The sequence below is a fragment of the Clostridium sp. MSTE9 genome, assembly GCF_000277625.1.
Lineage (GTDB): Bacteria > Bacillota > Clostridia > Oscillospirales > Acutalibacteraceae > Faecalispora > Faecalispora jeddahensis.
Window position 1 is genome coordinate 1 of the sequence record NZ_AKFU01000037.1, and the last position, 101,643, is coordinate 101,643.

Annotated in this window: 94 protein-coding genes and 2 pseudogenes; 61 read left to right on the plus strand and 35 right to left on the minus strand. The window is 49.2% G+C overall.

The genetic code is table 11. The annotated features are described in order from the left end of the window. From HMPREF1141_RS11365 to HMPREF1141_RS11380, 4 genes and pseudogenes are all read left to right on the plus strand, one after another. A partial coding sequence (locus HMPREF1141_RS11365; protein ID WP_009064500.1) for a transposase occupies positions 1 to 289 on the plus strand: 289 nt, incomplete at its 5' end. A gap of 26 nt (positions 290 to 315) precedes the next feature. After that, a pseudogene (gene recQ / locus HMPREF1141_RS11370) lies at positions 316 to 2,508 on the plus strand (DNA helicase RecQ); the annotation flags it as partial. A gap of 265 nt (positions 2,509 to 2,773) precedes the next feature. Continuing rightward, the gene (gene rsmH, locus HMPREF1141_RS11375) at positions 2,774 to 3,823 is read left to right on the plus strand and encodes a 16S rRNA (cytosine(1402)-N(4))-methyltransferase RsmH (protein ID WP_009064451.1); all 1,050 of its coding nucleotides are present in this window, start codon (positions 2,774 to 2,776) and stop codon (positions 3,821 to 3,823) included. 109 nt (positions 3,824 to 3,932) lie between these two features. Then, positions 3,933 to 4,649, plus strand: a complete 717-nt coding sequence (locus HMPREF1141_RS11380) for an SDR family oxidoreductase (protein WP_009064593.1) — start codon at positions 3,933 to 3,935, stop codon at positions 4,647 to 4,649. Between the two features lie 76 nt (positions 4,650 to 4,725). Here the strand turns inward: HMPREF1141_RS11380 and HMPREF1141_RS11385 are convergent, their stop codons facing one another. The 4 genes from HMPREF1141_RS11385 to vanR all read right to left on the minus strand — a co-directional run bounded on the left by HMPREF1141_RS11385 (position 4,726) and on the right by vanR (position 8,302). Next, positions 4,726 to 5,382 (minus strand): VanZ family protein, encoded by a 657-nt coding sequence (locus HMPREF1141_RS11385; protein WP_009064585.1) that lies wholly within the window; start codon positions 5,380 to 5,382, stop codon positions 4,726 to 4,728. Between the two features lie 46 nt (positions 5,383 to 5,428). After that, entirely contained in the window at positions 5,429 to 6,298 is an 870-nt protein-coding gene (locus HMPREF1141_RS11390) for a D-alanyl-D-alanine carboxypeptidase (protein ID WP_155863607.1), read from the minus strand. 185 nt (positions 6,299 to 6,483) lie between these two features. Beyond that, positions 6,484 to 7,614 carry a HAMP domain-containing sensor histidine kinase gene (locus tag HMPREF1141_RS11395; RefSeq protein ID WP_242824599.1) on the minus strand — a complete coding sequence of 377 codons (1,131 nt, stop codon included), beginning with the start codon at positions 7,612 to 7,614 and terminating at the stop codon, positions 6,484 to 6,486. Continuing rightward, a complete protein-coding gene (gene vanR / locus HMPREF1141_RS11400) occupies positions 7,604 to 8,302 on the minus strand; it encodes a VanR-ABDEGLN family response regulator transcription factor (RefSeq protein ID WP_009064614.1) in 699 nt (232 codons plus the stop codon). The genes HMPREF1141_RS11395 and vanR overlap by 11 nt, the downstream gene beginning before the upstream one ends. 504 nt (positions 8,303 to 8,806) lie before the next feature. On the opposite strand from vanR, the gene HMPREF1141_RS11405 reads away from it, so the two are divergent. Further along, a complete protein-coding gene (locus HMPREF1141_RS11405) occupies positions 8,807 to 9,286 on the plus strand; it encodes a hypothetical protein (RefSeq protein ID WP_035317009.1) in 480 nt (159 codons plus the stop codon). Between the two features lie 149 nt (positions 9,287 to 9,435). On the opposite strand, the gene HMPREF1141_RS11410 is transcribed toward HMPREF1141_RS11405, so the two are convergent. Together HMPREF1141_RS11410 and HMPREF1141_RS11415 are read right to left on the minus strand one after the other, a co-directional pair. After that, entirely contained in the window at positions 9,436 to 9,678 is a 243-nt protein-coding gene (locus tag HMPREF1141_RS11410; protein WP_009064545.1) for a hypothetical protein, read from the minus strand. 581 nt (positions 9,679 to 10,259) lie between these two features. After that, entirely contained in the window at positions 10,260 to 10,688 is a 429-nt protein-coding gene (locus tag HMPREF1141_RS11415; RefSeq protein ID WP_035317037.1) for a CBS domain-containing protein, read from the minus strand. Positions 10,689 to 10,979: 291 nt separating this feature from the next. On the opposite strand from HMPREF1141_RS11415, the gene HMPREF1141_RS11420 reads away from it, so the two are divergent. Further along, positions 10,980 to 11,729: an EFR1 family ferrodoxin gene (locus HMPREF1141_RS11420; RefSeq protein WP_009064502.1), complete on the plus strand. Its 750-nt coding sequence runs from the start codon at positions 10,980 to 10,982 to the stop codon at positions 11,727 to 11,729. Between the two features lie 724 nt (positions 11,730 to 12,453). Continuing rightward, positions 12,454 to 13,698, plus strand: a complete 1,245-nt coding sequence (locus HMPREF1141_RS11425) for a DEAD/DEAH box helicase (RefSeq protein WP_009064549.1) — start codon at positions 12,454 to 12,456, stop codon at positions 13,696 to 13,698. Between the two features lie 69 nt (positions 13,699 to 13,767). Here the strand turns inward: HMPREF1141_RS11425 and HMPREF1141_RS11430 are convergent, their stop codons facing one another. The 3 genes from HMPREF1141_RS11430 to HMPREF1141_RS11440 are packed head-to-tail and all read right to left on the minus strand — an operon-like array spanning position 13,768 to position 16,631. Then, positions 13,768 to 14,436 carry a DUF6320 domain-containing protein gene (locus HMPREF1141_RS11430; protein WP_009064560.1) on the minus strand — a complete coding sequence of 223 codons (669 nt, stop codon included), beginning with the start codon at positions 14,434 to 14,436 and terminating at the stop codon, positions 13,768 to 13,770. Then, positions 14,423 to 15,703, minus strand: a complete 1,281-nt coding sequence (locus HMPREF1141_RS11435) for a hypothetical protein (protein WP_009064540.1) — start codon at positions 15,701 to 15,703, stop codon at positions 14,423 to 14,425. The genes HMPREF1141_RS11430 and HMPREF1141_RS11435 overlap by 14 nt, the downstream gene beginning before the upstream one ends. Further along, positions 15,690 to 16,631 carry an alpha/beta hydrolase gene (locus tag HMPREF1141_RS11440; protein ID WP_009064572.1) on the minus strand — a complete coding sequence of 314 codons (942 nt, stop codon included), beginning with the start codon at positions 16,629 to 16,631 and terminating at the stop codon, positions 15,690 to 15,692. Before HMPREF1141_RS11440 ends, HMPREF1141_RS11435 begins: the two co-directional genes overlap by 14 nt. A 363-nt stretch (positions 16,632 to 16,994) precedes the next feature. On the opposite strand from HMPREF1141_RS11440, the gene HMPREF1141_RS11445 reads away from it, so the two are divergent. From HMPREF1141_RS11445 to HMPREF1141_RS11485, 9 genes are all read left to right on the plus strand, one after another. Further along, complete coding sequence (locus HMPREF1141_RS11445) at positions 16,995 to 17,900, plus strand: ribonuclease Z (RefSeq protein WP_009064574.1); 906 nt, start codon at positions 16,995 to 16,997, stop codon at positions 17,898 to 17,900. A gap of 554 nt (positions 17,901 to 18,454) precedes the next feature. Further along, complete coding sequence (locus HMPREF1141_RS11450) at positions 18,455 to 18,778, plus strand: PadR family transcriptional regulator (protein ID WP_194955926.1); 324 nt, start codon at positions 18,455 to 18,457, stop codon at positions 18,776 to 18,778. After that, positions 18,778 to 19,125, plus strand: coding sequence for a DUF1048 domain-containing protein (locus HMPREF1141_RS11455; RefSeq protein ID WP_009064543.1), 348 nt, complete (start codon positions 18,778 to 18,780; stop codon positions 19,123 to 19,125). The genes HMPREF1141_RS11450 and HMPREF1141_RS11455 overlap by 1 nt, the downstream gene beginning before the upstream one ends. A 9-nt stretch (positions 19,126 to 19,134) precedes the next feature. Then, positions 19,135 to 19,521 (plus strand): DUF1048 domain-containing protein, encoded by a 387-nt coding sequence (locus HMPREF1141_RS11460; protein ID WP_009064534.1) that lies wholly within the window; start codon positions 19,135 to 19,137, stop codon positions 19,519 to 19,521. Further along, positions 19,505 to 20,263 (plus strand): ATP-binding cassette domain-containing protein, encoded by a 759-nt coding sequence (locus tag HMPREF1141_RS11465; protein WP_009064473.1) that lies wholly within the window; start codon positions 19,505 to 19,507, stop codon positions 20,261 to 20,263. The genes HMPREF1141_RS11460 and HMPREF1141_RS11465 overlap by 17 nt, the downstream gene beginning before the upstream one ends. A 2-nt stretch (positions 20,264 to 20,265) precedes the next feature. Then, positions 20,266 to 21,027, plus strand: coding sequence for an ABC transporter permease (locus HMPREF1141_RS11470; protein WP_009064459.1), 762 nt, complete (start codon positions 20,266 to 20,268; stop codon positions 21,025 to 21,027). A gap of 383 nt (positions 21,028 to 21,410) precedes the next feature. Beyond that, entirely contained in the window at positions 21,411 to 22,142 is a 732-nt protein-coding gene (locus tag HMPREF1141_RS11475; protein WP_009064476.1) for a class I SAM-dependent methyltransferase, read from the plus strand. 72 nt (positions 22,143 to 22,214) lie between these two features. After that, on the plus strand, positions 22,215 to 22,922 hold the full coding sequence (locus HMPREF1141_RS11480; RefSeq protein ID WP_009064494.1) for a DNA alkylation repair protein: 708 nt from the start codon (positions 22,215 to 22,217) through the stop codon (positions 22,920 to 22,922). 125 nt (positions 22,923 to 23,047) lie between these two features. Further along, positions 23,048 to 23,872 (plus strand): alpha/beta hydrolase, encoded by an 825-nt coding sequence (locus HMPREF1141_RS11485; protein ID WP_035317011.1) that lies wholly within the window; start codon positions 23,048 to 23,050, stop codon positions 23,870 to 23,872. Positions 23,873 to 24,518: 646 nt separating this feature from the next. Here the strand turns inward: HMPREF1141_RS11485 and HMPREF1141_RS17575 are convergent. Beyond that, positions 24,519 to 24,662 (minus strand): hypothetical protein, encoded by a 144-nt coding sequence (locus tag HMPREF1141_RS17575; protein ID WP_009064506.1) that lies wholly within the window; start codon positions 24,660 to 24,662, stop codon positions 24,519 to 24,521. Between the two features lie 238 nt (positions 24,663 to 24,900). Between HMPREF1141_RS17575 and HMPREF1141_RS11495 the strand changes: the two genes are divergently transcribed. From HMPREF1141_RS11495 to HMPREF1141_RS11510, 4 genes are all read left to right on the plus strand, one after another. Continuing rightward, positions 24,901 to 25,533 carry a superoxide dismutase gene (locus HMPREF1141_RS11495; protein ID WP_009064466.1) on the plus strand — a complete coding sequence of 211 codons (633 nt, stop codon included), beginning with the start codon at positions 24,901 to 24,903 and terminating at the stop codon, positions 25,531 to 25,533. A gap of 362 nt (positions 25,534 to 25,895) precedes the next feature. Next, a complete protein-coding gene (locus tag HMPREF1141_RS11500) occupies positions 25,896 to 26,909 on the plus strand; it encodes a methyltransferase (RefSeq protein ID WP_035317014.1) in 1,014 nt (337 codons plus the stop codon). After that, complete coding sequence (locus HMPREF1141_RS11505; protein WP_009064628.1) at positions 26,881 to 27,333, plus strand: MarR family transcriptional regulator; 453 nt, start codon at positions 26,881 to 26,883, stop codon at positions 27,331 to 27,333. Before HMPREF1141_RS11500 ends, HMPREF1141_RS11505 begins: the two co-directional genes overlap by 29 nt. Before the next feature lie 23 nt (positions 27,334 to 27,356). After that, a complete protein-coding gene (locus HMPREF1141_RS11510) occupies positions 27,357 to 28,499 on the plus strand; it encodes an ABC transporter substrate-binding protein (protein WP_009064464.1) in 1,143 nt (380 codons plus the stop codon). 282 nt (positions 28,500 to 28,781) lie between these two features. Here the strand turns inward: HMPREF1141_RS11510 and HMPREF1141_RS11515 are convergent, their stop codons facing one another. After that, complete coding sequence (locus HMPREF1141_RS11515) at positions 28,782 to 29,399, minus strand: L-2-amino-thiazoline-4-carboxylic acid hydrolase (RefSeq protein ID WP_009064521.1); 618 nt, start codon at positions 29,397 to 29,399, stop codon at positions 28,782 to 28,784. Positions 29,400 to 29,881: 482 nt separating this feature from the next. On the opposite strand from HMPREF1141_RS11515, the gene HMPREF1141_RS11525 reads away from it, so the two are divergent. The 6 genes from HMPREF1141_RS11525 to HMPREF1141_RS11550 are packed head-to-tail and all read left to right on the plus strand — an operon-like array spanning position 29,882 to position 36,201. Then, a complete protein-coding gene (locus tag HMPREF1141_RS11525) occupies positions 29,882 to 30,478 on the plus strand; it encodes an MptD family putative ECF transporter S component (protein ID WP_009064519.1) in 597 nt (198 codons plus the stop codon). Beyond that, on the plus strand, positions 30,478 to 30,705 hold the full coding sequence (locus HMPREF1141_RS17720; protein ID WP_009064513.1) for a hypothetical protein: 228 nt from the start codon (positions 30,478 to 30,480) through the stop codon (positions 30,703 to 30,705). Before HMPREF1141_RS11525 ends, HMPREF1141_RS17720 begins: the two co-directional genes overlap by 1 nt. Then, positions 30,705 to 31,205: an energy-coupling factor transporter transmembrane component T gene (locus HMPREF1141_RS11535; RefSeq protein ID WP_242824600.1), complete on the plus strand. Its 501-nt coding sequence runs from the start codon at positions 30,705 to 30,707 to the stop codon at positions 31,203 to 31,205. Before HMPREF1141_RS17720 ends, HMPREF1141_RS11535 begins: the two co-directional genes overlap by 1 nt. Before the next feature lie 16 nt (positions 31,206 to 31,221). Next, positions 31,222 to 32,700, plus strand: coding sequence for an ABC transporter ATP-binding protein (locus tag HMPREF1141_RS11540; protein ID WP_009064616.1), 1,479 nt, complete (start codon positions 31,222 to 31,224; stop codon positions 32,698 to 32,700). Between the two features lie 13 nt (positions 32,701 to 32,713). Then, positions 32,714 to 34,495: an ABC transporter ATP-binding protein gene (locus HMPREF1141_RS11545; RefSeq protein WP_009064526.1), complete on the plus strand. Its 1,782-nt coding sequence runs from the start codon at positions 32,714 to 32,716 to the stop codon at positions 34,493 to 34,495. Continuing rightward, entirely contained in the window at positions 34,489 to 36,201 is a 1,713-nt protein-coding gene (locus HMPREF1141_RS11550; protein ID WP_009064471.1) for an ABC transporter ATP-binding protein, read from the plus strand. The genes HMPREF1141_RS11545 and HMPREF1141_RS11550 overlap by 7 nt, the downstream gene beginning before the upstream one ends. 257 nt (positions 36,202 to 36,458) lie before the next feature. Here HMPREF1141_RS11550 and HMPREF1141_RS11555 read toward each other — a convergent pair whose 3' ends face one another. After that, on the minus strand, positions 36,459 to 36,959 hold the full coding sequence (locus tag HMPREF1141_RS11555) for an iron dependent repressor, metal binding and dimerization domain protein (protein WP_009064591.1): 501 nt from the start codon (positions 36,957 to 36,959) through the stop codon (positions 36,459 to 36,461). Positions 36,960 to 37,191: 232 nt separating this feature from the next. Here HMPREF1141_RS11555 and HMPREF1141_RS11560 point away from each other — a divergent pair, with 232 nt between their 5' ends. Both HMPREF1141_RS11560 and HMPREF1141_RS11565 read left to right on the plus strand, forming a co-directional pair. Continuing rightward, positions 37,192 to 37,431 (plus strand): FeoA family protein, encoded by a 240-nt coding sequence (locus tag HMPREF1141_RS11560; RefSeq protein WP_009064632.1) that lies wholly within the window; start codon positions 37,192 to 37,194, stop codon positions 37,429 to 37,431. A 90-nt stretch (positions 37,432 to 37,521) separates the two neighbouring features. Beyond that, the gene (locus tag HMPREF1141_RS11565) at positions 37,522 to 38,889 is read left to right on the plus strand and encodes a ferrous iron transporter B (RefSeq protein WP_009064576.1); all 1,368 of its coding nucleotides are present in this window, start codon (positions 37,522 to 37,524) and stop codon (positions 38,887 to 38,889) included. A 75-nt stretch (positions 38,890 to 38,964) separates the two neighbouring features. Here HMPREF1141_RS11565 and HMPREF1141_RS11570 read toward each other — a convergent pair whose 3' ends face one another. Continuing rightward, complete coding sequence (locus HMPREF1141_RS11570) at positions 38,965 to 40,146, minus strand: PIN-like domain-containing protein (RefSeq protein WP_009064588.1); 1,182 nt, start codon at positions 40,144 to 40,146, stop codon at positions 38,965 to 38,967. Between the two features lie 472 nt (positions 40,147 to 40,618). On the opposite strand from HMPREF1141_RS11570, the gene dcm reads away from it, so the two are divergent. From dcm to HMPREF1141_RS11585, 3 genes are read left to right on the plus strand one after another with little or no spacing between them, the layout of a single operon-like run. After that, complete coding sequence (dcm, locus tag HMPREF1141_RS11575; RefSeq protein ID WP_009064626.1) at positions 40,619 to 41,794, plus strand: DNA (cytosine-5-)-methyltransferase; 1,176 nt, start codon at positions 40,619 to 40,621, stop codon at positions 41,792 to 41,794. Further along, positions 41,795 to 42,970 carry a type II restriction endonuclease gene (locus tag HMPREF1141_RS11580; RefSeq protein ID WP_009064599.1) on the plus strand — a complete coding sequence of 392 codons (1,176 nt, stop codon included), beginning with the start codon at positions 41,795 to 41,797 and terminating at the stop codon, positions 42,968 to 42,970. Next, positions 42,970 to 43,422: a very short patch repair endonuclease gene (locus HMPREF1141_RS11585; RefSeq protein WP_035317018.1), complete on the plus strand. Its 453-nt coding sequence runs from the start codon at positions 42,970 to 42,972 to the stop codon at positions 43,420 to 43,422. The genes HMPREF1141_RS11580 and HMPREF1141_RS11585 overlap by 1 nt, the downstream gene beginning before the upstream one ends. Positions 43,423 to 43,736: 314 nt before the next feature. Here HMPREF1141_RS11585 and HMPREF1141_RS11590 read toward each other — a convergent pair whose 3' ends face one another. Together HMPREF1141_RS11590 and HMPREF1141_RS16890 are read right to left on the minus strand one after the other, a co-directional pair. Next, entirely contained in the window at positions 43,737 to 45,227 is a 1,491-nt protein-coding gene (locus HMPREF1141_RS11590; protein ID WP_009064624.1) for a leucine-rich repeat domain-containing protein, read from the minus strand. An 89-nt stretch (positions 45,228 to 45,316) separates the two neighbouring features. Then, complete coding sequence (locus HMPREF1141_RS16890) at positions 45,317 to 48,022, minus strand: leucine-rich repeat protein (protein ID WP_009064618.1); 2,706 nt, start codon at positions 48,020 to 48,022, stop codon at positions 45,317 to 45,319. A gap of 151 nt (positions 48,023 to 48,173) precedes the next feature. On the opposite strand from HMPREF1141_RS16890, the gene HMPREF1141_RS11600 reads away from it, so the two are divergent. Continuing rightward, complete coding sequence (locus HMPREF1141_RS11600) at positions 48,174 to 48,494, plus strand: helix-turn-helix transcriptional regulator (RefSeq protein WP_051044306.1); 321 nt, start codon at positions 48,174 to 48,176, stop codon at positions 48,492 to 48,494. A gap of 109 nt (positions 48,495 to 48,603) precedes the next feature. Here HMPREF1141_RS11600 and HMPREF1141_RS11605 read toward each other — a convergent pair whose 3' ends face one another. After that, positions 48,604 to 49,656, minus strand: coding sequence for a hypothetical protein (locus HMPREF1141_RS11605; protein WP_009064492.1), 1,053 nt, complete (start codon positions 49,654 to 49,656; stop codon positions 48,604 to 48,606). Between the two features lie 319 nt (positions 49,657 to 49,975). Here HMPREF1141_RS11605 and HMPREF1141_RS11610 point away from each other — a divergent pair, with 319 nt between their 5' ends. The 11 genes and pseudogenes from HMPREF1141_RS11610 to HMPREF1141_RS11655 all read left to right on the plus strand — a co-directional run bounded on the left by HMPREF1141_RS11610 (position 49,976) and on the right by HMPREF1141_RS11655 (position 59,964). Beyond that, a complete protein-coding gene (locus tag HMPREF1141_RS11610; protein ID WP_035317020.1) occupies positions 49,976 to 50,338 on the plus strand; it encodes a hypothetical protein in 363 nt (120 codons plus the stop codon). After that, on the plus strand, positions 50,335 to 51,093 hold the full coding sequence (locus HMPREF1141_RS17580; protein WP_035317023.1) for a hypothetical protein: 759 nt from the start codon (positions 50,335 to 50,337) through the stop codon (positions 51,091 to 51,093). Before HMPREF1141_RS11610 ends, HMPREF1141_RS17580 begins: the two co-directional genes overlap by 4 nt. Further along, the gene (locus HMPREF1141_RS11620) at positions 51,080 to 51,814 is read left to right on the plus strand and encodes an FtsK/SpoIIIE domain-containing protein (protein WP_035317025.1); all 735 of its coding nucleotides are present in this window, start codon (positions 51,080 to 51,082) and stop codon (positions 51,812 to 51,814) included. The genes HMPREF1141_RS17580 and HMPREF1141_RS11620 overlap by 14 nt, the downstream gene beginning before the upstream one ends. Before the next feature lie 128 nt (positions 51,815 to 51,942). Further along, positions 51,943 to 52,887: a hypothetical protein gene (locus HMPREF1141_RS11625; RefSeq protein ID WP_009064478.1), complete on the plus strand. Its 945-nt coding sequence runs from the start codon at positions 51,943 to 51,945 to the stop codon at positions 52,885 to 52,887. A gap of 283 nt (positions 52,888 to 53,170) precedes the next feature. Beyond that, positions 53,171 to 54,796 (plus strand): recombinase family protein, encoded by a 1,626-nt coding sequence (locus tag HMPREF1141_RS11630; protein ID WP_009064609.1) that lies wholly within the window; start codon positions 53,171 to 53,173, stop codon positions 54,794 to 54,796. 83 nt (positions 54,797 to 54,879) lie between these two features. Then, positions 54,880 to 55,737 (plus strand): annotated as a pseudogene (locus HMPREF1141_RS11635) (nucleoside recognition domain-containing protein); the annotation flags it as partial. Positions 55,738 to 56,125: 388 nt separating this feature from the next. Then, positions 56,126 to 56,944: a MerR family transcriptional regulator gene (locus HMPREF1141_RS11640; protein ID WP_009064586.1), complete on the plus strand. Its 819-nt coding sequence runs from the start codon at positions 56,126 to 56,128 to the stop codon at positions 56,942 to 56,944. A 284-nt stretch (positions 56,945 to 57,228) separates the two neighbouring features. Next, on the plus strand, positions 57,229 to 58,257 hold the full coding sequence (locus HMPREF1141_RS16895; RefSeq protein ID WP_009064547.1) for a TlpA disulfide reductase family protein: 1,029 nt from the start codon (positions 57,229 to 57,231) through the stop codon (positions 58,255 to 58,257). A gap of 63 nt (positions 58,258 to 58,320) precedes the next feature. Beyond that, the gene (locus HMPREF1141_RS17585) at positions 58,321 to 58,473 is read left to right on the plus strand and encodes a CD1871A family CXXC motif-containing protein (RefSeq protein ID WP_009064622.1); all 153 of its coding nucleotides are present in this window, start codon (positions 58,321 to 58,323) and stop codon (positions 58,471 to 58,473) included. After that, entirely contained in the window at positions 58,466 to 59,332 is an 867-nt protein-coding gene (locus HMPREF1141_RS11650; RefSeq protein ID WP_009064595.1) for a 4Fe-4S binding protein, read from the plus strand. Before HMPREF1141_RS17585 ends, HMPREF1141_RS11650 begins: the two co-directional genes overlap by 8 nt. Positions 59,333 to 59,451: 119 nt before the next feature. Then, positions 59,452 to 59,964, plus strand: a complete 513-nt coding sequence (locus HMPREF1141_RS11655) for a hypothetical protein (protein ID WP_009064470.1) — start codon at positions 59,452 to 59,454, stop codon at positions 59,962 to 59,964. 179 nt (positions 59,965 to 60,143) lie between these two features. On the opposite strand, the gene HMPREF1141_RS11660 is transcribed toward HMPREF1141_RS11655, so the two are convergent. After that, complete coding sequence (locus HMPREF1141_RS11660) at positions 60,144 to 61,313, minus strand: iron-containing alcohol dehydrogenase (protein WP_009064487.1); 1,170 nt, start codon at positions 61,311 to 61,313, stop codon at positions 60,144 to 60,146. A 168-nt stretch (positions 61,314 to 61,481) separates the two neighbouring features. Between HMPREF1141_RS11660 and HMPREF1141_RS11665 the strand changes: the two genes are divergently transcribed. The 3 genes from HMPREF1141_RS11665 to HMPREF1141_RS11675 all read left to right on the plus strand — a co-directional run bounded on the left by HMPREF1141_RS11665 (position 61,482) and on the right by HMPREF1141_RS11675 (position 64,342). Next, positions 61,482 to 61,889: a MerR family transcriptional regulator gene (locus HMPREF1141_RS11665; RefSeq protein WP_009064531.1), complete on the plus strand. Its 408-nt coding sequence runs from the start codon at positions 61,482 to 61,484 to the stop codon at positions 61,887 to 61,889. A gap of 75 nt (positions 61,890 to 61,964) precedes the next feature. After that, positions 61,965 to 63,425, plus strand: coding sequence for an FAD-dependent oxidoreductase (locus HMPREF1141_RS11670; protein WP_035317026.1), 1,461 nt, complete (start codon positions 61,965 to 61,967; stop codon positions 63,423 to 63,425). Next, complete coding sequence (locus HMPREF1141_RS11675; RefSeq protein ID WP_009064562.1) at positions 63,422 to 64,342, plus strand: hypothetical protein; 921 nt, start codon at positions 63,422 to 63,424, stop codon at positions 64,340 to 64,342. The genes HMPREF1141_RS11670 and HMPREF1141_RS11675 overlap by 4 nt, the downstream gene beginning before the upstream one ends. 205 nt (positions 64,343 to 64,547) lie before the next feature. Here the strand turns inward: HMPREF1141_RS11675 and HMPREF1141_RS11680 are convergent, their stop codons facing one another. The 5 genes from HMPREF1141_RS11680 to HMPREF1141_RS11700 all read right to left on the minus strand — a co-directional run bounded on the left by HMPREF1141_RS11680 (position 64,548) and on the right by HMPREF1141_RS11700 (position 70,500). Then, the gene (locus HMPREF1141_RS11680; protein WP_009064541.1) at positions 64,548 to 65,534 is read right to left on the minus strand and encodes an ADP-ribosylglycohydrolase family protein; all 987 of its coding nucleotides are present in this window, start codon (positions 65,532 to 65,534) and stop codon (positions 64,548 to 64,550) included. Between the two features lie 28 nt (positions 65,535 to 65,562). After that, complete coding sequence (locus HMPREF1141_RS11685; protein WP_009064468.1) at positions 65,563 to 67,086, minus strand: extracellular solute-binding protein; 1,524 nt, start codon at positions 67,084 to 67,086, stop codon at positions 65,563 to 65,565. 51 nt (positions 67,087 to 67,137) lie between these two features. Continuing rightward, positions 67,138 to 68,034: a carbohydrate ABC transporter permease gene (locus tag HMPREF1141_RS11690; protein WP_009064630.1), complete on the minus strand. Its 897-nt coding sequence runs from the start codon at positions 68,032 to 68,034 to the stop codon at positions 67,138 to 67,140. Positions 68,035 to 68,068: 34 nt separating this feature from the next. Further along, a complete protein-coding gene (locus HMPREF1141_RS11695; RefSeq protein WP_051044307.1) occupies positions 68,069 to 69,004 on the minus strand; it encodes an ABC transporter permease subunit in 936 nt (311 codons plus the stop codon). A gap of 488 nt (positions 69,005 to 69,492) precedes the next feature. Then, positions 69,493 to 70,500: a LacI family DNA-binding transcriptional regulator gene (locus HMPREF1141_RS11700; protein WP_035317027.1), complete on the minus strand. Its 1,008-nt coding sequence runs from the start codon at positions 70,498 to 70,500 to the stop codon at positions 69,493 to 69,495. 319 nt (positions 70,501 to 70,819) lie between these two features. Between HMPREF1141_RS11700 and HMPREF1141_RS11705 the strand changes: the two genes are divergently transcribed. The 4 genes from HMPREF1141_RS11705 to HMPREF1141_RS11720 all read left to right on the plus strand — a co-directional run bounded on the left by HMPREF1141_RS11705 (position 70,820) and on the right by HMPREF1141_RS11720 (position 75,709). Then, the gene (locus tag HMPREF1141_RS11705; RefSeq protein WP_009064620.1) at positions 70,820 to 72,922 is read left to right on the plus strand and encodes an ADP-ribosylglycohydrolase family protein; all 2,103 of its coding nucleotides are present in this window, start codon (positions 70,820 to 70,822) and stop codon (positions 72,920 to 72,922) included. A gap of 2 nt (positions 72,923 to 72,924) precedes the next feature. Continuing rightward, positions 72,925 to 74,301 carry an acyclic terpene utilization AtuA family protein gene (locus HMPREF1141_RS11710; protein WP_009064510.1) on the plus strand — a complete coding sequence of 459 codons (1,377 nt, stop codon included), beginning with the start codon at positions 72,925 to 72,927 and terminating at the stop codon, positions 74,299 to 74,301. Continuing rightward, entirely contained in the window at positions 74,298 to 74,615 is a 318-nt protein-coding gene (locus tag HMPREF1141_RS11715; protein ID WP_009064556.1) for a DUF4387 domain-containing protein, read from the plus strand. Before HMPREF1141_RS11710 ends, HMPREF1141_RS11715 begins: the two co-directional genes overlap by 4 nt. Before the next feature lie 197 nt (positions 74,616 to 74,812). Continuing rightward, on the plus strand, positions 74,813 to 75,709 hold the full coding sequence (locus tag HMPREF1141_RS11720) for a ribokinase (protein ID WP_009064496.1): 897 nt from the start codon (positions 74,813 to 74,815) through the stop codon (positions 75,707 to 75,709). Between the two features lie 200 nt (positions 75,710 to 75,909). On the opposite strand, the gene HMPREF1141_RS11725 is transcribed toward HMPREF1141_RS11720, so the two are convergent. The 13 genes from HMPREF1141_RS11725 to HMPREF1141_RS11780 all read right to left on the minus strand — a co-directional run bounded on the left by HMPREF1141_RS11725 (position 75,910) and on the right by HMPREF1141_RS11780 (position 89,393). Continuing rightward, entirely contained in the window at positions 75,910 to 76,902 is a 993-nt protein-coding gene (locus HMPREF1141_RS11725; RefSeq protein WP_009064498.1) for a serine hydrolase, read from the minus strand. Positions 76,903 to 77,104: 202 nt separating this feature from the next. Continuing rightward, positions 77,105 to 79,270: a Tex family protein gene (locus HMPREF1141_RS11730; protein ID WP_035317029.1), complete on the minus strand. Its 2,166-nt coding sequence runs from the start codon at positions 79,268 to 79,270 to the stop codon at positions 77,105 to 77,107. A 72-nt stretch (positions 79,271 to 79,342) separates the two neighbouring features. Continuing rightward, positions 79,343 to 79,486 (minus strand): hypothetical protein, encoded by a 144-nt coding sequence (locus HMPREF1141_RS17365; protein WP_155863610.1) that lies wholly within the window; start codon positions 79,484 to 79,486, stop codon positions 79,343 to 79,345. A 23-nt stretch (positions 79,487 to 79,509) separates the two neighbouring features. Beyond that, positions 79,510 to 80,403, minus strand: a complete 894-nt coding sequence (locus HMPREF1141_RS11735) for a MurR/RpiR family transcriptional regulator (protein ID WP_009064446.1) — start codon at positions 80,401 to 80,403, stop codon at positions 79,510 to 79,512. Next, positions 80,393 to 80,977 (minus strand): HutD family protein, encoded by a 585-nt coding sequence (locus tag HMPREF1141_RS11740; protein WP_009064583.1) that lies wholly within the window; start codon positions 80,975 to 80,977, stop codon positions 80,393 to 80,395. Before HMPREF1141_RS11740 ends, HMPREF1141_RS11735 begins: the two co-directional genes overlap by 11 nt. A 24-nt stretch (positions 80,978 to 81,001) precedes the next feature. Beyond that, the gene (locus HMPREF1141_RS11745; protein WP_009064458.1) at positions 81,002 to 81,826 is read right to left on the minus strand and encodes an ABC transporter ATP-binding protein; all 825 of its coding nucleotides are present in this window, start codon (positions 81,824 to 81,826) and stop codon (positions 81,002 to 81,004) included. A gap of 20 nt (positions 81,827 to 81,846) precedes the next feature. Further along, entirely contained in the window at positions 81,847 to 82,719 is an 873-nt protein-coding gene (locus tag HMPREF1141_RS11750) for an ABC transporter permease (protein ID WP_009064568.1), read from the minus strand. 135 nt (positions 82,720 to 82,854) lie between these two features. Further along, the gene (locus HMPREF1141_RS11755; protein WP_009064612.1) at positions 82,855 to 83,925 is read right to left on the minus strand and encodes an ABC transporter substrate-binding protein; all 1,071 of its coding nucleotides are present in this window, start codon (positions 83,923 to 83,925) and stop codon (positions 82,855 to 82,857) included. 177 nt (positions 83,926 to 84,102) lie between these two features. Then, positions 84,103 to 85,068: a C-terminal binding protein gene (locus HMPREF1141_RS11760; protein WP_009064529.1), complete on the minus strand. Its 966-nt coding sequence runs from the start codon at positions 85,066 to 85,068 to the stop codon at positions 84,103 to 84,105. After that, on the minus strand, positions 85,065 to 85,487 hold the full coding sequence (locus HMPREF1141_RS11765) for a DUF126 domain-containing protein (RefSeq protein WP_009064607.1): 423 nt from the start codon (positions 85,485 to 85,487) through the stop codon (positions 85,065 to 85,067). The genes HMPREF1141_RS11760 and HMPREF1141_RS11765 overlap by 4 nt, the downstream gene beginning before the upstream one ends. Beyond that, on the minus strand, positions 85,484 to 86,689 hold the full coding sequence (locus HMPREF1141_RS11770; RefSeq protein ID WP_009064516.1) for an aconitase X catalytic domain-containing protein: 1,206 nt from the start codon (positions 86,687 to 86,689) through the stop codon (positions 85,484 to 85,486). Before HMPREF1141_RS11770 ends, HMPREF1141_RS11765 begins: the two co-directional genes overlap by 4 nt. Positions 86,690 to 86,792: 103 nt before the next feature. Then, positions 86,793 to 88,124 carry an amidohydrolase gene (locus HMPREF1141_RS11775; RefSeq protein ID WP_009064558.1) on the minus strand — a complete coding sequence of 444 codons (1,332 nt, stop codon included), beginning with the start codon at positions 88,122 to 88,124 and terminating at the stop codon, positions 86,793 to 86,795. Further along, positions 88,125 to 89,393 (minus strand): hydantoinase/carbamoylase family amidase, encoded by a 1,269-nt coding sequence (locus HMPREF1141_RS11780; RefSeq protein ID WP_009064619.1) that lies wholly within the window; start codon positions 89,391 to 89,393, stop codon positions 88,125 to 88,127. It lies immediately after the preceding gene. A gap of 543 nt (positions 89,394 to 89,936) precedes the next feature. On the opposite strand from HMPREF1141_RS11780, the gene HMPREF1141_RS11785 reads away from it, so the two are divergent. The 11 genes from HMPREF1141_RS11785 to HMPREF1141_RS11835 all read left to right on the plus strand — a co-directional run bounded on the left by HMPREF1141_RS11785 (position 89,937) and on the right by HMPREF1141_RS11835 (position 101,610). Further along, positions 89,937 to 90,164, plus strand: a complete 228-nt coding sequence (locus HMPREF1141_RS11785) for a DUF4317 family protein (RefSeq protein WP_009064524.1) — start codon at positions 89,937 to 89,939, stop codon at positions 90,162 to 90,164. Next, positions 90,130 to 90,630: a hypothetical protein gene (locus HMPREF1141_RS11790; RefSeq protein ID WP_035317032.1), complete on the plus strand. Its 501-nt coding sequence runs from the start codon at positions 90,130 to 90,132 to the stop codon at positions 90,628 to 90,630. Before HMPREF1141_RS11785 ends, HMPREF1141_RS11790 begins: the two co-directional genes overlap by 35 nt. A gap of 476 nt (positions 90,631 to 91,106) precedes the next feature. Beyond that, positions 91,107 to 91,670, plus strand: a complete 564-nt coding sequence (locus HMPREF1141_RS11795) for a sigma-70 family RNA polymerase sigma factor (protein ID WP_009064579.1) — start codon at positions 91,107 to 91,109, stop codon at positions 91,668 to 91,670. Further along, a complete protein-coding gene (locus HMPREF1141_RS11800) occupies positions 91,667 to 93,040 on the plus strand; it encodes a serpin family protein (protein ID WP_009064536.1) in 1,374 nt (457 codons plus the stop codon). Before HMPREF1141_RS11795 ends, HMPREF1141_RS11800 begins: the two co-directional genes overlap by 4 nt. A gap of 566 nt (positions 93,041 to 93,606) precedes the next feature. Then, positions 93,607 to 94,623, plus strand: a complete 1,017-nt coding sequence (locus HMPREF1141_RS11805) for a LacI family DNA-binding transcriptional regulator (protein WP_009064532.1) — start codon at positions 93,607 to 93,609, stop codon at positions 94,621 to 94,623. A gap of 115 nt (positions 94,624 to 94,738) precedes the next feature. Further along, positions 94,739 to 95,767: a substrate-binding domain-containing protein gene (locus HMPREF1141_RS11810; RefSeq protein WP_009064527.1), complete on the plus strand. Its 1,029-nt coding sequence runs from the start codon at positions 94,739 to 94,741 to the stop codon at positions 95,765 to 95,767. Between the two features lie 104 nt (positions 95,768 to 95,871). After that, complete coding sequence (locus HMPREF1141_RS11815; RefSeq protein ID WP_009064481.1) at positions 95,872 to 97,380, plus strand: sugar ABC transporter ATP-binding protein; 1,509 nt, start codon at positions 95,872 to 95,874, stop codon at positions 97,378 to 97,380. A gap of 24 nt (positions 97,381 to 97,404) precedes the next feature. After that, positions 97,405 to 98,358, plus strand: coding sequence for an ABC transporter permease (locus tag HMPREF1141_RS11820; protein WP_242824601.1), 954 nt, complete (start codon positions 97,405 to 97,407; stop codon positions 98,356 to 98,358). 36 nt (positions 98,359 to 98,394) lie between these two features. Then, a complete protein-coding gene (locus HMPREF1141_RS11825; protein ID WP_009064566.1) occupies positions 98,395 to 99,378 on the plus strand; it encodes an aldo/keto reductase in 984 nt (327 codons plus the stop codon). Positions 99,379 to 99,782: 404 nt separating this feature from the next. Then, positions 99,783 to 101,309, plus strand: a complete 1,527-nt coding sequence (locus HMPREF1141_RS11830; RefSeq protein WP_009064610.1) for a PLP-dependent aminotransferase family protein — start codon at positions 99,783 to 99,785, stop codon at positions 101,307 to 101,309. Positions 101,310 to 101,397: 88 nt separating this feature from the next. Continuing rightward, on the plus strand, positions 101,398 to 101,610 hold the full coding sequence (locus HMPREF1141_RS11835; RefSeq protein WP_187119572.1) for a FeoA family protein: 213 nt from the start codon (positions 101,398 to 101,400) through the stop codon (positions 101,608 to 101,610). Positions 101,611 to 101,643 lie beyond the last annotated feature (33 nt).

Genomic DNA, 101,643 nt, shown 5'->3' on the forward strand with positions numbered 1-101,643 from the left:
ATTTACTCAAAACCTGTGCCTGGATGCCGGGTATACCGGCTCAAAAGACAAGGTTGAAAAAAGAGGCTATATCGCGCATATCCGTCCCCGATCTGAGGAAAAACAGGAGCTCTTGCGGAATCCCGATTTTAAAGCCCGGCGCTGGGTAGTAGAGGTTACGCATTCGTTCTTCAACCGTTTCCGCAAATTGCTGGTTCGTTTTGAAAAGAAAGCTGCAAACTACCTTGGTCTTCTGCATTTTGCCTGTGCAATTATTGTCTGGCGTAAATTGATTCGAGTCCATATCTAATTTATGGATAGGCTCTAAAGCAATATTTCGGATACATAGCCTTTCGGGAAGGGCAGGAAGCATTAATTGATCACATCGTTGACGGGGATGACGTTTTAGGGATTATGCCGACCGGCGCCGGAAAATCCATTTGTTTTCAAATCCCGGCAATGCTTTATGATGGTATTACGATTGTCGTTTCCCCCCTGATCTCACTGATGAAAGACCAGGTGCAGTCTTTGATTGCAAATGGAATTCCGGCTGCATATATCAACTCATCACTGAGTGCAAATCAAACGCAGAAAGCCATTGAAAATGCCCGGAACGGGAAATATAAAATCATCTATGTCGCGCCCGAACGGTTGGATGTGGATGAATTTGTTTCATTTGCAAGATCGGCTAATATTGCTATGGTTACGGTTGACGAGGCACACTGTGTATCTCAATGGGGCCAGGACTTTCGGCCCAGCTACTTAAAGATCACCGAATTTATTGACAAACTGCCAAAAAGGCCGGTAATATCCGCATTCACAGCGACGGCTACCCGTGAGGTAAAAGACGATATCATCAAAATATTAAGACTGAAACAGCCTTTTATCGCGGCAACCGGGTTTGACAGAGAAAATTTGTATTTTGAAGTGCAAAAGCCAAAAGACAAATATCAAGCCGTTATCCATTTTCTTAAAAATAACCCGGATAAAAGCGGCATTATCTATTGCGCTACCAGAAAAACGGTGGAACAGGTATGCGGCGACCTGCAGAACGATCATTATAACGCCACACGCTATCACGCCGGGTTATCGGAGTCCGAGCGTGCAGCCAACCAGGATGATTTTTTGTACGACAGAAAAACGATTATGGTCGCAACAAATGCATTTGGTATGGGGATTGATAAAAGTAATGTGAATTTCGTGATCCATTACAATATGCCCAAAAATATCGAGAGCTACTATCAGGAAGCAGGAAGAGCGGGACGCGACGGCACAAATGCAGATTGCATTTTGCTCTATGGCGGACAGGATGTGATCACGAATCAATTTTTAATCGATCACACCAGCGAACAAAATGAATTGGATTCTGAAACCCTGGAGCTCGTAAAAGAAAAAGAGCGGGAACGGCTGAAGCAAATGACCTATTATTGCCACACAATGGATTGTCTGAGGTCATATATTTTGCGATATTTCGGGGATCGATCGGGCAATTATTGTGGGAACTGCAGCAACTGTAAGCAGAATTTTGAAACGGTCGATATATTGGATTACAGCAAAAAGATCATCTCCTGTATCTATCGGATGCGTGAAAGATATGGCGTCCAGATGTTGATTGATACCTTACGTGGCAGCTGCAGTGAGAAAATACAAAATCTTCATTTAGATCAACTGTCGACTTACGGTATTATGAAAGAGGTTCCGCAAAGCCGTATCCGCGAAATGATCAATTATCTGGTCATCAATGAATATATTGTCCTTACGAATACTGAATTTCCGGTCGTGAAACTGGGAGCGAAATACAAAACGCTTTTAAATTCTGATCAACCGATGCTTATGAAAGTTATGAGAGAATCTGAGCGCGCACAGAAAGAAATGAAATCTGGTAATTCGAAATCCAGCAAGTATGTCGGGGAGATCGACCAGCATCTGTTTGCAGAGCTGAAAGGTCTGCGGTTTCAAATTGCGGAAGAAAACAGGGTGCCGGCATTTGTGGTTTTTTCGGATGCAACACTGCTTGATATGTGCAGAAAAAAGCCGGTGAATAAAGACGATATGTTGGCGGTTTCCGGCGTGGGTGAAGTGAAATTCCAGCGCTACGGCGAACGGTTTTTAAAGATTATATCACAGAATAGCGCCGTGACGGCCAATGTGGGGCAACCCGTTTCGATGGATTCCGCACCATCCATTGGGGAGATATGTGAATATGTAAAACGGTCGTTTGTTCCGTCTGCGGAAGCTGTTCCGGTTTCGATTCTGACTGACATGCTGAATTCTCTGCTATTGCAAAAGGGGGATTACAAGCTCAGTGCAATTAAGCTGACAAACTTCTTCATGAAAAAGGGCTTGCTGCAGCCAGAAAACGTGGAAGGAAAAGGTAACCGGGTTGCAACGGAACTTGGAAAAGAACATGGAATTGCCACTGTGGAAAGAACCAATTCCGCTGGGAACGCTTACAGGCAAAATTTATATCATCAACAAGCCCAGCAATATGCCGCAGACCATATCGAAGAATTGATCGGCGGTATTTAAAAATATGGCCCGCTAAAACAACTCGGCTTGGAACTCATACGGCAGATACAAGCCGGTATGCGTTTCTGAATGAAAAGGAACTGTCTCTCGAATAAATATAACACGCAGTCCAGCAATTTGTATTTGACAGACGAGTATGGATTGCAAATTGTGTTTATAATCAGGACAAGCGCCTCATAACAGAACGGTACTACACACGGCTATTGATTTTGAAATCATCCGTAATGAAGATAAAGATAACAGGAAAGAGATGGAGAGGAATCCAATGGATTATCCAGAACAAAAGCATCAACGACGTGTTCGATATAAAGGGACTCATCCAAGAAACTTTAAAGAAAAATATAAAGAACTTCAACCGGAAAAATACGCAGATACGGTAGCGAAGATTCTTCAAAAGGGCAACACCCCTGCCGGTATGCATATATCCATATGTGTGAAAGAAATATTGGATTTTTTGCAAATCAGACCCGGACAAATTGGGTTGGATGCAACCCTGGGGTATGGTGGCCACACATTAGAAATGCTAAAATGTTTGGAATCAAAGGGGCATTTGTATTCCCTTGATGTAGACCCGATTGAATTATCCAAGACGACAGAACGATTACAGCGTTTGGGTTATGGTCCAAATCTGTTAACTACCAAGCTGCTGAACTTTGCCAATATCGATCAGGTTGCCGCTGAGGCAGGCCCGTTTGATTTTGTGTTGGCGGATTTGGGTCTGTCCTCTATGCAGATAGATAATCCGGACAGAGGGTTTTCCTATAAAAAAGACGGGCCGTTGGATTTGCGATTGAATCCTGAAAAGGGAATATCCGGTGCGGAGCGCTTAAAAGAGATGACGCAGGAAGAAATAGAAGGGATGTTGATCGAGAATTCGGATGAACCCTATGCCGCACAGATCTCCAGAGCGATTATTTCTCAAATGAAAAAGGGGGCTGAAATTTCCACGACAACTCAGCTCCGGCAGATTATTGAAGATGCGCTCAAATTTATTGCGAAAGATCAACGCAAAGAATTAACTCGGAAATCATGCCAAAGAACCTTCCAGGCATTGCGGATCGATGTGAATAGTGAATTTGAGGTATTATATGAATTTTTAGAAAAACTTCCTAACGTCCTTGCAAAAGGCGGGCGTGTCGCCATCCTGTCTTTCCATTCGGGGGAAGACAGACTCGTCAAAAAGTCTTTTAAAGCATTGCTGCGGGAAGGCGTTTACAGTGAGATTTCAACTGAGGTGATCCGGCCATCAGCAGAAGAATGCAATAGGAATAGCCGTGCCCGCTCAGCAAAATTGAGATGGGCGATTAAAGCGTAATTCGATGACTGTTCAGGGATATAAACGTTCCTATTGACTTTTGTCTCCCATTCTGTTGATGATGCAAAAACTTTCTCACATCATTTTTTCGGCAGGTAAGGAGATCTCTATGTTTCAGGATAAGATCGCCGTTGTTACCGGCGGTGCAAGCGGCATTGGAAAATGCATCTGTGAAGAGTTCGAAAAGCGCGGCACAAAGGTCTGCGTCATCGACATAAGGGACAATCCCTATTTTGTGGGCGACATCGGTGACGAACAGACCTTAAGGCACTTTGCTGATACGGTGATCAAACAATACGGGCATGTTGACTATCTCATCAATAATGCCCTGCCGCTAATGAAAGGGATCAATAATTGCAGCTATGACGAGTTTAATGATGCGCTTCGTGTGGGGGTCACCGCCCCTTTCATGCTGACCCAGTTGTTTCTGAAGCATTTTGCACCGGGGGCAAGCATTGTTAACATCTCTTCCAGCCGTGACCGTATGAGCCAGCCGTTCACAGAAAGCTATTCCGCTGCCAAGGGAGGAATTTCTGCCCTTACCCATGCGCTGGCTGTCAGTCTTGCCGGTAAGGTCAGGGTCAATTCCATTTCTCCCGGATGGATCGATACAAAAAACAATCATTACCGCGGGGCCGATGCAAATCAGCATCCTGCCGGCCGAGTTGGAACCCCTTTGGATATTGCCAATATGGTGCTGTATCTTTGTTCGGAACAATCCGGCTTTATTACTGGTGAGAATATTTGCATAGACGGAGGAATGACACGTCAGATGATCTATCACGGCGATTTCGGTTGGCATTTGGAGACTGTGGATGAATCCTAAAATCCATTTTTTATTGTTTCTGAGATGAAAAAATCCCGCCCATTTTAAATGGGCGGGATTTTTGGAAAAGGCTCTGTCAGCGAAATGGATACAGGAAAAACATCCCCATAAATGCGGCAGCCATATCAAGCAAGGCTTCATGGCGTAATAGAAAAGTCTCTTTTTGATCTTCTTTTGAAATCGTAGCCTCTCCTCGAATTGCGGAAAGGCTTTTTTGCAGCAGCAGCCAAAGCAGCCATCCGGCAAACGCTCCGAGCGTATTCGTCAGCAGATCGTCAATATCTGAAATCCTGTGATTAAACAGTTGGCTGAATTCAATTGCCAAAGAAAGCAAAAATCCGCAAGATACGGTTTTCCACAACGGACGATACTGTTCCCACAGCAGAGGCAGAAAAAATCCGAAAGGAATGAAAAGCAATATGTTTTCCAGATATTGGCGAGAGTTTATCGCGAGAGAATGAAATAGGGTCAGATTGACTTCACTTGCCGGGATGTGCAGTCCCTGCCAGGTGAGAATGGCATCACTGGAAAAAGAAAAAACGGAATGGATACCCGTCAAATACAGCATGATCGCCAGAGACCAAACAAAAATCAAATTGAGAGCAAAATGCCGATAGGGGATTTTTCCTTCGGCTTTTCTACGGTGAATCAGGAGCGGAATCTCAAATAAGAGCAGAAACGGGAGGGCATAGACAAAGCAGATCATGAGTTGTTTTATCAGCAATAAGGGCAATTTTTGATCTTCCTTTTGTAATCAATTTCAAAGACAGCGAAACCGTTTAATTCAGCCTTTGATATACTTCACGTGCGTCATCAATGTCGTACGGTTCGGTTTTATGGTCTCCCTCTGCTCCGGCAGTTACGAGGATGTATTCCTTCCCGCCTATTTGAGCAAGACTGGCGAGGCAAAGCCCGGCTTCATCGGTAAACCCGGTTTTCCCGCCGAGAATCTCTCCGCCCGGAAGCGTCTGATCCTTCAGGTTTTGAGATAACGTGCTGGTAAAGGTAATGCCATCCGGGTGTTTATTGGTGGCCGCTGTTGAATGGCGGGAGGAAGTGAAGATTTCCCGGAACGTTTGATTTTGGAGTGCGTAATCGAGAAGAAGCGATAAATCTTTCACGGTTGAGTAGTGATTTTCGTTTTGCAGTCCGGTCGAGTTGGTGAAATGGGTGTCGCTCATGCCGAGCTGGTCCGCTTTTTGATTCATCTTTTTTACAAAGTTTTCTTCTGAGCCAGAGATTTCATCTGCAAGTCCGATGCAGCATTCCGCTCCGCTCGGCAGCAGAGCGCCGTACAGAAGATCAATGGCCGGGACTTTTTCTCCGGGCAGAAACCCCGCCATAGAGGCATCGGCTTTATAAAGCGGCTGAAAAATGGAAGAAGAGAGTTCGATCTTTTTCTGTAGATCCGGAATATTTTCAATGGCCACAACAGCCGTCATCATTTTCGTCAGCGAAGCGGGATAAATCCTTTCGTTACCCTGCTTCTGCATCAGCACGGTTTTGTCGCTCAGCCGGACAAGAATCGCATAAGCGCTGTGCAGATCCTCTGTATCAATAGAGACAGGCGTATCGGAATTTTCGGGGATCAAAGTAAGGGACGGGCCGGAAGCGGCAGAGCGAACACTCTTTTTGATGATATCGCTCATAACGGACGGTCCGAATTGAAATGCCAGGACGGAAACAATGAAAACAAAAACAACGAACAGGCAACCGGATTTTTTCTTTCTGGAATGCAACGGTAAAACAGCTCCTTGGTTTTTTATTACTTCTATTCAACTATAAATTCGGCTGCCATGTTGGAATTCTATCTTATGAATCTCTTAAGATTCTCTTATGATGGGATTTTTACCGTAAATACCGTGCGCTCCGCGTCGCTCTCTGCCGTGATCGTTCCGCCGTGGGCCGTTACGATTTCTTTTGCAATGGCGAGGCCGAGACCCGCACCTCCGGTGTTGGAAGAACGGGAGGTATCCAGGCGATAGAATTTTTCAAAAATAGTATTCAGTTTTTGCGGGGGAATCGGTTCGCCGTGATCCGTGAAGGTGATCACGACATTTTGGTTTTGCTGCATTGCCGAAATGTCAATCACGCTGTTTTCGTAGCTGTAGGCAATCGCGTTTTTCAGAATGTTGTTGAAGACGCGGGCCAGCTTATCCGCATCCCCGGTCAGAATCAGATTTTCCGGAACATGGACAACCGCTTCCATCCCTTTGGGGATCAGCATAGGATAAAATTCGTCCGCCATCTGCCGCAGCATCAAAGAAAGATCGATTTTGCTTTTATTCAGGACAAGAGACTGTAAATTGAAGCGGGTGATATCGAAAAACTCATTGATCAATTCTTCCAGCCGGTATGTTTTTTGCAGCGCGATGCCCGTGTACTTTTCTTTCTGTGTTTCCGGCATATCCGGCGCTTCATTCAAAAGACAAAGGTACCCAATCACAGAAGCCAGCGGCGTTTTCAAGTCGTGCGCAAGATACGTGATCAGATCGTTTTTTCGCTGCATTTCGGCCTGCGCTAGCTGGCGGCTGTGCCGTTCCATTTCTTTCAACTGCATCAGTTGAATTTTAAATTCATCGTATTCCCGCGGCAAAACAGGCAGAGTTTGATCCGAGATCAGAACCTGTCTCATGGCGTTCGAAATTTGGTTCATGATTTGTCTGGATTTTTTCTTTCCGGAACCGTAATAGATCAGACAGCTTAACAAAACGATCGCTGAGACTACGGCGATGGACGCAATATAGATAAACTTTTTCAAAGCAAGCCAGTTGAACTGTGTGTCGACAAAAGTGCCGGAAACGCCCCAATGTGTTTCTTCAATAATAAAACTTTTATAAATCCAATTGCTGAACATGCGATTGGCGATCCCGGTATCCAGAATATACAATACACTGAAGCTCAAAAAAATGGTGGCCATAACGATCAGAAATATCTTAGCCGGAGTATTCAGTTTACTTTTCAATTTTATAGCCGACCCCCCACACTGTTTTGATATATTTTGGATGTTCCGCAGAATCACACATTTTCTCGCGCAGGTGCCGGATATGCACCATGACCGTGTTGTTGCTGTTGCTGTAGTATTTTTCGCCCCAAACCTGCCGGAACAGCTCCTCTGAGCTTACTACATGTCCACGATTGGAACTGAGAACCCACAAAATTGAAAATTCCGTTGGCGTCAGTAACAGCGGCTTTTCGTTGAGCGTGCATTCGTGCGTATCCTGATTCAGGACCAGACCGGAAAAGGAAAGAACAGATTCTTCCGGTACCGTTTCACTGGAATTGTATCGGGTAAACCGGCGAAGCTGCGCTTTGATGCGGGCAACGAGTTCCAGGGGCTGAAACGGTTTTGTCACATAATCGTCTGCCCCAAGCGTCAGGCCGGTGATTTTATCCACTTCTTCCTCTTTTGCTGTCAGCATAATGATGGGAAAATTGTGTTTCTCCCGAATTTTCCGGCAGAGGGAAAATCCGTCAATGTCCGGCAGCATTACGTCGAGAATCGCAAGATCAATCTGTTCCGATTCCACGCTCCGGATGGCGTCCTCACCGTTATAGAATTTATGCACGGTAAACCCTTCGTTTTTTAAGTATACCTCTACCAAATCTGCTATGGTCTGCTCATCGTCTACGATTAAAATATCAGCGCCCATACGGTTCATCACTCCTTTTTCCGCTGCACTTTTATGATTTATCATAAGGCAAAGGGCCAAAGAGAGTCCTTTTGTTTTCCTTATGAAAGTCTTAAGATTTTATGAAGATAGTTTACATGATTGGACTTCTCTATTCACAATATATACGGAAGTGACGGAAAAAGCAATTTTGCATGAGTTAAATAATTCCCATATTGAGCATACTGCGAGATTGGACACGTTTGTGACTGCTTCCCATTTCGTTTAGAACCTGCAAATAGTTTACCGCAGATTGTTTTACGATTGTTTCAGCATTTATTGAGCAGTATCTGGGGCAAAGACTTACAATTGTCTGCCTGAGTGTTGGATTTGTTACTTGCTCAAAAGACTGTTAATGCTGCCCTGATGCCCCTCCATTGATCTGATGGCTGGCAGGATTCGCTTCATTGACTTTTGCGGCATTTGGTATTATGCTATCAACAGGTGTGCAACATTTAGAGATGGATAAGAGGGGAATCTGCCGCGATGAAAAAATCACTGATATTGCTTTGTTCCATTTTTCTTCTCAGTTTTGTTGTGAATGGCTGCACTCAGGGCGAATCTCCGGTTTCGTCTGCGGTTCTGAGCAGCGAGCCTGAAAGTTTCAGCGTCGTGCTCACAAAAGAAGAAATCTCAAAAGAGATTGTGTTTCGTAAGACCGCTGCTGCTGACGGAGAAATTGTCTTGACTGGCGAACTAATTGAAAGAATTGAGGCGAAGCACAGTCAAGGCCCATCCCCAAACGGATATGATATTACGTTTCATCTTACGGAAGAAGGCAGAAAGCGATTGGCTGCGGACAGCTCTGAAATCGTAAAAGAAGAACAGGAAATGTCTATTTGGGGAAAAGACGGAATTATCACCTCTGCGAAAATGACGGAACCGATTACAGATGGGACATTTGTTTTGAGCGGCTCCTACGGCGAAGAGGAAGCGAGGCAGTACATGGATCAGTTTGCCAGATAATACTGAGCCAATCAGGTGGAACAAATAACCGCAATGAAAAGGGATATCTTTTATTGAATGCCATTGACAATATATGAATTTTATGTTAATAATAAGAATGGTTTATACACATTGGTAGGATAATGTGTATAGTACTTTCGCGAATTTTCTCAATGAAGTTGTTCCAATATGAAATTCATTATTGGAGCAACTTCTTCTTTTTTGCCGACAAAGATTGCGACCAATAGAAGAATCAACAGTAATACCTCTAGAAATTTAATCACAGATTTTAAACTGAAGCTGGGAAGAAAATATTGAACTGTCTTGGTTTCGCTGATTTTTTCTTCATCCTTAGTGAACACGGTGTTATGGATTTTTTTACAGATCACGATAGGATGAGAACTTGACTTCATAAAAATTCTCCTTTCTATGAGGAAGATGTTACGGGCTGACGTTTAAAAGAGTCCATGTTTCTCACCTCCAATCTAATTTGATTTTTATATTTGAATAAAAATGACCAGTTCCTTTTTATTAGGAGTGACCTGGTCATGAATAGCACTCCGTACAGGAACAACTTGAGATTCATGGCTGTCAATACGGAGAATTTATTCAGTTTTTAGACTTGCGAAATGAATCCCCTTACCAGGATTTTAAGCTTGACTGCTTTGAAAAGAGAACTCTATTCAATCTTTCAATAATAGTATCAGTATGCCTAAAGAGTATTATGTTTTCGAAATTATGTCAACGTGTATTCTGTCGAATTATGTTGACATAAATTTTTTTGTGTGTAAAAGAAAAAAGGATTTACAAAATATGGAAATTATTTTATAATATATTTATATTCGCGGTATATCCGTTGTTATGGGCGTGTTCTCCGTAACAGGGGGCAGGGTGGTTGTACAGCCATCCTGCCCCTGTTTTTATATCTTAAAATGACAAACTCCCTCGGCCGGAATTCTTTCCGGCCGAGGGAGTTTGAATTTGAAAGATGTGTTTACATTTGGGTAGCGCTGGATTGAGAAATGTTTTTAAGAGCCTCGCCCGCATTGTCCTGAAGATTAGGTTGAACAGAGATGTCCCCCAGTGCGACTACGCCCACTATAGTATTGTTCTCTACAATGGGCACTCTTCGAATTTGCTTTTCGCTCATCAATTTTGCAACCTCGTGTACATCCATTTCAGGGTTGCCTACCACAGGATTCTGGCTCATGATATCGCAGACCTTTTGCTGCTTTACATTCTGGCCTTTCGCAGCAGACCTTGTTGCAATATCCCTGTCGGTCACAATGCCAACTACCTTTTCCTGATCGCAGACAGGAATAGAGCCAATATTGTGCTGCTTCATCAGTTGGGCGGCTCTTTCGATGGAATCATCCGGATTCAGCTTGGTAACTTCTTTTGACATGATATTTCTGACTTTCATATCCATCACCTCTATCCTTATGTTTTCCACCAAATCTATTTTTATAATGGAATCGTAATTGCAACTGAAGAAATATTGAAAAAAAGAGGATCATCATGAATGATTTGAAGCTGCAGCTTGAGCGGCCCAATGAAAACTTTAATCTTCGAATGGCCATAAGAGCAAAAACGACTTCCTTTTGCCGGCCTGTTTTTTCTTTGCAAACACGATACAATCCGCTATAATAATCGTAGACAAACAGTTTGAAAATGGGCCCAATGAGTAGCTGCATAGATAGGATGTGATGTTGCAATGGTATTATATTATAGCTCAACAGGTAATTCCAAGCATGTTGCTTTAAAGCTGCACGAGGCATTTGATGGGGATTTCATAGACATCTGCGACTTCGAGGAGCCAACCTCATTTGACTTGGAAGATGGGGAGACACTGTTTCTGGTCACTTTCAATTGTTTTTGGGGAGTCTCAAACCGGATGGAATCCTTCCTTCGAAAAAGTGAATTTAGGAACGTCGGCAAAATAGTCGTAATCATGACATGCGGCGGATATCTGGGTGGCGGAGATGCCTCGGTAGAAAAGCTGTTTTTAGAAAAAGGGTTGCCGAAACCAACCGTTTACTCACTGGTTATGGTCACAAACTATTCTATATTGCATGATGTGCCGCCGTTGGATGCTCAAAAAAGGAAGCTGATGCATGCGGAAAATACCCTTCGTAACATCATTCAGGGGACACAAAAGCCCTATCACAACAACTGGCTGATCCGGCAATTCGTACCCATTGCTCGCGCTCAATACGAAAAATCTCGAATCACATCACCCTTCACTGTGGACAGCTCCTGCATCCATTGCAGACTGTGTGCGAAGAACTGTCCCTCTCATGCGATTGAAATGAAAGACGGAAAACCATTTTGGAAGCTCCCGAAATGTGATATCTGCTTACGCTGTCTGCATCACTGTCCAGTTGAAGCGATCAACTACGGTGATTCCACCCGAAATCGTTTGAGATATACCTATGATTCTTCTGTGGAGCCTCCTATTACATAACTTATATTTTGTTTTTGGAATAGAAGCATTTGAAATGATGGGATATCCGCTTGTTTGCGCCCCAAAGCCCTGTTGTAAGCGGGTTTTCGCGTTTGTCCTGATAAGCACTTGCACCATCCGGCCCGCGAAATCAAATGATATCGCGGGCCGATTTTACCTTCTATAAGGGATATTACCGGCAAATCAGCAGCCGGCCCTGCTGATTGCTTCACCTTGATAAGCGTTTATACGCCATCCCTTTCGCACTTCAGCCAATCAGATTTTTATAGTCAGCAGTTGACTTTTCATGGCATGTGTGTTAAAGTAAATAAGTATTCAAAAATGTTGCATTGCCTCACATGTTTTTGTAAGTCATTGATTCGTTTCATTGAGTTATAAAAGCGTGTGTTTTTTTGTGCGTTACAGATGCAATACTGACTCAGGTACCAGTGATAGAATAACGGTACGTCAGGTTCATTCTGAAAAAGACTGCGGCCCTGTTACAAATAGTGGCGGCAGCGGCGAAGTGTCTGTTCGTTTTCCTTCCATCGTTTCTGATCGCGAAGAGCCTGAACGAAGGCGGCAAGGTAATTTTTTAGTACGGAACGGAGTCTGAAAAGCAGCAGAAATAATGTGCTGTGAACGTCAGAACGTATAACGCAAACGGGATTCAAGGGCCGCCAATTTCAATGGGGGTTGGCGGATTCTCTTGACACGAAGAAATATTAGATGAAATGGAGCTTTCATGATCACAAACTTTGAAAAATTTGGCTTTACGCCGGAACTGCTGCGGGGAATTGTAAAAATGGGATACTGTGATCCGTCCCCCGTACAAGAAGTCGCCATAGGGCCTATGCTGGAAAAACAGGATCTGTTGGTACAGGCGCCTACCGGCACCGGAAAAACGGCTGCGTTTGGCCTTCCGATTCTGGAAAATGTGAATCCTGCCGACCGGCAGATTCAAGCTGTCATTCTTTGCCCCACGCGGGAACTGGCAGTGCAGACAACCGGTGTTCTGAAGCAGATGGCCACCTACAAGCAAGGGATTCGAGTTCTGGCGCTGTATGGCGGGGAACCGATTCAGCGTCAGATCATGGCGTTAAAACGCTGCCCGCAAATTATAGTGGCTACCCCCGGACGCATGATGGATCATATGCGCCGCAGAACCACCCGGCTGAGCGGCGTCAATTGTATCGTGCTGGATGAGGCGGATCAGATGCTGGATATGGGATTCCGAGAGGATATCCATACCATTCTGCAGTGCGTTCCCACCGAACGGCAAACGGTGCTGTTTTCCGCAACCTTGTCCGATGAAATCAAAACGATCGCTGCACAGTATCAACAGGATACAAAGCAGATCTGCATTCAGCCCAATACTGCCAGCGCAAAGAAAGTGGAGCAGTTTTACTGCGAAGTCCGCGGCAACGCGAAATTTTCCGCGCTGCTGCAGCTGCTGCAAAAAAAGCAGTTCGATCTTTCTTTGGTTTTCGTCGCAACGAAAGTGATGGCCGGCGATCTGGCGTCTCAGCTGACGGAAGCCGGGTACCCGGCAGAGGCGATTCATGGCGACCTGCGCCAAAAGCAGCGGGATCAGGTCATGCGGCGCTATCGGGATGGCAAGGTAAATATTTTAGTCGCGACCGATGTCGCTGCCCGCGGCATTGACGTCGGGGGAATCGACGCGGTTGTAAACTACGACATTCCCGGTGACGCGGAAAGCTATGTGCACCGAATCGGACGAACCGGCCGGGCGGATCGCACCGGGGTTGCATATACCTTTATCTACCCCAGAGAGCGAGGCAAGCTGCACGGAATTATCAGCAATACCAAAGCATCCATCGCACCCGTTGTACTGGATGCCAAGTCCGCTCTCCCTGAATTTTCAATGCTTCAAAAGCAATATCAAAATGAGAGCCGGAACAAACGCAGAAACACGGGGAAGCCTTGGAACAAGAGCCGATCCTCGCACAGACCGGCCTTTAAAGCCTGAATGTTTTGTTCCTCAAAATAAAAAAGCCTGCATCACAGCGAAAGCTCGCCGTGATGCAGGCTTTTTTGATTATAAATGGAATCTGCGCTGGATTTCAGTCCAGAGCGCTTTCCCTTCGAAAAACAGCAGGAATGCCAGAAAAACAATGGAAGCCCCAAAACTGATGGCTGACGGAATGACGACACGAACCGCACCCGTCAGGATCAGGATAAAACAGACAATTCCCAGAACACAGTCGATGACAAGGTACAAAATATAATCCTGTGTATCGAGTCTGCGTGCTTTTGCAACGATCGTCATGGCGAGCAGGGCACAGGAGCAAAGAATGGGAAACACAAAATTCAGTGACCAGCCGCTGAAGCCCGTCAGAAAATCCCATAAAAACGCAATGAGCGTGACAATGATCACCTGCCAGAGGATATTCTTAGGCAGGTTCTTTCGCTTTTTGACGATGAGCGAAACATCGATCCACAGACTTGCGATACCGGCGATCACAAACAGCGACCACCATCCGCCTGCAGGCATGATCAGGTTGATCATCACACAGATCGCCGCCGCGCACACACTGCCAAATGCGAGCCATGCAATGAGCACTCGGCTGACGGTTCGCCGGGGATTTGGCAGACGCGGGAACCGGTTGCCGGAGCCATCCGGCGTTCCGACCGGTTTGTTCTGGCAGAGCGGACAGCGAGTTTGCTCTCCGGGTAAATCCAATTTGCAATGTTCACACCGCAGCATATGCCGTCTCCTCTTCATTGTACTGTTCCAGATTGGAAACCACCTGTATGGAAATCCCCATCTCTGTTAGCTGGCGGAAAAAATGCCGCTGAATTCCGGTGTCCACCAACTGCGAGGATACGCTGACAGCCAGGGTATCCCCAAAAGAGCAAAGACAGAGCTGCGGACGCTTGGTGCTGACGAACACATCGAATAATTGAATGTGTTTTGCGGCCTCTGCGGGTACTGCGACCCGGCCGATATTGGAGAAAGCCGCTGTGTCCCCGCCGTCCGCCCAAATTCCGCTGATGCGCAGGATCGGAATTTTCAACGGCAGGGGAATGGCCTTAATGAAGGGATTGTTTTCAAAGACCGAATACCGGCTGATGATCCCGTGCAGATTTTCCTGGGTCAGCTGCCGCCGGAAGGACTCGCGCACATTTGCCAGAACCTGAGCGAATTCCTGTCCGTCTTTTTGAAAATGGTGTGAAACCTGGATCACTCCAAAAAAATTTCGGGCCGTCTGTGCGGGAAAGAAGCGGCGAAGATCCACCGGCACGCTAATGATGACAGGGCGGTTTCGTTCCCGTACCGCCATTCCATCGTAAATGGAGCAAATCAGCAGTGCAACCAGGAATTCACTGAGTGTGGCGTCGTTTTCATGGGCCTTTTGAAGTACTGCTTTGGCGGATAAAAATCCCTCTGTAATCCCGGTCCGGTTGCCGGGCAGGCGTTCGCCGCGAATCCGATAGGCCCGGTAATGTTTCATTTTCGGGACGGTTCCGGTTTTATCATAATATTTGTAAAACGCATCCTGATTTTTTTGATCGCGGGAAGCGTCATAATCGGCCAACCGTCCTGAAATTCGATACTTTTTTGCCAGATAAGCAAAGACCAGAGCGCGTAAAAACTGCATTGCGCCGGTACCATCTGCCAAAACGTGAAATACTTCCAGATTGATTCGCTTTTTATAATAGAGGACACGGAATAACAAGCCGGGCCCATCCTGATTGTAGATAGGACTGCAGGCGGGAAGCGACTCCTTTTCGACCTGCGGACGGAGATTGCTTTCCTCCAGGTAATACCAGAACAATCCTTTTTTCAGGATGGAACGGTATAAAGGGAACTCCTGAATGGTTTCTTCCAAAGCACTCTGTAAAATACCGCCGTCCACCGGTTCGGTCAGCTCACATACAAAGCGGAATACCTTCGTATCCCGCTTTGTACTGGTGGGCGGAAATATCTTGGCGGCGTTGTCCAGCCGGCTCCAATGTTTACGTTCTGCCATGGAGATTACCCTTTCGTAAAAAACCGTTGATGATCCGATAGGTTTGCTGCACCTGTTCAAACCGCGGCGGCAGCATCATATAAGCGTGAAGCGCATCCGGTATGCGAATGATCTGCACGTCATTCCCGGCGGCGCGCAGTTTTTCGCCATAAGCTTCCCCTTCATCTCTGAGCGGACAATACTCTGCCGTAATCAGCAGGGTGCGGGGCTGCCGCGAGAAATCCGACGCCAGAAGCGGAGCAAAATAAGGATTGTTCAGATCGTCATCCGAGCTCCGATAAAGCTCGATAAAGCTTTGAATCCGTCTAGAGGTAAGAAGATAGTCCGTTCCGTTCTCCCGGATAGACGGAAAGGGAGAACGCTCACTGTGGTCATTGTACGTGGACGGATACAGAAGGATTTGCCGTTTGGGAAGAAACTCCCCCCGGTCCCGCGCCATCAAAGAAACGGCCGCAGCAAGATTACCCCCGGCGCTGTCGCCGATGAGTGTGATGCTGTCCGGGTTCACGCGGGGGATTCGGCCGAGAAAAAACTCGCGCGTTACCGCGTAGCAATCCTCTACCGCGGCGGGGAATTTGTGCTCCGGCGCCAGCCGGTAATCCACGGAGGCTATGGTGCAGTTGGTCGCTTTTGCAAGATCGGCACAAACGCCGGTATAATTTTCGATTCCTCCGGTTACCCAGCCGCCGCCGTGAAAAAAGAGAAGAAGAGGGAGGGCTCTTTTTCTGCTCGGCGCAAAAAGGCGCACGGGAATGGCGCGGCCGTCGCAGAAAACCTTATGGTCCCACATCTTGTAGTCCTTGGGTCTTCCCCGCAATCGGGAAGTAAGTATTTGAAACTGCCGTTCCATTTTATATGTTTTTTTCACATCCGGTTCTAAGGACGTAATTGCCTTAAGGGCCGCCCGCATTACCTTATTGATCGACAAGTGTCTCACATCCCCCTATCAATGGCTGATCTGCGTCCGATGGTACCCAATTTCGAAATGTACCGGCGGCTCATGTCGTACAATCCACTTATAAACACAGCTTCGATATTGGAAATTATACCATAATTCGTATTTAATATCCAATCAGATGCCGCGCAAAAATAAGAATTACTGCTTAGGCTGTTTATGCTATACTAAATCTACAGGACTAGAGTCAACAAAATATCTGTTCAGAAATCGGTGAGATGCTTCTTCTTGAACCGCTGGCTGTCTCGGCCCCAGGCTGAGAGTGTGGGGAATAGATGGATCACACCGGGATCATGATAAGGGAAATCGTAGAAAAGCGAAAGGGGATGGAAGCTCATGGTAGAAGTGTGTTTGCCCGGAACAGGTGGGATGCTCCCGCTGGAAAATCGCTGGACGGCAAGCTGCTGGGTAGAGTTTCAGGGTACGGCGATCCTCATTGATTGCGGTGAGGGAACACAGATTGCCCTGAAAAAAGCGGGCTGCAAATTAAGCCGGCTGGAGCTGCTGCTCATTACTCACTTTCATGCGGATCATATCGCGGGATTGCCCGGACTGCTCCTGACCCTGGGCAACTATGGAAAAAAGACGCCGCTCACGATTGCCGGGCCTGCCGGACTCGGACAGGTGGTAGCGTCGCTGATGACCATAGCGCCGAATCTTCCCTATCCGATTGTGTTAAAAGAGTTGGATGGAGAGACTAGAGACTTTGATTTGTTCGGTATCCACTTTGCGTCCATGCATTTGCAGCATGGTATCCCTTGCCTGGGTTACCGCCTGACTTTGAAACGGAAGCCGATCTTTAACCCGGACAAGGCAAAGGAACTGGGCGTGCCTCTGCACTATTACAAGACCCTGCATGCCGGTCAACCGGTTGTACTGGACAACGGCAATCAAATTTTACCTTACATGGTGCTGGATGGGGAGCGTCGCCCGATCAGTATCTGCTACTGCACAGATACCCAGCCGATTGAGGAGATTTCCAGCTTTGCCCATGGTGCGGATTTATTTGTCTGTGAGGGGATGTATGGGGACGAGGCCATGAGCGAAAAGATGCAGGAGAAAGGGCATATGGTTTTTTCGGATAGCGCCAGACTGGCTCAACGTGCTGAAGTAAAGCAGTTGTGGCTGACCCATTTCAGCCCCGCCATGAAAGAGCCGGGGCAATATCTCGATGCAGCCATGTCCATTTTTGAACATACAACGGTCGGCTATGATGGCATTCGCACAACGCTTGGGCCATAAAAAGGGAGTCAGAGAAGGATCAAGGCGGACAGTATCGGAACCAGCGAGGTAACCGGTACGGCGCAAGAAAGAGGAAGCAGATGTTCATCTGCTTCCTCTTTCTTCTGGGCATGTTCTCTAACGATGACTTTTTGGACAGTCCGGCCCGGAAGAAACGTCAAAATGAATATATTTACTGATGCACGGAAAACCAGGCCGCTTTGGCGAGCGGCCTGGTTGCTTTTTGGAAACTACATGTTGAAAAGATGCACACATCTTTATAAAGCTTCCCTGACTTTCGTGAAAAAGAAAAGGAAGCATGATAAAGTTCGGCGATATCCTGGAAAAGTGCGGTCAATCGAATCAAAGCATCGCTGCCTGCTGGTTTTTACCAGAGACAGCAGAGCTCTTTTTGTTATGCGATGCACTCTGGTCTGGCGGTTTGCCGTTTAGGTTCAGATGAAATTTATGATTTAGAATAACCGCTGTTGACAAATTGACTATTCTGCGTTACTATATAGCGGTAGTAAGCAATACTGAATACCGGTGTTGCTGAATAGCAAGGAGTGATTGTACTGGAAAACTTAACGGAAATGCTCAAAGGTGTGCTTGAGGGCTGCGTCCTTGAAATAATAAGCCGCAAAGAAACCTATGGCTACGAAATCACGCGGCGCCTGAATGCCCTCGGCTTTACGGATGTTGTAGATGGAACGGTGTATACCATACTGGTTCGGCTTGAAAAAAACAAGCTGGTAGAGATCAGCAAAAAGGCCTCTGACGTAGGGCCGCCGCGAAAGTTTTTTACGCTCAACGACGCGGGGCGCGAGGAACTGCAGAAGTTTTGGGAGAAATGGGAGTTTGTGTCATCGAGAATGAACGAGCTGAAGGAGAAAAAATAATGAATTTTTGGGATAGGATCACAGGAAACGACATGACGAAAGAAATGCGGGCTTTTGAATTGCGGGCCAAGAAGCTGCCGGCTGATTATCAGGAAGCATGGGAAAAAATTAATTTGAATCTTTGGCCGCACACAGATCTTACTGGCCGCAACCTCATGCCGATTCTTGACGGTGCGCTCGGTCTGCTTGAAGAAGGGGCGGCGAACGGCGAGAGTGTCCGGGAAGTCTTAGGCGACGATATTAAAGGCTTCTGTTCATCGCTGGCCGGCGAAGAAGGAGCAAAGTCGATGCGCGACAGGTGGCGCGAGCAGCTCAACCATACCATCGCCAAAAAATTAGGCAAATAGGAGGATACCATGAGCATACAAGAGATCATCGAAAGCAAAAAAGAGTGGCGGGCGCACATGGCACGTGTCAAATCGCTCCCGCAGGAGTATCAGATCGTTTATAAAGAGATTCAAAAATATCTCTTTCGGGTCGGCCCTGTTGAGATGGCCGATGGGATAACCGACGGAACGGGCTTGTTCTCGGGAATTGTCGATCTTTTTGAAGAGGGAGCGGCTTTGGGGAAAGGTGTTCTCGAAGTGACAGGCCGCGACGTAGCGGCTTTCTGCGACGATCTGATCCAAGATTCCAAAACGAACGCCGATATCTATCAGGAATCTGTCAACCGGGATGTTTACAATGCCATAAAAAAAGATATGGATAAAAAAGGGGGAGATCGGGGTGGAAAAAGCAATTGAAGTAAAAGGGCTGAAAAAGTCCTACAAACACCTCCCTGTCCTGAAGGGCGTGAATTTTGAGGTGGAACGGGGTACAATTTTTGCCCTGCTCGGCTCTAACGGAGCCGGCAAGACCACGATCGTCAAAATCCTTACCACGCTGCTCAAACCAGACGGCGGCACCGCCGTCGTCAATGGCTTCGATGTTGCGGCAAAGCCGGATGATGTGCGGCAGTCGATCAGCCTGACCGGGCAGTTTGCCGCCGTGGACGAGATCCTGACCGGGCGGGAAAACCTCATCATGATCGCCAGGCTGCGACATCTTGAAAATCCCCGTCAGGTCGCGGATGACTTGCTAAAGAGCTTTGGCCTGACCGATGCCGCGGACCGCAGGGTGTCTACTTATTCGGGCGGCATGCGCCGCAGGCTCGATATCGCCATGAGCCTAATCGGAAAGCCGCAGCTTATTTTCCTCGACGAACCGACCACCGGGCTTGACCCCGAGGCGCGCATCGAAGTCTGGAAGATCGTCAATGAGCTTGCCGATGGCGGTACGACGGTCTTTCTGACCACGCAGTATCTGGAGGAGGCCGAGCAGCTTGCCGACCGGATCGCCATTCTGCATGAGGGCAGGATTATTGTAAGCGGCACGCTGGAGGAACTGAAAAAGCTGTTCCCGCCCGCCAAGGTGGAGTATGTGGAAAAACAGCCGACGCTCGAGGAGATTTTCCTTGCAATCATCGGCAAAAAGGAGGAAGCATAGGAATGAAAAACTATTTTTTCAGTGACATGAATGTGATGATGGGACGTTCCATGCGCCACATCACCCGCAGCATGGATACCATTATCACGGTCTGCCTTACTCCGATCGCAATGATGCTTCTGTTCGTCTACGTGCTCGGCGGCGCAATTCAAGCAGGTACAGACAATTATGTGAATTATCTGCTGCCCGGCATCCTGCTGATGGCGATCGCGAGCGGCATTGCCTACACGGCTTTCCGCCTGTTTACGGATATGCAGAGCGGCATCTTCGAGCGGTTCCACTCTATGCCGATTGCGCGTTCAAGCGCGCTGTGGGGGCATGTGCTGACCTCGCTGGTATCCAACGCAATTTCGGTTGTTGTCATTATCCTTGTGGCGCTGATTATGGGCTTCCGCTCCTCGGCGGGGGTTCTGTCCTGGCTGGCCGTAGCCGGTATCCTCGTACTTGTGATACTGGCACTGACCTGGATCGCGGTGATTCCTGGGCTGACTGCAAAATCGGTGGACGGCGCGAGCGCCTTTTCCTACCCGCTGATCTTTCTGCCGTTTATCAGCTCGGCGTTTGTGCCGACTGAATCGATGCCGGGCCCTGTCCGCGCTTTTGCGGAGCACCAGCCGGTGACCTCCATCGTCAACGCCATCCGCGCGTTATTATCTAATCAGCCCGTCGGCAATGATATCTGGAGCGCTCTTGTGTGGTGTTTGGGGATCCTTGTGGTGGCGTATGCTTTCGCCATGCTGGCTTATAAACGGAAAACAGCGTGAGAAATCAATCAATCGGCACAATAGTGAATGCATCGATTGAGGCAATCTCACCGCTTTTCGATGGCGATTTCTGCTGTGGGAGAATTGAGAAATAAAAGACGGGCAGAAATGCAGTAAGGTGGTATTACGGCACCTTTGATGGCCTCGCTATTTATAGACCATCAATAGCCATTACCTTGATCAAGAGAGATCATCTGCAATTACATCATATAGCGGAACCCGCAGGGGAACACTGTAAAAAGTGTATCCTGCGGGTTTCTATTAGGATGGAAAACTTCACTCCTTTTGTGGTACAATGATTTTGGTAAGGTTCAGGGTAATTCTAAGGCATAAGTCCCCATCCTTTACAGAGGCAGGCAAACAAAATTTACTGAGGTAAGTATATGAACAATATTTACGACGATAAGAACTTTTTTGATCAGTACGCGAAGATGTCGCGGAGCCGGCAGGGCTTATCCGGAGCAGGCGAATGGTATCAATTCAAAGCCTTGTTTCCGGATTTGAACGGCAAAAGCGTACTCGATCTTGGGTGCGGTTACGGCTGGCACTGTAAATATGCGGTGGAATGCGGTGCAAAGCAGGTGCTGGGCATCGACTTGAGCGAAAAAATGATACAGGAGGCAAACGAAAAAAACGCTGACCCAAAAATCACCTATCGGGTCTGCGGGCTGGATGAATATGATTATCCCGCCGATTCTTACGACTGTATCGTTTCCAATCTGGTGCTTCATTATATTGCAGATATTGATTCTATTTTGAGAAAGATATATTCGACGCTGAAATCGGGTGGTATTTTCCTCCTTAACATCGAACATCCCGTCTTTACGGCGGGTGTGAACCAGGATTGGATTTACGATTCAGACGGCAAACCGCAGTATTGGCCGGTGGATGATTACTTTTATCCCGGAGAAAGAGTTACCCGTTTCCTTGGAAAAACGGTCATAAAGCAGCATCATACACTGACGCAGATTCTGATGGGGCTAATTAGCGCCGGATTTCGGCTGGAAGTGGTTGAAGAAGCGATGCCGAGCGCCGATAGCATGAAGATCCCAGGCATGTCCGATGAAATGCGCCGCCCGATGATGTTGCTGATCAAGGCCCAGAAACAGGGATAATAAAAAAGAATGAGGCTGACAATCGGGTGTCAATCATAATCGCAGGATTATATGGATCGAAGGAGGATTTGTGTGGACGTTCAGACAATATTGCAGGAACTGGAATCATTGGGTACGGAGCGAACAAAGAAAGTATATCTGCAGCAGGGGGCGCGCGAGCCGCTTTACGGAGTCGCGACGGGTGCGATGAAACCGATTGTCCGGAAAATCAAGATCGATCAGGCGCTTGCGGAGGAGCTTTACGCGACCGGCAATTATGACGCCATGTATCTGGCCGGTATGATTGCCGACCCCAAAACCATGACGGAAGCGGATTTTGACCGATGGATGGAAAGCGCGTATTTCTATATGATCTCTGATTTTATCGTGGCGGTGACGCTTGCGGAAACAGATATTGCGCAGGCCGTTTCCGACCGGTGGATTGCAAGCGGCAAAGAATTGTATGTATCCGCTGGATATAGCTGCTACTGCTGGCTGATCGGCAACCGCAAGGATGAGGAGTTCGACAGGGAAAAGCTGAACGCGATGCTCGAAACGGTGAAAAATACGATTCACGACAGCCCTGACCGGGCCAAATATGCCATGAACAATTTTGTTGCAACCGTAGGCGTTTCCTATCTTCCGCTGCATGAGGAGGCGCTGGCTGTTGCCGACGCCATCGGAGCCGTGGAAGGATTCGGGGGCAAAGCGAAATTCAATATCCCTGTGGCCGCAGAGGAAATCCGAAAGGCGGCGGCCAAAGGGCGGCTGGGCTTCAAGCGCAGGAACGTCCGGTGTTAGGCACGATTTTCATCACTTGGTTTATCAGACACCGAAGATACGGTGCAGATCATTTGGATGAATGGTTTAAAATTGATCATTGCAAAGCGGGAAAGGGTGACAGCGTTTGAAAATGGCATCATTTCATGACGACGTTCATAATTTGTACGGAAAGCTTCGGATCGCCGGGCAATCCGGCGGTACTACTCATCATGGGTACTGCAAGCTCCATGATATGGTGGGAAACTGAATTTTGCAAAAAGCTGGCGGACAAAGGATTTTATGTCATTCGTTACGATAACCGGGACACAGGCAAATCTACCTGCTATCCGCCGGGTGAACCGGGATATACTTTTGAAGATTTGGCTGACGACGCAGTAGCTGTTTTGGATGCTTACGAAATCGACAAGGCCATTATCATGGGCATGTCAATGAGCGGGATGCTGGCACAGATGATTGCTCTCCGGCATCCGCAACGGGTTTCCGGGATCGTGTTGCTTTCCTCCATGTACTTCGCGGATGGCGCGGAAAGCCTGCCGTATTCCTCCGATGAAGTAAATGCTTTTTTCGAGCAGATGGCAAAATCCGAGCCGCCCAAGGATACGGATGGACTGGTCGAAGTCGCAATCCAGCAGTGGCGCATTACCAATCAGAGCAAACGTCCGCATGATGAGGACCATATCCGCAAAATGAATCGGATGGACGTAGAGCGTTCGGATCATTTCGACTCCCGTATGAATCATTCATATGCACAAGTTACAGGGGATGAGCTTGGCAGAATTGCCGAGATCGCAGTTCCGGCTCTGGTGATTCATGGAACCGACGACGTCGTTATTCCTTATGTACATGGCGAAATGCTGGCAAAAACCATTCCGCATGCGGCTTTGCTGACGATGCATGGTGCGGGGCATGAATTGCATCCGTTGGACTATGACAGCGTGATCGAAGCAATATTCAAACAATTTTGTTAGGCACTCTGCAAACAGGTTCCTGATCCTGTAATATTCATTTGCTCGTGCTGACCAATTTATTTTGTTCGGATTTGTGAGTTTGTCTTTATGGATATTTAGAGCACTTCAAAAAATCGAATCGTCTTAATAGTCATGGAAGCAGATCAGCAATACGCTGATCTGCTTTCGGTTTTATACAAAGGCTCATTTTTGAAAATGCTATAAAAAAGGCAAAATCAGCTTACCAAACAATTTGTTTTTGGCACATGCTGAAAAAATGCTGTGTTTCAAATGTAATAATGCTGCAATAAGGTTGCGTTTCATAGTGCTTGTTTCAGGGGCAAATAAAAGCAGCCCCCGCTTTATGGCAGGAGCTGAGAATCCCATTCCTCGTATCATAATTTGAAATTTGTGATTTCACCCTTATCGTTTTGTGTTCGGTCCTAATGCTGCCTTTTTGGTGTTATGGTTTTGATTCTGATTTTCGGTCTTGCTCTTAGAAATGTCTGCGCTGATTCCTTTGTTGCTTGACCGTTCTTCGGTATTTAAAGGTTTGTTTTGATCATTCATGAAAATCACCTCAGGATCGGCTTATTAAAATTAACAAAGTTGATGGAAGGAATAAAAACGATAGGGGAATCAAAGCCGTATATTCGGCTGCAAGGATTTATTTACCGTCGACAATATCCTGTAAACACCTCATCAGGTCATTCATTGTATACAGCTTCACATCGCGGCCGAGAATTTCATTTTTCAAATCGATGGACAGAGATTCAAATTTATCGCGGATTTTAGGATCTACATAAGACATAAAAATCACCTCAGCACTAGTGTGTGCAGACCAACTGGCTTTATGAATCAATCGGAACTGTTAAAGTGTGGTTTGGCGAACAGGTCGCTTCTGTTGCGTTGCTCCGGGCCTGCATACATTTTTTAAAATTGTTTTTTAATAGGCTTAGCCGGCAGATTTTTGCTCAAAGTAACACATGAAAACAGAATTCATACCATAGCATTATACATCATGAAATCCGCTTGCTAGGAGGGCAATTATGTCGGAAGAATGCTATGAGTTCGAGTTAAAACCATTGCCGTACAGTTATGATGCTCTGGAGCCATATATCAGTACTCAAACAATGCAGGTCCATCATGACAGACTTTTGAAAGGATATGTTGACAAACTAAATGCGACGTTAAAAAACTGCCCGCAGCTGCAAAAAGTAAACCTGGATTGTATGCTCAGAAATTTATTTCTGATCCCGCAAAAAATCAGAACGAGCGTGATTCATTTTGGGGGCGGGGTATCGAACCACAATTTCTTTTTTGAATCGCTCAGGCCATCGGGTAAAACGGAAAACGTTCCGGTAGGGAAGCTGAAAAACGCGATCGAAACCCAATTTGGGTCCTATGAAAAGTTCAAAGAACTATTTAAAGAGAAGGCCATGGCTGTTTTCGGTTCGGGGTGGATGTGGCTTGTAAAAGACCGGAATGGAAGGCTTATTATTTTTCAGACCGCCAATCAGGATTCCCCTTTATCGTCAGGGTTTTGCCCGTTGATGGTCATCGATGTCTGGGAGCATGCCTATTTTCTGCAGTATCTAAATTTAAGAGATCAATATATCGATAATTGGTTCCATGTCATTGACTGGGATCGGGCCAATCAGCTATATGAAGTTCATGATTAAATAGAATAGAATGGTTTAGGAGCGGCTTTCGGGCCGTTCTTTTTATTTTCGGGAAGCAGTACATTTCAAATTTTTGGGAGAACTACAATAAGACTGCCGTATGCATTCAGATTCCCATACATTTATTTTTTTAAAATGTATGCTTGACATACAATTTCAATTATTGTATGCTATGCATATGTTAGTTAGCTTAGTCTAACCTTTAGATGAAGAATGAAGCTTGCTTTGCTGGGGGAAAGACGTTGAGAAATCAGCCAATCCCTTTGTACGAGCGCGATGTATCAGCAGCTTGATGATGAGGCTTTTCTGCTGCATGGATGCAGCAGGGCCGCTGATGGGATCGATAGGAGTTGATCACTGTGATGAATGGTTTTATCCCGGATTATCTGGACTACTATAACATGTTGGAACAACACCAGAGGGCGCAGCTTTTTTTCGCGGCCATCCGGCTGGACATCTTTTCGTATCTGAATGAATGGACGGACGCACACGGCGCTGCGCTTCAAAGCGGGTACGACGAAAATGCGCTGAAGCACTGTTTGCTTGCGCTGAGCGCACTCGATTTGATCGAGAAAGAGAGGGATGCCTATCGGAATACGCCTGCTGCAAAGAAGTATCTGACAAAAGAATCCCCTCATTACCTGGGTGAAACCTTGCTTTTCCGCGAGTCAATGACCTCTCTGGCGGATATGGACGCGCTGGTGACCGGCGCGAAAAAGGGAGAGGCAAAGTATGATTTCGCAAAGCTGGCCGAGGTGACAGTTCCCGAAATGTATGCTACCGGCAGGGTGAGCCTGTTCCTTTCAGAAATGGATCGGATTTTTCCAAACAGAGATGATTCTGTAAATATTCTGGATTTGGGCGGCGGCTCGGGTGTGCTGGCCATGGAATTTGCAAAGCAGTTTCCGCACAGCTCCGCGGTGATATTTGAGCATCCGGATGTGACTCCCGTAAGCAGAAAAATTCTGCGGGAACATGGCGCGCCGGATCGCGTCCGGGTTGTGGAGGGCGATTTCAACACGGATGCACTCGGCGGCCCGTATGATCTGATGATCGCGTCCGGAATACTGGATTTCTCAACCAATGGTCTGTCGGATTTTATTCTGAAAATTTCAGAGGCGCTTTTAAAAAACGGATATCTGCTGCTGATCGGGCAGTTTGCGGATGATCCGGGCCAGAGTTCGCGCCGGACGATCAGCTGGCTTTCAGGCTACCTGAACGGCCTGCCCCTTCCTCCGTCCGGGGAAGACGTACGGCGGGCTCTGCAGAATGCAGGCCTGTCAAAGCTGCGGGAGGTCAAAGCCGGGAGGTTCCATGGGCAGATTTATCAAAAGGAGGAAGTAAGGGATGGACAATTTGCCAAGAGAAGTGATTAACGCCTTTATTAGCCTGACCGAAAGGGTTGCCAACAGCAAAACGAATGTACTGGATTTTGGCAGCGAGGAGATGACCTTTTATCGGGGAGAAATCCACATTATTAAGATGATTGGGGACTATCCGGGCATATTCAGTTCCGAAATTGCGCGCAGGTTCGGTATTACCAGAGCGGTGGTTCATAAGACGCTTCTCAAGCTGGAGGAGCGCGAGCTGGTCACGAAAACTCAGAACGATGCGGACAAAAAAAGAGTTCCGCTCTTTTTAACGGAAAAGGGCCGGCAGGCCTATCTGTTTCATGAGGAATATCATAACCGGCACGATAAGGCTCTTTTTGAATATGTGGACGGCCTGTCTCAGTCGGAGCTGGAAGCCGTCAAGAAATTTTTGGAGCACGCAAACAATCTGATTGAAAACCATGCGTAAAAAACAGAACAGGAGGAAGCAGAATGATTCGTAAAGCAACTCTGGCGGCGGCTGCCACGTTTTTTCTTTTGTCTGCCGCAGCATGCGGCGCCCAAAACACGATTTCCACAGGAGCGGGAGAAAGTGCCGCTTCGCAAACCAGCATGTCGGCTCCGGCGGAAAAGCAGGGCTCAAGGCTGATTACAGACCTGGGCGGCAATCAGGTGGAAATTCCCCCTGTATCGGAAATCCAGAAGGTGGTGATCATTACGCCCCCGGTTACCTCCGTTCTGCTGGAGGTCATCCCCGATAAAAATATGATCGTGGGCTTGAGCCCCAAATCATTTGCGTTTTCCAACGCGGAGGTGATGGCAAAGCTGTTTCCGAAATTGAAAGAGGTAGATACGTCTTTCGTCGGGGATAATTTTGCCGTCAATGCAGAAGCGCTGCTTCAGCTTGATCCCGACATCATTTTGTATTATGGGGAAATTCAGAAAAAGGGCTTAATCAATACCGGTCTTTCGATCATCGATTTCTTCCCGAAGGGAAAGACCGACCCCAAGGATGTTTCCATTGCCTGGGACAACCTGCTCCGCGAGATATTTGAGAAGGACAGCAGCGAGGGGCTGCAGTCGGAATGGACAGCCTCGGATCAAAAATCCAAGGAACTGCTGGAAAAGCGGACAGGGGAAAGCAAAAGCGCCCTGTGCATTTTCAGCAATGCAGGCGGAAGCCTTGTTGTATCGGGAAGCAGCTCTTTTGATTCCTATGCGCAAAGCTTCTTTGAAAAGGCAGGTTTGCGAAATGCGGCTTCCGGGATCGGCGGTACCGCCGAGGTCAGCATGGAGCAGATTTACCAGTGGAATCCCGATATGATCTTTGTCTTCCATAATGCTCCGGCACAGGCCATTCTGAACAATACCATCGAAGGGCAGGACTGGTCGCTTTTAACAGCCTGGAAGAACAAAGCCGTTTACGATATTCCACAAACCGCTTATTCCTGGGTGACGCCCTGCGCCGATTCTCCGCTGATGCCGCTGTGGCTGATCTCGAAAGCGTATCCCGAGCTGTACAGCGAAGCAGAGTTTCGTTCGGAGCTTTCCGCTTACTATGAAAGGCTGCATCACGTAACCTTAACCGAAGCGGAGATGGATTCCGTTCTGGCGCTGAGAAAGCTGGAGCAGTGAGAGAATACATAACCTGATACCGTTTTAAAATGGAGAAGGCTTCTCCTTGTAGTCGATCACGATATGCTTCATGCAAAAGAAAGAGGATGCCGCTGCGGCATCCTCTTTCTTTTGCACATTACGGTTCTGCTTGTTTCAAGACTTTGGTCGGTCGCCAGCCAGTTGTAATCGCTGTGCCCGTCAGCCTCTGCCTGGTGGCTGCGTTCATCAGGCAAGACGGTCGGTGTATTTTCGGCATGGCTTTTACAATGGTGATGTACCAAAAGTCATGGCAGCTTTCTTTCAGGCTTTTTTCTGATAATGGCAGTCGCAGCAAGGGCCGCCGCCGGCCAAGGTGTTCCGCCGCGTGAAGACGGAACCGCTCAGTTCCGCCATGTCATAGTCATAGGTGCACATTGCGGGTGTGATTTCCGGGATACCGAGCGTTTGAAACAGATGCCAGATCCCGCAGGTATCGAAATAGCAGGAATAGCTGTTCCGGTCTGTTCCAGGCTCATACCGGAATTTCCAGGAATACGGATTCTTTCTTGCCTGGCTGGCTGCGGCTTGCCGGGCCAGCTTTGCCTGCGCTTTTTCAGAATAGGAATCCGAGTGCTTTAAAAAGTGCTTCATCACCGTGTTTTCCGTCATGGCCTTATGGTAGTACGTCGTCATGACAGAAAGCTCGGGCTTTTCCTGCAAATTCAGGTATACGGCGGCCAGCATGGCAGCGCTGAGAATATTGACAAGAAAGCGGTCGTCTTTATCAAAATCGGGAATATCGAAGAGAATGATTCGGTAAGCAGTTCGGGCTTTTTTCATCACAGCCTGCGGGTCCTCCCGTGTGATCAGATAGAGCTGCCTGCGGAATGATTTTTGGAAAACCAGCCACATCCCTCTGGGAAGAAGTCCATATTTCATTCTGACACACCGCCCTTTGCACAACGCTGTTTCCACTTGCAGATTCATTATACTACCGGCTGTATCTCTTTACAAACAAAGAGATACAGCAATATTTCTGTTCGCGCTGCAAACCAAATGGATTGGCAGGGGCGAGCTTTTTTCACAGAAGCGCCTGAAAAATGGGGGCGGAAGAGATTGCAGAATGCAGGTGTTTTCTTTGTGCCGATCATTCCATTTTCCCAGCCGGCGGCAAATGGCCCCACTTTATCGCTGTGAACAGGCGCATTAAAAAAACATTTCTCCGCCGCGCGTTCCGCAAGAGAGCAAATATGCTTTTGAAAGATAAGATTTTGACCGAATGGAGCAGAACAGAACCTTTCAGAGTAGACAAAAAAGAGCCTGATTCGCTACAATAGAATAGATTGAGGATCAAACGGCGCCCAATGGGCGCCTAAAAACGAGGACTATGTTAGCTTTTGCTAACTTGCAGGAGGAACTTTATGTCTCAAAGTACGATCTCAAACAAAAGACTTCAGGGAAAAGACCTGATCAACGTAGGCGTCTTTACCGCCATGTACTTTGTCATTGTATTTGCGGTGGCCCTGCTGGGGTACATACCAATCTTCATGCCGCTGCTCTGCGTGCTGGTGCCGATCGTCGGCGGAATCCCGTTCATGCTGTTTTTGACCAAAGTGAAAAAGTTCGGAATGATCTGGATCATGAGCGTCATTATGGGGATTTTGATGCTGCTGACCGGTATGGGCTTTTATTCTATTTTGGTAGGAGCGGTTTCCGGACTGATCGCCGAGCTGATCTACAAAAGCGGCGATTACAGGAGTGCCTCCAAGGCGGTGCTGACCTCCGGCGTATTCAGCATTTGGGTCTGGGGGAATTTTATCCCGCTGTTTTTGAATATCGATGCATACTTCTCTACCCGCCAAGGGTATGGCCAGGAGTATATCGATGCCTTAACCAGATTGATGCCCCCTTGGATGTGCCCGGTTTTGCTGATCGCTGCATTCATCAGCGGACTGATTGGCGGACTGCTTGGAAAAGCCGCCCTGAAAAAGCATTTTCAAAAGGCGGGGATTGCGTAATGCCCGCTTTTCTGCTGAATTCCAGCACGGGAAAACGAGCCCTGGTGCTTGACCCCAGAACAAAGCTGCTGCTGCTCGTTACCATGGCTGTCTTTGTTCTGGGGGGCCTGGGCGGGGTGCAGATGGAGAATTTCCGGCTGGCCCTTTCGGTCGTGCCGGTGTTTTTCCTTCTGTTTTCGATGAAATGGAGGGCCGCTTTTGTCTTTACCTTTCTGTTTTCTATCTGATGCAGATTTTTCTGATCCCGGTCACCAGCGGCGTTGTCAATTTTCTGGTGATCGCAATGACGGGAATCGTTACCCGCTTTATGCCGAGCATCGCGATGGCATACTTTGTGATGTCTACAACGACAGTCAGCGAATTCGTCGCCGCCATGGAGCGGATGCACCTTCCCGATCAGATCGTGATTCCCATGTCTGTGATCTTTCGCTTTTTCCCAACGGTCGGGGAGGAGTTCACCGCTATTAACGACGCGATGCGCATGCGGGGCGTCCGCTTCGGCGGCGGGAAGGTGACCGCCATGCTCGAATACCGGCTCATCCCCATGATGATCTGCTCGGTGAAAATCGGCGAGGAGCTGTCTGCCTCTGCGCTGACGCGGGGGCTTGGCGCGCCGGTCAAAAGAACGAATATCTGCAGAATCGGATTTCACTTTCCGGATGTGCTTGCGCTGGCCCTGTGCCTGCTTGCGTTCGGAATGTGGATTCTGAATTCTTTTTTTGCGTGAAATATGAGGATGGACAATGATTGAGTTAAAGAATGTCTCTTTTCAGTATGAAAATGCCGATTGCGCCAGCAGCGTCAAAGACATCTCGCTGAAGATTGTCGACGGCGAGATGATTTTACTTTGCGGGGAATCCGGCTGCGGCAAAAGTACGCTGACAAGGCTGATCAATGGGCTGATTCCGAACTTTTACGCGGGTCGGCTGAGCGGCAGCGTCTGCATCGACGGGGAAGCGGTGGAAAACCAGCCTCTGTATGAAACGGCCCGAAAGGTTGGTTCCGTCTTTCAGAATCCCCGCTCTCAGTTTTTTAATGTGGATACCAAAAGCGAGCTGGCCTTTGCCTGCGAAAATATGGGTATGCCGGAGGAGGAGATCGAGCGGCGCATTGACCGGACCGTGAAAAGCTTCGGCATTCAAAAGCTGATGTACAAAAGCATCTTTGAGCTGTCGGGCGGCGAGAAGCAGAAAATCGCCTGCGCGTCGGTTTCCGTCAGCTCGCCGGAGGTCATCGTGCTCGACGAGCCCTCCTCAAACCTGGACGTGTTCGCCATCAGCGATCTGCGGCGTATCCTTCAAATGTGGAAGGCCGAAGGAAAAACTGTTATCATTGCCGAACATCGCCTGTACTATCTTCGCGAGCTTGCGGACAGAGCGGTTTATCTAAAGGACGGCAGAATCCGCCGCATTCTGAGCCGCAGCGAGCTGAACGCGCTCAGCAGCAATGAGCTGGCGGAGCTGGGGCTCAGGCCCCTTACGCTGGAGGGCCTTGCGGAACGCCGAACAAGGGCGGCGAACGACGGGCAGATGGTCTGCATCCGCGATCTGGCCTTTGCCTATGAGGGGCGAAAGCCATTTTTGAACATAGAACAGCTTTCTGTGCCCAAGGGCAGCTGCATCGCCGTGATTGGCCATAACGGCGCGGGGAAGACCACCTTTTCCCGGTGCCTGTGCGGCCTTGAAAAGCGATGCCGCGGAGCGATTCAGGACGGCGAACGACACCTCAGGCGCGGGAAGCGGCTAAAGCACTGCTACATGGTGATGCAGGATGTCAATCATCAGCTGTTCTGCGAAAGCGTGCTGGACGAGGTTCTGCTCAGCATGCAGGAGGAGGACCGGGAGCGAGCCGAGCAGATCCTTTCGGCGCTCGATCTGCATGCGCTGCGCGATATTCACCCGATGGCTCTTTCGGGCGGGCAGAAGCAGCGGGTCGCGATTGCCTGCGCGGTTGCGTCGCAGCGGGAGTACATCCTGTTCGACGAGCCCACCAGCGGGCTGGACCTGCGCCACATGAAAGAGGTGGCAAGTCACATCGATGAGCTTAGGAACGCAGGGAAAACGCTGTTTGTCGTTTCGCACGACCCGCAGTTTATTCTGACCTGCTGCTCCTATGTGGTTCATATTGAGCGGGGCCGTGTAGAGGCTCAGTATCCTATGGATGCCGAGGGCCGAAACCGGCTGCGCGATTTCTTTGCCTGTTCTGTTGAGCAGAGTGTATAAGGAGGGAAATAATTTGAAACAACAGTCAAGCATATCGCGGCTGTTTGTGTATGCCGGCAGGTTCCGGTATCTGACAATCGCGTCATGGATTTTATCTGCGGCCAGCGCACTGATGGCACTGGTGCCGTTTGTGTACATCTGGATGATCATCAAAGAGGTGCTGGAGGTTGCCCCGAACTTTTCGTCGGCGCAAAATCTTGCGCACAACGGGTGGATGGCGGTGCTGTTTGCGGCGCTGTCGCTGTTTGTGTATGTCGGCGGTCTGATGTGCTCCCATATTGCCGCGTTTCGCATCGCAGCAAATATCCGCAGTAAGGCCATGCACCATATCGTTACGCTACCGCTCGGGTTTATGGACGGCTTCGGCAGCGGCAAAATGAGAAAGATCATCAACGAATCCAGCGCCGCCACCGAAACATATCTGGCGCATCAGCTGCCGGATAAGGCGGGCGCCATCGCCACGCCGATCGGCCTGCTGGGGCTTCTCTTCTTCTTTGACTGGCGGCTTGGTCTGCTGAGCATTGTTCCGGTGATTCTCGCTTTCCTGATCATGATCAAAATGACCGGCGAAAAGATGCAGCAGAAGATGAAGGAATACCAGAACGCGCTGGACGATATGTCGAACGAAGCGGTGGAATATGTGCGCGGAGTCCCTGTGGTGAAAACCTTTGGGCAAACGGTGTTTTCGTTTAAGCGCTTCAAGGCCTCGATCGACAATTACGGCAAGTGGGTCATCTCTTACACAAAGCAGCTTCGCATGCCGATGATGGGGTACACCACGGCGATCAACGGCGTGTTTGCCTTTTTGATCGGCGCTGGCCTGTACTTTACGCAGGGCGGCGTGACCAATACGTTTTTGATCAACCTGATCTTCTATATCATCATCACCCCGGTCATTTCCATCACGCTGACGAAGATCATGTTTTCCAGCGAAAACGCCATGATCGTCAAGGACGCTCTGGAGCGCATCGACAGCGTTTTGGACATCCAGCCGCTGAAGGAAGAAACGGAGCACCCGGTTCACCCGAAGAATGCTTCCGTGGAGCTTCAGAATGTGCGCTTCAGCTATGACGGAACGCATCAAGCGGTGGATGGCGTCACCCTGAAAATCGAACAGGGGAAAACCGTTGCGCTGGTCGGCCCGTCCGGCGGCGGCAAATCGACCCTCGCGGCTTTGATCGCGCGGTTCTTTGACGTCAACGAGGGCAGCATCCGCATCGGCGGAGCCGATATCCGCGAAATCCCGAAGGCAGAGCTGATGAAGACGGTGTCCTTTGTCTTTCAGGACAGCCGGCTTCTGAAGGCATCCATCCTCGATAACGTTCGCCTTGCAAAGCCGGACGCTACCCGGGAAGAGGTCATGAAAGCACTGAAAGCGGCGCAGTGCATGGACATCATTGAAAAAACGCCCGACGGGCTCGACACGATCGTCGGTACCAAGGGTGTGTTTCTCTCCGGCGGTGAGCAGCAGCGGATCGCCATTGCGCGCGTAATGCTGAAAAACTCGCCGGTCGTGATTCTGGACGAAGCGACCGCATTTGCCGATCCGGATAACGAAAGCCGAGTACAGGCCGCGTTTGCCGAGCTTTCCAAAGAAAAAACGGTGATCATGATTGCCCACCGCCTGACTACGGTAGTGGATGCGGATGAAATTTTCGTTTTAAAGGACGGGAAGATCCTCCAGAACGGCACGCATCAGCAGCTTTTGGCTGAGGGCGGCCTGTATACGGAAATGTGGAGCAACTACCAGACCTCCGTCAAATGGAAGGTTGGGAAGGAGGCTGTATCATGCTGAAAAAAATTCAAAGAGCCTTTGCACTGTCGGAACAGGGCGCAAAAGACTTGATCAAGGGCAGCGTGGCCTGCGTGTTTCGCGATCTGGCGCTGATGTTCCCGGTTGGACTGCTGTATTACCTAGTTCGCGATCTGCTCACCGGTACAGCGCCGAACGGCACTTTTTATGTGGTTGGGGTTCTGGTCTGCCTTGCGCTGATTTTTATCACTACCTATTTTCAGTACAACGCCACCTTTTTTGCCACCTATACAGAAAGCGGCGTGCGCCGCATTTCTCTGGCGGAAAAGCTGCGTAAGATTCCGCTTTCCTTTTTCGGCAAGAAAGACCTGGCCGATCTGACCAGTACCATCATGGCGGACTGCGCCTATCTGGAAACCTCGTTCTCGCACTATATCCCCGTGCTGTTCGGGTCGATCGTTTCCACCGTTGTGGTTTCTCTCAGCCTGTTTGCGTTTGACTGGCGCATGGCGCTGGCCTCCCTGTGGGTGATCCCCGTTTCGTTCCTGATTGTTGCTTTTTCGGTCAGGGTACAGGACGCGCTGAGCCAGAAGCAGATGGACGCCAAAATGGCCTGCGCGGACGGAATTCAGGAGTGCCTGGAATCAGTGCGCGATTTAAAATCGAATAACGCGGAGCAGGATTACCTGAAGGGCTTGGACAAAAAAATCAGGGCGGTGGAAAAGCGCGCCATTGTTTCCGAACTCGGTACAGCGGTGTTCGTCGTAACGGCCCAGCTGGTGCTGAAGATCGGCATCGCGACCGTCGCGCTGACCGGCTCCGTCCTCCTTGTGGACGGTACGCTCGATGTGCTGACCTTCTTTATGTTCCTGCTGGTGGCCTCCCGGCTGTACGATCCCTTCCAGGCCGCGCTGCAGAACTTTGCGGCGGTTCTTGCCACGCGCACGCATGTGGCCCGCATGAATGAAATTCTGGATCACCCGGTGCAGTCCGGCTCCTCAGAATTCCACCCCGACGGGTGCGATATCACCTTCGATCATGTTGCGTTTGCCTACAATGGGGAAGAGGATGTGCTCAAAGATGTTTCCTTTACCGCAAAGCAGGGAGAGGTGACCGCGCTGGTTGGCCCCTCCGGCGGAGGAAAGACCACGGTGTCGCGCCTTGCGGCCCGTTTTTGGGATGCCAGCCAGGGCAAAATCACGCTCGGCGGGAAGGATGTCTCGCAGGTCGACCCCGAAACGCTCCTTTCCATGTATGCTATCGTATTTCAGGATGTCACCCTGTTCAACAACACGGTGATGGAGAATATTCGCATTGGACGGCGCAACGCTACCGATGAGGAGGTCATCGCGGCGGCAAAGGCGGCCCGCTGCGACGAATTTGTGTCGCAGATGCCGAAAGGCTACCAGACGATGATCGGCGAAAACGGCACGGCGCTTTCCGGCGGCGAACGCCAGAGAATCTCGATCGCCCGCGCCCTGCTCAAAGACGCCCCGATCGTACTGCTCGATGAAGCGACGGCTTCTCTGGACGTGGAGAATGAAACGCTGATTCAGTCCGCAATTTCCGAACTGGTAAAGAACAAGACCGTGCTCGTGATCGCACACAGAATGCGCACCGTGGCCGGGGCGGATAAGATCGTCGTTCTTTCCGAAGGGACGGTGGCCGAGCAGGGGACACCGGCGGAGCTGATGAAGCAGAACGGCATCTACCACCACATGGTGCAGCTGCAGACAAAGCAGGCTTAGGCCAGATTGGGAAAACCCAGACCCTGCTTCCAATGAAATGGCGCCATAAGGCGCTGAAAAGGCTCGGAATACAATTTGTATTCCGAGCCTTTTTGTCTTGTGGGAGGGTGTTTTGCCTTGCAAATTCTTCGGTATTGAATGATAAAATAAAGAAATATTTGAACCCAGCTCTTTCCTCAACAATATTACATGTTTTCACAAAACGGGCCTTCCGCCAATTTTGGCGGAAGGCCCGTTTTATATTTTGACGCTGGTTTTCAGTTTTCCGGGGCAGGCGGTGTATCCGCCGTTTTCTGAAATTCCGTAAACTGCCGCAGGATATCAGGGTGATCAGTGAAAAAACGGTTGAGCATGTCGATGTCCGAAACGGTTGAGGGGCTCAGCGTGTGCTCGATCAGCTCGGTTTCCTCCAGCGGATTTGAGCTGCCCAGCAGCTTTAAAAAGGTTTCGATCGTCCGGTGCCTTGCCAGAAGATATTCCCCCATCGTTTGGCCCTGTTCCGTGAGCAGAATCACCTCGTAGCGGTCGTATTTCAGGTAGCCGAGGGCGGCCAGCTTCGAAATCATTTTAGAAGCGGACGACGGCTTGACATGGAGCAGTTCAGAAAGCTGTCCCACACGGGCGTAATGATTTTCCAGATGAAGCCTGTACGCCATCTCCAGGTAATCCTCCAGTGCCGGGGTCAGCTGGCCGTCCTGATGGTTCGCCAGTTGGTACCCCCGCACGGTTCTGAAATCTGAATTGCTGCTGTTATTCATAAAATCAAACCTTTACCTATATTTTCTGGTCACTTCATAGTGGAAACAAATCCGTAAAAAGGTTGATTTTCTCCCCCGCCGAAGGCGGGGGAGAAAATCAACGGATTCCTGTTAGTATTACATTATATTCGTAACACAATTTATTTAGGCATCATATATTAGCGCAGGGAAACAATTTTGCCCCGCGCTGACTAGGCCTTGTTGGAAGGCCTGTTTTTAGGAGGAAATTTTCATGAATCGAAACCAGATCACCCTGGATCAGCTGCCGGTAGGCAGTAAAGCAAATGTCACAATGCTGACATCCGACGGAACCACCAGAAGGCGTATGCTTGACCTCGGGGTTGTGAACGGAACCGAAATCGAGCCTCTCTATAAAAGCCCCTCCGGCAATCCGGTTGCATACCTGATCCGCGGCGCGGTGATCGCGCTGCGCTCCGACGTGTCGAAGAAAATTGTCGTTTCTGTATCGTAATGAAAGTGGGGAAACGGGAAGCACGGTTGCCGTGGAATATGAAACGGTGGACTTCCCGCTCCGCTGATTCTATTTTGGGAGGATTTTTGTATGGGATTAACAAACGCATCTACGGGTGCCGGCGTGCTGAATCACTGCGGTCTACATATTGAAAAAGAGACCGAACAGGATCAAATCATCGCGCTGGCCGGAAATCCGAATGTCGGGAAAAGCACCGTTTTCAACGGCCTGACCGGTATGAACCAGCATACAGGCAACTGGCCGGGAAAAACGGTTGTCAATGCACAGGGGCAGTACCGCCATAACGACACCAATTACATCATGGTGGATATTCCCGGAACGTATTCGCTGATCGCCAATTCCGCCGAGGAGGAGGTCGCGAGGGATTTTATCTGCTTCGGCGGAGCCGACGCGGTGGTTGTGGTAGCCGACGCCACCTGCCTGGAGCGCAATCTGAATCTGGTGCTTCAAACCATGGAGATCACCGATCGTGTTGTGCTGTGCGTCAACCTGATGGATGAGGCGAAGAAGAAGAAAATCAAAATTGATCTCCCCCGCCTGTCTGAGCGGCTGGGGATTCCGGTGGTCGGCATGAGCGCGAGGTCGGGCAAGGGGCTCGACAAGCTGATGGACACCGTAGCGGCGCTCACGCGAACGGAGGAAAGAAAAAATCCGCTGCGCATCCGATACAGTGACGAGATCGAAAACGCCGTTTCTTTGATCGAGCCTGTGGTCGAAAACGCCTTACATGGAGCTGTCAACAGCCGGTGGGTGGCGCTGCAGCTGCTTGACAACGACGACAGCCTGCTTCGCTCCATGAAAAACTACCTTGGCTATGATCTGCTGGAGTCGGAAGAGGTTTTGCAACAGGTTGCGCAGGCCAGGCAGGAGCTGGAGGCCGCCGGGATTCCGCAGGAGGAGTTCCGGGATGAGGTGGTTACAAGGATCGTAAAGACCTGTGAGGAGATCAGCCGTGAAACTGTACGGTTTGAAGAGGAGAAATACGCCGAACGCGACCGCCGGATCGATCGGATTTTGACCTCCAAGCTGACAGGGATCCCGATCATGATCGCGATGCTGTTTGGGATCTTCTGGATCACCATCAGCGGTGCGAATGTACCGTCGGCCCTGCTTTCCGAGGGACTGTTTTCCCTCGAGCAGCCGCTTAACGATTTCTTTCTTTGGGTATCGGCGCCGGATTGGCTGCGCGGAATTGTCGTAGACGGCGTGTTCCGGACGCTGGCCTGGGTCATTTCCGTCATGCTGCCGCCCATGGCGATCTTTTTCCCGCTGTTCACACTGCTGGAGGATTCCGGGTATCTGCCGCGCATCGCGTTTAACCTCGACCACTTTTTCTGTAAGGCGTGCGCACACGGCAAACAGGCCCTGACCATGTGGGCAACGCAATCTATGCACAAAAAAGACAAGCCTGCAATACCTGAATTTCTACGCAAATGAAAGCGCCGTTTCCCTCAAAATCCGAGAAAAGCGGCGCTTTTTAGTGTTTTAAAAGATAATTACTGTATGTATACACTACTGTTTTCGGAATCTTATTGCACCAAGAGGGTATCTTCCATCTCCACTGTCATGTGTATACTGTTCGATCGTATTATTACGCTCTAACTCCTTAACCTTTTCCCAACACAGGCCAATGTCATAACCTTTTTCAGCGAGTATTGTTTCTACAAAATGCTTTGAGCTTAAGAACCCACCAAATTGGCTAAAAAATTCTAAAGCGCTATTTAATTCTCCAATAAATTGTTCGGTGGAAATCGGAGAATACCGTGTGCGATATATAGATATATCATCTTTCAGCGTTCTTTGTTCTGATACAGATACTTCTTTCAGTATCGAATCGGGGATCTGTTCAATACCAGGATGCTGTTTTTCAATATACTCATTAAAATAATGTAGAAATCCACTAATATTATATATTAAAAAACGCTGATGTGTTTTTTGGGTGAATTCCCTTCGCAATTCAAGTCTAGCACCTATTTTTTCGCCCGAAACATTATACCACCAATCTTCTTTTTCATCTTCCGTAATCAAAATAATGTCTTTATTCGTACTTAATGCAAAATTAAGTATCTGTTTCCAAATAATTAGATCTCCCAAAAAATTGTTTTCGCTGTAAAGTTCTTTATCTGTATCTGATTTACACTTTATTTTATCATAGTCTTTATATCCAGGCGGAATCTTTGCTTTAAACCTCATCTCCCCTTCAACTTTCAACTCGCTGAGTTCTTCCGTTGTAAACTCATCGCCTATTTTCCCATCAAAAATCTCAAGAATTTTATCGGCTAATGGGTCATTTGAATAACTTTCAAACGGTAGATTTGTTTTCTGATGATTAGTTAACCATGCCTTTAAATCTTCATGTATCTTATCAAGTTCTGGGTTATCATTTTGCAAGTTCAGCTTAGTCTGCATTTCATTAAATAGATTCTCTATATTATTAAATTCATTTGTATATCTCTTTCGAGATTCATTTATTTTAAGATAGCGATTCGTTGCAAATTCGTAAGCTATGTGGTGAGGCATCCAAATTCGTGAATTAAATACATTCATTGCGTCAAAAATCTTCCCCCTTGCTTTATCAGTTAAAAGATAAAGTTTGAGTAAAACATTAGTGTCAAAAATAAAGTAACCTGAATCCCATACACTTGCTTTCTCAGCACTTGTCAGATCAAAATAATAACCAACTTTGTTTTTCAAATTAACGCCCCCTAGAAGCACTATAAGATGCTACTATTGTAAATGTAAAAATGATGTTACATTACTAACTTGCCATTGGTCCAAATTTATATAATAGCTATAATTTAAAACTGACTATTTTTTAAAATTTTATATTAACAAAGTAATTATATTACTAAAAATATGTAATATCAATAAAATTAATACTATTTTGTAAAAACATGTAATTGTTTTATGATTAAGGTAGAGGTAGCAGAGTTTAGCTTGTAGTCTTTGGATTAAACTGTTTAGCTACACATAACCTTCGTATCTTTATTAGTTTGACAACAGGACTTTCGTATAAAAAAGATTAAGCAAAGCTAATACCATAAAGTGCAATTTTTACGGGACAAAAAATATACCTGTATATTCCCAGATTGCTTGAATAGTTTACCAATCGATGTTATACTAAGCGGGAAGAAAAAGGTATAAGAAAATTCCCATGAGGTGCATTATGGCTAAACAAATTCATGTCCGACTGGAAGATACATTATTTGAGGCACTTGCTAAGTACACAGAAGTCACTGGACAATCAGTACAAGACTGTGTTTCAGGCGCGGTGATTCAGTTGCTGAACAGACAAAAGCAAGTAATAAAAAATGATATAGATGGATTTACTTTTATTGACCTTTTTGCTGGTATTGGTGGTATGAGGATAGCGTTTGAGAGCGCCGGTGGTCATTGCGTGTATTCAAATGAATGGAACAAATATTGTCAGCAGACTTATTTTGCAAATTTTGGAGAACAACCTGACGGTGACATCACAAAAGTGAATGCCGAGGATATACCGGACCATGATATTCTTGTTGCCGGTTTTCCCTGTCAGCCATTTTCCATAGCTGGTATATCTAAGAAGAACAGTCTTGGACGTGCCACAGGTTTTGAGGATAAAACGCAGGGAACGCTATTCTTTGATGTGTGCAGAATTTTAAAAGCAAAGCGCCCGAAGGCATTTATGCTTGAAAATGTCAAGAATCTATGTAGTCATGATCGGGGACGCACTTTTGAAGTTATTAAAGAATCACTCAAGGAACTTGATTATGAGGTTTTTCCTCAAATACTTGACGGTCAGAACTTTGTGCCACAGCATAGAGAACGTATTCTTATTGTCGGGTTTGACCGCCGCAGATATGGAAATGATATTGATTTCAAATTTGATATTACACCGGTGCATCCCAAACCAGTAATGAGAGATATTCTTGAAGCTGAAGTTGAAGACAGGTATACGCTCTCAGATAAATTGTGGTCCTATCTTCAAAACTACGCTGCCAAGCACAAGGCAGCTGGAAACGGTTTTGGATATGGTTTGGCTCCGCTTGATGGTGTTTCACGGACTTTGAGTGCAAGATATTATAAAGACGGTTCAGAAGTCTTGATTGCCCAACTTGGCAAAAACCCACGAAAGCTGACCCCGCGTGAATGTGCCAGATTGCAGGGATTTCCAGACACATTCAAAATTCCCGTGTCCGACACTCAGGCATATAAACAGTTCGGCAACTCGGTTGTGGTTCCTTTGATGGCAAACGTGGCGAAATTGATTGTTCAAACGGTTAATGAGATGGACAGCCAGATAAAGAATGAGAATATTTACATTCATGAAGTTCAGCAGCTTAAGGCAGGAGTGATATGAGTGACCAGCGATGTAATGAAAGCAATACAGGCGGCATTGCAGGGGCAAAAAGTTTTTTGCAAGTTTCTCTCAGCCAATGATACAGGTGTGACAGGAGCACATCAGGCTGGTATCTATATTTCCAAGCCATCGATTCCCATACTGTTTGATGAACCTGGTCAAAAAGGTCAGAACAAGGAAAAGTGGGTTAAAGTCAGATGGCAGAGCGATTTTGAAACAGAAACACGCTTTATCTATTATGGTCAGGGCACGAGGAACGAATATCGCATAACCAATTTTGGCAGGGGCTTTCCGTATCTTAAACCCGAATATACTGGTGCACTGTTTGTTCTGGTTATGGATAACGAGGAATATTATCAGGGTTTCGTGTTGAATACAGAGGATGAAATTAACCAGTTTCTTGATTCCTTTGGTCTCAGTCCGACCGAGACCAATCAACTTATTGAAGTCCATCGGTTAAGCGCTGAGATTCATGAGAAAGCCGCGATGAATAAATTTATAAGTGCTTTGACTGTTGACTTTCCTTCATCTGAAATAATGTCAGCAGCAGCGCGCTGTATTCAGGATGAGGTTTATAATCATCGTGAATATATTTACACAAATCCTGATCGCAAGTTGCTTGACTGGACGGAAGTAGAGTACCGCCTTTTCAGAGAAATAGAACATGTTCGATATGGAGAAGTGATTACGCAGGGATTCGCATCAGTTGAGGATTTTATCAGTATGGCAAACCAGGTACTGAATCGGAGGAAAAGCCGTGCCGGAAAAAGTCTTGAACATCATCTTGCAGCCATTTTTAATGGCAATGACATCAGTTACAAAGCTCAGGCCGTCACAGAAGGCAATAAAAGGCCGGATTTTATTTTCCCATCGGAGGAAGCATATCGAGATTTTGACTTTTCCAACGACCGTCTAATCTCTCTGGCGGCAAAAACTACCTGCAAAGACCGCTGGAGGCAGGTTATTAACGAAGCTGACCGATTGAGAGGAAAGGCAAAATATCTCTGCACCCTGCAACAGGGAATCTCTGCCGCACAGATGGATGAAATGCAAGCTGAGCAGGTAATCCTTGTTGTACCGAAGCCATACATCTCGACGTTTCCAAAAGATCGACAGAATAGGATCTGGACTGTCAGAAAGTTCGTTGAGTATGTCCGTGAAGTGGAAAAAATGTAATGGCTGATATCGTATCAAGAGAAAAGCGCAGCGAGAATATGTCGGCGATTAAAAGTAAAGATACGAAGCCAGAAGTGTACTTTAGGAAGAGGCTCTATTTTCAGGGTTTGAGGTACAGGAAAAATACTTCCTCCGTGTTCGGACATCCGGACATATTTCTTGCGAAATACAGAACTGCCATATTTGTGAATGGCTGTTACTGGCATCGGCATCAGGGGTGTAAATATGCTTACATCCCCAAGAGCAACTTGGATTTCTGGAACGACAAGTTTGACAGTAATGTCAAAAGGGATTACCGCGTCAGAGAAGAGCTTCTGTTACAGAAAATAAAATGCTTAGTAATCTGGGAGTGTACTGTAAAACACATGATGAAAGATACAGAATTTGAGACTGAAGTTATCGGACAGGTTCTCAACTTTCTTAATTGCGGTGATATGTATTGTGAGCTTTAGCAAACAAAGATTAAAAATCTGGAAAGGTATTCTTGGAAATAGATGAAGTGCATACATACCTGATTGTTGACGGTATGTGTGTACTTCTTTCTTCTTTTGAACTTCAGAAGAACTACGATTTTTTGTAAGCATATGTGCTTACTATTTTTTCATTCACCGCTTAATAGTTTGATAATCAATAATAAATCACAAGTCAAGGTCGCTTGCGTTCATTTCAACCTTGGCTTGTGGTTTGTTTGATTATAATTTTATTAGCGATAAATGTACTCAAAAAAACTGTATGAAGTAATTTGCGATATAGATTGAGAATATTATTAATCCCAAGTCACGGTCTGTACCTTCGATTGACCGCTTTGCTTTACACCTTTCTTTACATCAACACGCACAGACATATGGCCAACTTTTGTTCTTCCTTTGATAATATCGAACATGATATAAGTGGTTCCCGGCTTAATCCCTTTAATTTGATAATTGCCATTTTTAAGCTTTGTCACGCTGGCCACGCCCGAAACAGAAGAATAGCATTGTACGGCAACTGCATTCATGCCTGTGGCCTTAGCACCGATTTGATAAATATTCCCCGGTGCCATAGTATAGATGCCTGTGTCAATAGTGAAGGAGCCGGTCGGAATTTTCCCTGCGTTTGCCTGTTCAGCACTAATGGCAACAAAAGGATTTCCCTGTTGTTTGGCGTAGGTCTGAGCTGCGGAACCTGCTACGCCATAAATGGTTGTTTTAAGTGCTAAAAGCTTCGTCGTTTCAGCTTCTGTTCGGTCAGGATTGTAAGGGATGTAATTGTTGTATATTCGAGTCGGAAAAGCATTTTTTCCAATCGTTTTAACGGATGGTGGAATAATTAAATGCGAAATACTGCCATTGTTGGTAAAAGCGCCTTCGGCAATACTCGTTACAGTATTAGGAATAGCAAGTTTTCCTGTTGTTATTGTACTCAAATCTCCAAACATATTCGGACCAATGGCTTTCAGTTCATGGAAAATGGAAAGATCAAGAAGCCCACATTCCCCAAAAGCATATTCTCCATATTGAGTAGCGCGTTCTAAAGTGACACTTTTTAATGCGGTGCATTTGCTGAAGGCACCTTCTCCACAAGAGGTAACATTAGGAAAATTAACATCGGAAAGTGAGGCGCAACCTTCAAAAGCTTCTTTTCCCAGAGAAGTGACATTAGGAAAATTAACATTAGAAAGTGAATCACAAATTATAAAAGATTTTTCTCCTAAAGAGGTTATATTAACACCGCTTGCACTGGTTAAGTCGCTGCAACCTCCAAAAGCGCCAGCGCCAATACTCACAGAAGAGGATCCGAAATCAGCTTTTTTAAGAGCAGTCCAATAGAACGCATTGTCACCGATTGTCATTGAAATCTTGGGAAAATTAATTTCCGATAAGCGCACACATGTATCAAATGCACCGGTATCTATAATAACCGAATCGCTTGGCAATCTTACTTTTACTAATTCGGCGCAAGTGTTAAATGCATTCGCTCCGATTCTTTCAACACTATCTGGAATATAAACACTTGTAATCGGATCTCCTCGATACATGGATTCTCCAGCAGAAATGTATTCATTATACCGTATTTCAGTAAAAGCTTCTTTTCCTATTTCAGTAACTCCATCCGGAATTACAACATCTTTTGCTGTCCCATTGTACTTCATTAGAACGCCGTCTTGAATTACGAAATCACTATCACTGTTCGCCGCAAATGCTGGTATCCCTGAAAACATACTGATGCATACCGCCAGCACAAGAAACAGAGATAGCATTTTATTTGCTTTCTTCATTATTTCTCCCTCTCCTCAATTTAATATTTTACTGAATACAAACAGGCTTTCCAGCACATACCAGAAGGCCTGTTTGTCCATTTCAGAATTTAGAAATTCAGTACGCGTCGGGTGCTTACGCCCTGTGCTTTGCCGTTTTGCACGGTAATTTTGACGGAGGAGTGAGATACTACCTTGCCGCCAACAGCCACGTCGAACGATACATAGGTAATTCCGTCTTTCAAGGCGGTTACCTTGTAGTTGCCGCTCTTGGTCTGCTCGACCTTCGCGATTCCGTTTCTCGAGGAAGTGACCTTCAAAGTCGCACCCTCGCCAACAAGTTTCGCGCCGATCTCATATGACTTGCCCTTTGGTATGGTGTAGCTGAGGGTATCAAGTGCCAGAGAACCTGCGCTGGAAATCTTTGCAGGAAGCAGAACAAAATCGGAATTGTGCGTCACTATAACAGCCGCATAACCCTGCGTATTCACGATAATCGGCTGACCGTTGTTCTGGATTTCTAATTTGCCCGTTGTGGGATTCAAATAGTAGAAATATAGCACCTGCCCAGGCTGATATCCCTGATCCTTTGCATTAACTGTAATCGTTGCAGGGGCAGGAAGTTGTCCGTTATTGGCGAATCGGAGTACAATTCCTGAATTTCCAGCTACTGCACTCTGAACTTCTAGAACACTGGCAGTTGGTACTACAGTAATCGCCAAATTTAGGTTTCCAATTTGCGTGGCCTGTGCCAACTGAGTACCATTGAAGCTCCATGTGTAAGCCGGTTGTGCTGTCTGGGGATTCTGTACGGTGAAGCTCACATTCTGACCCGACGCTCTGGCCGCCATAATAGCACTCAAATCAGCGGGGATGTTTGCTGTACCAGCAGGAGCGGAAATATTTACCTGCATACCATCGCTTGTTACTGTTGTGCTTGTGGTGGTCGAGCCGGAGGGCTGCTGAGTAGGAGCTTTACCGCTGCCAGAGCTGCCACCCTTAGAACCACCTCCGCTGGAACTGCCGCCAGTAGATTTATAATTCGCAGTAACGGTTACGTTCCTCTCAGGCATTTCAAAGGTAGTTTCGGCCTTTGTTGTGTTTGCAAAGGTGATACCATCAGCGGATGTCCACTTGTCAAATGTCTTACCGCTTGGAGCAGAATTGGCTTTGATTTTGACAGTCGCACTTACTGCCGCGCTTGTCGTGGTTACGATGCCGTTGGTAACTTCCACGCCACCATTTACAACGGTTACGGTATAAGTGCCATCAGGTAAGTCTTTATAAGTCGCTGTAACCGTCACGTTCTTCTCGGGCATTTTGAAAGTAGTGCTTGCGCTGTTGGCGTTCGCAAAGGTTACGCCGTCGTTGGATGTCCACTTATCAAAGATTTGGCCGTTTGGGGCCTCGTCGGCTTCTATGCTCACGGTTGCATTTTTCGCTGCTTGTTCCGATGTTGCTGTGCCGCCATCCACGGTTACAGTGTACTTTGTAGTAGGTTGTGGGTTGCTGCTGCCATTATAGTGCATTGTTGCATCTACAAGAGAATCATTATATTTTCCAATACTAATTTTATTCCAATCTTCTTGAGTACCATCATAGTATACATCGGTCAGTTCCTTGCAATCCCAAAACGCATTATCACCGATGTTAGTCACACTTTTGGGAATAGTTACGGAGGTAAGATTCGTGGTAAACTCAAATGCTGAATTGCCAATCTCAGTTACATTAGAGGGAATGGTAACATCATCAAGGAGGCACTGAGAAAATGCCTCTTCACCAATTTTGGTTACACTGGAGGGAATAGTATATTTCCCATTCTCAAAGAGGTAACTCTTTCCTACGGGAAAGCAGAGTAGTTCTGTTTTTGCTTTATTAAATAGAACTCCATCCGCAGATATATAATCTTTGCTGTCTTGCGCCACGTCGATGCTGGTAAGATCGAAAGAAGAAGCAAACGCTCCAGTACCAATGCTGGTAACACTGAACGGAATCAAAACGTTGGTCAAGCTTGTACCAAAAAATGCATGCTCACCAATGCTAATTACGCTGTCTGGGATGGTGACGTTGGTAAGATTGTCGCAACGGCTAAACGCATATGCACCAACCTCATTCACACTGTTAGGAATCGCATAGCTTCCTTTTTTACCTCCCGGAAAAGCTAGTAACATTGTTTTATTTCGGTTAAATAATAATCCATCAGAAGATATAAAAGATGCGTTACTGTTATCTACATTAATGCTTTCGAGCTTTGTGCATCCTCCAAATACCTCATTACCAATGCTACTCGCATTAGAAGGGATGGTAATGTTAGTGAGATTTTCGCACCCATAAAACGCTTCATCATTAATGCTGGTTACCATAGAAGGAATGGCGATGTTGGTAAGATTGGTGCAGTCTCTAAACGCCTGTGAACCAATAACAGTCACGCTATCTGGAATGGTAATGCTGGTAAGGCTATGGCAAAAACTAAACGCGCCAACCCCAATACTGGTTGCACCTTCCTCTATTTTGACAGTGGTGACATTTAAATTATCCCACGGTGAAACACCGAAATAATACATATCACCTGTTCCGTTGATGGTTAGGGTACTATTACTTATATCAAAATCATATGTAAGATTTTCTCCGCACTGTCCACTCGTATCGTCAATAGTCGCTTTCAGGGAATAAAATCCACTATTTTCAGTTTGCGTTGCGCTGTTCGTTCCCTCTTCTCCCAACGCATAAACTGGAAGGGCACCTGTTTGCACGATGCCGATCGCCATGGCCGCTGCCAAGAAAACAGACAGCGGACGAAAAAGCCATTCTTTCATTTTCCACACTTCTTTCCTTATTTTTCCATTATTATATCATCTACAAACAGGATTGTAAAGTTGCAAAAAGCATCCTAATTGTATAGTTTGGCGGAGCATTTCTATCTCGCCTATATAATGATTTTAAATTATTAAAATGGGGGGTGAGCGAATGAAAAAAAGGTTTCATGAGCTTCTGCGTGATTTGCGGACAGATTCTGACTTAACACAGCAGCAGGTCGCCGAGATTTTAGATATTTCTGCCAGCCATTATGGCCACTTTGAAACTGGAATCCGCGAACCCAGTTTATCTACATTACGAAGGATTTGTGAGTTGTTCCACGTTTCGTCAGACTATTTGCTAGGTCTCTCTATCGATGAATCTGCGGAGAAATTACTCCGTTGTTCTTCATCTTTACCCAAAGCAGAGAAAGACAAAGTGTTTGAATATAGCGAACTGTTATATCAGAAATATTGTGGAAAGAATAAATAAAGTTTACATATATTAAGAAAAACTCCAGACTACTGCGTTGGCAGCAATCTGGAGTTTTTTTATGCCCGTTGATTGATAAGATCGGCGGGTGTTTTTTGTTTATCTATCATTAATTGGCTATTTGCGGAGTAGTGCCTTTTTCCAGTTCTGAAAGTTCTTTGGCTTTTGCCAAGATAAGTTCTCGACCTTCGGAATTGCAGAAGAGAAAACCGAGCAGTAAGTCAACATCATTTAAAATGAAAGTTAGAATTATCATGGCGATAGGATTTTCAGGAGTCTTAGAAAAGTCATCTTCCATCTTTTCTTGAAAGAATTCCCAACAGTCTTCTACAAAGAACTGTTCTGCCATGTAATCTACATCTTTCCTTTCTTCATCATTAAATTTTGAAATATCGAGTTTCTTTTTAGAAATTTCTTTTTTGTAGCTAGTCATTTTCTGTTTAACCGTCTTTTCATAGTTACCGCCGTATATGCGCAGCCATTCTTTGAATGCTTGATTATTTAGCGATGTAACGACACTGTGAAATGTACCGTAGAAAGTGATATTCATTTCTCTTAATTCGTTTTTTGATTTTTCATTTAATTCCATAACAAAATCACAAAAATCTAGTAGTTCCATGTCTTGGATTATATATTTAAAAGCATCCGTATTCTGAGAGAGAATATAAGCTGCCTGAGGAGAAAGAAAAGAAACGAAAAGCTCTTTACCATAATCAATCGCATGTTTGATTTCCTCAGTTGTTATCTTATTATTATTAATATTTGGTTGTTGTGAAAGCGAGTAGGCTAAATCTAAAAATTCATCTTGTTTGATTTCGTCTTCCTTTAAACCGTTCTCGATCTCTTCAGCTGCCTTGGTTTGCTTGATTTTGTAATTTTTAGTTCTTTTTGGAGATACGGAAATCCTGTCTGGTGTAGGCTTGTATTTAATGTCATTAATATAGTTTCTACCGGCCTCTGATAAAATGGCCTGGCATTGTTGAATATTTAACCCCAAGCGCATTCCTCGTTGCAATGCCTTTTTTGCACTTTCAGTAGAAAGAAAGAAACCTTGTTTATAGAGCTCCTTGTAAACATATGAGATAGGAATATTCATTTTTTTTGCCAATACAGTGAGCACCAGATCAGGGTTAAATTCCATATTGTTTTCTTTTTTTGTCATATGATCATTCTCCTGTTAATAAATTATGCCTATTCTTGTCCCCTGGAGAATGCAATTACTATGAGATAATAGAAGCATCAACAGAAGCACTGAACAGCTTGAATTCAATTGTACTTTCTTTTTGGCACAAATTCATCCTTAAAATTATTTGGAAAATTTCCGCATTTTGTGTCCCAAACTTATTATCAAACTCCTCTATAATAAAAGACAGCGAAACAAACTACGAAAATCACAAAGACGTCTTTGCTCAAATATAAGCGAATGCAGAGGAAGGCCACCTCTCATTCCAAAACAAATTTATTTTTGGAGGGAAAATTTTATGGCAATTAATATTGAATTGTCGTTTCAACAAGTAACCGGTTCAGATAGTGCGCCTTTAGTAGGAGTGCGAGATTGGACGGAGTTTTCCGAAGGAAAGCGTGGCAAGAGAATTGGTTCAACATACGAGATTTTGTTGCTGAACAATTCTTGCGAAAAGTTACGCATTCATGTGGAAGAATCGGAATCTATCATCTCTCAGGAAGAAATTGATAAAAAGGTCCAAAGCCTTAATTTCTGCATGATCCGTTGTGATGGGTTCAAAGGTCGTCCCTATTCGGATAAAAACGGTAGGCTAGCTATTTCAGCGAGTGCTACCAAAGTGACTTTGGTCAATACGGGAACGGGGGTGGCTAAAGCATGAGAAACCTCTTTAAAGAGTTTATCGACTCTTTTCGGAAGGATGTTAGTAATAGAAATTATTCCGGAATAATTTGGAATGTTGTTCTGGCGATTTCTATTTTGGCTTTAGTATCTATTCTCCTATGGGGTATAGCTGTTATAGCTGGATATCTGTTCGATTTTCTTTCGGCCAAGTTTGAAATTATTCTCTTTGTTGCCGGTTCTGTAGTTCTTGTAAGCAAATGGATTAATGGAAAGCAACAAGAACGTAAAGAAGTTTTGGCAGCACAGCGTAGCAGAGAACAGTTGGAAAGTGAGCTTGCTCACCAGGCAATTGGTGAAAGTACGTACCTGACAGCAAGACAAGCCATGTACTCTATTTTGACTAGTGTTGCTCCAAGTTGTGGTTTGCAGACTCCTGAAGGACTCTCATCAATCGAAGCTCCAAGGCATTTTATCTCACGAGATGGAATCCTTCTGTTTCAATTTGTAGCAGTAAAGCGCGGGGAAATCAATATCAGGACAATCACAACCCTCATTGAAACGCGTATTCAGCAGATGGCCAACGCGCACGAGCTGAATTTTGAGCCAAGTACTTTGGTCGTGCTTGGCCAGGTTTACAGTGCGATTATGGTTGACCAGATTCATGATTATGGTAGTTATGTACAAATTGATGTGGTATTCACCACAGAACGCTACATTAAAACCAGAATCGAACGGAATCATCAGAATTGTAAACCACCTTTTACTGGTGGTGGGAACGATGATGATTTCTGAGATACCTCTATTGTTAGATGCAGATTTGTTGCAAGCAGGCATCAGGCGTTATATTAATACGGACTTTAATACGACGCCACATTGCCTGATCAGCGGCGAAACCGGTTCAGGAAAGTCGTATTTATTTATTCTTCTCATGGGGAAAATATCAAGGTGTTTTCCCCATGCCAAGATATACTGTCTGGATTTCAAAAGGAACGACGAGTTAAGGTGTTTACTAGATGTACCAAATGCAAGGTATTTTACCTATTTAAATGTCGTAGATGGATTACACCTAATAAATTCTGAGTTCGAATCAAGACTTCAAGGATCTACTGATCGGACACCAATTTTTGTATTCTTCGACGAGCATAATTCATTTATCTCGTATCTTACTGTTCGTGATAAAAAATTGGCGGAAGAACAGAAAATGATTTTGGGTAACATCGCCTTTATGGGGCGTTCTCTTGGTCTGAAGCTGATTTTAAGTATGCAGCGATGTGACAGTGTTTCATTTGCAAGCGGTGCTAGAGATCAGTTTGGATTGCGAATTGGATTAGGAACCTTGAGCCCGGAAGCTAAAAAAATGCTGTTTGGCGAATACGACACAGACGTTATTATGCCATGCAGTACCGGTTATGGATGGATGGCTGATAGTAGAGGTTTAAGAGCAATTCGGGTACCTCAAATTACTCGTATGGACAAACTTCGTGAGGCAATTACAGATGCCGTAACAAGATAAGACTGTTTTGAGGCGAGCGGAAAAATCGTCGTGCCGAAGGCGTTAGACGATTTTTCCACACGTCCGCGCTCCGCGAAGCGGAGCTATTAACTTGATTATTGTTTAATAATGACAGATAGGAGGAAAATTTGCCGCAAGTAAAAATTGAACGCTTACAAGAGCATTTGGAACCTGCGGAGAATTGCGAAGTACGAGTGAAAAGGATGGGAAACATCACAGAAGTGCGCTATATGAAAAGAACCCCGGAATGCAGTATACAAAAACTGAATAAAGACAGTTATGTAATTCTCTCCACCGGTGAATTAAAAAAGTTTGAGCACACGGAAACCCGGGCTGAAAACCTGACCAGTGTTTCCCAGTCGTTAGCAAACTTACGGGATTTACTCAACACGAATATTACCGATACTTCGCGTTGCTTGTGGGTCACTCTTACTTACAAAGAAAATATGCAGGACAACAAGCGACTGTATCAAGATTTCCGAAAGTTCCATATGCGGATGCTGCACTATCTAAAAAAGCATTCACTGCCTACGTATGAATACATTGTCGCTATGGAGCCGCAGGGCCGTGGTGCGTGGCACGCACATCTTGTTATGATTTTTCCCTATAAAGCGCCGTTCATTCCGAACGATACTCTAGCCAGCATTTGGGGCCATGGCTTTACCAAGACAAAGCCTTTGAAAGACGTGGACAACGTCGGACTGTACTTAACTGCCTATCTTACAGATATGGAGCTGCCGGACGTGATTTCATCACACGGTAAAATATACGGGAATTTAAAAGCCGTGTCTGTCGTTGACGAGCAAGGCAATAAACAGACAAAGGCGATCGTGAAGGGCGCACGCTTGAAGCTATACCCTCCGGGATTTCGCATTTACAGAACAAGCCGGGGAGTTAAAAAGCCGGAAGTAATAAACTGTACAGAGGCCGAAGCCATAAAAGAAGTTGGAAATGCCCCGCTGACATTTGAACGGACAATCAAGATTATTGATGATAGCGGGAAGGGCTTTAACATCATCAACTATCGGCAATTCAACAAAGCACGGAAAGCCGTGCAGCCAGATTCCAACTGATTACTACTTGGAAGAGGCATTTCATATAAATACTCTGAGGTGATTATGATGATTCCGACATCTGACAGCACGAAGGACTACAAAATGAAGAACAGCACGATCACCGTTGAGAGTGTCTTTTCTGAGGATAAAACGATAAAGGAAGTTTTAAGGGAATATCTGCTTCAAAACAAGGATTTGCCCAGCTTTCCATCTTGATTCCTCAATCACTTATTGCTACAATAAAACTTGTAGCAATACAGTGTATTGTAGGTTTTCAAGTAGAAGGAGGTTCAGGTGAATCTTGAAAACCACCACAAAACTGTACCGGGCTGCGTTGTATATGCGGCTCTCCAAAGACGATGACGGTGTCAGCGAAAGTTCGAGCATTGGAACACAACGGAAAATGCTGCGTTCCTTTGCCGAGGAAAATGGATTTCTGATCCATGACGAATATATAGATGACGGTTACAGTGGCACGAATTTTGACCGACCGGATTTCCAGAGGATGATTCAGGATATTGAAGCCGGTTATGTGAATCTTGTGATCGTAAAGGATTTGTCCCGCTTGGGGCGTGAGTATATAATGACAGGGCAATATACGGAAATGTATTTCCCTGAACATAATGTTCGCTTTATCGCTATCAATGACGGGTGCGATTCCATCAATCCGTACAACGATATTGCGCCGTTCAAACACGTCATCAATGAAATGTACGCCCGCGACACGTCGAAGAAAATCCGCTCCGCTTTCAAAACCAAAATGAAAGAAGGGGCATATATCGGAAATTTTGCCCCTTACGGTTACCGCAAAGACCCGGCTGACAAAAATCATTTGCTCATTGATTATGATGTTGCCCCGGTTGTTCAGGAAATGTTCTACATGGCTGAAAATGGCTCTGCCCCCTCGCAGATCGCACAGACCTTCAATCAGCGCGGAATCGCAACGCCCGCCGTCTATCGCTGTGAAAAACACCCTTACTTGGACGTAGACCACTATTCACAGCGGAAAGAATGGACTTCTGCCATGATATGTAAAATGCTGAAAAACATTGTTTACTTGGGACATACGGCGCAGGGGAAAACAACGAAGGTTTCTTTCAAAAGCAAGATTACGCTGCAAAATCAGCGGGATGAATGGTACATTGTCGAGAACACCCATGAGCCGCTCATCAGCCAGGAAACCTTTGACATTGTGCGGAACCGCTGCGTGTCCAGAAAAAACGCGCCCACCAAGGGATTTAAAAATGTCTTTTCGGGGATTGCCAAATGTATGGATTGCCAGCGCAATATGTCCACCAGCGGCACGCGGAAAAAAGGATCGGTTGCAAATCTGGTATGTGGCGGCTATAAGCTGTACGGAAGCCGGGAATGCACCAACCACTTCATTGATTATGAAACGTTGTATGACGTTGTTTTGCAGGAGCTAAGAAAGCAGGTTCGTCTGTCTGCCAAGGAAAAGCGGGAAATCATTGACGCTATGACGAAAGAACACGAGGACACCGACGCGGAGCAGGAAAAAAAGAAAGCTCTAGCGGCTCTGGAAGCCCGGACAAAGGAACTGGATAAAATCATTCAGCGACTTTACGAGGATAACGCAGCCGGTAAAATCAATGACGAGCGGCTAAACCGTATGCTTGCCACTTACGAAGCGGAGCAAAAAACCATCACGGCAAAAACAGACCGGCTGACTAAGAAAGAATCCAACCCGGCGAAAGAATCCCGCGTAAGCTTTTTCCAGCTTCTTGAGGGCATCACCGAAATTGATGAACTCACCCCCGACTTGCTTCATAGGCTTATTGACCATATCGAAATCGGGCAGGGAACTTATGAGCAAAGCGAGCTGGAAAGAGAAAGAGGGCGCAAGCATCAGGTTGTCAAAATCTTTTATCGGTTCCTCGGAAACCTCTCTGAACAGACAATAGCATAGATTTCCTTACTCTATCGGCCTGTTTGGAAACGAAAAAAATCAGCAATCATCGGGGGTTAAAGCACACGACAGCATAGATTGTTCTTACCATGTGCATGGGCTTTGGCTGCAACGCCTGCGGCGTGATCGGCTGCCGGATTATCGATTCCCCGCGGGAGCGCCTGATCGCAATTCTGACCAATAATTTCGTACCCTGCAACGGCCGCTTCCCGACACTGATCGCGATTATAACGATGTTCTTTGCAGGCGCGGTCGGTGGAGCGTTTCAGTCTGTCGTTTCTACTTTGATGCTGACCGGGGTGATCGTGCTCGGCGTTTTCATGACGCTGATGATTTCCCGTCTGCTTTCAAAGACCATCCTCAAGGGGATGCCGTCGTCCTTTAACCTGGAGCTTCCTCCTTACCGCCGTCCGCAGGTTGGTAAGGTGATCGTGCGCTCCATTTTTGACCGCACGCTGTTTGTGCTGGGCCGCGCCGTAGTCGTTGCCGCGCCCGCAGGCCTGGTGATCTGGGTGCTGGCGAATATCTCCATCGGCGACACGAGCATTCTTGCACATTGTGCGGCGTTTCTCGACCCGTTTGCAAGACTGATGGGGCTGGACGGATATATCCTGATGGCGTTTATTTTGGGCTTCCCGGCAAATGAAATCGTTGTGCCCATTATCATCATGAGCTATATGGCGACCGGGTCGCTGACCGAACTAGAAAGCCTCTCCGAGCTTCACACCCTGCTCGTCAGCCACGGCTGGACGTGGCTGACGGCCGTCTGCGCCATGCTGTTCTGCCTGCTGCACTGGCCCTGCGGCACCACCTGCCTGACCGTTCGCAAGGAAACGCAAAGCCTGAAATGGACCCTTGCATCCTTTGCCATCCCTACGGCTACGGGAATCATCTTGTGCATGATCGTGGCAAATACCGTGCGCCTGCTGGGGCTGGTATAGTAAAAGAGGAAAACGGTAAAGCCCGCAATAGCCCTCACTCCAGAATGGAGTGAGGGCTATTTTTTTAGATTATATGGTTATATATTTAGAACTAAAGCAAACGGATGGACTTTGGCGCAGCACTTCTGCTGCGATATGGACCGCCCGGTTATATCCAAAAATCAATCGGAAGAATCTTAGGGCAGGGAATGAATCGGATTGGGAACCGGTAAGGGTCTGTTCTTTAATACAGTAAATGGAAAATCATCCCTTATAAGTTTTTTGCTCCAACAAATTGCTTGCAATCATATAATTGAAAAAATTTTGAAATACCTGTTGACTCTCACACAGTGAGATACTTTATACTGGTAGTGAGCTCAAAAAAACACATATATGTGAGGGAACGAACATGCTGAAAATAGGTGATTTTTCAAAGCTGTCCAGAATCAGTATTCGCATGCTGCGGCATTATGATGAAATCGGTTTGCTCGTGCCGGAAAGCATTGATTCCGCCACAGGCTACCGGTATTACAGCGAAACGCAGCTTCCGATTGCAAACCGAATCCACGCGCTCAGAGAAATGGGGTTTGGCCTTTCAGTTACGGCTGAAATCCTGAAAACGTATCGTGATCCCGAGGCCTTCCGGCAATATCTTCTGCTCAAGCGGACAGAAATGCTGGAACAGGAGGAGAAAATCGGCAGACAGCTGCTGCTTCTGGAAACAGCCATCACCCGACTTGGAAAGGATGAAAATGTGATGGAATATATGGTGACACTCAAAGAAATTCCTGAAAGAACTGTGGCAAGCGTCCGAAAAATCATTCCCGCTTATGATCAGGAGGGAATCCTCTGGGAACAGCTCCGGCGCGAGCTTGGCCCGCAGAACGTGCAGTTTGCCACCCCCTGCAACGCAATGGCAATATTTTATGATGAAGGATACAAGGATATCGATCCGGATGTGGAAATTCAGCTTTCCGTACAGGGCAGCTATCAAAATACGGAAAACGTCGTGTTTAAAACCGTTCCGCCTATCCAGATCGCCTCTGCAACCTACCAGGGAAGCTATGAGCAGGTCAGCGATGTTTATCAGGCTGTCGCCAATTGGGTAAAGGACAATCAGTATGATTTCAATGGGCCGATGTTCAGTATTTATCATGTCAGCCCCGCTCAGACACAGAACCCGGATGAACTGGTCACAGAGGTTTGCTTCCCCGTAAAAAAGAAATAAATTCTGCTAAGGCCGCCCATTCTTTCAAAACGGGCGGCCTTGTTTTGTCGAAAAGCGGATGTGCATTTGAAACGCTCGTGGGAAAAATAACAGATTGGGATGCCTTCGGGTATTCTCATGTGGGCAAAATCATGGTAATATAGGGCTGTACCCGCCAAACGATGAGGAATTATTTGCTCCAGGGAACGGGCCGCAATGCTTTGGGCAGTTCTTTTGGGCTTTCTGGTATATCAGGCATTTGGATTTGATAAGATACTGCAAAAGCATGAAAAGGAGAAACAATTATGAGAAAAAGAGGGGTATTCCTGCTTGTGGCCACCGTGCTTTCCCTGTTCTTTTTGGCCGCATGCGATTCCGCTAAGCCTCCGGAGAAAACGGAATATACGACCTATACAGACCCGGTAATGGGCATCAGTATTGATCTGCCGCAAAAGGAACTGACCAGCCGCACGCTTTCCTACAGCCAGATGGATTTGAGCGGAAAGACTGGAAATTTCATTCCCAAAGATGGAACCTCCCTCGTTTTTCAACCGGAAAAATCGGCGGTTTCCCTGTTTGTTCTTCAGTACTACGATGAAAATGAATGGGACGCCTGGGAACAGGAGGGCCACGCTGCGGATGAAATTACCGGCATCGCCAGTTCGCAGGAGCTGGGAAGAAAGAGCGGTGTGGTGTATGTTTACGCGGCTCCCGCGCCCGATGAGGCTGGGATGGATGACGACACCAAGGAAGAGTATCAGCGTGTTCTGAAAATGCTGCCGACCATCCGGCAGAGCATTGCGCTGATGGTTCGGGAGGCCGCGAACACAGGAACCTTTCCGAGCGTCTCCACAACGGATTTAAACGGCAATCCGGTCGACAGCAAATCGTTTGAAAAGTATCAGCTTACGATGGTGAATTTCTGGGGGACCTTCTGCAGCCCGTGTGTAGAGGAGATGCCGGATCTGGAAAAGCTGAGTAAAGAGATGCCGGAAGGAACGCGCCTGGTCGGAGTGGTAACGGACGTTTCGGAAGAACAAAACAAGCAGACCGCACAGCAGCTAATCTCGAAAACCGGGGTCACTTATGAAAATTGGGTGCCGGATGATTCCTTGATGGAATATATGAACGGTCATATTTCCGGAGTACCGACCACCTTGTTTATCGACAGCAAGGGGCAGATCGTCGGCGAAGCCGTGATCGGCAAGCGCGGCATTGAGAAATACAAGGAAGAGCTGACCTCGCGTCTGAATTCACTGAGTACCGCCGCGGTTTCCTCCGCGGCAGAACAGAGCGCCGGAGAGAGCAGCGCGACTTTGACATCTGAAAAATAAGTTTGAGATATGACGGAATTTCAAATCAAGGGAATTTTGTCTGGCGCGGGAGGAGTGCACGCCATGGAACAAACAGATAGAAACAGCCGATTGCTGCGGTGGGGAATTGCCGCGGCGGCAGTGCTGATGATGGGTGTCGGCCTGTGGAACGGAGAGAACCGCACCGTTTTGGCGAAGGCAGTTCAGATTTGCCTGGAGTGCATCGGAATTGGATAAGAGAAAATGGGTACAGGCCCTTTTTGCCTTTACGACGAACTCGAATGTGCAGGGGTTCTTCAGCGGCAAGATCTACAGGGGGAAACTGAAAAACGTGTGTGTGCCGGGGCTGAACTGCTACTCTTGCCCCGGGGCGCTCGGTGCGTGCCCCATCGGCGCTATGCAGGCGGTAGAAGGCAGCACGCGCTACGGCGTGTCGATGTATGTGCTGGGCTTTCTGGTCTTCGTCGGCATTCTGCTGGGGCGCTTTGTGTGCGGCTGGCTGTGCCCCTTCGGCTGGATTCAGGAGCTGCTGTACCGGATACCAAGTCCAAAACGAAAGGTTCCCAAACGAGTTAACAATGTTCTGAAATGGCTGAAATACGGCATTCTGCTCGTGTTTGTGATTCTTCTGCCGATTCTCACGGTGAATGAATTCGGGCTGTCCACGCCGTATTTCTGCAAATATATCTGTCCGGCTGGTACGCTGGAGGGCGGTGTGCCGCTGCTGCTTGCCAACAAACCCCTGCGCAGTGCGGTGGGCCTGTTGTTTACGTGGAAGATGGCGATTCTGATTGCGGTGATCGTCGCCTCGATTCTGATCTTCCGTCCGTTCTGCCGCTATTTGTGCCCCCTGGGCGCGTTCTACTCGCTGTTTAACCCCATCGGCTTTTACCGCTATTCGGTTGATCAGGCAAAATGCACCCGGTGCGGGCGGTGCGCGAAGGCCTGCAAAATGGATATCGACGTGTTTCAGACGCCGAATTCTCTGGAATGCATACGTTGCGGCGAGTGCGTGAAGGCGTGTCCAGAGCAGGCGATTTCCTGCGGCTTTGGAAAAGAGAAGCCGAACCAAACGAAGCGCGTGCAGAGCGAATAAGGGGAAAAATGAAGGAAACAGATTAACAAATAGGACTTTAGCAGAGAGAATATACTGATTGTATTGAAATTTCATTCTGAAAAGACAGAATCAGTGGGAAAAAGCAAAGGAGAAACACCATGCTGACGCGAGAGCCAACCAAAGAGTTATTGCAGGAATACAAATCCATATGGATGCAGTATAAAGATCAGCTCAGGCCAAACAGAAAATCCGGCAGGGAATTGCTCGATTATCTTCAACAAAAGTATATCCTGACCGAGATATGGGACAAGGAAGCCGCTGATGTGGTAGTCTTGAGTGTTACCAAAAATCAGCCGTACAAAGAAAAACTGCCCGTGGGTATGGCTCCGGTTCCAAGAACATTTTTCCTTGAAAACGCGGGGAATGGCGAAGTCTTTTATACAAGCGAAAATAAAGATCCGATCGATATTTGGGGTGGGGATATCACCAGAATTTTTATCGGAATTGATTTGACGACAGGTTATTTTACAGCGGAAGGCAGTATCATGCTTTGGGATGAAATGTATGCTTTTCGCGGTCTGGATGAAGAGGACCTGAAAAACTATGTCCGTGTGGCTCAATACATTTTGGCCCTGAAAAGATTTGGGCTGTTACAACAAACTGTGTTTTGAGAATGATGGGTTCTTTCTATCTCTCAAAATGCAAAAGACGGGTGATCGGCAGAAAGCCGATCGCCCGTCTTTTGCTGTTCCGCTTGCCCAACTGTCCGGTCTGATGATTCTTTGTGTTTTTTCCCGGGCTCCGGAAAAAGCGAAACGCCCTTTGTTTGTAGCGGATAATTTGCTGCCGTTTACCGGAAAGACTCCTGCAAAATGCGGATGCTGTCTTCTCTGGAAAGCCTTACGGGGTCGGCCAGGAACAAACCGCCCATGGTTTGTCTGGCGTTGTCCGCGTATTTTTCCAGATTGGCTCCGTCGATCCCGTAGTCGCTCATTTTGAGCTCCGCCACGCCGCAGGCAGACTGCAGGTCGCAGAGCGCCTGGACAAAATCCATAGCGGAGGACGCGTCGGTTTTGCCAAGGGCCTTTGCCATCGCGATCATCCGCTCGTCGCAGGCGTGGGTATTCGCAAAATGTGTATAGTACGCCTTGCTGATCATAATCAGCCCGGCTCCGTGGGGAAGCTCATGATGGAACGCGCTGAGCGCATGCTCCAGACTGTGCTCCGAGGTGCAGGAGGAGAGGGACTCCACCATGCCGGAGAGGGTATTGGCCAGTGCGACGTCGGCCCGGGCTGCCTCGTCTGTTCCGTCTGCCACCGCTTTTGCAAGGCTTTTGCCGACCAGCTCGATCGCTTTCAGCGCAAACAGGTCGCTGATTGGGTCGGCGGTTTTGGCAAGGTAGCCCTCCGTGCTGTGGAACAGAGCGTCAAAGCCCTGGTATGCCGTCAGGTGGGGCGGCACCGTCAGCATCAGGTCGGGGTCTACGATAGAGAGAACCGGGAAGGTCTTTTCATACCCGAACCCGATTTTTTCGTTGGTGTCTTCCTTGGTGGTCACGGTCCAGGGGTCGGCTTCGGTTCCGGTGCCCGCCGTTGTGGTGATTGCCACGATCGGCAGCGGATCGTTCGGCACAGGTTTTCTCTGGCCTGAGCCGCCGGAGATGTAATCCCAGTAATCTCCCTCGTTGGTGGCCATCACCGCAATCGCCTTGGCCGCGTCGATGCTGCTGCCGCCGCCGAGACCCACCACAAAGTCACAGCCTTCGGAGCGGGCCAGCGCCGCGCCCTCCATCACATGCGATTTGATGGGGTTGGGGAGGATTTTGTCAAATACGGCGTGCGACACTCCGGCTAAATCCAGCTGCATCTCCACTCTGGACAGGTAGCCGTTGCTGCGGGTGGATTTACCAGAGGAAATCACGATCAGCGCCTTTTTCCCGGGCAGCTTCTGGCTGTGCAGGTTCGAAAGCTGGCCTTTTCCAAATAGAATTTTCGTGGGTACAAAATAATCAAATTGCATTTCAATACCTCCGTTTTTTTCTGTATTACTACTATAACCCTTTGAGTATGCTCAAAGTCAAGTCCTCTGCGGCAAGAATTTTTGTTCTTGACTTTGAGGACACTCTAAGGTATAACAAGGAACAGAGAAAACGACAAAATTCGGACTGTGATCAGGAGGTATTTTTCAATGGGCGATACAATTGCGGAGGCTTCAAAACATACGGGTCTGAGCGAGCATACCCTGCGGTATTATGAAAAGGAAGGCCTTTTGCCTTCGATCGGGCGCGATTCCTCCGGATGCCGTTCCTTTCAGGAGAACGACTACGAGTGGATCGAGGTGATCTCGTGCCTGAAAAATACAGGCATGACGATCAAGGAGATCCGCCAGTTTATGGATTGGTGCAAAGAAGGGGATTCCACGCTGCAAAAGCGCCTGGAGCTGTTTTTGGAGCAGAGGCGCCGGGCCGAGCAGCAGATGCGCGAGCTGGAGCAGCATATTGAGAAAATCGAGAAGAAAATCCGGTTCTACGAAACAGCGGTAAAGGCCGGTACGGCTGCGGTACATAACGGAAAAAGCTGCGACGACTGCGACTAAGCCATTTTGTTCAATGGCTCCTCGCGGATGATTATTTGCCATATTTTTGCACAGCCTATCTGTGAGGTGAACTTTATGCAGTCCATTTGGAGAGAAACGTCCGATTTTCGGGAACGCCCGGCCCTTTCGGGCGATATCACAGCGCCTGTCGCTATCATCGGCGGCGGCCTTGCGGGGATTTTGACCGCCTGCCTGCTGCGGCAGAAGGGGATCGAATCCGTCGTGCTCGAAGCGAACCGGATCGGGAGCGGGCAGACACAGAATACCACGGCCAAAATCACTTCTCAGCACAATTTGATCTATACAAAGCTGTTTCAGAATTTCAGCGAGGAAGAGGCGAAGCAGTATGCCTCCGCCAATCAGCAGGCCATCGGGCGCTACCGGCAGATGATCACGCAGGAGCAGATCGACTGCCAGTTTGAGGAACGCCCCGCTTACCTGTATTCCGTCGATCGCGAGGATATTCCCGCTCTGGAGATGGAAGTGGAGTATGCCTGCCGGGCAGGAATCCACGCGGAACTGACGAAGAAGACCACCCTTCCTTTTGAGATTGCGGCAGCGATCCAGTTTGGTGGGCAGGCACAGTTCCATCCGCTGAAATTTTTGCAGGCAATTTCAGAGCCTCTTACGGTGTATGAGAAAACAAAGGTTCTGTCGGTGGAAGGGAAAAACGTCATGACCGACCGCGGCACCGTGACGGCGGAGCATATCGTTTTCGCGTCGCATTTTCCGTTTGTCAATGCGCCGGGCTATTACTTTATGCGCATGTATCAGGAGCGCAGCTATGCGCTGGCACTGCAGAATGCCGCAAAGCTCGACGGTATGTACCTTGGCATCGGGGAAAAAGGCCTTTCGATGCGCAACTATGGGGATACTCTTTTGCTGGGCGGGGGAGATCACCGCACAGGCGAGAATAAGACCGGCGGAAAATACGACATGCTACGGGAAGTGGCCGCTTTGTTTTATCCGCAGAGCAAAGAGTTGGCCCACTGGTCCGCGCAGGACTGCATGACTCTGGACAGCGTCCCGTACATTGGGCAGTTTTCTTCCTCCACACCGAATTGGTATGTTGCCACCGGTTTCGGCAAATGGGGAATGACAAGCAGTATGGTTTCTGCCATTCTGCTTTCCGATCAGATTGCGGGGGACGAAAATCCGTTTGCACCGGTGTTTTCGCCGTCGCGATTTACGCCGGGTGCTTCGGCCAAGAATTTTCTTTCCGGAATGGGACAGGCCGTGAAGGGCCTAGCCAAACAGACGTTTTCGCTGCCGGACGCAGACTCTGCCGAGCCGAAAACCCTGCCGGACGGCCACGGCGGCATGGTGATTGCCAACGGAAAGAAGGCGGGCGCCTATAAGGAGGAGCAGGGGGATGTGACGGCGGTCTCAATCAAGTGCCCGCATCTCGGCTGCCAGCTGGAATGGAATCCCGATGAAAAAAGCTGGGATTGCCCCTGTCACGGTTCCCGTTTTGACGCAAAGGGCGGTCTGCTCGAAGGCCCTGCCCAGACCGATCTGGAGGAGATTCCCACATGAAAGTAGTCGGCGGTTTCAAACGGCCACGCGGTTATTTTAAGGGATGGTATTTCAAGCGGCAGAACGATACCGATACCGTTGCATTGATTCCGGCCTTTCACACGGATGACTGCGGGAACTCTTCGGCATCGCTGCAGGTCATCACAAATGATCAGACGTTCCATGTGGATTTTCCACCCCAGGCGCACGAGGCATCGCAAAAAGAGCTGCCGGTTCGGCTGGGCAAATGCCTATTTTCAGAACAGGGGATCGGGCTTGATGTGGAAACCGAGGACTGCAGTCTGCGCGGGGTGCTTTGGTTTGGGTCTCTGACCCCGCCCGCATTCGATATCATGGGGCCGTTTTGCTGTTTGCCGATGATGGAGTGCCGCCACAGCGTTTTCAGTCTGTTTCACCAGGTGGACGGTTCCCTTTCCATAAACGGCAGGGAGTATGTATTTGAAAACGGAATGGGCTATCTGGAGGGCGACCGCGGTGTATCCTTCCCAAAGCGCTATCTGTGGACGCACTGTGCGTGGGGGCAGAACAGCATCATGCTTTCGGCAGCGGACGTGCCGTGGGGCGGGATGAGCTTTACGGGCTGCATTGGCTTTCTGTACCTGAACGGGAAAGAATACCGGATCGCCACGTACTGCGGCGCGAGACTGCTGTATATCAGTGAGGATACGATTTTGCTTCGGCAGGGCGATTTGAAGCTGAAAATACAGCTTCTCAAAGGCTGCGCGCAAGCTCTGCGTGCGCCCCAGAATGGCGGCATGACCCGGCTGATCCATGAGAGCGCCGCCTGCACGGTACGGTACTCCTGTTCTAAGGGGAATCGGTTCCTGATCGATTTTGTCAGCGATCAGGCCAGCTTCGAGAGCAACTGGGAAGAAAGTGACGTCCTTTCACAGCGGGCTGCCGAAAAGAGAGTATAGAGTGGCGTCACTTTAAAAAGTGACGATTTCTTCCGTGACTATGGCGAGGGAAGAAATCGCTCTATTTGGCATAAGACATTCGAAAGTGAATGGACTGATCTGTTTTGGCAGATCAATATTTTTAATTCTAAGAGGGCCAGCGTCGAGAATGACGCTGGCCCTCTTAGAATTTGCCTTTGGTTATGTTAGGAATCAGAGGTTTCGCTTAATCAATCAGTTTGGCGAGCTCGCCGGCCATTTCCTTAATGTCCAGTCCGTTGGTAAACTGCAGGCAGGTGCCGGTGGGATACCGCGTTTTCTCCACCCAATGAGCGGGGATAGAAGAAGCACCGTACTTTGCGCCCAGAATGGCCCCGGCCACCGCGCCGATCGTGTCCGCGTCGCGGGCAAAATTGGCGGCCAGCACAACGCCCTCGCGGAAGGTTTCGCTGCGCATGCGCAGGCACGCAAAAGCGGAGGGGAGAGCTTCGGCCGTTGTAGCCCAGCTGCTGGTGTAAAGCTCGTCGTGCAGCGGCATCCAGGCGTCCAGAATGGAACCGTTCGCGTTGTCTACGATCTCGAAAGCGCGGTTCATTGCATGGTGGAACCAGGATTCTTCGGGGATCACCTTCATGATCGCGTCGAAGATTTCTTCCATGGTCGCGTCCACCATGGCCATAGATACCGCCACGGCCACGGCCTGCGCCCCCCAAATACCGTCGCGGTAATGGCTGACGGAAGCGTCGATTTCCGCCATTGCGGCAGCCCGTTCCGGGTCGCCCGCGCAGATGATGCCCACCGGGCCAATCCGCATGGCAGAGCCGTCGCTCATGTGGAACGCGTTGTATTTTCCTGAAAGCGGTGGACGGATTCCCTTGCGCAGGTTATTGGCCGCTTCAATCTCACTGGCGCCGCCACGTTTAAATTCGTCCTGTACAGCCACATCCTCCAGCCAGGCCTTTACCACAATATCGCTGGTCAGGTTCCCGCCGCAGCCGATGAGGGTTTTTGCGGTAAGCAGTGCAAACTCCGTATCGTCTGTGCTCCAGGAAGCACCCTTGTTAAAGTCGGTGGTAATACCATAATTGGCACGATTTTCCGGTTTGCGTGCGGCATCTCCCAGCGAATCGCCGATTGCAAGGCCCGAAAGAGCCCCGTATGCTTTGTCAAACGCTTTAGCCGGGTTGCCGGCCAGTTCAGATCTTGTTATCATAAATCCTCCATCACTTGTCAGTATTCCTTTAGCCGAGCTTTTCCTTCAGGTATTCCGCAAATTTGTCGCCCCCGGCCTGATTCCACTTCGTCACGAACTCATCAAAGGCAGAAATCGGCTTGGTTCCGCGAATGATATCGGCGGAATACTCGTCATACAAAGATTTCATGGCATCCCACTGCGGCGCCAGCTCTTCGGGGATCAGCACGTTGACATCTTCTACATAGTACTGGTTTGCCAGGTCGAGAGAGCTCTGGGCCGCCTCGGTGTAAACCGGCCGCGCCAGGGGCGGTTCGGGATCGAACTTGTTTGTTGTCACCCAGATGCGGGACCACCACTCGGGGTATTTGTCGGTAAAGACGATCTTTCCGTTTTCAACGTTGTAGTGCTTGCCCTCGATTCCGCACTTGTCGATGATGCGGCCCTCAGGGCTGGCCATAAATTCAAGGAAGGCCCAGGCGGCAGCTTTATTCTTGCTGTCTACATTGATGCCGAAGCCGCGTTCCTCCTTGGTGACGTCAACCGCCTGGAAGCCCTGCGCCACGCCCTTTGCAGGGGGAAGAACCACAAGGTCGCTGCCGGTGGTCGAAGACATCTTGTTGTTGTAAATCTGTACGACGTCGCCGATCGTGCCGGAGATGATGCCGGCCTTGCCCTCATAGAATTTCTGTTCCAGCACATCCCAGGTGTTGGTCAGGTATTCCGGGTCCAGCAGGCCTTCTTTGTACAGGGTGGCATAGAATTCCAGCTTCTTCTTTTCCGCTTCGGTTGCTCTGGAGAAAGCCCAGCGGCCGTTTTCTTTTACCAGAGTGGCGCTCACGCCGAACGCCTGGTTAAAGAAGGCGTTGAGACGGCGCATGTTGCCTTCGCCCGCATTGTTCGAGTCGTCGGCGGTAATTGCGTACTGCACAAGGCCCTTTGCTTTCATCTCTGTAAACAGAGCGTGGTAATTGTCGATGGTGGGGTCTTTGACGAGCGCGTCATAGCTGTCGAGCTTCTCTGTCAAATCTTTTCTCATCACCGGAACATAGGTGCGTGCCGGGGCCAGCCACAGCAGGTACGGGTAGTTCTTCATGCGGGCCTCGTTGACGGGCAGCATCAGATCCTTGACATAGGTAGAGCCTTCAATGTACGAGGTCAAATCCTCCAGCAGCCCCTCCTGAGAGATGGCCAAATCTCCGCCGCCCTGGAAGTAGATGATGTCCGCGTCGATGTCGCCGGTGCGCATCGCGAGCGGCAAAGCGGTAGCGTAAGAACCGGCCGGGGGCTCGACGAACTGAAGATCGATGTACTGACCGTGGTCAGCCATTTTCTTTTCAACGACATCGCACATGGCGATCACGTCTTCTTCTGTGGGCAGTACGTCCTTGATCAGAACCTTCACCGTTACGGGAGCGTCCTTGCTGCCGATTTCCGGCCAGAGGCCGCTGCCCGTGGGCGCCGACTGCGGTTCGGAGGCGGTGCCGGACGCCGTGTTTGCGGAGCTTCCGCAGCCGGTAAAGGCTGTAGCTGCCATTGTCATGGCCAATAAAAGCGCAATACTTTTTTTCATGATTCTCCTCCTAATGATTGTTCTTGATTCCCGGTTAGAACACTGAAAAGATCAGCCTTTCACCCCCCCTGCCATCACATCTTTCGTGTAGTACTTCAGTACCAGAGGGAATAATACGAGGATTGGAATAATTGCGATTACAATGACTGCATAAGACAATGCCGTATAGTCGATCTTGGCCAGCTCGTTGTAGTTGAGCAGATTCTGCGCGCCGATCAGCGTGGTAGTATCGCCCTCCACCAAAAACTTGCGCAGAACCACCTGCAGCACACTGTCTTTAAGCTTGCTGATATACACGCCGGAGCGCAGGTATTCGTTCCAGCGAACGACGGCGTAGAACATGGTAAGCGTTGCGATGCCGGACCGACACAGGGGAGTCGCGATGGAAAAGAGCGTGCGGATATGGCCCGCGCCGTCGATCTTGGCGGCCTCATAAATGGAGAGCGGAATCTCTTCAAAATAGCGCATCATGATGATCAGGTAATAGACGTTGACGGCCAGGGCCAAAATCACAGACCAGCGGCTGCCGATCAGGCCCAGGTCCTTTACCACAAAATATTCCGGAACCAGGCCGGGGTCAAACAGCATCATGATGATGAAGAAAACCATAAAGGCCCGCTTGCCCACCAAATTCGGGCGGGTCAGCACATAGGCCGCCGAAATGGTCAGCAGCATGTTCAGCGCGGTGCCCACCACGGTGATAAACACAGAGGTCACGAGGGACGGCACCAAAACGGGGTTGCTCATAATAATCTGATAGTTGATGAAACTGAACCCCCGCGGGATAATGTCCAGCCCTTTCATCTGGGCGGACTGAGCGGGATCGGACAGGGACTTTGCAACAATATGCAGCAGCGGGATCAGAATGGTCAGAATAAACAGTCCCATAATGAGGATCAAAATCAGCTGACCCACGCGGAATTTTTTACGCAGCTTTGCTTGTTTCAATTTAGACACCTCCAACTGAATGCGCGTTCCAGCATTACCAAACACCCTGGCCGGTCAGTCGCTTTGATGTGACGTGGGTCAGCAATACCAGAATCAGTCCTACTCCGCCCTTGATCAGGCTGACCGCGCAGGCCAGCGAGTATTGGCCGTTATCGAGGCCAAGGCGGTAAATGTAGGTATCCAGAATATCGACCACGCTGTTGACCGCCGGATTTGTAAAGTTAAATACCTGGTCAAAGCCCGCCGTCATGAAGAATCCCAGGTTTAAGATAAATACGGTGGTCATGGGGATGATCAAAGCCGGCAGGATGATCGCGCGGATGGTCTGCGCACGATTTGCGCCGTCCATGTCCGCGGCTTCAAACAAGTCGGGGCTGATATTGATGATCGCCGTGAAGAAAATGATCGAATCCCAGCCGAGGCTACGCCACGCTTCTGAGAAGAAGAGTACCCACCGGATCGCGCCCTTGCTCGTCATAAAATCGTAGGGCCCGGCGCCGAACCAGCCCAGCACCTGATTGACCGCGCCGCTGGATGGATTGAGGAACGAAATCCAGATGCCTGCAATCACGACCCATGACAAAAGGTGGGGCAGGTAAGACACCGCCTGAATGGTATTGCGTGCCCGGCGGCTTCGGATTTCGTTGAGCAGGATCGCAAACAGGACAAAGAAAGGGAATAACAGTATGTATTTCATGAAGCTGATGATCAGTGTGTTTTTCAGAATATCGGTAAACGCCGACGTGCTGAACACCATATGAAAATATTTGAGTCCCGCCCACTCCCAGGGGCCTCTGGCTTTGTAATTGAAGAAAGCCATGCGCATGTTCCAGATTGGCCACACCCGAAAAATAATAAAATAGAGGATGGTGGGCGCGATCAGCACATACAGGATTTTGTCGGTGCGCATCTGTTTTAAGGCCGCTTTCCATCGATCACGGCGAGACACCGACAGTTGTCGGTCGTTCATAAGGGGAACCTCCTTTAACCATCAATCGCAGACATCATAGCAGGGGCGCTTGTAAAATCATTGCAATGATTTATTTTGGGTAAACAGGCCGCGGCTGCGTTAAAAATCCCCGGAATACAATCGATACACGTGCCCTTTGGGGATTCTTGCGGTGCCGCCTTGCCTCATTTTTTCTCAAAATATCCGGCATCTTTGAATTTACAAACAAGACCTGATCTTTTCGTAAAAACAGGGAAAGAGAACCGTGCGTTTCTTTTGTCGCAGATCTGTATCGATCATTGAAGCAAAAGGGAAAAATGATATGTAAAAGCAGTTTAAGAAACCGGTTTATCTGATGGATTTCATTATACAAGGTTTGTTTTACACACGCAATCATTTTATTGCACAAAAATACAGCGGATTTAATATACAATTTACATTAACGCACAAAAATACGTCGATAAATTGATATTTGATCCGCTGTAAAAAGTCGTTTTATTAGGAACCGGTTACTTTCTGGTTGTTTCTCGAAGAACTAAAGTAGGCTGAATGGTCATGTGCCGCATGCTCCCGATGGTACCATTGATAATCGAAACCAGCATGGTGGCGGCCTGCTCGGCCGCTTCCCGCCTGGGTTTCAGCACGGTGGAGAGGGCTGGGTCGTATGTTTCAGAGATTTCAATTCCGTCGAAACCGATTACCTCGATTTCGCTTGGTACATGCCTGCCGGCTTCCTTCAGCGCTTTCAGCGCGCCGATGGCGATCATATCGCTGCCGGAGAAAACGGCGGTGAAATCAAGCCCTTCCCGCAGCAGTCGGGTCACGGTTTCCTGGCCGAAGTGTGCGGAAAATTCCCCGAAATGAACGAGCCGCTCATCAATTGGAATCCCGGCTTCTTTCAGCACCTGCTCATAAGCCCGGTGCCGCTGAACAGCGCCGGAAACGCCTGCGTTGCCGTCCATATATAAAATGCGGCGGTTCCCGGTGGATAGCAGCTGGCGCATGGCCTGCGCGGCGCCGTATTCGCTGTCGCTGGCGATGCTGGCGTCGCATACGTGGTGGTCAAAATTGCGCCCCATCAGCACAAGGGGAATATTGTATTTGGAAAACTGCGCCAAAAATGTGTCGTTCGACACGCCGGAGCAAAGGATGATGCCGTCCACCCGGCGGTCAACCATTGATAATAAATGATGCTTCTCTTTTTCCGGGTCAAAATCCGAATTGCCAAGATACATGGAATATCCGTTCTTGTCCAGTACGTCGCTGATCCCGCGCACCTGAGCGGGGAAAAAATGATTCAGAATATCCGGAACCACAACCCCGATCACGCCCGAGCAGGAGGTCGCTACGCTGCGGGCCAGGGTATTGGGGCGGTAGTTCAGCTCTTTTATAGTGGTAAGCACCCGCTTTTTGGTTTCTTCACCCACGCCGGTGGCTTTATTATTGATCACACGGGAAACAGTCGCTTTCGAAACTCCGCAAATCGCTGCAATATCTGCAATACTGTACTTTTGCATGCTTTTCCCTCCAAACAGCCGAATCAGGCGGCTCAAATCTTTGCGCCTGCACTTCTTTTGTCCTATTATAAACAAATTGAGAAACAAAAAGCAAGCGGTTTCTTTTTTATTCCCGATTCCCACAGAATTTTAAGGACAATAACCATAGAATTATCGTATTTTTATGGATAACGCCTCTTGAAAAGCAACAAAAGAATGAGTATAATACTGAGTAACCGGTTTCTTAAAGTGTGTCCGCTTTGCAAAGGAGTTTACGTAAAAACAACGGCTTTTGAAGCGGCATTGCTATCAATAAGTGAAACGATTGGGAGGCTAAAAAATGATCAAGGATTATCTCGAAAAGGTTTATTCCGGCTTTTTAGGAATGAACATCGGCATTCGGCTCGGCGCGCCAGTGGAACCGACCATTTGGACCTACGATCGCATCCGAAATACATATGGTGAAATTACGGACTATGTAAAGGACTTCAAAAACTTTGCGGCCGACGACGATGTAAACGGCCCTGTTTATTTTTTAAGAGCGCTGTACGATGACGCGTCTGACCGTCCGCTTGAGCCGCAGGATGTGGCGCGGGCCTGGCTCAATTATGCGCGCGAGGGCGTGGGCATGTTCTGGTGGGGCGGCTATGGCCGCAGCACCGAGCACACTGCGTACCTGAATCTGAAAGCGGGCATCCCCGCTCCGCGTTCCGGCTCGATCCAGCAGAACGGCAAAACGATTGCCGAGCAGATCGGCGGACAGATTTTCATCGATACGTGGGGGCTGGTCAATCCCTGCGAGCCGCACCGCGCGGCGGAATACGGCGCGGCGGCCGCCAGCGTTTCTCACGACGGCGAGGGCGTTTACGGAGCGCGCTTCTTCTGCGCCGCGATTGCAAAGGCGTTTGAGACCAGCGACATCAACGAGATCATGAACGCCGGATTTGCGGAAATCCCGGAGGATTCCCTCTATCGGAAGGTGGCCGACGCGGTGCTCAGTTTCCACGCGGAACACCCGGACGACTGGCGGGCCTGCCACCAGATGCTGGTGGCAGACTGGGGCTACGACAAATACGGCGGAGTATGCCATATCATTCCGAACGCCGGTGTGTGCATCCTCGCGATGGCATATGGGCAAGGTGACTTTGCGCGCACGGTGGAGATTGCCACCATGTGCGGGTGGGATACCGACTGCAACGCCGGGAACGTCGGCACTGTGCTGGGCGTGGCATGCGGCATCGATGGGCTGCCGGAGCGCTACCGCGGCCCGATCAATGACGGTCTTGTGCTTTCCGGTATTTCCGGTTACCTGAATATTCTGGATGTCCCCACCTACTGCAAAGAGATTGCCGCTCTGGGCTACCGCATTGCGGGGGAAGAGATACCCGCCGAAATCAGCGATTCCTATCGTCTGGGCGAGGTCCATTTCGATTTTGAGCTGCCCGGCTCCACACACAACATGCGCGTGTCCGACCCATTCTTCTGCCGCACCTGGCATTCCACCGAGCAGGCGGCAAGCGGCACCGGCTCTTTGAAAGTTCTGGTAGACCGCATGGAGCGCGGCCATCAGTGCAAGCTGTTTTATAAACCGTTCTACCGCCGCGACGATTTTTCAGATGAGCGGTACAGCCCCGTTTTCACACCGACTGCCTACCCCGGCCAGACCGTTTCCATGAAGCTGTATCTGGACCAGTGGAACGGCTGGGAGACCATCGGCATCGCGCCCTATGTGCGTACCACCAGCGACAAAAAGGATCATCTGCAGGGCTACATCAAGCTTCAGCAGGGCAAATGGCTGGAGGTCTCCTTCCAGATTCCGGACACCGACGGGGACATGGTCGATGAGGCCGGTATCGTGATTGAGGGCTACTCCCCGGCAAAATCCAAAACGCTCGGCATGCTGTATCTGGATGATTTCTCGATCACCGGGAAGAGCGAGTACCGCATTGCCCTTGCAAAGCAGAAAACGGAGTTCGGCTGCGTGACGCCCTTCTCGTTCGACCACGGCGCGTGGGATTTGGATGGCGGCCAGCTATTTTTGATGCGCTGCGAACCGGCCTTTGCCTATGCGGGCAATTACTATGCAACGGATTACACCGTCACGGCTCCGGTCACGCCGCTCAATGGCGACAGCCACCTGCTTACCATCCGCGCGCAGGGCGCGATGCGCGGCTATGCCGGGGGTCTTGCCGCGGACGGAACCGTGAAGCTGTACAAAAATGATTTCGGCTACCGCGAGCTCAGCAGCGCCGCGTTCGAGTGGGAACAGGAGCAGGCTTATGAGCTTTCGCTGAAAGCCGTTGGGAATACAATTACCCTCTTGGTCAACGGGAAAGAAATGCTTTCCGCCAAAGACGACTCTTACCAATACGGCATGTTCGGCTGCGGTTCGCTGAGCATCGGCCGCACCGCCTTTGGAGATTTCACCGTAAAGGAGGAATAAACATGAAAGAGCTCAGGCTGCTTTCCCCATGTGGAATCCTGGGGTATGGATTCCCGGAAAGCTCTTTTCTGAACGGGATGGCAATGAATCCGGACGCGATTGTGGTGGACGCAGGCAGCACAGACGCCGGCCCCCACAAGCTTGGGGCGGGGGTGGCGATCGTAAGCCGCCGCGCCTGCAAAAAGGATCTGGAGATCATGATTACAAACGGCGCCAAGGCGAAGATTCCGGTTGTGATCGGTTCGGCCGGGGGAGCAGGAGGCCGCGTTCATGTGGAGTGGACGCTTTCGATCATTGAGGAAATTTTGAAGGAACACGGGCTCCAGCATCTGAAGCTTACCGTCATTTGGGCCGATATAGAGAAAAAGGTTGTTAAGCAGCGCCTGAGCGAGGGGAAAATCGACCCGCTGGGCCTGACCGTGAGCGAGCTCACTCCGGAGCGCATTGAGAAAACAACGGGGATCGTGGCGCAGATGGGCCATGAGCCGATTGTGCGGGCGCTGGAGCAGGGGGCGGACATCATTGTCTGCGGCCGTGCCTACGACCCTTCGCCCTTTGCCGCCGTGGCCGTGTTCCATGGGTTTGATATGGCCTATGGCTATCACGCGGGCAAAATTCTGGAATGTGCGGCGCTGTGCGCGCAGCCCGGTACCACCAAGGACTGCATGCTCGGCATCATCCGCGAGGACGGCTTTGTCGTCACCCCGCTTTCCAAGGACCGGGTCTGCACAAAAACGTCGGTTGCGGCCCATACCTTTTACGAAAAGGATCATCCCTATCTTCTGCACGGCCCCGGTATCGTGCTGAATCTGGAGCACTGCACCTTTATCGAACTCGAGGACGGGCGAAGCGTTTTTGTCACCGGCAGCCGGATCGAAAGAACCGATCCTTACCGCATCAAGCTGGAGGGAGCCATGCCGGTAGCGTTCCGCACCTTTGTCGTGGCTGGTATCCGCGACCCGCTTTTGATCGGCCAGCTGGAAGAGGTGCAGGATAAAGTAAAAGCACAGGTGCGCGACTATTACAGCGATGTGGACGAAAAGGATTACAAGATCAACTTTATCAATTACGGCATCAACGGCGTGATGGGCGAGATGGAGCCCTGCCGTGACCTTCCGCATGAGGTGGGCGTGGTGTTTGAGGTGATCGCCAAAACGCAGGAGCTGGCCGACACCGTCTGCTCTTCGGTTCGCTCCACGTTCCTGCATTACGGGTACGAAGGCCGTAAATCGACAGCGGGGAATCTGGCGTTTCCGTTTGCCCCGAGCGACGTGCCTTTCGGCAGGGTATACGAGTTTTCTCTCTACCACCTGATGGATGTGCGGGACGGGGAAGAGATGTTCCCCGTGGAAGAATGGAAAGGGGGCGGCACGCGATGAAAAAGCGGCTGTATGAATGCGCGAAGGTGCTGCGCTCCAAAAACAGCGGACCCTTTGAAATCACGCTGGATTGCCTGTTCGACGACGAGCAAATCTACCGGAAGATCAAAGAAAGCGGTATCATCAACCGTGCGTTGGTGGCAGAGCTGTATCACATTCCCGAAGATTTGATTACCAACATCGTGTTCTTTGACCCCGCACTCGGGTTCAAAATCACATTTGCCCGCCGGATTTCGTCCGGTACCAGCTTCGACAGGGACGTATACGGCGCGCAGCAGCACGCCCCGCTGATGGAGCTGCTGGTAGAGGTATAAGGGTTGGCTTACCTGCTGCGTCTTTCTAGGAAGTGAAACGGAAAGAAAGGAACGCCGCACAGTAGCACGTGCTTTAAAACAATAATTGGTTTCTTCCCCGCCTGCGGTGGGGAAGAAACCGTCGTAGTTGTATCGGCCCATTCTAAAGTGAATCGACGATAAAACAGTGCCTTGCTGGAAAGGAAGGAGGAAACCGAATGAAAATCCTGAACTTCGGTTCGCTCAATATTGATTTTGTCTATTCTGTGGATCACATCGTTGCCCCCGGCGAAACGATTTCTTCTACGCAGCTGAATGTCTACCCCGGCGGAAAAGGGCTGAACCAGTCGGTCGCGCTGGCCCGGGGCGGCGCTGCGGTGTTCCACGCGGGAATGCTGGGGGAAGACGGTGGTATGCTCCGCAAAACCTGCGAGGAAAATCACGTGGATTTCTCCCTGATCCGTACTGTGGGGGAGCGCAGCGGCAACGCGATCATTCAGGTGAGCGCCAAAGGGCAGAACAGCATCGTTCTGTTCGGCGGGGCCAACCGGAAAAATGAGAAAGCGTATGTCGACGAAGTGCTCTCTCATTTTGGGGCGGGCGATCTGCTGCTTCTCCAAAATGAGATCAACCTGCTTGATTATCTAATCGAGCGCGCGGCACAGCGGCAGATGAAAATCGCGCTGAACCCTTCCCCGTACGACGATGCAGTGCAGCAATGTGATCTTCACAAGGTACACTGGCTGATGATGAACGAGGTAGAGGGGAGCCAGATCACAGGCGAGCGTGAGCCCGATGCCATACTGGAACAGATTCAAAAGCGGTACCCGCAGGTTCACACTGTACTGACTCTCGGGAAAGACGGGGTGATCTACCAGGCCGGCCGGCAGCGCTTTCACCACGGCATTTACGACGTTCCCGTGGTGGACACCACAGCGGCGGGGGATACCTTTACCGGTTATTTCTTCTCCGGGGTCGCAAGGGGTGATTCCCCGCAGGAATGCCTGCGGCTTGCGTCCATCGCATCCTCTCTGGCTGTTTCTCGCAAGGGGGCAATTCCCTCCATCCCCTGGCGGGAGGAAGTGCTCAGCGCCAAGCTATCCCGCGTAACATGAGCCGAATTACTGGCGTTTTTGTGTTATCATGGAATTTGAGAATAGGATTGTCCCTATGCTTTCACGGGATGTGAAAGCCTGAAAAAGCCTCCTCAAATAAATCAAATATAGAATCAATCGCATGGCCGGCAGCCGTATTTCGGTTTGCCGGCCATGCGATTTTAATTGGTCCGCATATTTCAAAAAGAATTGGTCTGGTGTTATGATTCACAGTCCTCAAACATCGGCTCGATATCCTTTTTTATCAGTTCTATCCGGTCCTTAGCATCCGGTATAAAGGTAGAGGCGATCGAAACCACTATTTTTTTCTCAGCATTGACGTAAATCACATTTCCACCATCGCCCATAGCAGCATAGGTGTGTTCTTTATCATCAATAATCCACCAAAGGTAGCCATAGGGCAGATTGCCCCATTGGGCGCATCGGCTATGTTCCCTGGTGCTCTCTGTTATCCACTCAGCCGGTACGATTTGCTTCTGGTCCCACATTCCGCCGTTTAAATACAGTTGGCCTGTTTTTGCCATGTCCTCAGGTGTCAGAAAAAGGCCCCAGCCTGCCGTGTTGATTCCTTGCGGGTCAACCACCCAGCCACTGGTGTTTTTATCGTTCATCACGGCGAAATGCTCTTCTTTATTACGCAGCACCACATTGTGCGGAACACGGATTCCAAGTGGTGAGAATAAATTTTTCGTAGCAAAATCAAGGATCGGCTGGCCCGTTGCTTTTACAAGAATCCCCGATAGAATGTGGGTTCCTCCGATGGCAGAATAATTGAATTCACCGATCGCTTTCTCCCCGCCCAATAGATCGAGCGCATCTTGAATCGGATTCTGGCTGGTGAAGAACATTTCGTATGGTTCCGTCTGATATTTATAAGGAGCTGTCATAGTAAGCAAATGCTGAATGGTAATGCGTTGTATCGTTTTTTCCCCTCCCTTCACAGTGTAATCCGGGAAAAAGTCCAATACCTTCTGGTCAGCATTGTCAATATAGCCTTGATCAATGGCGATACCGATCAAAGCAGAAAGAACACTCTTTGTCACCGAAAACACATGAAGGGCATTATCGGCGGTATATCCGCGAAAGTAGTTCTCGTATACCGCTTCACCGTTTTTCAGAATCACTACGCCGGTAATATTGTCATAATCACTATTGATCGCCTCTTCAAGCTCTTTCCAGTTTTTCTGATTCATACAATTCATTTTCTCCTTTCAGTGAAAAAGGATATCCTTGAAATTAAGGATAAGTCCATTAAAAATGATTTGCAACCCCCATTTAAAATAAAATAAAAAAATAGATTAGCTGTATTTCAAGCTAATCTAATCCTTTTGATTTACGGCGCTGCACCTTACTTGGGATGGCATTTTTTTCAGCAAACGTATGATAAAACAAAACTTACGCTTTCGCTTTTTGCGCTTCCGTGCGCTTCATTGTCAGCGAGATGCGCTTTTTCGCTTCCTCCACACTGAGCACCGTAACCGTTACAACGTCACCGACCTTCACCAGATCAGACGGGTGTTTGATAAAGTGATCCGACATCTGCGAGATGTGTACCAGCCCATCCTGATGCACGCCGATATCTATAAACGCGCCGAAATCAGTCACGTTTCTCACCGTGCCGGTCAGTTCCATCCCGGCTTTCAGGTCAGACAGACTCATAATATCCGTTCGCAGCAGCGGCGGCGGGAGCTCGTCGCGAATATCGCGCCCCGGCTTTTGCAGCTCGGCGATGATGTCGGTCAGCGTGGGAATGCCGACTCCGCAAGCTTCGGCGGCTTTCTTCCAGCCGATCTTCTCAATCTGCTGCGACACCGTACCTACTCCCTGCATCGTCAGGTCGGAGGGCTTCATCCCGAGCAGTTCCAAAAGCTTTGTAACAGCGTCGTACGATTCCGGGTGAACAGAGGTATTGTCTAAAATGTTCTTTCCCCGCGGAATCCGCAGAAAGCCCGCGCACTGCTCGTAGGCCTTCGGCCCGAGCCGCGCAACCTTTTTCAGCTGGCTGCGGTTCTGGAACGGGCCGTTGTCATCCCGGTAGGCAACCACATTTTTCGCAACCGTTTCATTCAGGCCCGAAATGTGAGTCAAAAGCGAGACGGACGCCGTATTCAAATCGACGCCCACGCTGTTGACGCAGTTTTCCACCACGCCCTCCAGGGCGCTGTCCAGCTCAGCGGGCGGCATGTCGTGCTGGTACTGGCCGATCCCGATGGCTTTGGGGTCGATTTTCACCAGCTCTGCCAAAGGGTCCTGCAGCCTGCGCGCGATCGACACCGCGCTGCGCAGGGAAACGTCGAACTCGGGGAATTCCGCGGCGGCCAGCTTCGACGCCGAATACACCGAGGCCCCGGCCTCACTGACGACCATATAGCTGACCGGCGCTTCCAGCTCGCGGAGCAGCTCTGCCACAAAGATTTCGGATTCCTTGGAGGCGGTGCCGTTCCCGATCGAAATAACGGTGACCCCGTGCTTTTGAATCAGGCGTTTCAGCTCCTTTTTGGCCTCTTCCGTCTTTTTATGGGGAGGGGTGGGGTATACCACAGTGGTATCCAGTACCTTGCCGGTTGCATCCACCACCGCGATTTTGCAGCCCGTGCGGTAGGCGGGGTCAAAGCCCATGATCACCTTGTCCTTCACCGGGGGCTGGAGCAGAAGAGGCTTTAAATTCAGGGCAAACATAGAGATGGCCTGCTTGGCCGCCCGCTGCGTCAATTCGTTCCGGATTTCCCGCTCAAGGGAGGGGAAGATCAGGCGTTTCCAGGAATCCTCCACGGCCTCCTTTACGCAGGCAGAGGTGACGCTGCCGGGTTTTACAAACCGGTCGCACAAAGCCGCGAGTGCGGGCGCATCGTTCAGCTCCAGTTTGACTTTCAGACATTCTTCCTTTTCTCCGCGGTCGATTGCCAGAATCCGGTGGCTCGGTATTTTGCTGACCGGCTCCGAATACTCGGCGTACATTTCGTAAACCGGGTTCTCCTGAACGGCGCGAGATACCACAAGTCCGTCTCTTCGTATGATCTGGCGCAGCTTTTTTCGCATCTCCGCATCGTCTGAGATCTCCTCGGCCAGAATATCCTGCGCTCCCTGAACCGCATCCTCCCAGGACTCCACACCCTTTTCCGTGTTGACATAGGGCGCGGCGAGCTTTTCCAGCGTGGTGCCGCGCTGCGTTTGCGCCATGATCAGGTCTGCCAGCGGACGCAGGCCTTTTTCCTGTGCGATGGTGGCCCGGGTACGGCGCTTAGGCCGGTAGGGGCGGTACAGGTCCTCCGCTTCCGCGAGTGTTTTCGCGTTTTGAACGGAGAGAGAAAGCGCATCGGTCATTTTGCCCTGCGCCGCAATGCTCTCCAGAATTTCCTCCTTGCGCTTTTCCAGGTTCCGCAGGTATTGCAGGCGGTCCGACAGCTCGCGCAGAACCTGGTCGTCGCAGGAGCCGGTCATTTCTTTGCGGTACCGCGCAATAAACGGGATGGTGTTCCCGTCGTCTATCAGTGCAATCATATTTCCCACATGCTGCTGGTTCAGGCGGAATTCCTTCGACAGCTCCGCGATCATATCCATACATTTCCTTCTTCCTGCTTTTTCATTTGCTCCGTATTGATAATGGTATTTTACCATAGAATGGCTGAAAATTCACAGGAAAATAAACGGCCGCAGTTCAGACGATCCATCTTTCTGCGAAAATCTGGCCAGATAGCCCTCCAGCTCGGCAGTCAGGCCAGAATAAACAGAAGCGTTCTTCCAATAAGAAGAGCATGACAGTCTGTCGACCGTCATGCCCGGAATAGTCCGATTGATATTCAGCGGCCGGAGATATGATAAACGCCGGAGCTTTTTTCCTGCAGTTCGATCTGTTCCAGCCGCGCGTTTACATCGGGAATCTTTTTGGCCGCGTCCCGAAAGACAAGGTTCATAAAAACCATGGGGGTGCTGTAAATGTCGAACAGCGAAGCCACGGTGATGGGAACCACATTGGTGGCGTCTGCGATTTGGCAGATGGGGGAGAGCCGGCTGTCCGTGACGGCAATGATCCGAAAGCCGCTGTCTTTGAGCTCCCGCGCTTTTTTCAGCAAAGCATCCGGATAGCGGGGGAAAATCGGCAGAACGATCCCCGTGTCCTTGGGGTCGCGGTATTCCAGCGTGTTCCATGCCGGGGTTTCCGGCGTTACCGTATAGACATTGTTGCGCAGCTTGTTCAGAATATATTGCATATAGGGCAGCAGGGTGGCGGACATTCTGGACGACAGCAGAATCAGGTCCCGCGCGTTTGCCACCATATCCACCAGAGCTTCATACGCGGGTCCGCCGATGGAGGCTTCCAGTTCCACTAAATTATTCACTTCGCTCGACAGAATGTCGCCGACCGCACTCTGCCGATCCTTTGATACATAATTCAGTCGTTGGGGCCCGGTCATTTTTTCGCCGACGCTTTTTTGCAGCTCGCGCTGAAACTCATTATAGCCGTTATAACCGAGCGCCATGCAAAAACGCGAAACGCTGCCCTGACTCACCTTGGCTTCCAGCGCCACGTCTACGGCGGTCATGAAAATAACGCGCATATAATTCTTTTCTATATAATAAGCCAGTTTTTCGTAGGTGGCAGACTCCTTTGCCGCGGCAGACAGCTTGGTAATTAAAAATTGAATCGGTTCCGTCTCCGCCGCTTTTTGCAAAGCCGCCCTTCTATTTGTCATCAAGCTCCACTCCCGTCATGATCAGATACTGCTCGCAGAGCGTATCTACATGAATTATCATACCTTCTGCGGGATTGGAAATCAACAAGAAATCATTTTTTTCTATGGAATAGCTGGAATCCCCGGCCATTACGTGCGCCAAACCAGATGGGAAATACAGCCCGGTAAAGCGGCTTTGCGGCGAAAACTGCCACGCCTTTTCGGGGCGGAGCTTTATCGCTTTGAGAAATCCTTTGGCAGATGGGGAAAAAATCAGATTGAAATTTACGCCGGTTCCCCGGCTGAGGGTATGCCATGTGCCGGAAAATGCGGCGCTCTGCATTGGCGTCAAACGGATGCTTTCTCCCCCGCGGAAGGTCAGCGTGATGTCCCCCTCCAACAAAAGCAGGATTCGCTGCTTTTGCGGGAATAGGGTAAAATCACTGGCGCCGCAGGCAACAGAGGCGGTGCTGATCCGAAAGAGAAAATCCTGCGCCGTTAAAGAAGCCTGCGGCGGATAAATAAACAGCTCAGAGGTTTCCCCTCCCGACCACTTCGTCGTCTTTTGCCGGGCACGCGGAATCAACTGAATCAAAACGGCACCTCTTTTCGGAATGGATCAGATCGCGTTCATCAGGCGCAGGCTTTCTTCGCGGATCAGCTCGGAGGCGCGCTCCTTATACTGCAAAAACTCCTGCGTCAAGCGGGTGTGGTGATCCCGGGGGCGCTCAAGCCCCACGTCGATGATTTCCCTGACCCGGCCGGGCCTTGCGGACATGACCACCACGCGGTCTGCCAAAAGGATCGCCTCGTCGATATCGTGCGTGACCATAATGATCGTTTTAGGCGACTTCTGCCATACGCTCAGCAGCAGCTCCTGCATCAGCTCGCGGGTCTGCATATCCAGCGCGCCGAACGGTTCGTCCAGCAGCAGAATGTCGGGGTCATTGGCCAGCGCTCTGGCAATGGCCACCCGCTGCTTCATGCCGCCGGAAAGCGATTTGGGGTACAGCGATTCGAAGCCGCGCAGCGCGACCAGATCCACGTATTTTTCCGCGATTTCGCGGCGTTCCTTTGCGGGCACGTTTTTCTGCTTTAATCCGAACTCGATGTTTTCCAGAACGGTCAGCCAGGGGAAGAGAGTGTAGTTCTGGAACACCATGCCTCTGTCTGGGCCCGCGCCCCGAAGCTCCTGCTGTTTGTAGCTGATGGTGCCGCTGCTGGCGGTTTCCAGCCCGCCGATGATGCGCAGCAGTGTGGATTTTCCGCAGCCCGAGGTTCCCAGCAGGGTTAAAAATTCCTTGGAGCGCACGTGAAGGTGAATGCCGTCCAGGGCCTTTACCGGGCCGTTCACGCTCTGGAACAGCTTTGAGACGTTCTTGATTTCAAGCCCCTGATGCGGGCGTTTGGCGGTTACTTCCGTTACGGTTGCCGCTGTCTGCATAATAAATCCCTCTCTTTCTGTCATTCGTTCCACGGGTACAGCTTTTTGTTCAGGAACAGCAGCAGGTTATCGATGATCAGGCCGATCAGGCCCAGAATCAGAATCCCCACAAAGATTTTTCCCACGTCTACGGTGCGCTGCGCCTGCAGGATCTTAAAGCCGATGCCGGAGGACGCGCCCACCATTTCGGCCACGATCACATACGTCCAGGCCCAGCCGAGCACGATGCGCAGCGTATCGGTGATATCGGGCATCGCTTTGGGGAGGATGACCTTCCACAGCACGTTTTTGCGGTTGGTGCCGAGTGTGTACGAAACCTCGATCAGCGAGGAATGTACGTTGCGGATGTTGGTTGCGGTCATCAGAACCAGCTGCGGCAGGCTGCCCAGAATGATGATGGCAACCTTCTCGCTTTCACCGATGCCGATCCAGAAAATGAACAGGGGGATGAAGGCCGAGGCCGGCATGTAGCGCACGAACGAGAATACCGGCTCAAAAAAGGCCGAGATCGGCGCGTAGGTTCCAATGAGCACCCCCAGCGGGATCGCCACAACTGCCGCGATGACAAATCCGGTCATCACGCGGAACACCGTCATGCCGATGTCCGTCCAGAAGCCGCTGCTGAACAGCTGCAAGCTTGCCTGAAGGGTGGCGGTAGGGGTGGGTAAGAAGAGCGGATCAACCATTTTTCCGTAGCTCAGGCCGCTCCATAAAATTAAAATGAGAAGAAAGGCCACGATGCCGAGAATCATGGCGGTATTTTGTTTGATTTTGCCTTTTGGCTGAAAGGCTGCGATTATTTTATCTCCATACATCGATTTGTTCCCCGTTTCTCGTTTTGCGGATTTTGCGGCCAGGGCTGCGGAGGGAACCGCCGTCGTTTTTTCTGCCATAGCACGAGCTCCTTTCGTCAGGGCGCCGTCTGCCATTCTCTGCGGCACACTTCGCTCTAAATAACAAGATCTCTTGGGGAGAGCAAGAACGCTCTCCCCAGAGAGGAATGGGTTTTATTCAGATCGTCTTGCTGATTATTTGGCAGCGTTGACGAAGGTGGAATTCAGCACCTTGTCAATATCCGCTTTGCTGCTTACCATTTTGGTGTCGACCCAAAGCTGTGCGGCAAATTCAGATATCTTGTAAATGTCGCCCTTGCTTTCCGCGGTTCCGAAATAGGTCTTGTTGCCGTCCTTGCCGTAGAACTGAACTTCGGTTTCACAGGCGGCTTTCAGAGCGTCCGGCTCCATGCCCGCGGGCACGCTCATGATTTTATACGCGTCGTCCGGGTTGCTCTTCATGTAATCGATCGCGTCGTTCCAGCCGTCGATGATAGCCTGCGTTGTCTCGGGGTATTTCTGGATAAAATCGGTACTCAGGCCGAGCGCGTCCACAATAACGCCGGGGTATTCGCTGCTGGAGAGCAGTACCTGGCCGAAGGTGGTTTTCTTCGCGTTGTCGAGCCAGGGCTGCCAGGTCATAGCGGCGTCCACCTTACCGGCGGCAAACGCGGCGCCCGCGTCGCCGGAGCCCATGGACTGCACGTCAAAGTCGCTCATGGATAGGTTTTTTTCCTTGAGCAGGTAGTTGAACCAGAAGAAGCTTGCGCCGCCGGTCGTGTCGAGCGCGATGGTTTTGCCCTTTAAATCCTCAAAGGCTTTAAATTCGTTCTTCGCAACCAGACCGTCGCCGCCGGAGGAGGTATCGAGCGCCAGAACCACCTGCAGGTCGATCCCGCTGGCGGCGCTCATGATGTTGGTATCCAGCGAGGTGGCGATGCCCTGAATTTTCCCGGCGGCCAAGGCACTTTTGCTGTCGGATTTGCTTTCGATGATTTCTACCTTCACGTCTGCGCCGTGATCTTTAAAGAAGCCCTTTTCCACAGCCAGATCAAGCGGGTAGAAGCCGATCCAGCTGGAATGCGCCAGCGTGACGGTACCGTCGTAAACGCCGCCGGAAGTACTGCCGGATGCCGCGCCCTGCGAGGCGGCGCCGCTTTCCGCCGGGGCCTTGCTTTCGCTGCTGCCGGAACAGCCGGCCAGCAGCGAGGTGCTCATGGCGGCGGCCAGAGCCAGAGAAATAATTTTTGCAGATGTTTTTCTCATAGTAGATTCTCCTTCATCCTGTCTCAATTCATTTTCCGCATGTGTTGTGTGTTCACTTGAAAGTGCCTGTTTGAAGGGCATCGGCTTCTTTTGCCGCAGGCGGAGAGGAAGCCACAGGCCGTTTTCAGCGAAGTTATATTTTATGAAAGAGCAAGCCCCCTCATAAAGGCAAAGAATTCAGTTTACCAGGTCTGCCGGTTGTTCCCCGCGCAGCATTTTGATGGCGTTCCAAGCGGCGCGGCCGCGCAGTTCCTCAAAGGATTCCTGCGAAATGTACGAAACGTGTGGTGTGACAATGCAGTTCGGGGCGCCGAAAATCGGTTCGTGCTCCCGGGGTGGCTCATGTGTGATGACGTCCAGCACCGCGCCGGCGATCACGCCGGTTTCCAGTGCGCGGATCAGCTCATCCTCTTTCAGAACAGCGCCGCGGGCTGTGTTGATGAGATACGCACCTTTCTTCATGAGGGAAAACTCCCGCTCCCCCAAAAGACCGGTGGTGCTTTCGTCCAGCCGCACATTGACGCTGACGTAATCGGCCAAACGGAGCCCTTCTTCCAAAGAAACCTTTTCCACACCCTGTTCGTTCAAAAAGGCGGCGTCGCGGTCGGGGTCGTAGCCGATGATTTTCATTCCAAGGCTTTGACAGCGCTTTGCGACGGTGAGGCCGATCCGCCCACACCCGACGATGAGCAGCGTAGATTGTGAAATCCGTTTAGGCAGGCGTTCCACCGCCTGCGCGCCCCATGCTCCGTTTTGCAGTCTGCTTTGATATTCGGTCAGTCCTTTATAAAAATGGAAGATGGCCGCCAGAACATAATCCGCCAGATCCTCCGCGCAGTAGCCCTGCACGTTGGTGACACCAATTCCTTTTTCGCGGGCCGCTGCGGTATCGATACGGTCGTAGCCGCCGCCGAGTACGGCAATCCCTTTGCAGTTTTGCAGGCGCTGTATGGTGGAAGCGGGAATCTGCGCGTACACCTGCGCGATGATCGCGTCCGCGCGGTATCCGAATTCCTCCAGATCGCGTTCGTAATCGTAATTGGAAAATTTCAGCTCGCAGTCGGGGTACTGCTGACGCAGAACAGCGGTTTCTATGTCGTAGTCCTTCCATTCCTCATCGATAAACCAGAACAGAGGCTTCATTGGCGCTCCTCCCTGGCGTGCAGCGTCAGTACCCCGTTTGTGGCGTCCAGCTCCGCCAGATCGCCGTTTTGAACGGTTTGGTAAAACTCGGGCTCCAGCCGGTCAACCATCGGCATTTCCATTAAAATCGCACTTGCCACCAGGGTGGTATCCGGATTCTGGATCACCAGTGCCTTGGGCTCGGTGCCCTTCATCTTTAATTGGAACATGCCGTCCGTCTGTACCACAGAGCTGCCCTTTCCGTTGGGGAACAGAAGAATCTTCCCGGAAATGCTCTGCCCGTACAGGGAGTGATTTTTCTCGATCACCACGCCGGTTTGAGGGTCCACCAGATAAAAGCAAAAGTCGTCGGCAGAAATCAATACCTCGCCCTTGGCCTGACCCTCCGAAATCTTATGACAGTGAAATGTCTTGTTCATAGGGTAATCTCTCCTTCCAAAGCGGCCGTTACGGCATTTTCCAGTTCGGTCACCACGAACTGCATCTGGCGGCGGCGCGTGTAGTAAGCACATTTTGGGGAATCAGTAACCCCTTTTTTGCCATACAGGAACTTCCAGCAGGGCTGATCCATGCACGTGTCAGACACAATCCAGCCCCCGGCCTCCCGTATGATCCGCATGTAATCCATTCTTTCCGCCAGCACATAGGACAGGGAAGAGGTCATGATAAACAGCGGCACCGCCAGACGCTTCCCCTGTACCATCCCGGCGACCGTGGCGATCTGGTCGATCGTCAGGTGAGGACACCCGAAGAGCGCGAAATCAATTTTGCCGTAGGGATCCGTCAGCTCGCTGCGCATGATGTCCAGATCCTCCTGCGTGATTTTGACCACCGCTTCCGGCTCTCCGCCCTGAAAAGCCGCCTCCATGGTTTGGGCCTCCGGCGTAAAGCCGAGAATATGGTACATCGCCACATTTCCGCCGGTATTGAGCTGCGCTCCCAGATTCATCAGCGCTTCTTTCCCGGGATTTTTCAGTCCGCTGAACACGGGAAGCTTGAAGCCGGTCTTTTTCGGGGTGCAGTACCCCAGCAGCTGATAATCGAAATCGCTTTTCATTTCCGCTTCCACTTCCACCAGAATCTGGCCCCTGCGGTTTTCGTCCAGCAGATAGCCATAATACGGCACCACGCCAGTCACGGCGGCGCACAGGGCGCTGACGGCGGCCTCCCGGTTGCTTCGGGCGCCGTACACCGAATTCACAAACGGCGTGGCGCTGGATTCCGAAAACGCGGTGATCTCCCCGAAGCGGGGAACGTTCTTTTCCAGGTAGGGGGTACAGTTGTAGGTCATGATCGCGCCGATTTTTTTGTAAGCCTCGTGCGTGCGCCGGACGATTTCCTCATCCTCCGCCTCAAGTATGGTAAACTCTTTAAACTGCTCCCAGTTGAAGCTGGGATTTACCGTGGGGCGCACCCGGCAGACGGCGCCGCCGTTGACGAGCTTTTCCACAAACCACAGGTCGGCCTCCTGATTGCTCAGTGCCACATGGGCCCGGGTAATGGGCACCATGTAAGGCGCGTCGTAGCTTTCGCCCACCGCAACCTGCACTTTCATGGCCAGCTGAACTCCGATTCCGTATTTTCCGTCGAGCATGGCTTGCTCTTGTGCTGTCAGTTTCATAGCTTCCTCCTTTGATACGGAGTGCTGCCTGTTTTCTCTCCGCCGCGGGCGGGGGAGGAGCACTCCGTTTTGTATTTGTTAAAAATATGGATGATTGCTCCGGTCAGGCGCTTTGCAGGTGCTCCATCGTGTCTTTGATTTTCAACAGAACCCGCGATTTTTTGATCGTGAGAAAATCGCCGCTGCTGTAAACCTGCCGCCCGTTAACCACGACATTTTGAATGGCGGAGGGCTGCATGGAATAAACGATATTCGGCAGAAGCTGCTCCATGGATGCACTCAGAGGCTGCATGGACAGATCCCCCAGATCGACCCCGAAGAAATCCGCGTAACAGCCGGGCGCAATTTCTCCCACAGGCAAGCCCAGCGCGCGGCCGCCCGCCGCTGTTCCCATTTCGAACGCCTGCTCGTAATTAACGCAGAGCGCATCGAGCGTATGGGCTTTTTGCAGCAGCGAGACCATGCGCATTTCCTCCAGCACGCTGATCCGGTTGTTGCCGCAGGCGCCGTCGCTGCCCAAAGCCACGGTTACTCCGCTTTTCACCATGCGGGGAATGTCGGTGATGCCGTCTGCCAAAAACATATTGCTCGAGGGGCAGTAGGCCAGCTTTGCGCCGCACGATCCGGCCAGATCGATTTCGCTGTCCTTGAGCCATACGCCGTGGATCATCATCATGCGTTCGTCCAGAACGCCCAGGCGATCCAGATATTCGATCGGGTGCAGGCCGTTGTGCGCCGCTTTGACCTCTTCCACCTCAAAGCGTTCCTCCGCCACATGAATGTGGAACCCCGTCCCAAGTTCCATCGCCAGCTCATAGCCGGCCTGAATCATTTCCGGCGAGGCGGCGTGCAGACTGTGGGGCGCGGGCAGCACGGTCACCATGGGATCGTTCCGGTGCATCCGGGCCAGTGCTTTCGTGCGCTCCACCGCCTGTGACACCGTTTCGCGGTAGCCCTCCGGCGCACCGTCCCAGTCGTACATGGTTCTGGCCAGCACCAAACGAATCCCGACATCCTGCGCGGCGCGAATGATCGCCTCATCGCTTTCCGTGCCGTAGTTGTGCAGGTAAAAGAAATCTGATACGGTCGTCACGCCGCATTGCAGCATTTCGGAAAACGCGAACACCGCTCCGTTGTAAATGTCCTCCAGCCGCATTCTGGGGGAGTAGCGGTACAAGGATCTGTCGCGCCATTCCAGAAAAGGGCGGTCTGCCGCGATTCCCCGCAGCAGGCTTTGAAAGGAGTGGTTGTGCGCGTTGACCGTACCCGGCAGCAGCACCTGATTTTCCCACCGGTGTACATAGCTGTTTGGAAACTGCGCCCGCAGCTCGGCGAAAGGGCCCACCTTTTGAATCACTCCCTTTTCCACCGCCAGAACATAGTCCTTTAAAAACTGTTTTTTGCTGTATAAGTAAGACGGATAATACAAATCCATTTAGTCCAGCTCCTCATCCAGGGTCAGCAACGCGGAAAGCATTGCATTTGCGGTATACTCTATGTCATCCATCGTGGCGGCTTCATCGGCGCAATGGCTTTTGCCGTTGACGCTCTGCGTGAAAATCATGCCGGAGCGTGTCACTCTGGCCATGTGTGCCGCATCGTGGCCCGCCATGCTCACCAATTGCACTACCGGTTGGCCGCCTTGCTCAATGCCCTGCTCCACGGCTTTGATCACGGTGGGATTCATCGGCATGGGCGGCTGATCCAGAATCGTTTTCCGCTGGATCGAAAGCTTTCTGCTTTCGGCAATCCGATTTACCCCCTGTGTGAACAGTTTCAAAAAATCCTCCTTTTTTGCGGGGTCGGATGTTCTCATTTCCAGTATCATTTCTGCCGACGCGGGGATGATGTTCGTCGAGTTGGGTTTGATTTGCAAAAAGCCCACGGTAGCAACGGCTTCGTCGCTGTGCAGTGTCGCTGCGGATGTTTCAGCCAGCAGAACCACCTCGGACGCGGCGCAGAGAGCGTCTTGCCGGTCTCTCATCACCGTGGTGCCGGCGTGATTGGCAACACCAGTTACGGTGATGATTTCGCGGTAAATTCCGGTGATGCTGCAGACCGCAGCCGAGGGGAGCTTTTGGTCGGCCAGCCGCCGCCCTTGCTCGATGTGGCATTCCAGAAAGGCTGCAATCTGCCCCTGCCCAATTTGCAGAGAATCGATCTCCTCCAGATTTCCGCCGATCCGGCAGATGGCGTCCGCCAGGGTCTGGCCGGTCTGCATATGAGTGACGTCTTTCAGGTCCTTGTATTTCAGCACTCCGCCCAGTACCTTGCTGCCCAAAGTAGACACATTGAACGGATTGGGTTCTTCTGCGGTAAGGGATACAACCCAGAGGGGATGGCGCAGCTTTTTGCCGGATTCCTGAAGCGTCTGCAGAATTTCGGTAGCCATTAACACGCCCAGCGCTCCGTCGTACATTCCCCCGTTTGGAACGGTGTCGTGATGCGAACCGATTACCAGCGGGGCAAGAGGAAGCATCCCCGCACTTTTTGCCCACAGATTGGCGATCGCATCTGTATGAAATTCTGTGCTTGTGTGGTGTTCCCAGTAGTCCCGCAGCCACCTGCGGGCGGAAGAATCCGCTTCACTGCCCAGCCATCGGTCAATTCCGCCCTGCTGATTTTTCCCGATTGCAGAAAGCTCCAGCAGATTAGCTTGCAGCCGGCTCCTGTTAATCGTCAGGGCATCTGTTTTAGATTTCATGAGCTCCTCCTGTAAATGATTATTTCATTCTTTAATTTATAAAGATGATGAAATTATTTATGGTCTGATAAAGAAAAGTGCGCTGGGAATGCTCTGCTTGTCTCCGAAGCATGAATTCCAAAAGGAAAACAAAAAAGGCGCTTTGAAAAGTAATTTTCAAAACGCCATTGTTTATGGAATATTCTCTTTATGCCGCTATCATATAGCTTTCCGTATTGACTTGTCAATAGCTTTTTCAAGATTTTAGATTACCCTCCAATTATCAAAAAGTCATTCCGGATGAAATGTGCAATTTTTATAAATAAATGATTGCGGTCTTCCTCTCTCATTTTTCAAAAGGGGGATTTGGTCACCGGTCAGAGAAAAATTCCGGTTTTTAAAGAGATCGGCAACGAGACCCGGTTGTGGGATTACCCGGGCAGAGGAAGCCTTTGACGTTGTCCACGACGGCTTCTCATGCTATAATAACCTCACAGCATAAGCGAGAGTAAAGCCTTCGAAACCTGAAAGAGTATGGAATCATCGGTCTTTAGACAGGCTGCTATGAACAAGAAAAAGAGTTCAGAGATCCGCCGCCGTTTTCGGCCGGAAAAGAATACTATCACCAATATCCAGGGATGTTATGTCAATCAAAACGAAGAAATCATTATTCTGACCAGAGCAGAGAGCTGTATGAAAGGAAACGGAATTGTTTCTTTTGCAACTGAGGACAGAAATACTTGGGGAAAGATGTTCAATGAAATTCATCAATATTTTTACACTGGATATTAGACGCAATGTAACTTCAGTGACGAAACAAAATATGAAAAGATATCATGACAGTTTGCTTGCAGCATACCTGCTTGCCGCGTTTTGGGCGATCGCAATCGTTTCTGTTGAATATAAACTTCATGATATGATTTTATCCATTTGGCATGATTCAGCCCTTGCGGTACCGGCGTCAAAAGTGATTCCGGTTGCAATGTGTGTTGCGATGGTATTTTCCAATATCAGGATGGTTCTGAGACCGGATGGAAAGGGAGACGAATCGGCAAAGTCTTCTGCAAGATTTACAGTGTTCGTTCTGCTGCTGAATTTGATCGTCTTGATCGGTGGAAACTACTACATTGTTTTTTATAGAGAACTGCCAGATGTGGCGGTGCTCGTGTTGGGTGCCGTAGCTTTGCTGTGTGCGATACTGTTTTTGATAGAGCTCATTGAGTATGTGGTATACCATCTTTATGATAAAATATTTTGAAGGCAGATAACGAAGCGGGGCTGGAATCCGGTATGTTCAAAAGCAAACCGCCCGGACTGGAGCGCATGTCAATTGGGCCAGAAGATAGCCGGCGGCTACACCTGTTGTGAAAGCGTGAACATTTCGTCTATCCGCCATGTTACGCAGGTTCTCAGGCGTTCCCGATAAAGGGAACATCACAGGCGGGCAGGCCATGCCGGCAATCGTGAAGGTTTATTTTCTGTCGTTTTAGAAATGGATTGTAATCAATGTTCTGACGATAAAAACCCATGGGCCAAAGTCAATTGGAACATGGGTTTTCTGTATATTTTCATGTGTATTATACATGTGGTATATTAAATCCGAATTTCGATGGTACATACGCGAAGAAAAAAACGTTATACAGGAAAATTTTTACTGTTTTCAGCAAATATTCTTCCCAAAATCCTGTCTATAAAATAGAGGATACTTAAGAACGAGAGGAAAGGAGGGTATGGATGGACGATCTTCAAATCATCGAGCTGTACTGGCTTCGGGACGAGGCCGCTATCAGTGAGAGCGGTACGAAATACGGCCATATGCTGAAACGGATCTCACTCAACATTTTATCCAATCATGAGGACAGCGAGGAATGTGTGAACGATACGTATGAAAAAGCCTGGAACACAATGCCGCCGCATCATCCGAACTGTCTTTCCGCTTTTTTGGGGCGGATCACACGCAATCTTTCCATCAACCGCTGGCATGAAAATCACACGAAAAAACGCGGCGGCGCGGCGGGTGCGGACGTACTGCTTTCAGAGCTTTCTGATTGTATTCCCGCATCACAGACAACAGAAGCGGAGATCGATCTGAGCATCGTAACGGACGTGATTACAAAATGGCTGTCATCCCTGTCTCAGGATGATCGTGTTTTGTTCTTACGGCGTTATTGGTTCGGCGACACCTTGAAGGCTCTTGCGGAAGAAAGTCTGACAACGCCGGTCAAACTGGCCGGGCGGATTTATCGCCTGCGCAAAAAACTCAAAGAAACCCTTGAAAAGGAGGAAATTTTGCTGTGAAAGAAAAGCAGATATTTGATGCGATCACGAATGTACCGGATGAGCTGGTGGAAGAGGCGAGAGAAATCAGTCTGAAACCAATCGCAAAGCCCTGGAAAAAATGGACCGCGCTTGCGGCTTGTGCCGTTTTGGTGTTTACGTTTGTTTTCACCCTTCCTCATGGCTCGAGCGGCCCCGGCGGCGAGCTATTGAGCGTTGGGTTCCCGAAGGCTTATTCCTATAACGATTGGGACGCAAAACAAGCTGTGCTGAAGAACAATCCGGTGGAGGACACCTTTCTGAAAGCCGTGAACGGATTTTCCTATGAAACCGGATCGAAACTACTGGCAAGCAGCGGCGGGAACAGCAACTATTCTCCGTTATCCCTTTATTACGCGTTGGCGATCACTGCCTCCGGTGCGCGGGGAGAAACGGCGGATGAAATGCTTTCCCTGCTGAACATGCCCGACCAGGCGGCGCTTTCCGTGCAGTGCGGAAATCTGTACCGGCAGCTTTACACAGATAACGAGATCGGAAAGCTGAAGATCGCAAACTCCGTCTGGATGAATCAGAGCGTACCCTGGAAACAGGATTTCGTCAAAAATGCCGCCGAAAATTTTTATGCTTCTTCCTTCAGCGTGGATTTTTCCGATCCGAAAACGGCGCAGGCCATGGGCAAGTGGGTGTCTGAGCATACGAACGGTACTTTGGAGCCTCAGTTTGAAATCTCTAAGGATAAGATTCTTTCCATCCTGAATACGGTTTATTTTTATGACGAGTGGACGAATAAGTTCGATTCGGCGAAAACAGCCGCAGATACGTTTCATTCGGCAGACGGCACTACGATCAATACTGACTTTATGAATGGAACGAACTCATCCGGCAGCTTTTATAAAGGGGATGGTTTCATTCGCTCGAGTCTCTCCTTAAAAAACGGCGGGAAGATGATCTTCATTCTTCCAAACAAAGGGATTTCTCCCCGGGAGCTGTTGTCCACCCCCGAGAAAATGCAGAATGCTTTTGAGGGCGGGGAAGATCAGAACGGCGAAGTTGTCTGGAAAATGCCGAAATTCGACTTCGGAGCAAAGATTGAGCCGATCGATGCGTTAAAGGCCTTGGGAATTCATTCCGCTTTTGAACAGAGCGCAGACTTTTCCGGCATTACGGATCAGATGGCGTCTGTTTCAGATATCCGGCAGGAAACTCACATTGCGGTTGATGAAAACGGAGTGGAAGCATCGGCCTTTACCGAGGTTGCGTCTGTAACCTCGATGCCAATAGTACTGGATAAAGCCGAAATGATTTTAGACCGTCCGTTTCTTTACGGGATCGCCGCACCCGACGGTACTCTTCTGTTTGTCGGCGTGTGTGAAAATCCTGCCGCAAAATAACCCCTGCCAAAGGGAAAACACAGGAAATTTTATAGGCAGAGGGAGCGGAGATTTCCGTTTCGTCACCATTCTTCAAACAATCTTATCTATGTGTATTGCACGAATGAAAAAGCGGACTGTAAACCGGTTTACAGTCCGCTTTTTTTGACGATGCCTGGGATGATGAACCATTTCCGATATCTGTCGTAAGGAGGAGCGGGCATTCCTTGTCTTGTATCGGAAACGATAGATGCAGCTACGACCGTGTTCGACAGATAGCATTAAATTTCGACTGCAACAAAATGTTTTTTATAAAAAGTAAACAAACAGCACCTGCCTAATCCTTTCAACATTACCAGTTGACTTTGCAGTTTGATCCTATTATGATAAAGGAAAGATATGGAATCGGTTCCATAATGAAGAGACTTTATTTAGGGTTTGAAGAGTCTGTTTGTTTATGTTTTAACCTTTTTATTGGCAAAATTGATTTGATCATTTCTAAAATATTGATATTTGTTAGACAAAATACATAGAGTTTTATAGTGGGAACGGTTTTATAAATACTGAAATGGAATAAGGTTTTCATTATGCTAACGATCAAAGAAGTGGCTGAATTGGCCGGAGTCTCCAAATCCACAGTGTCCAGAGTGCTCAATAACAATGGCTATGTCAGCAATGAGGCGAGGCAGAAAATTGAGAAGGTGATCAAAGAACACCAATATAAGCCCTCGGCGGCCGCAGTAAGCCTTTCCAAGCAGGAAAGCAGCATTATCGGTGTGGTGATCCCCGAAATCGACAATCCCTTTTTTGCTGAGGTGTTAAAGGGAATTACCGAAATGGCCGATGAAAACGGCTTTTCCCTGATTTTTTGCGACACGCAGAACAGCGGCGAAAAAGAACTGAAAGCACTGGGCATGCTGGAGCAGCAGCGGGTCAGAGGCGTCATCATCACGCCCGCCATGGGCTATGGGCTGGAATCCATTGATAAAATCAAAGCGGCGCTCTCCAAGCTGGCGGTTCCCATCGTCGTGGTCGACAGAGATTTTGATTATTCGGAGTGGGACACCGTTTATTTTCAGAACTATGAAAGCGGTTATCTTGCGGCAGAGAGCCTGATTAAGGCTGGGAACGAAAGAATCGGGATCATTCTGGGGGATATGCAACTGAAAATCGCAAGAGAGCGTTACCGGGGCTTTAAGGACGCGATGGCGTCGTATCACAAGGTGATCTGCGATAAAGATGTATGGAAGGGCGATTTCACCACAGATACGGCCTATGATCTGATGAAGCAGATGATTGCTTCAGGGGATCTGCCGGATGCCATGGTGACCACAAACAACCGCACAAGCATGGGCTTTCTCAAGGCGATGGTAGAGGCCGGAATTACCGTCGGGAAAGACATCGCCGTGGTTGGAATCGATCTTATTCCTACGCTGGATGCGCTGGGGTTTCATTTCAGCTGTGTTTCCCGTGATACGGAGGAAATGGGAAAAATGGCGATGAGATTGCTGATGCGCCGCATGGCGGAACCGGACGGCAACAGAAACATATGGGTGGTGCCCTGCAAATTGGAACTGAAGGGATCTGAAAGCAAGCGGAGATGATATATTTCCTGCAAATGATGTGGAACCGGTTCCACACCGTAGAAATCCTTTATCGTTAACAGAAATTTTTCTGTTATATATTTTTTATATCAAAGAAATGGAGGATGTTTGTATTATGAAAAAGAAGGTCTTGTCAGTGTTCCTGGCGGCTGCAATGGCCGTATCCCTTGGGGCCTGCGGGGGTACGACAACACCCGCGCCGGCGTCATCCGGCGGGTCCGGGGCTTCCAGCGCGGGGAAAGACACCTATAATGTTACCGTGATCATCAAAGCAACCGACTCCTCTTATTGGCAGACGCTTTTGCTGGGGGCGAAGGCCGCGGCAGAGGAAAGTAACGGGAAAATTAAGGTCACAACAGACGGACCTGCTTCGGAAACAGATATTGATAAGCAGGTGACCATTCTGGAAAATGCAATCGCTGCGAAGCCGGACGGCATCGTGCTCGCTTCCATCAGCTCCACCTCCACCGTGCCGGCCGTTGAGCAGGCAAACGCAGCGGGGATTCCCGTGGTGACGGTCGACAACAAGCTGGAAACAGACGCGTACACCCAGCATATCGCAACGGATCACGCGATTGCAGCAGCGACCGCCGCGGCGGATATGGTAGAACAGTGGAAGGCAAAGGGCATTGACCCCACAGGCAAAAAAGTGGCTTTGATCAGCGCGGATTCCGGTTCGGCTGTCAATCAGGCGCGCTGCAAAGGGTTCACGGATGAAATCAAGCGCCTTGTTCCGAGCATCGTTGTTCTCGAAACCCAGTATTGCGACAACGACATTCAGAAAGCGCTCGACGCAGCCGATAACCTGGTTCTGGCTAATCAGGATCTGATCGGGATTTTCGGCGACAACAACCACATGGGCGACGGCATTGCAAAAGCGATGGAACAGAGCAAAAAGGGCGATAAGATCGTTACCTATGCTTTTGACTCGGACGATACCGAAATTGATGCGATTCAAAACGGCAATCTGACCGGTATCGTCGTTCAGGATCCTTTCGGAATGGGCTACAACGGCGTATTGGCCGCGGTATCGAAGCTCGAAGGCAAGGACCTGGAAAAAGATAAGGTTTCTGAGACCACACTGGTGACGAAAAAGAACATCCAGGAGGATGCGGTGCAGAAGCTGCTGTATCCCGGCAAATAAAGAATCGATACTTTCTAAACGTGTAAAATCAGACTTCCGAAGCCGATGGTTCCGAGCCTGAATGATTGGCGGAGGAAGTCTGATTTTCAGACATGGAGGTTCGTATGCAAACGCAAAAACAGCCAATCGTCGCCATAAAAGGACTGGTAAAGGATTTCCCGGGTGTACGCGCTTTGTCCGGAGTGGATTTAGAGGTCTACCCCGGGGAAGTTCACGCCCTGATTGGGGAAAACGGTGCCGGAAAGTCCACCGTCATCAAAATTCTGATGGGCATTTATTCCAAAACGGCGGGAGAAATCTATGTGGAGGGCGAATTAAAAGAAGCCCGATCCCCCGTTCAGGCCCAATCCTTTGGATTCGGCGCGGTCTATCAGGATGTCAATCTCGCGCAGCACCTGTCTGTTGCCGAAAATTTTTTTATGGGGCAGCTGCCCAAAACGAAGCTCGGTACCGTTGATTTCAAAAAGATCAATCGGGCCACGCAAGAGATTTTGGAATCCATTCACGTACATGTCGATCCCAAAGCGATTATCCGAACATTGTCGGTGGCGCAGCAGGAAATGGTCGCAATCGGCAAGACCATATTTCAAAAAGCCAAACTGGTCATTTTTGACGAGCCCACCGCATTGCTGACGAACGATGAAACCCAGCAGCTTTTTCAAATGATCAAGCAGCTAAAGAACAGCGGGGTGGGAATCCTGTACGTTTCACACCGGATGGAAGAGATTTTTTCCATCTGTGACCGGGCCAGCGTGCTGAAGGACGGCGCGTTGGTGGGTACTGTTCCGATCGACCAAACCACACAGGATCAGCTGATCTCCATGATGGTCGGCCGAAATGTGGAAAATATGTACCAAATTCAGCATCAGGCTCCAGGGGAAACGATACTGAAGGTTGACAATATATCCAGGGGAAAGGCATTTTCCAATATCAGCTTTGAGGTAAGAAAAGGGGAGATCTTCGGCATGTTCGGCCTGGTCGGCTCCGGGCGGACGGAAATTGTCAGAAGTATTTTCGGCGCCGATGTCAAAGACGGCGGTACCGTCACCCTTCACGGAAAACAAGCGGATTATGTCAAGCCGACGCAGGGCATCAAGGCAGGGATCGCTCTGCTTCCCGAAAACAGACGTGCGCAGGGGTTGGCGCTGGGGTTATCCGTTTCAGACAATATCAATATGGTGGCCCAGAATAAAATCAGTCGGTTTGGCGTGGTGAATAATCAGGAAAGCGTCAAAATCGCCAAAAGCTTCTGCGATAAGCTCAGAATCAAAACGCCGTCTGTTTACCAGCGGGTTAAGAATCTTTCGGGTGGGAACCAGCAGAAGGTCGTTATTTCCAAATGGCTGGAGCAGGACAGTGATCTGTTCATTTTTGACGAGCCGACCGTGGGCGTGGATGTCGGCGCCAAGCTGGAGATTTATAAAATCTTTGAAACCTTGATCAAAGAAGGAAAAACGATCATTATGATTTCCTCCTATCTTCCTGAGGTAATGGGGCTGGCCGATCGGATTTTGATTATGTATGAGGGGCAGCAGACCGGGATTTTATCCAGAGACGAATTTCAGGAAGAACGGATTCTTCGCCTGGCCTCCGGGATAAAGGGAAAGGAGTAAACGATGACAGCAGAAAATAAATCATTGAAACAAAGACAATATAACAGCTTTTTGGCACGCTATCAAACAGAGCTGCTTCTGATTGGCATTCTTGCAGTGCTGTTCCTGTTTTTCGGGAATACATCCCCGGTGTTTTTCCAGTTAGAAACACTGATGAAGCTCCTGAAACAGGCTTCTATCTACGGCATCATTGCAATCGGAATGGTGTTTGTCATCACTTCATCGGGAATCGATATCTCCGTCGGTTCCGTGGTCGGGCTTTCCGGCGTGATTGTCGCTATGGCTATGGTGAACGGCGTGCCTATCCCGATCGCCATCTTGCTGGCGATCGCGTCCAGCGCTTTGGTGGGTCTGTTCAACGGGATTCTGGTGTATGACGCAAACGTCCCGCCTTTCATTGCCACATTGGGCTCCCTGACCATCGTCAGAAATTTTATTTTACTGATTACAGGCGCAAAAACCATATCGGATCTTCCAAAGGTGTTTACCAATTTCGCGGCAGACAGCCTGCTTGGAATTCCCTATTTGTTTCTTTCGTGGGCCGTGTTCGTCTGCATCGGTCTGTTCATCGCGAAAAAGACTACCTTCGGGCGCAACATGTACGCTTACGGCAGCAACAAAGAGGCCGCCAGGCTGAGCGGCATCCGCGTGCGCTCCGTGGTGTACGGCGTATACATATTCTGCTCCAGCGTGTGCGGTGTAGCAGGAATCCTCCTCGCCTCGAGACTCGGCAACGGGGTTCCGAATGCAGGCACGGGGTATGAGCTGGACGCCATCGCGGCCGCGGTGGTCGGCGGAGCCAGCCTGGACGGCGGCGAGGGCTCTGTGATCGGTGCGGTGCTGGGCGCCATGATCATGGCTACCTTGCGGCAGGGCGGAACCCTTTTGGGGATCAATTCTTTTATCATGGAAATCATCATCGGTTCCCTGATTGTAATAGCGGTTGTTCTGGATAAGGTGCGGAAAAAAAGAAACTGAACAATACAATTTTGAGAGCAATGGAGGTACACGGATATGCTTTACAAAAAGGTGAAAATGATAGAGGAAGAAATCTCCATCATTGGTGTGGGCTGTTGGAATTTCGGCGGTGACTGGGATTCGACGGATGATAAGAAATCTATTGATATCATCCACAAAGCGATTGATTTGGGAATCAATTTTTTTGACGTGGCCCCTGTATATGGGTGGGGACATTCGGAAAAGGTTCTGGGAATGGCCCTGAAGAAAGGGCATTTGAGAGATAAGGTTCTGATCGCTTCAAAGGGCGGGCTTCTCTGGAACGATGCACACGAAACGACCAACAATCTTTCCAAAGAAAGCCTGATGAAGGAAATCGATCAAACCCTGACCAGGCTGCAGACAGACCATATTGATATCTATCAGATGCATTGGCCGGATCCCGACGTGCCGCTGGAAGAAACCGCCGAAGCGCTGGAGGAGATCAAACGGGCCGGGAAAATCCGTTATGTCGGGCTGAGCAATTTTTCTCAGGCGGATGTGGAAAAAATGATGAAGCTGACGCAGGTCCATTGTCAGCAGAGTCTGTATAATATGCTGGAACGCAACACCACCAGCTATCACGGGATTCCGCTGGATTACCGCACGGAAGAGGAAGTGCTGCCTGCCGTTAGAAAACATGGTCAGGCGTTTTTGCCTTACAGCCCGCTGTTCCAGGGGCTGCTGGCGGGCAAATTCCATACTGGGATCACTTTTTCCAGGAATGATATCCGAAATGAAAATCCAAAGCTGGTGGGCCCCCAGTTCGAGCAGTATTTTGAAGCAGGGGAAAAGCTGAAGAGCCTTGCCGATGAATACGGGAAACCCATGAACGAGATCGCCTTAAACTGGCTGAGACAAAAGCCGGAGGTCACCTCCATCATCGGGGGTGCTTCCTCGATTCAGCAGCTGGAACAGAACATCCATTGCCTGACCTGGAACATTGACGATGAGATGATGGGAAAAATCAGTGAGATCATTGCTCCGTTTGAGAATCTTTAGTCTTTTAATTAAACAGGAAGGATACTGCCCGCAAAGGGTGGTATCCTTTCATTTTTTCTATGATGTTGAAAAGAGAAGAACGGCGGGCAGTTTCTGTTGTTTTTAGTTCGGAGAAAAACACAATCCCATGATTTAGCTCTTATACAGATAACTCTGTTTTTAAATTATAAAAGTCACAGTATCAACCTGTGTTTTGTATTCTGCTATTTTATTGAACTCTGTCGGTACGAAAACCCTGGCGATAAATTGAAAAGGCGATACCGTGAATGCAGGCAACAATATTGCAATTTACAATAAAAGCCAGTATAGTTAGAAGAGACTAACTTAGAGCTTCGACACAGTTGCGGCCAACGAGTGTTGATCAGAGCTCATGACATCATCGTATTTTGAGAGGGGACGGGCATATGGTGATCATAGATGAAAGTAGTAAAATACCGCTGTATACCCAATTGTATGAGGGGATTAAGGCGGATATCGTAAACGGGACACTCAAGCCCGGAACAAAACTTCAGTCGAGCCGGACAATGTCTACAGAACTGCATCTCAGCAGGAATACCGTTGAACTGGCTTACGGTCAGCTATTTGCGGAGGGCTTTATTACAAGCATCCAGCGAAAAGGGTATTATGTGGAAGCTCTGGATATGGAAACATTTCAGCAAGGTGACTCCTGCTCTTGCTGTGACTCCTGCATTTGCCATGATTTCTGCGACTGCCGTATCACCGGCAAATGTTGTGACGCCTGCACTTGCCACCATCAGGACGAATCTGATGAAACACCAAATCAGGATATTCTCTATGATTTTAAGAGCGGGAAGCTTCTTCATTCCGATCTTCCCTGCAACCTGTGGCAAAGACTGATCGGCAGGTGCTTTCATGACTATAAAGAAGATTTGGCGCTGCAAAAATCGGTTTTCGGTGAAGCAGGACTTCGTTCAGAGATACAAAAACACATCCTGAATTACCGGGACGTCAGCTGCACCGCGGAACAGATCATTGTGACAACGGGCACGCAGTTTTGCCTGGACCTTGCCTGCCAGCTTTTGAAATCGTTCAATAGAGGACTGGATATTGCCATGGAAGAGCCGGGCTATGATCAGTCACGCACCACCTTCCAGAATAATGGTCTGAATATATGTCCGATGGGACTTGATAAGCATGGAGCGGATGTAAAGGTGCTCTCAGCGACCAATGCGATCGCGGCGTATATCACCCCCTCCCATCAATTCCCCACAGGCATTGTGATGCCCCTATCCCGGCGAAATGAGCTTGTGGAGTGGGCCAGGCAAAAGGACAGCTTTATCATCGAAGACGATTATAACTGCCACTTTCAGCATGGCGTCAGGATGCTTCCCTCCGTTCAATCCCTCTGTGCGGACAGGGTTTTCTACATTGGCAGCTTCTCGAATGTGCTATTTCCGTGCCTGAGCGTTTCCTATATGGTGGTTCCGGAAAAGCTGCTGGATCAGCTGCACAGGCGGTTTGACAACTATACTCCGTTTGTTTCGTTCCTGACGCAAAAACCACTGGAGATGTTTATGAGGGAAGGCCTTTGGGAAGGCCACCTGAGAAAAATGAAAAAGGCGCAGCGGATCAAATGCGAGGCGCTGGTCGATGCTCTGAACGATCGATTTGGAGACAGCATACATATTTCGGCATTTCATGCCGGGCTGCATCTGCTGGTTCGGGCCGAGTGGCCGATCACGGAGCAGGAATTGATCAGCCGGGCCCGCCGGGCGGGTGTGGGCGTGTATCCAACCTCTCACTACTGGAGCCGCCCTGAAAAAGGCCAAAGCGCGACGGTGCTTTTGAATTATGGGGGAATCCCGCTGAAAGATATCCCCGACGCGGTCGAGCGCCTTTCTGCGGCATGGCATGATCATGTTTCTGGAGCCATGCAAGACGTTGAGTCTGGTTCTTTTGCTTTGCGTTAGACGATTCTAAAATATGTTTATGGGCAGGGTAGGTCTTTTTGATATGCTGCTGATTGTCCAAATACATATTCATAAAGGATTGGTCGTGATGCTTTTATCGTTGGCGTCGGTTGGTGAAATGCACCAGGTCAAGGCAATTTGGGTAGAGGACAGAACGAGAGATACTCTGAAAGAAGTTGGAATCACAGAGGATTGTGAAATATTGATCGTATTAAAACAATTTGACGATACCATTATTGTCGGCATTCAGGAGAAGCGCATTGCCATAGGCGGAGAATTGGCCCGCAAAATTATCGTATAAATCGTGGCTGCGGCTGTGAAAAGAATGGTTTTT

Coding starts and splice junctions, on each gene's coding strand:
- rsmH (WP_009064451.1), top strand. CDS start 2,774: ATGGATTATCCAGAACAAAAGCATCAACGACGTGTTCGATATAAAGGG.
- HMPREF1141_RS11380 (WP_009064593.1), top strand. CDS start 3,933: ATGTTTCAGGATAAGATCGCCGTTGTTACCGGCGGTGCAAGCGGCATT.
- HMPREF1141_RS11390 (WP_155863607.1), bottom strand. CDS start 6,298: ATGAGCGATATCATCAAAAAGAGTGTTCGCTCTGCCGCTTCCGGCCCG.
- vanR (WP_009064614.1), bottom strand. CDS start 8,302: ATGGGCGCTGATATTTTAATCGTAGACGATGAGCAGACCATAGCAGAT.
- HMPREF1141_RS11405 (WP_035317009.1), top strand. CDS start 8,807: ATGAAAAAATCACTGATATTGCTTTGTTCCATTTTTCTTCTCAGTTTT.
- HMPREF1141_RS11410 (WP_009064545.1), bottom strand. CDS start 9,678: ATGAAGTCAAGTTCTCATCCTATCGTGATCTGTAAAAAAATCCATAAC.
- HMPREF1141_RS11415 (WP_035317037.1), bottom strand. CDS start 10,688: ATGAAAGTCAGAAATATCATGTCAAAAGAAGTTACCAAGCTGAATCCG.
- HMPREF1141_RS11420 (WP_009064502.1), top strand. CDS start 10,980: ATGGTATTATATTATAGCTCAACAGGTAATTCCAAGCATGTTGCTTTA.
- HMPREF1141_RS11425 (WP_009064549.1), top strand. CDS start 12,454: ATGATCACAAACTTTGAAAAATTTGGCTTTACGCCGGAACTGCTGCGG.
- HMPREF1141_RS11430 (WP_009064560.1), bottom strand. CDS start 14,436: ATGCTGCGGTGTGAACATTGCAAATTGGATTTACCCGGAGAGCAAACT.
- HMPREF1141_RS11435 (WP_009064540.1), bottom strand. CDS start 15,703: ATGGCAGAACGTAAACATTGGAGCCGGCTGGACAACGCCGCCAAGATA.
- HMPREF1141_RS11445 (WP_009064574.1), top strand. CDS start 16,995: ATGGTAGAAGTGTGTTTGCCCGGAACAGGTGGGATGCTCCCGCTGGAA.
- HMPREF1141_RS11455 (WP_009064543.1), top strand. CDS start 18,778: ATGAATTTTTGGGATAGGATCACAGGAAACGACATGACGAAAGAAATG.
- HMPREF1141_RS11460 (WP_009064534.1), top strand. CDS start 19,135: ATGAGCATACAAGAGATCATCGAAAGCAAAAAAGAGTGGCGGGCGCAC.
- HMPREF1141_RS11470 (WP_009064459.1), top strand. CDS start 20,266: ATGAAAAACTATTTTTTCAGTGACATGAATGTGATGATGGGACGTTCC.
- HMPREF1141_RS11475 (WP_009064476.1), top strand. CDS start 21,411: ATGAACAATATTTACGACGATAAGAACTTTTTTGATCAGTACGCGAAG.
- HMPREF1141_RS11485 (WP_035317011.1), top strand. CDS start 23,048: ATGACGACGTTCATAATTTGTACGGAAAGCTTCGGATCGCCGGGCAAT.
- HMPREF1141_RS17575 (WP_009064506.1), bottom strand. CDS start 24,662: ATGTCTTATGTAGATCCTAAAATCCGCGATAAATTTGAATCTCTGTCC.
- HMPREF1141_RS11495 (WP_009064466.1), top strand. CDS start 24,901: ATGTCGGAAGAATGCTATGAGTTCGAGTTAAAACCATTGCCGTACAGT.
- HMPREF1141_RS11500 (WP_035317014.1), top strand. CDS start 25,896: ATGAATGGTTTTATCCCGGATTATCTGGACTACTATAACATGTTGGAA.
- HMPREF1141_RS11505 (WP_009064628.1), top strand. CDS start 26,881: ATGGACAATTTGCCAAGAGAAGTGATTAACGCCTTTATTAGCCTGACC.
- HMPREF1141_RS11510 (WP_009064464.1), top strand. CDS start 27,357: ATGATTCGTAAAGCAACTCTGGCGGCGGCTGCCACGTTTTTTCTTTTG.
- HMPREF1141_RS11515 (WP_009064521.1), bottom strand. CDS start 29,399: ATGAAATATGGACTTCTTCCCAGAGGGATGTGGCTGGTTTTCCAAAAA.
- HMPREF1141_RS11525 (WP_009064519.1), top strand. CDS start 29,882: ATGTCTCAAAGTACGATCTCAAACAAAAGACTTCAGGGAAAAGACCTG.
- HMPREF1141_RS17720 (WP_009064513.1), top strand. CDS start 30,478: ATGCCCGCTTTTCTGCTGAATTCCAGCACGGGAAAACGAGCCCTGGTG.
- HMPREF1141_RS11535 (WP_242824600.1), top strand. CDS start 30,705: ATGCAGATTTTTCTGATCCCGGTCACCAGCGGCGTTGTCAATTTTCTG.
- HMPREF1141_RS11540 (WP_009064616.1), top strand. CDS start 31,222: ATGATTGAGTTAAAGAATGTCTCTTTTCAGTATGAAAATGCCGATTGC.
- HMPREF1141_RS11550 (WP_009064471.1), top strand. CDS start 34,489: ATGCTGAAAAAAATTCAAAGAGCCTTTGCACTGTCGGAACAGGGCGCA.
- HMPREF1141_RS11555 (WP_009064591.1), bottom strand. CDS start 36,959: ATGAATAACAGCAGCAATTCAGATTTCAGAACCGTGCGGGGGTACCAA.
- HMPREF1141_RS11560 (WP_009064632.1), top strand. CDS start 37,192: ATGAATCGAAACCAGATCACCCTGGATCAGCTGCCGGTAGGCAGTAAA.
- HMPREF1141_RS11565 (WP_009064576.1), top strand. CDS start 37,522: ATGGGATTAACAAACGCATCTACGGGTGCCGGCGTGCTGAATCACTGC.
- dcm (WP_009064626.1), top strand. CDS start 40,619: ATGGCTAAACAAATTCATGTCCGACTGGAAGATACATTATTTGAGGCA.
- HMPREF1141_RS11585 (WP_035317018.1), top strand. CDS start 42,970: ATGGCTGATATCGTATCAAGAGAAAAGCGCAGCGAGAATATGTCGGCG.
- HMPREF1141_RS11590 (WP_009064624.1), bottom strand. CDS start 45,227: ATGAAGAAAGCAAATAAAATGCTATCTCTGTTTCTTGTGCTGGCGGTA.
- HMPREF1141_RS16890 (WP_009064618.1), bottom strand. CDS start 48,022: ATGAAAGAATGGCTTTTTCGTCCGCTGTCTGTTTTCTTGGCAGCGGCC.
- HMPREF1141_RS11600 (WP_051044306.1), top strand. CDS start 48,174: ATGAAAAAAAGGTTTCATGAGCTTCTGCGTGATTTGCGGACAGATTCT.
- HMPREF1141_RS11605 (WP_009064492.1), bottom strand. CDS start 49,656: ATGACAAAAAAAGAAAACAATATGGAATTTAACCCTGATCTGGTGCTC.
- HMPREF1141_RS11610 (WP_035317020.1), top strand. CDS start 49,976: ATGGCAATTAATATTGAATTGTCGTTTCAACAAGTAACCGGTTCAGAT.
- HMPREF1141_RS17580 (WP_035317023.1), top strand. CDS start 50,335: ATGAGAAACCTCTTTAAAGAGTTTATCGACTCTTTTCGGAAGGATGTT.
- HMPREF1141_RS11620 (WP_035317025.1), top strand. CDS start 51,080: ATGATGATTTCTGAGATACCTCTATTGTTAGATGCAGATTTGTTGCAA.
- HMPREF1141_RS11640 (WP_009064586.1), top strand. CDS start 56,126: ATGCTGAAAATAGGTGATTTTTCAAAGCTGTCCAGAATCAGTATTCGC.
- HMPREF1141_RS16895 (WP_009064547.1), top strand. CDS start 57,229: ATGAGAAAAAGAGGGGTATTCCTGCTTGTGGCCACCGTGCTTTCCCTG.
- HMPREF1141_RS17585 (WP_009064622.1), top strand. CDS start 58,321: ATGGAACAAACAGATAGAAACAGCCGATTGCTGCGGTGGGGAATTGCC.
- HMPREF1141_RS11655 (WP_009064470.1), top strand. CDS start 59,452: ATGCTGACGCGAGAGCCAACCAAAGAGTTATTGCAGGAATACAAATCC.
- HMPREF1141_RS11660 (WP_009064487.1), bottom strand. CDS start 61,313: ATGCAATTTGATTATTTTGTACCCACGAAAATTCTATTTGGAAAAGGC.
- HMPREF1141_RS11665 (WP_009064531.1), top strand. CDS start 61,482: ATGGGCGATACAATTGCGGAGGCTTCAAAACATACGGGTCTGAGCGAG.
- HMPREF1141_RS11670 (WP_035317026.1), top strand. CDS start 61,965: ATGCAGTCCATTTGGAGAGAAACGTCCGATTTTCGGGAACGCCCGGCC.
- HMPREF1141_RS11675 (WP_009064562.1), top strand. CDS start 63,422: ATGAAAGTAGTCGGCGGTTTCAAACGGCCACGCGGTTATTTTAAGGGA.
- HMPREF1141_RS11680 (WP_009064541.1), bottom strand. CDS start 65,534: ATGATAACAAGATCTGAACTGGCCGGCAACCCGGCTAAAGCGTTTGAC.
- HMPREF1141_RS11685 (WP_009064468.1), bottom strand. CDS start 67,086: ATGAAAAAAAGTATTGCGCTTTTATTGGCCATGACAATGGCAGCTACA.
- HMPREF1141_RS11695 (WP_051044307.1), bottom strand. CDS start 69,004: ATGAACGACCGACAACTGTCGGTGTCTCGCCGTGATCGATGGAAAGCG.
- HMPREF1141_RS11700 (WP_035317027.1), bottom strand. CDS start 70,500: ATGCAAAAGTACAGTATTGCAGATATTGCAGCGATTTGCGGAGTTTCG.
- HMPREF1141_RS11705 (WP_009064620.1), top strand. CDS start 70,820: ATGATCAAGGATTATCTCGAAAAGGTTTATTCCGGCTTTTTAGGAATG.
- HMPREF1141_RS11710 (WP_009064510.1), top strand. CDS start 72,925: ATGAAAGAGCTCAGGCTGCTTTCCCCATGTGGAATCCTGGGGTATGGA.
- HMPREF1141_RS11715 (WP_009064556.1), top strand. CDS start 74,298: ATGAAAAAGCGGCTGTATGAATGCGCGAAGGTGCTGCGCTCCAAAAAC.
- HMPREF1141_RS11720 (WP_009064496.1), top strand. CDS start 74,813: ATGAAAATCCTGAACTTCGGTTCGCTCAATATTGATTTTGTCTATTCT.
- HMPREF1141_RS11725 (WP_009064498.1), bottom strand. CDS start 76,902: ATGAATCAGAAAAACTGGAAAGAGCTTGAAGAGGCGATCAATAGTGAT.
- HMPREF1141_RS11730 (WP_035317029.1), bottom strand. CDS start 79,270: ATGGATATGATCGCGGAGCTGTCGAAGGAATTCCGCCTGAACCAGCAG.
- HMPREF1141_RS17365 (WP_155863610.1), bottom strand. CDS start 79,486: ATGACGGTCGACAGACTGTCATGCTCTTCTTATTGGAAGAACGCTTCT.
- HMPREF1141_RS11735 (WP_009064446.1), bottom strand. CDS start 80,403: ATGACAAATAGAAGGGCGGCTTTGCAAAAAGCGGCGGAGACGGAACCG.
- HMPREF1141_RS11745 (WP_009064458.1), bottom strand. CDS start 81,826: ATGCAGACAGCGGCAACCGTAACGGAAGTAACCGCCAAACGCCCGCAT.
- HMPREF1141_RS11750 (WP_009064568.1), bottom strand. CDS start 82,719: ATGGCAGAAAAAACGACGGCGGTTCCCTCCGCAGCCCTGGCCGCAAAA.
- HMPREF1141_RS11755 (WP_009064612.1), bottom strand. CDS start 83,925: ATGAGAAAAACATCTGCAAAAATTATTTCTCTGGCTCTGGCCGCCGCC.
- HMPREF1141_RS11760 (WP_009064529.1), bottom strand. CDS start 85,068: ATGAAGCCTCTGTTCTGGTTTATCGATGAGGAATGGAAGGACTACGAC.
- HMPREF1141_RS11765 (WP_009064607.1), bottom strand. CDS start 85,487: ATGAACAAGACATTTCACTGTCATAAGATTTCGGAGGGTCAGGCCAAG.
- HMPREF1141_RS11770 (WP_009064516.1), bottom strand. CDS start 86,689: ATGAAACTGACAGCACAAGAGCAAGCCATGCTCGACGGAAAATACGGA.
- HMPREF1141_RS11775 (WP_009064558.1), bottom strand. CDS start 88,124: ATGGATTTGTATTATCCGTCTTACTTATACAGCAAAAAACAGTTTTTA.
- HMPREF1141_RS11780 (WP_009064619.1), bottom strand. CDS start 89,393: ATGAAATCTAAAACAGATGCCCTGACGATTAACAGGAGCCGGCTGCAA.
- HMPREF1141_RS11785 (WP_009064524.1), top strand. CDS start 89,937: ATGAACAAGAAAAAGAGTTCAGAGATCCGCCGCCGTTTTCGGCCGGAA.
- HMPREF1141_RS11790 (WP_035317032.1), top strand. CDS start 90,130: ATGAAATTCATCAATATTTTTACACTGGATATTAGACGCAATGTAACT.
- HMPREF1141_RS11795 (WP_009064579.1), top strand. CDS start 91,107: ATGGACGATCTTCAAATCATCGAGCTGTACTGGCTTCGGGACGAGGCC.
- HMPREF1141_RS11805 (WP_009064532.1), top strand. CDS start 93,607: ATGCTAACGATCAAAGAAGTGGCTGAATTGGCCGGAGTCTCCAAATCC.
- HMPREF1141_RS11810 (WP_009064527.1), top strand. CDS start 94,739: ATGAAAAAGAAGGTCTTGTCAGTGTTCCTGGCGGCTGCAATGGCCGTA.
- HMPREF1141_RS11815 (WP_009064481.1), top strand. CDS start 95,872: ATGCAAACGCAAAAACAGCCAATCGTCGCCATAAAAGGACTGGTAAAG.
- HMPREF1141_RS11825 (WP_009064566.1), top strand. CDS start 98,395: ATGCTTTACAAAAAGGTGAAAATGATAGAGGAAGAAATCTCCATCATT.
- HMPREF1141_RS11830 (WP_009064610.1), top strand. CDS start 99,783: ATGGTGATCATAGATGAAAGTAGTAAAATACCGCTGTATACCCAATTG.
- HMPREF1141_RS11835 (WP_187119572.1), top strand. CDS start 101,398: ATGCTTTTATCGTTGGCGTCGGTTGGTGAAATGCACCAGGTCAAGGCA.